Consider the following 114050-nt stretch of genomic DNA (forward strand, 5'->3'; position numbering starts at 1 on the left):
CTACAAATTCAGACAATCATTCATAAAAATTTCTCACTACTGCTATTGCTGCTCTCTCCTCAATACTGTTTTGCGACCAGCGCCCTGTTTCCAGCAAGTCACGGCAGGCATACTGACCCTTCGTTTTTGCCAAGGAGGTTCAGATGTCATCACCCGTGATTGTGATTGCCCAGCTTGAAGCCAAACCCGAATTCGCCGCCCAGTTTCGCGCCGCCCTTGAGCCGCTGATTGCGGCCACCTTGCAAGAGGCGGGCTGCCAGCGCTATCAGCTGCATCAGGACTTGGACAATCCACACAGCTGGATGCTCTACGAGGTGTGGGAGAGCGAAGCTGCCCTCACCGTCCATCAGGGCCAACCCCACTTTACCGAATTTGTCGCCAAGGCCGAGCCCTGGTTTGCCAGCAGCACCATTCGCCGCTATCAGCCACTGGGCGCTTGACTGACCCCTGTGCCACTTTCCACTTAGCCCATCAAGGGCCAACCACCACCCCATTGAGGAACAAGATGATCAATATGCCGCCCATGGGTCTGGGCACCTTCCGCCTGAAGGGCGAGCCGCTGCTTGCCACCCTGACCAACGGTCTGGAGCTGGGCTATCGCCATATCGATACCGCCCAGATCTATGACAATGAAGCCGAAGTCGGCGCCGTGCTGACCCGCAGCACTGTTGCCCGTCACGAGATCTACCTGACTACCAAGGTGTGGACCAGCGAGTTTGGGCCGGGCAAGCTGATCCCGAGCCTTGAGGTGAGCCTGGAAAAACTGGGCACCGACTATCTGGATCTGGCGCTGATCCACTGGCCCTCCCCCAAGGATGAGGTGCCGATGGCAGTCTATCTGGAGCAGTTGGCCGAGGCCAAGGCCCGGGGTCTGACCCGGGAGATCGGGGTCTCCAACTTCACCGTGGCCCAGCTCAAACAGGCTATCGAGATTTTGGGGCCAGGGGCCATCGCTCACCAGCAGATCGAAGTTCATCCCTTGCTGCAAAACCGCAAGGTGGTCGAGTTCTGCAAAGTCCAGGGTATCGCCGTCACCGCTTATATGCCGCTCGCCTATGGCAAGGTGCTCGCCGAGCCGCTGCTGATGGAGATTGGCCAGCGCCACGGGGTATCGGCGGCGCAGGTGTCGCTGGCCTGGCTGCTGGCGCAGGACATGGCAGTGATCCCGAGCTCCACCAAGCGGGAGAATCAGGCCGCCAATCTGGCTGCTCTTGATATCACCTTGAGTAGCGAGGAGATGGCCGCCATCGCCACGCTGGATAGGGGTGAGCGCTGCGCCAATCCCGACTTTGCCCCCGCGTGGGACTGACGCGAAAGGCGTGAGACTAACGCGAAAAAAAGGCTGGCTCTGCCAGCAAGCCAGATAAAACAGGGAGAGCATCATGCTCTCCCTGTCTCTTTTCTTGCCTCACGCTTTGCAGCGCTTGCTGAACGTCCAGCCGCCATATTGATGCCAGATGCAGCCCCGCAATCAGGGCGCGTTCTGGCAAAGGGCGGGATCGAACACTTGATTCCAGTCTGATTTCATATCGACCACCACCCAGCCCCGCGCTTTTGCCTGTGCCAGCCCGTCGATCAGCTTGCCGCTGGCTGGCGGATGACTGTCGTAGGCATATTCGCGCTTGGCATCGGTGTGGTGCACCAGCAGACCAAAAGTGTGGTAATCCGGGTTGGTCGAGGTGTATTGCAGCATAGGCACGTCGCCATCGCTGTTGCCAAAGGCGCCGACCGGACGCTGCCCCATAAAGAGGTGAATGGCGGCCGGTTTCGCCTTGCTGTCATCGAAATAGGCGCCGTTCATGGTCTTGCGGATCTCGCTGCCCTCCCCGGTCAGAGCAAACTCGCCGAGGGTAAAGGAGCCAATCACCTGCTGGGGCGGGATGCCATACATCTGCTCGGACATCACCCGCATAAAATCGACGCCGCCGCCGGAGACAATCCAGGTCTGGAAGCCATTATCCCGCAGATACCCCAGCAGCTGCTTCATCGGCAGATAACCGAGCTGATCGTAGTGGCAGCCAAAACGGGGATCCTTGCTGCTGTTGACCCAGCGAGTGACCCGCTCGGCAAACTCGGTGGTAGTCATGCCGCTGTGGGTCAGTCCCATCAGCTTGGCGAGCCCCTTCTCCCCCGATTTGGCCACGGCCTTGAGGTCGTTGTTCAGCACTGCCGCGACGATGGGGTCGGCCTTCCACTCCGGGTGTTCCGGCGCCAGGCGCTTGATCTCGTCCATCGCAAACTGCAGCTGATAGGTCATGGGCGCTTCCGGCCAGAGGGTGCCGTCATTGTCAAACACCACATGGCGCTTCTCTGGCGGAATAAAAGTGGCCTGCTGCTGATCGGTGGCATTAGTTACCCAGCGGGTGATCGCCTGCTTGGCCGCCGTATCATTCCAGGCAGAGAGGGGATCGCTCTGGCCAGCCTGTACCGCAAAGGCGCCGCACAGCAGCAAAAGAGAGGAGAGTCGGTTCAATGTCATCATGTTACCTGCCAGCTGGATATTGCCTGTCGATGAAAACGCACGGCCATCACAACACCGGCGCACATGGGTTCAACACACACGGGTTTCACAGGGAAAATCCTATGGCTGCCAGCTTGTACTGGAGCTTAAGCAAGCTCAGAAAAGGAGCAGCGTTCATCCCGTTCTGCGAGGCAGATCACTGCGTTGCGCTCACGCCGCGGGCAACACAATCCCCTCCCACTCAGCGTTATTGCTGCTTATTTGGCAAAAGTAATTTGATGTCACCGTCATTTTTGCCAACAAAACCCATCGGCATACTGGCGCCATTCTCCCGTCGGGAGTCCCTAACCAAGGAGTTGTTATGCCACTGGCGTTATTTGCCCTTACCTTAAGTGCCTTTGCGATCGGCACCACCGAATTTGTGATTGTGGGGCTTATCCCCACCATCGCCGAGCAGCTCAATGTCTCGCTCCCCTCCGCGGGCCTGTTGGTCAGCCTCTATGCCCTTGGCGTAGCCATCGGCGCCCCCGTGCTCACGGCGCTCACCGGCAAGGTGCCGCGCAAGTGGCTGCTGGTAGGGCTGATGGCACTCTTTACCGCCGGCAACCTGCTGGCCTGGCAGGCCCCCGGTTACGAGAGCCTGATTGTGGCCCGCATCCTGACCGGATTGGCGCACGGGGTCTTCTTCTCGGTGGGCAGCACCATCGCCACGGGTCTTGTGGCCAAAGAGAAGGCGGCGAGCGCCATCGCCATCATGTTCAGCGGTCTTACCGTGGCGCTGGTGACCGGCGTACCGCTCGGCACCTGGATTGGTCAGGTCTTTGGCTGGCGTGAAACCTTTCTGGTGGTAAGCCTGCTCGGCCTCGTCGCCATGGTGGGTAGCCTGCTGCTGATCCCGAACAACCTGCCCAAGGGGGCGGCCTCGACCATCCGCGAGCAACTCTCGGTACTGACCAAGAAGCCGCTGCTGCTGGTCTACGCCAAAACCGCCCTCGGTTACGGCGGCGCCTTCACGGCCTTTACCTTCCTCGCCCCGATCCTGCAACAGGTGAGCGGCTTTAGCGCCGGTGCGGTGAGCCTGATCCTGCTGGTGTACGGGGTATCGGTTGCCGTCGGCAATATCTGGGGTGGCAAGCTGGCCGACAAGATGGGCCCTCTGCCCGCCCTCAAGCTGCTGTTTGCCGGTCTGGCGCTGGTGCTGCTGGCCCTCACCTTCACCGCGCCGCACCCGGTGCTGGCGGTGCTCACCGTGCTGGTGTGGGGCGCCTTTGCCTTCGGCAACGTGCCGGGTCTGCAAGTACTGGTGGTGAAGCAGGCCGAACTGCACACCCCCAAGGCGGTGGATGTGGCATCGGGCCTCAATATCGCGGCCTTCAACGTCGGCATTGCGCTGGGTTCCGTCGTCGGTGGCCTGGTGGTGGAGCACCTCGGCCTGATGCACACCCCCTGGATCGGCGCCCTTATCGTGCTGCTGGCCTACGGGCTGACCCATGTCAGCGAGCGTCGCGAAGCCCTCCGGCTCGCCGCCTGTCAGGCATAAGTTGCGCCAGCAGGCGTCACGCAAGGGCGTGGCGCCTGCTGCAATCGGCGCGGCAGGCTTCTATGCTGTGACACAGCGCCAACCCGGCAACCATTTCAGCAACTGTTTCAGCAACCAAGCCTGTCACCCTCGCATCATTTGCCACGGAGTCTGTTATGAAGGTGCTTATCGTCTATGCCCATCCCGAACCCAAAAGTTTCAACGGTGCCCTCTTCTGCCACGCCATCAGGGCGCTGGAGCAGGCGGGCCACACAGTGATGACCAGCGATCTCTATGCCATGGGCTTTGATCCCGTCTCGGATCGGCGCAACTTCACTGCCGCCAGCGATCCCGATTTTCTCAAGCTGCAACTCGAAGAGCTGGCTGCCACCGAGCAGGACAGCTTTGCCCCGCAGCTGGAGCAGGAGATGCAAAAGCTGGAGGCGGCCGATCTGCTGATCTTCCAGTTCCCGCTCTGGTGGTTTGGCCTGCCCGCCATTCTCAAGGGATGGGTGGATCGGGTCTTTGCCATGGGGCGGGTCTACGGTCAGGGCCATATCTACGAGAGCGGCAAGTTTCGCGGCAAGCGGGCGCTGCTGAGCCTCACCACCGGCGGCCCCGCCGAGACCTATCTGCCCGACGGCTTCAACGGCGATATCGACGGGGTGCTGCGCCCCATCCAGCGCGGGATCCTGCAATTTGTCGGCTTCGATGTGCTGCGCCCCCATATCTGCTATGCCCCGGTGCGAGTCTCGCAAGAAGAGCGGGAAGCCTGGCTCGCCCAGTGGGCCGAGCGCCTTGGCCAGATTGAGCAGGAGTCCCCCATCGCAGTCGGCCGCTACCAGTAACAGCTGCCCCCCCACACAGCACAAAAACAGCGAGCGGCCCCCGGCCGCTCGCTGTTTTTCACGCTCTGTCGTTATGGTTTTTGTTATCCGTGGGCAAGCCTTATGCCGCCTGTTGCACGCCTGCTTTGCCGGTCACGGCACGTTTGAGCCAGAAGTCGAGGCTGACGTAGCGGCCCCCGCCGTAAACCAGCAGCACCAGCAGCATCACGAAGTAGGTGGCGGCAAACTCCATCCCGTTGTTGAGCATCACGGGATCCCCGAGCTCGGTGATGTAGTTGTAGCGACCAGGGAAGTTGGCGGCCAGCCACTCGATAAAGCCGTTGAGGCGCACAGTGGCCTCCATGCTGCCGGTGGCGATGGCATCCCAGCCGTGCTTCCAGTGCACCATGGCGCTCGCCACGCTCATCAGGAAGATGGTGGGAATGGCCATGATACGGGTAAAGAGGCCAAGGGCGATGCAGATGCAGCCCAGTACCTCGGTGCCGGCCGCCAGAAAGGCGAGCAGGGTCGGGAACGGCAAGTTGAGCCCCCCTTCCGAGACCGGGGCACCAAACCAGGCGACGGTGCCGGCAAAGCCCATCACCTTGGAGTGGGCCCCCACATAGATGACCGGAATGAGATAGAGGCGAATGGCCAGCAGGGCCAGAAAATCGAGCCGCTTGCACTGGGCTACCGCCCGCTCGTACCACTGGATCAGGGTGTTGTTCATGGGAATTCTCCTTGGTGTTTGCTAAATGGGTGCAAGGGGCCGCCGGGCTGGCGCTCGCCAACGGGCAAGGTCAGCAGACCCAGCCGGTAAAAATGGCGTGCCCACTCGATCAAATCAAAGTCGCGGCGAGCCTGTTGCACCTGTTGCTGGAACGCGGCTTGGGTGATCCCAGGCTGCTGTTGCAGCACCTGGATCAGCGCCACGTCCCATTCGCGCAACCGCTGAGTCACCACCTGATGATCCGGGCTGCGAAACAGGCCATAGAAGTGGCTGCCCTGCCGGGTCGGCACCACGCCGCTGCGACGAATGGCAAAGGGGAGCTCAAGCAGTTGCAGGGTGGGATTGAGCGCAAACGAACTCTCCGCCGTCACCTCCTCCCCCGGTAAAGCTTGCGGCACTACCCCTTCATCAATCTCGACACAGAGGCAGGCCCACTCGTACTCCAGCAGCGCCAGCCGCTGCCTGGGCCAGTTGAGAGAGCCCTCGCCGTGGCGATGCTGCACATAGCGGACAAACTCGGTGGCGATATGGTGAAACTCGGGGGCCTCGGCGCCGTGCGCGATGACAAAGCCCTCCACCAGTTGCCACCTGTCCACCGGTGCCCAGTGAGCGTGGGTGAGCGGAAAAGCGCTCTCCAGCACCGACTCCACATTGGCGCGCACGCTGCGGGCATAGTGGCTGGCGATGCCATCCTGCGGCAGCCGCACCCGGCTCACCAGCCAGGCGGTCTGCTGCTGCATCCGCTGCGGTGCCGTTTTAGGCGCAGTGATCAGGGATAACCGTCTATCCATAGCGCACCTCCCGCACCTGACTGTCGATCGCCTCGCAACAGGCGCCGTGCACCCGCGCCAGCTCGGCCTCCAGCTCTGCCAGCGGTGGCAAATGGCGATCCCGCTCCAGCAACAGGGGGCGCAGGCCGTGGGTCTGCACCGTATAACGGGCCAGCACCACCACCTCTTCGCAAACCGGTTTGCCATGGGTATCCAATAAAGTGCCGTCCGCCTCTTCCAGATGACCGGCGATATGGAAATAGCGGATCGCACTGCCCGGCAGCCCGGCGATCATCCGCTTGGGGCAGTAACCGTGGTTGCGGCTGTTCACAAAAACGTTGTTGATATCGAGCAGCAGCTCGCAACCGCTGCGCGCCACCAGCTCGGCGAGAAAATCCTCCTCCGGCATCTCGTGGTCATAGCCGTGGTAGTAGGAGATATTTTCCAGCACCAGCGGGCGGGCCAGCGCCTCCTGCACCTGCGCGATCCGCTCTGCCAGATAGGGGATGTTCTCCCACTGACGCGGCACCGGTAGCAGTTCGTAGAGATAACCCTGTTGGTCGCGGGAAAAGCTCAAATGCTCGCTGTAGATATCGATGCCGAACTCATCCAGAAAGGTGCGGATCTGGCTGAGCAGGGTGCGATTGAGCGGCTGGCAATCGCCGAGAGAGAGGCTGAGGCCGTGGGCCACCAGCGGGTAACGCTCGGCCAGCTGATGCAGCTGCGCCCGCCTGGCGCCGCCGATGGCCATCCAGTTCTCCGGCGCCAGTTCGAGAAAGTCGATGCCGAGGCGGACGGGGCCGGCGCAGAGCGCATCCAGATGCTCCTGACGCAGCCCGATCCCCCGACCGCGGGAGCTTATTGGCCGCATACCCCCTCCGTCATCTTGCTACCCTTGCTGGATTTGTCGCCATCAATCCCCTCGCCCGCCACGCCACACTTGCCATCGCGGGCGCGCACCAGCCGCCCCTGCGGATCACTGTCGAGGGCTTGCTTCTCGAAGCGCTTCTCGGTGCCGCACTTGCCCGCCGCACACTTGCCGCCGTGCTGTTCGCTGGGGGCGGCCTTGACCGGCGCATCGCTCGGGGTGGCCGCCAGCGCAAGTCCCGGGGTCAGGGCAATCAGGCTGGTCATGGCGATGGAGAGGGTCAGTTTGCCGGTGGTTTTGTTGCTGCTTGAGTTACTCATGAGCGGACTCCTTGACTGCTGAAACGGGGTAACTGGAGAGATCGCGGGCGGCCACGATCTGACCGTGGAACTGCTGTTTGACGATGGCCATCGCCTCTTTCTTGTGATTGAGGCCGACCCCCATCCAGTGGTTGAGCACCAGCAGCTTGGGGTTCACCTCGGCGGCAATTTTGGCCACCACCGATGGCTTGGCATGAAGCGAAGCCGAAACCGGGTCGGCCCCCTCGTGGATGGCGAGCGGCATCACCAGAATGTCGGCGCCGCGGGCAAAATCGAGGAAGGCGGGGTTGGAACCGTTCTGATCCGCCGAGATGACGATGCTCCCCTCGGCGCTCTGGATCCGGTAGGCCAGACAGGGCACGTCACCGTGGGGGATGCCGAGCGCGGTGATGGTCAAGCCATCCTGCTGATAGACGGTGTGGGGTTTTGGCCCTCGATAGGGGACATCAATCAGGGTGATGGGGAAGAGACCATCGGTGCCATCCTTGAAGCCGCTCAGGTAGGCATAAGCCCCCTTCTCCTTGTTGAAGAGGGCGTCAAAATAACCGCTCATGCTGGGGAAGGCCGAACCTGCCTCGGGCCCCGCCAGATCCAGCGGATCGCTGCGCTCGAAGAAGTAGGCTCCCTTGAGCAGGGCGGGCAGGTCGGTCACATGGTCGGTGTGAAAGTGGGTGATGCCGATAAAATCGACCTCTTCGAGCTTGGCTCCCGCCTGACCGAAGCGCAGGTAGACGCCGCCACCGGCATCGATCAGGATGCGGGATTTCCCCTTCCACCAGATCACCTCGCTGGAGGAGGCGCGCTGATCGTCGGAAATGGGGCCGCCGCTACCGAGCACCTGCAGGGTGAAGTTCTTGTCCAGTGGCGTCAGTTGTACGCCCTGGCTGGCGGCACCCGCCGGCGCGGCGGCAAGGGCGCAGCCGATGGCCAGCGCCACCGCTTTCAATCTCTGTTTCATCACAATTACCTGTCGGTTGGTTGTCGGTTGAAAGTGTGTCGTTTGTGTCGTTTAAAGAGGGGGAGAGAGGGTCCGACGGCGACGTATGAACGCCAACCACCGGCCGTGGCGGGGCGCGAGCCCCGCCGTCAGTTACCGTCCCGTTCGTCCGCCTGCCAGCGTGCTTCCAGCCAGAGCAGGTTGCACAAGCCCAGCAGCAGGGCGAATCCGAGGCCCAAAATCCAGGTGAAATACCACATAGCAGATCCCTTGAGGTCAGTAGAGTTGATGGCTGTCGCGCTTGATGCGGGCACGGTCGAGCTTGCCGCGCACCACTCGATAGACCCAGCCGGTGTAGCCCAGATTGATCGGCATCAGCACCAGCACGAGGCCGAACATAATGGCCAGGGTCTTGTAGCTGGAGGTGCTGTCCCACAGGGTCAGGCTGCTGACCGCATCGAGGGATGAAGGCAGCACAAAGGGGAACAGGGCGATGGCCACCGAGCAGAGCATGGCGGCGCAGGCGATGGCGCTGGCCAGCAGCGCAACCCGGCCCCGCTCCAGCCAGGAGGCAATCCCGCTCACCAGCGGCGCCAGCGTCCCGATGATCGGCACCAGCCACAACAGCGGATAGTCAAAGTAGTTGCGCAGCCAGCCACCGGCGTGGGGGATCACCCCCTTCATCAGCGGGCTGATGGCGGCATTCGGGTCAAAGGGTTGTGTGCCCACACCGGTCAGCTGAAACCCTTGCAGATCCACCAGATGCCAGCCGGCCAGCAGGTAGCAGAGGCTCACCAGCGGGGCCAGCAGGATGGCGATCCCCCGTGCGCGCAGCGCAGGGGTGCCGGTCACCTTGGCTTGCAGAAAACCGGCGCCGTGCAGCAGCAACAGACTGATGGCAGTGGCCAGCACCGAGAGCAACCAGCCCCAGTGGAAGTCGAAGGCGCCGTAGTGCAGACGCAGCGCCGTGTCGAAGCGAAACGGCAGCCCTTCCATCACCAGACCGATAGCCGCACCGAGGATGAGCGCCGGTATCAGGCCACCGGCCACCAGCGCCCGATCCCACCAGCGGCGCCACAGCGGATCGGCCAGCTTGCTGCGATAGTCAAAACCGACCGGACGCAAAAATAGCCCGAGCAGCAGCACCACCATGGGGATGTAAAGCCCCGAGAAGGCGGCGGCATAAACCAGCGGCCAGGCGGCGAACAGGGCACCGGCACCGGCAATCAGCCACACCTGATTGCCCTCCCACACCGGCCCCACGCTGTTGATCACCAGACGGCGGTCGTCGTCATCTTTCGACACCACCGGCAACAGCATGGCGATGCCGAGATCGAAGCCATCCATCACGATAAAACCGACCATCATGAAGAGCACCAGCGCCCACCAGATGAGTTTCAGAGTTGCGTAATCCATCAGGCGATCCTCGCAAGTTCGGGTTGTTCACCGCTGTAGCGGCCGGTATGGAGAATGGCGGGCCCCTTGCGGATCACATGGCGTAACAGGAACAGCTCCACCACCAGCAACAGGGTGTAGATGGAACAGATAGCGATCAGGCTGAACCAGAGTTGGCCCGGCTGAAGCAAAGAGACCGAGGCCGAGACCGGCAGCACGTCGCTGATGGTCCAGGGTTGACGGCCAAGCTCGGCCACCAGCCAGCCCGCCTCGATGGCAATCCAGGGCAGCGGAATGCTCCAGAGCAGGGTCTTGAGCAGCCGTGGCGAGTCTTGCAGCCGGTTACGGCAGAGCTGAACAAAGCTCACCACCATCAGCCCCAGCATGGTGACACCAAGCCCCACCATCACCCGAAAGCCCCAGAACAGCGGCGCCACTGGCGGGATGGAGTCATCGACCGCTTTGGCAATCTCCGCCTCACCGGCCTTGGCGATATTGCTGGCATAGGGGGTGAGCAGCATGCCGTAGCCAAGATCCTTGCCGTGCTGCTCGAAGCGGGCGCGGTTGGCTGGGCTGTCATCGCCCTGCCGAATCTGGTCGAGGGCCTCTGCCGCCACCATGCCGCTGCGGATGCGTGCCTCGTTCTGCACCTTGATATCCTTGAGGCCGGTCACCGCCTCGTCGATGGAGCGGGTGGCGATGATCCCCATCAGATACGGGATCTTGATGGCGGCATGGGTGGTCTCGGCACTCTGATCCGGGAAGCCGAACAGGGTAAAGGAAGCTGGCGCTGGCTCGGTCTCCCACTCCGCCTCGATGGCGGCGAGCTTGACCTTCTGCACCTCGCCGGTGCGATAGCCCGACTCATCCCCCAGCACAATGACCGAGAGGATGGCCGCCAGCCCGAAGCCAGAGGCGATGGCGAAGGAGCGCAGGGCGAACTGCACTTCCGTCTTGCGCAGCAGATACCAGCTGCTCACCCCCATCACAAACATGGAGGCCGCCACATAGCCCGCCGCAACGGTGTGAACGAACTTCACCTGCGCCACCGGGTTGAACAGCACGGCGGCGATATCCACCAGCTCCATGCGCTGGGTCAGCAGGTTGAACTCGGCCCCCACCGGGTTTTGCATCCAGCCGTTGCCGATCAGGATCCAGAGCGCCGAGAGATTGGAGCCGAGCGCCACCAGCATGGTCACCAGCAGGTGCTTGCCGCGGGAGAGCTTGTCCCAACCGAAGAAGAAGAGCCCCACCAGGGTCGATTCGAGGAAGAAGGCCATCAGCCCCTCGATGGCCAGCGGGGTACCGAAGATGTCCCCCACATAGTGGGAGTAGTAAGCCCAGTTGGTGCCGAACTGAAACTCCATGGTGATCCCCGTGGTGACCCCCATGACGAAGTTGATGCCAAACAGTTTGCCCCAGAAGCGGGTGATGTCCTGATAGATCACCTTGCCGGTCATCACATAAGCCGACTCGGCGATCACCAGGATCCAGGACAGCCCCAGCGTGAGGGGCACAAACAGGAAGTGGAACAGGGCCGTGGCGCCAAATTGCAGGCGAGACAGGCTGACCACGTCATCCGGATTGATCATGCGTCACTCTCTTTTGTTGTATTTGCCTTGCACGTTTCGTGCGTGACAAGTACATCACGGAGCATGACACCTATAACAGATGCAGTTATATTGAATTACACCTATAACAGTTGATCCAGATCATGTCCCTTTACCAGCAGTTGGCCGACCGCCTGCAAAGCCAGATTGACGATGGTATCTGGCAACCGGGGGAGCGCATCCCCTCCATTCGCCAGAGCTGCAAGACCCACGGGCTCAGCCCCATGACGGTGTTGCAGGCCTATCAACTGCTCGAAAGTCAGGGGCGGATCCTCGCCCGCCCCCAGTCCGGCTACTACGTCAAAGCCGCCTCACCACAGCTCGTGCAGCACACGCCGAGCCAGACCCACTACAGCGGCTCGGTGGATATCAACGATCTGGTGTTCGAGGTGTTGCAGGCGAGCAAATCGCGGGATCTGGTGCCCCTTGGCATGTCGGTAGCAGACCCGACCCTGTTCCCCCACCCCCAGCTCGGGCGGGCCTTGGCCAGCTGCATGCGCAAGCTCGATCCCTTCAGCACGGTGGCCGACCTGCCCCCCGGCAACGAAGCGCTGCGCCGCGCCATCGCCCAGCGCTACGCCAGCGACGGGGTGGCGGTCAATCCGCAGGAGATCATCATCACCACCGGCGCCATGGAGGCGCTCTCCCTCAGCCTGCAGGTGCTGACCGAGCCCGGTGACTGGGTGGTGGTGGAGTCCCCCACCTTCTATGGCGCCCTACAGGCCATCGAGCGGCTGAAACTCAAGGCGGTGGAGATCCCGGTCATTCCGGGGGTGGGCATCGATCTGACGCTATTGGAAGACGCCCTCACCCGCATTCCGGTCAAGGCCTGCTGGTTGATGGGCAATGTGCAGCACCCACTCGGCCACACCATGCCGGATAGCCACAAAGCGCGGCTGATGGCGCTGCTCAACAGCCATGGGGTGCCGCTGGTGGAGGATGACGTCTATGCCGAGGTCTACTTTGGCCGCGAACGCCCCAAGCCGATCCGCCACTGGGATCAGCGTGGCGACAGCCTGCTTTGCAGCTCCTTTTCCAAGTGTCTGGCGCCGGGCTTTCGGGTCGGCTGGGTGGTGGCGGGGCCCCATGCCGAGCGGGTACAGCGGCTGCAACTGATGTCCACCCTCTCCACCAATGTGCCGAGCCAGCTGGCGCTGGCCGAGATGCTACGCCAGGGCGGGGTCGATGCCCACTTTCGCCGCCTGCGCCACACCCTGGCACAGCGCCAGCAGCAGATGCGGGCGGCCCTGCAACGGCTGTTGCCGGACGAGGTACGGATCTCCTCCCCCGATGGCGGCTACTTTCTCTGGCTGGCGCTGCCTGCCCATTTCGACAGCCGCGCCCTGCACGCCAAGGCTCTGGGCAGCGGTTTTTCAGTGGCTCCCGGCGCCCTCTTTTCCAGTCAGGGGCAACACAACCACTGCCTGCGCCTCAACAGCTCCCATCCCTGGAGCGAACAGCTGGAGCAGGCCCTCACCCGGCTGGCCGCACTGATTGCCGCACAACTCGGTGAAAAGTAACGTGGCAAAGAGCCGCTGACGAAACGAACAAAGGCCCGTAGCGGGCCTGTGTAGTTGGGGAGTGACGCGCCTTGGCTCGCCATCAGAAACTGGTTATCTGGCCATGATCTGCGACTGCACCTTGAAGCCCAGCGCCTCGTAGAGCGCTTGGGCACGCTCGTTGAAGGCCATCACCTCCAGCCGGATTTGCTGAGCATCACGGGCCTTGGCCCACTCATCGCAATGGGCGATCAACCCCTTGCCAATCCCGCGGGAGCGGTGCTGCTCATCCACCACCACCGAGCCGATCCGGCAGATAGGCAGCTTGCTGAGAAACGGCACGCTCTCATTGATGTCGATCCTCGCCGTCAAAAAGCCCACCACCATGCCATCCTGCTCGGCAACGCAGAACAGACGCCCTTCTGCGGCAATGGCATCGAGCAAAAATGCCCGCTCCTCTGGTGACGGCGGGCAGAACACCTTGGGGTAATGTGCATGGTGGATCTCTCCTATCTGCCGGTTCAGCTCGACAATGGCATCGATATCCAGTTCGCTTGCCTTGCGTATCTCCAACGGTTGCTCCTTGCAAAAATGGTGATGGTCCTGCGCCATCTTAGGGGCTGTGCCCCGCAATCCAAATAGGCTCATCCGTATCTTTTGGCGGGCAGCAGAAACAACAACGCCCCTTGAGCGGGGCGTTATCGGCAATCCATGGCGATGAGGGGTATCAGGCGGGGGCGTTAAGTTGGGCCACCTGCCGCTCGATGCTTCCTTTCAGGTTGTCATCGAGCTTGAGGGCGCGTGCCAGCTCGTCGAGATAACCGCGCTCCATAAAGTGATCTACCTCGATGGCAAGCAGGGAGGCGAGATAGACCTCGGTGGCCAGCTCCATGTCGGTCACTTCCCGTGCCAGCGCGTGGGGATCGAGGGGGCGGGCCAGCTCGGCGTCAATCCAGCGGGCGACATCGCTCTGGCCCTGTTCGGTCAGGTACTCCTGAATTTTCTGACGCTCGGCGCCGTCGATATGGCCATCGGCTCGGGCCGCAGCCACCATGGCGCGCACCAAAAGCGCCGCACGGGCATCCAGCGCATTGCCTTCCAGCCCACTGATGGGATGGGTGGGCTGGGCCGGTGCCGCCTGCTGGGCCTGCCAATCCTGATAGAGCTTGTAGGCCAGCCCGCCGAGGGCCGCCGCGCCGCCCACGGCAGCGGCCTTGCCACCATATTTGCGCACTTTTTTATTGCCCAGCAGCAGACCGAGCGCGCCGCCGGCCAGCGCTCCCTGCATCTGCCCCTTGCGCTTGTCTCCGCCTTCGTTGAGCCAGCCTTTGCCAGCCCCCAGCAACTGTTCCAGCATCTGTTTCATGGTGTCACTCCTGCGGGTCAAAAAAGTGAAATCGGGATGAATAGAGCCAGATAGTGACCCCGCTCCCCTGAATCGGGGATGAACCCTTGACCGGGCAGGCCGATGGGGCAAAGCTCAGGGGAAACCCTTCAGGCAATAAGGATGTAACTGTGCCAAATCGCGAACTGACTCTGCAATTTCTGGCCGAGCCCTCCGACGTCAATTTCGGCGGCAAGGTCCACGGCGGCATGGTGATGAAGTGGATCGATCAGGCGGGCTATGCCTGCGCCGCTGGCTGGTGCGGCGGCTATGCGGTGACCGTCTATGTGGGGGGGATCCGCTTTTTGCGCCCCATCCAGATTGGCCAGCTGGTAGAGGTTCACGCCCAGGTGATCCACACCGGCACCACCAGCATGCATCTGGCGGTGGATGTCTACAGCCGCCATCCCACCGAGACCGAGCGCCACAAAACCACCCACTGCATCATCATCTTCGTGGCGATGGATGAGCACGGCAAGCCGACCCCGGTGCCCCAGTGGCAGCCAGTAAGCGAGAGCGATCTGCAGTTGCAGCAGTACGCCAAAAAGCTGATCGCCCTGCGCGAGGAGATCGACAAGGAGATGCGTCAGCACCTCTGACCTTCATGCCTCACAGCCCGACAGAGCGGGCGCTTTCGGCCAACGGCGGCGCCCCTGTATAATCCCCCCTCTTCCCGCAACCGGAACCCTGCCCATGTCACTGGAAACTGCCCCGCCCGAGGTAAAACTCGCGGTGGATCTGATTGAACTGCTAGAGACCAACGGGCTTGCCCCCGAGCTGGTGCTGGCGGCACTGGCCATCGTCAAAAATGACTACGAGCGCAAGCTGGCGGAGGGGAAGGATCACTGATCTCCCCGTACTTTTTCCGCCTTATCTTGCCGACGTCAGTTTTTCCCCACAGAAGTTTTTCCCCACATAGGCCACTCACTGCGGCCCCATCACCTCGTCACAGAGGGCGATCAGGGCCGAACTCAAGCGGGTGAGCGGCTCACTCCCGCTTACCCCGGCATGGAGCGCCAGCTCCACCGGCGCCACCTTGGGCCACTGGGTCAGGGCCAGCTGATCGACGGGCATCAACCGTTTGGGCAGCAAGCTCACCCCGATCCCCGCGCTCACCGCCCCCTGCAAACTGGCAAGGCTGGCGCTGACATAGGCAATACGCCAACGCCGACCGAGGCCATCGAGCGCCTCGGTCATCTGCCGCCGATAGAGCCCTTCGCTCGGGAATACCACCAGCGGCAGCGGATCCCGTTCCCGTGCGGGCCAGTCGCGACTGTCGACCCAGACCAGCGGCTCGCGCCAGCTGGCAAGGGGCGAACCCTGCCCGCGCGTCTGCTTGACCAACGCCAGATCCAGCTCTCCCGCCTCGAAGCGCTGCCAGATCTCGTGACTCAGGCCACTTTGCACCTCTAGCCGCACCTCGGGGTAGTCACGGGCAAAGGCGGCCAGCACAGGAGTCATTGCACCGGCGGCGAAATCCTCCGGCACCCCGAGGCTGAGCGCCACGCTCCCTTCCGTCACTTGTTCTTCGGCCTGCGCCAGCAGCGCCAGAATGCGGCGGGCCAGCCCCAGCAATTTTTCCCCCTCCGCCGTTGCGACCACCTGACGGCCAGCACGATCGAGCAGCGGGCAGCCGAGCTGCTGCTCAAGGCGGCGGATCTGCTGGCTGATGGTGGATTGGGTCAGATGGACCCGTTCACCGGCGCGGGTAAAGCTGCCGGTGTCGATAATGGCGACAAAACTGCGCAGTAACAGGGGATCCAGCATGGGGCACTCCATTTACAAAACCACTGAAACCCATTCTATCATTTAATTTCCAAATGACTTTCGAGCCCGCTAGGCTGGCACTTTTGCCTCCTTTGACGGTGATCTGCCATGTTCAGCCCCGATGACTCCGTGTCCCGAGTGCCCCCTGTCTCTCCCAGAACCGGAAACAGCACCCGATGAATCAACAAAATGCGGATCAACCAGCAGGCCAGACCGCCCTGCTGGTGCTGGTGATCCTGATTGGCCTGAACCTGCGCCCCTTTCTTACCGCCATCGGCCCGCTGAGCGGCGAGATTGGCCGCGCCCTGTCGCTCGGGATGGATACCCTGGCCTGGCTCACCCTGCTGCCGCTGTGGCTCATCGGGGTCGGCGTGCTGCTCACCCCCAGCCTGCGTAGACGCACCTGTGCGCGCCAACTGCTGGGGGCCGCCCTGCTGCTACTAGGCATTGGCAGCGCTATGCGCTTCGATGCCCAAAGCGGTGCCTTGCTGATCGCCACCGCCGCCCTCTGCGGCCTGGGTTCGGCGCTGGTACAGGGGGTGCTGCCCGCCCTTATCAAGCAGCACTTTGCCAGCAAGGTGCCGCAAGTGATGGGGATCTTCTCTGCCTGCATGATGGGGGGCGGCGCGCTCGGCGCCAGCCTTACCCCGCGGCTGGCAGCGAGCCTCGACTGGTCGCAGGCACTGGCGATCTGGAGCCTGCCGCTGCTGCTGGCCCTCGTCTGGCTGGGGTGGAAAGTGCGTCTGCCAAGCACCGCGGCGGTAGCGATTCCCGACGGCGAACAGCGGCTGATCACCCTGCCCCGCAGCTGGTTGCTGATCGTCTGCTTTGGCATCATCAACAGTGGCTACGGCATCGTAGTGGCCTGGCTGGCCCCCGCCTATATGGCGAATGGGTGGAGCGCCGCGCAGGCGGGTGAGCTGGTCGCCTGGCTGGCGCTGGCCCAGACCGCCAGCGGCCTCGGCCTGCCGCTGCTGGCGGCGCGCAGTCTGGATCGGCGGCCGTGGATGGGCCTTGCCATCGCCATGCAGCTGGCGGGATTTGCCGGCCTCTGGCTGGCGCCAGCCAGTGCCCCCATTCTCTGGTGCATGCTGTGCGGTGCCGGTCTTGGCGGCAGTTTTTCGCTGATCATGGTGATTGCGCTCGATCACCTGCCAGACCCGCGCCTCGCCGGCACCCTGAGCGCCCTGATGCAGGGCTTCGGCTTTATGCTGGCCGCCACCGGCCCCTGGGTGGCGGCGCGGCTCTATCACTCTGTGGGCGACTTTGCGGCCGCCTGGCAGTGGCAACTGGGGGGCTTGCTGCTGATGAGCCTGCTGGTGCTGCGCCTCGACCCGCGTCACTACCCCCGCGTCATGGGGTTACCGACCACCAGCGAGCCAACCATTTCGGCGCCCCTCCCAACCAGCTCTGCTGCCCAAAACAACACACCGGCCTGAGGCCGGTGTGTTGGAGATAACAGTGTTGGGGATGACAAGGTAGGCTGACGCCACTCAGGGGAGCAACTCAGCGCCCCTTCTTCTGCCGTCCGCTGTTAGCAGTGCGCGGCTTGCCTGCGGCCGGTTTGCCACCCTTGGGAGCCCCTTTGCCTGCACCACCTTTATTGGCCGCACCTTTGCCCGCGCCACCCTTGCCCACCGGCAGCTTCTTCTCGAAAGCTTCCGGGCCCGGCACATTGGGGCGCCCGCCAATCTCGTGATCATCATCGCGGCGCGGCTTCTTGCCCTGCCCCGGCTTGGCGGTTTGCGCCGCAGGAGCCTTGGCCGCCTTGGGCTTGTCGCCTTTGGCCGGTTTCACCTCGGAGGAGGAGTCCTCAATCAGCTTGAACAGATCGATCAGCTCGTCGTCGGTGAGATCGCGCCACTCGCCCACCGGCAGCCCCTTGAGGCTGACGTTCATGATGCGAATGCGCTCCAGCTTGGTCACTTCAAAACCGAAGTGCTCGCACATCCGGCGGATCTGGCGATTCAGCCCCTGCACTAGCGTGATACGAAAAACGAACGGCGCCTCTTTCTTCACCTTGCACTTCTTGGTCACAGTACCGAGGATCGGCACCCCGGCCGCCATCCCGCGCACAAACTCGTCGGTCACCGGCTTGTCGACGGTCACCAGATACTCTTTCTCGTGATCGTTGCCCGCCCGCAGGATCTTGTTGACCAGATCGCCGTGGTTGGTGAGAAAAATCAGCCCCTGCGAATCCTTGTCGAGCCGCCCAATGGGGAAGACCCGGGTGCTGTGGTTGACGAAATCGACGATGTTGTCCTTCTCGCCCGCCTCTGTGGTACTGACGATGCCCACCGGCTTGTTGAGAGCGATCAGCACCAGACTGTCCGCCTCGCGCGGCTCGATCACCTGACCGTTCACCTTGACCAGATCGCCGACCTGCACCTGATCACCGATCCCGGCCCGCTTGCCGTTGATAAAGACGTGGCCCTGCTCAATAAAGCGGTCGGCCTCGCGACGCGAGCAGATACCGCTCTCGCTGATGTATTTGTTCAGGCGCATGGATTCGTTAGCCAGCATGGGTCACCTGCCACAGGTTCTGGGCCGCGCCCGGTTGTGCCATCGCCTGTTCCGGCTGTGCCGGGGAGGCTGTTTGCTGCATCAGCCAATTCACTACGTCAAAGTTCTGCATACCATTCCATCTTCAAAAAAGGCCAATGCCAGCTTATCCATCAAAAAACGCCGCTACAGTAGCATAATTGCCCCCTTTCAGGGGCAGATAGTTGCAGGGCCGCAGCGCCCAAGCGGGCATCTGCGGACAAGTTCACGCCGCCAGATGGCCCGCGATGCCGCCTTTGAACAACCAGCCTGATGCCAACAGCGGGATCCGGCGCCCACAGCCAGCGCGGACGAACGCCATCAACTATACATATCACCTTGTTTCCATTAGGCTTTAAGCCGATTGGCAGCGCCCAATGTGCTGCGCCGAACTCGCCCGCCCAAAGGCGGCCCCCCCTATCGCCAAGGATTGCACCATGCTGGCTCACACTCGCCGCCTTGTTCGCCGTGCTCTGCTGACCCTGTTGCTGCTGTTGCTGACCGCATGGGCGGTGATCGCCTACTTCGCCTGGCAGGCAGCGCCGCTGCAGCTGTGGCACACAGTGGTGCCCCCCGAACTCAGTGCCGATGAGCTCGACAACAGCGACTGGCAAGCCTATCTGGCCCGCGAAGCAGAGCTGTTCGAGCTGGTGGGCACCGAGGTGGTTGCCAAGACACCGCCGGAGCAGCAACTAGCCAGCAATCGCTACTATCAGGACGCCCCCATCAATCCCGCCCGCTTTCAGCAGAACTGGAACCGCTCCTACCTGCTGCGCCCCGAGGGGGAAGTCAAAGGGGTGGCAGTGCTGCTGCACGGCCTGACCGACTCCCCCTACAGCCTGCGCCATCTGGCTAGACGCTATCAGCAGCAGGGCTTTATCGCGCTGGGGCTGAGGATCCCCGGCCACGGCACAGTGCCCGCTGGCCTCGTAGATGTGGATTGGGAAACCTGGCTGGCCGCCACCCGACTGGCGGTGCGGGAGGCCAGATTGCTGGCACCGGGCAAGCGACTGCTGCATCTGGTGGGCTTTTCCAACGGCGGCGCGCTGGCGGTGAAATATGCGCTCGATGCGCTGGCCGACCCGAGCGGCACGCTGGCAAAACCGGATCGGCTGGTGCTGATCTCCCCGATGATCGGGGTGACCCGCTTTGCCCGCTTCGCCGGGCTCAAGGCCGTGCCTGCCCTGCTGCCCGCCTTTGCCAACGCCGCCTGGCTCGACACCATGCCGGAGTTCAACCCGTTCAAGTACAACTCGTTTCCGGTCAACGGGGCGCGCCAGTCCTATCGCCTGACTCACGCCATCCAGCAGCAGGTGCGCCAGCTGGCCGCCAGTGGCGAGCTGGCGGCGTTTCCCCCCGCCCTCACCTTCCAGTCGGTGATGGACTACACCGTCAGCACCCGCTCCATCATTGCCGATCTCTACCACTACCTGCCGGCCAACGGCAGCGAACTGGTGCTGTTTGATATCAACCGCAGCACCCTGTTTGGCCCGCTGATGAGCTCGGCCTCCGAGCTGGCGCTGCACCGCTTGCTGCCAAACGCCCCCGGGCACTATCGCCTCACCGTGGTGGGCAATGTCGACCCCGCCTCTCCCGCGACCCAGGCCAAAACACTGGCCAGCGCAGATCAGCCTGAGCAGATCCGCCCGCTGGGTATCAATTATCCCAAAGAGATCTACTCCCTCTCCCATGTGGCGCTCCCCTTCCCGATGGACGACCCCCTCTATGGCATGGCAGCGCGCCCGGAGCAGCGGGAGCAATACGGCATCAATCTCGGCGGTTTGGCCCTGCGTGGTGAGCGCGGCGTGCTGATTGTCAACCCCGGCGCCCTCACCCGCACCTCCTCCAACCCCTTCTACCCCTATCTGCAGCAGCGGGTGATGGAGACCCTCACCGCCCCTCCTGTCGCCCCGTCTGCTGCCGTAACCCCTGCCAGCAGCGGTCAACCTGATGCGGCCTATCAGGCCGAGCTGGAGCAGTTTTTACAGGAGAGCGACGAGAGCAGCGCGCCTTTCTAGGGCGTGTGTGGCGAATCGGCGAAGCTGCGCGGGCACTTGGCGCGATAGCGATACGAGAAAGGGGCCGTCAATTAACGGCCCCTTTCTATTGATGATGGCGATGGAACTGATGGCTTGGTGGGCTCAGGGATAGATGCTGACTTCTATCAGGTTCTGGTCCGGATCGAGGAAATAGAGTGACTCTGATAGGTGTTGCACCGTCAGGCGCCGCGCCAGCCCTGTCAGGGATAGATGCTCACTTCTATCAGATTCTGATCCGGGTCGAGGAAGTAGATGGATTCTATCGGCCCGCAGGCACCGCTTTTGGTCACCGGCCCCTCGACAATCTCCACCCCGTGGCAGGCAAGCTGGGCCATCACCTGCTCCAGCGGCCAGCGGGTGATAAGGCAGATATCCCCCGACCCCACCTGCGCCCGATTGCGCGGCTCCTGCCCCAGCAGTTGCAGATTGATCTTCTGGTTACCAAACCCTACCGCCCGGCGCCCCGCACCGAAGGTAATGGCCTCCATATTGAGCACCGAACTGTAAAACGCCACGGCCCGTTCGATATCACTGACCGTCAATACCAGATGGTCGATATGGCTGATCATGGTTACCTCCTGGTGGTGATCTGGCTGATGTGACCGACATATGCCCGCAAGCATCCGACTGTCGTCGCCACAGCGGGCAACCCCATCTTACCCGGCAAGGGAGAGCCCATGTGTGCCGTGGCGCGCAAAGCGAGCGCAAATGATCTGGTCAGATAAATTCGCGTTACTGCAGCGCTGCGCACGCTTTCTCCCGCTGGGCCAGCAGGGCTTCATCGTCACTGTCCATTGCCGCCAGAATCGCCTGATTGCAGGCCCGCTCTGCCAGCTTGGCCGGACTCTGTTTGGCATCCCCAATCTCTGCAATCATCGGCCGATAACTGATGGCAGCCGAGCAGTACATGGTGCGAAATTTGGGCAGTTGCCAACTGCTGTCATCCTGCCGGGTCAAGTCATCACACAGCTTGTGAAACAGGGCGGACGCCTTGACCGTGCACTGGCTAAAGCGCCGCACATCCTGCTGGTAGGGACGACAGACGCTCGGCTGCTGGATCTGCCATAGCTGAAAGGAGAACGGGACCGACTCCCCCTCATACTGCACCACCAACGTCTTGGCCTCAGTGCCATAGATATCCGCAACCTGCTGCTGTACCAGATTGAGATAAGCCGAAAAAAGATAGGAAACCGGATCCATCACCACCTCCCTGTGGTTGTCACTGTCGGGCTTTATTACCGAAAACCGGGGCGATTTTCAAACGAGTAACAGGCGACAACAGCTTACTGATTTGGTTGGAAAAAATGATACTCTTCTCGCCACCCTCATGTACAACGTTCAAGGCTAAAGTGCGATGCAACAATGCGGTATTTATGAACAGCTCATTACTCAACTGCTGACATCTCGACTCGACCGCGAGCGCTTTTACGTAGGGGAACGCCAACTTGAGCCTGCCGAAGCGGCAGTTTGGTTATCCAGATTTCTGAGCCGGGTTTTGGAATATGCGGTGGGTTCGGTAACTGGAGAGGATCAGCTGCAACGGCAGATCGAGCTGGCTAACCAGTTATTACTTTGGCTAAAGGATCGCACCCAAGATCCAGACTTTATTGGCGAGAACCTCATCGATAGTCAGGGGAAAATTCTGACCGCGCTCTACCAGTTGGATAACCCCATCTCCGCCAATTTAAAGCAATATGCCGAGGATATTTTCCCTCTGACAGGTCTCACTCAGAGCGAACTGTTTTGTGGCAGCAATGCGGGTTTGTCGATGGAGTCGGAGATTAAACGGGAAATTTTATCGGCAGATAGCATCTGCTGGTTGGTCTCATTTATCAAATGGGCAGGTATCCGGATTTTCCGTCATGAGCTGGAAGAGTTCACTCGCAGCGGCCGCCAATTAAAAGTAATTACTACCTCTTATATGGGGGCGACCGACGCCAAGGCAGTTGAATTTTTAGCCAGCCTCCCAAATACCGAAGTCAAACTCAGCTATAACACCCAGCGCGAGCGGTTGCATGACAAGAGCTATCTCTTTTGCCGAAATACCGGCTTTCATACCGGCTATATAGGTTCCTCCAATCTCTCTCACTCTGCCCTCACTAGCGGCTTGGAGTGGAACCTAAAAATCACCTCGCAAGAGATCCCTCATATTATCGAGAAATCTCTAAGTACCTTTGAAACCTATTGGGAATCCGATGATTTTGAGCTGTTTGATGGCAAGCTCGAAAGCCGTACAAAATTGCAGCATGCACTGCAAGAGGCCCGTGGGGATGGGGACAAAAATAGCCCTGCCTATTTCTTTGATATCACGCCGTTTCCCCATCAACTGGAGATCCTTGAACAATTGGCGATGGAGCGCGCTTTACACCAGCGCTTCCGTAACTTGGTGGTTGCGGCCACCGGTACAGGGAAAACCCTGATCTCCGCTTTTGATTTTGCGCGTTTTCTGAAAACCAAACCCGACGCCAAGTTTCTGTTTGTCGCCCACAAAGAGGAGATCTTGCGCCAAGCATTGGCCTCATACCGCGGAGTGCTCAAGCAATCCAATTTTGGCGAACTCTTGGTCGGCGGCGCCGTGCCGACCCACTACCGTCAGCTATTTGCCTCGGTGCAATCCTTGAATAACCAGCTGGCTAATTTACGTCTTAGCCCAGACTATTTCGATTACATCGTCATCGATGAGGTTCACCATATTGCGGCGGCCAGTTATCGTGGTTTGCTCGCCGCCTTTGAACCTCACATTCTGTTGGGATTAACCGCAACGCCAGAGCGCCATGATGGCGGTGATATTCTTGCCGACTTTTGTGGTGTCATCGCAGCAGAGATCCGCTTGCCCGAGGCCATCAATCGTCGCCATCTCTGTCCGTTCCAATATTTTGGTATCGATGATGATACTGACTTGCGCCAAGTGGCTTGGAAAAATGGCCGTTATGACATCACTGAACTCACCAATATCTATACCCACAATCAGCAGCGGGTACAGAAAATAGTCCAGAGCCTCAATGAGATCGTCACCGATATCACCAAGATCAAAGCGCTGGCATTTTGTGTGAGCCGTGAACATGCCGACTTTATGTGCAAGGCATTTTTATTGAAGGGCATCAAGGCTGACATCCTCACCAGCGATAATCGAGACGAGCGGCATAGTAAACAACAAGATTTGCGCACTGGGGTTATCAATATTCTCTGCGTGGTGGACATCTTCAACGAAGGGGTTGATATCCCGGAAGTCGATACCTTGCTGTTTTTACGACCAACGGAAAGCCTCACTATCTTCTTGCAGCAATTAGGGCGCGGCCTGCGGCTGGCGAGCGATAAAGAGTGCTGCACCGTGTTGGACTTTGTTGGCAATGCCCGTGCTGAGTATGACTTTGCCCAGAAATTCCGGGCACTGGTGGGTAAAACTAATAAGGCGATCAGCCACGAGATCAAACAGGGCTTCCCTCACGCCCCCTTGGGCTGCCGCATCGAACTCTCAAAACAAACCCAAGAGTTAATTCTGAGCAATATCAAAAAGGCGACCCTCAATACCTCACGCCTCATGGGCCTGATCCGCCGTTTCTCACTGGATTGTGATTTACCGCTGACGCTGGCGAACTTTTTGAAGTTCTACCCTCACATCAGCCTTGAGGAGATCTACAAGCGCGGCAATTGGAGCAACTTGGTCAAACAGGCCCGCAACCATACCATTTCTGAAATGAGCGATGAGAAGCTGTCGACCCTCTACACCCGGGCCATCAAAACCCGGCTATTGGGCTGCGATGCACTCCATTACTTGAACTTCTTACAAACCTTGGTGGAAAGCGCCTTTACCTTAACGGCCGAGCACGATGCACGCATGGCCTTGATGTGCCATTACGACTTCTGGCAACAGAGCGGCCCCAACGCAGGCTTTAGCTCCTTGGCGCACAGCCTGAAACAGCTCAATCAACCAGAGTTAAGGGCCGAACTGGCAGATCTGTTACCCATGCTGATCAACCGGGTGCAGCACGAACAAAGCACCATGCCAAACCTTCCCGGTAATCCGCTGCAACTGCATGCTCGCTATGCCAGAGAGCAGGTGCTGGTTGGCTTTGGCGCGACCACCTTCGCGCAGCAACCCACGGCTCGCGAAGGAGTCTATGTCATCGCAGAGCAAAATATCGAGTTGCTGTTCGTGACCTTGAACAAAACGGAACAGCACTTCTCCCCCACTACCCGTTATCACGACTACGCCATCAACGAGTCGCTGTTTCATTGGCAGAGCCAAAACAGCGCTCGCCCAGAACGGGGTAAGGGGCTGAGTTACATAAACCACAGAGCAGAAGGTAAGCGCTTGTTTCTGTTCGTCCGCGAGCAGAGCAAAGATGAATTTGGCCGTACCCTTGGCTTTGTGAACTTTGGTGAGGTGGAGTACGTATCCCACACTGGCAGCCAACCGATGAACATTAAATGGCATCTCACTACTCCGATGCCGCCATTTATGTGGAAAGAAGCCGCCAAACTGGCTGTTGGTTAGTAAGGCTTCTCACCCGGTGGGGATATGGCGCAAAACCCACCGGATTCTTGCCCAAAACCCCGGCTAAATTATCCAGTTGCATAATAACCATGCGGCCTTGCGGTTGTTTAACTGGCCCTAACGTCAGATAATACCGCCCGCCTTCAAACCCCGATAACCCGACTTTCAGTGACGGTAATTGATGACTGAGTACCTGCTTTTATTGATCGGCACCGTGCTGGTTAACAACTTCGTGCTGGTGAAATTCCTCGGCCTCTGCCCCTTTATGGGGGTCTCCGGCAAGCTGGAAACCGCCATCGGCATGGGGCTGGCGACCACCTTCGTGATGACCCTCGCCAGTGCCAGCTCCTATCTGGTGGAGCACTATATCCTGCTGCCGCTGGATATCGCCTATCTGCGCACCCTCGCCTTTATTCTGGTGATCGCCGTGGTGGTGCAGTTTACCGAGATGGTGGTGCGCAAGAGCAGCCCGACCCTCTACCGCCTGCTGGGGATCTTCCTGCCCCTCATCACCACCAACTGCGCGGTGCTCGGGGTGGCGCTGCTCAGCATCAATGAGCGACACGACTTTATCCAGAGCGTGATCTACGGCTTTGGCGCCGCCACCGGCTTCTCGCTGGTGTTGATCCTGTTTGCCGCCATGCGCGAGCGTCTGGTCGCCGCCGATGTGCCCGCGCCGTTTCGCGGGGTGTCGATTGCCATGATCACCGCCGGTCTGATGTCGCTGGCCTTTATGGGCTTTACCGGCCTTATCAAGATATAACCATGATCCATATTCTCTTTGCCATTCTGGTGCTCACCCTGCTGGCGCTGGCGTTCGGGATTATCCTGGGCTTTGCTGCCGTCAAGTTTCATGTGGAAGCAGACCCCATCGTCGATCAGCTCGATGCCCTGCTGCCCCAGACCCAGTGTGGCCAGTGCGGCTATCCCGGCTGCAAACCCTACGCCGAGGCGCTCGCCAACGGCGATCAGATCAACAAGTGCGTGCCCGGTGGCGAGGCCACCATGCGCAAGATTGCCGATCTGATGGGGGTCGAACCCCAGCCGCTGGGAGGCAGTGACGAGGCCGCCGTGCCGGTCAAGAAGGTCGCCTTTATCCACGAAGATCAGTGCATCGGCTGCACCAAGTGCATTCAGGCCTGCCCGGTGGACGCCATCGTCGGCGCCACCAAGGCGATGCATACCGTGATTGCCAACGAGTGCACCGGTTGCGATCTCTGTGTCGATCCCTGCCCGACCGACTGCATCGAGATGATCCCGGTGCCCACCACGGTCGATAACTGGAAGTGGGATCTTAATAACGTGCATGTTCCGGGCAAGATTCCGGTCAAGATAGTGGAATAAACAGCGGAGCAACCATGCATTCCTTACTCGAACGTATCAAAGCCGGCACGCTCTGGGACTTTCACGGTGGCATTCACCCCGCCGACAACAAGCTGCAATCAAGCCAGAGCCCGGTGGTAGACTCCGGTCTGCCACCGCGCCTCATCATTCCGCTGCGCCAGCACGCAGGCCCCGCCGGCGATCTGCTGGTACAGGTGGGCGACAAGGTCAAAAAAGGGCAGCCGCTGACCCGTTATGCCAAGGGGCGGGTCGTGCCTGTCCATGCCTCTACCTCCGGCACCATCACCGAGATTGGCAACCACACGGTTGCCCACCCCTCCGGGCTCGGCGATCTCTGCGTCATTCTCACCCCGGATGGGGAGGATGAGTGGGGCGAGCGCAATGGCAAAGCCGATTACTGGAATCTGGAGCGGGGCGAGCTGCTCGAGCGCATTCAGCAGGCGGGGGTAGCGGGCCTTGGCGGCGCCGTGTTCCCCACCCACAGCAAGCTCGACGGCCGCGGCCAGCTCACCGAGATCCTGATCGTCAACGGGCTGGAGTGCGAGCCCTATATCACCACCGACGATCGGCTGATGCAGCAGTACGCCGACGAGATCATGGATGGCATCCGGGTGCTCAAGCACCTGCTAAAACCCAAGCTGACCCTGATCGGGGTGGAAGACAACAAGCCCGAGGCGATCGAGCAACTGACTCGCCACGCTACCGACGAGGATGTGCTGGTCAAGACGGTGCCGACCAAGTACCCCTCGGGCGGTGCCAAGCAGACCATCGAGCTGCTGACCGGCCGTCAGGTGCCCAAGGGGGGCCGCGCGGTCGATATCGGCATCATGGTGCTCAACGTCGCCACCGTGTTTGCCATCAAGCGCGCCATCATCGACGGCGAGCCGCTGATCGAGCGGATCGTCACTCTCACCGGCGACAGCTTCAAGAAGCCCGGCAACGCCTGGGTGCGCCTGGGTACGCCGGTACGCTGGCTGTTGCAGCGTTTTGAACTGCAACCGGAAGCGGAGCAACGGGTGATCATGGGTGGCCCCATGATGGGCTTTACCCTGCCCCACGCCATGGTGCCTGTGGTCAAGGCCACCAACTGCCTGCTGGCGCCGACGCAGGCCGAACTGCCCGCCCCCGGCCCGGAGCAGCCCTGCATCCGTTGCAGCGCCTGCGCCGATGCCTGCCCGGCCACCCTGCTGCCGCAAGAGCTCTACTGGTACAGCCGGGCCAAGGAGTATGACAAGGCCGAGAAGCTCAACCTGATGGACTGCATCGAGTGCGGCGCCTGCGCCTGGGTCTGCCCGAGCGAGATCCCGCTGGTGCAGTACTACAAGATCGCCAAAGACGACATTCGCGAAGCCCGTGCCGAGGCCGAAAAAGCCGAACGCGCCAAGCAGCGTTTCGAGGCCAAGCAGGCCCGTTTCGAGCGGGAGAAAGCAGCCCGCGAAGCGCGCCACGCCGAAGCCGCCGCCCAGCGCCGTCAGACCATGACGGTCGCAGGCGGGGAAGATCCGGTGGCAGCGGCACTGGCCCGCATCAAGGCCAAGCAGGATGCGCCCATCACAGCCATTGCCACCACCGCCGAGGGCTTGCCTGACAACAGCGCGGTGATTGCCGCCCGCGAAGCCCGCAAACGGGAAGCGGAGGCGCGCCGCGCCGCCAAGCTGGCAGAGAACGCAAACAGCGACACTGCCGCTGCGGCGCAACCCGCCGAGGCGGTTGACCTCGCCAGCGATCCCAAGAAAGCGGCCATCGCCGCCGCACTGGCCCGCGCCAAGGCCAAGAAAGCCGCTCAGGCTGGCGAGAGCGCCGAGCCTGTGACTGCCGAAACCGCTGCAGCCCCTGCGGTAGATGCCGATCAGCAAAAGGCAGAGGTTGATCCGAAAAAGGCAGCAATTGCCGCCGCCATTGCCCGGGCCAAAGCCAAAAAGGCCGAGGCGAATGGTGAACCGGTAAGCGCAGATAACAGCGCGGTAGCCGACGCAGGCACGCAAGGCGATGCGCCATCTACTGCCAGCGAAGCAGTTGATCCCAAGAAAGCGGCTATCGCTGCCGCCATCGCCCGGGCAAAGGCCAAAAAGGCGGCCCAGCAGGGTGACAGCGCTGAGGGCGACCTGACCGCAAATACTGGCACCAGCGAATCCGCTGCAACCCAAAGCGATGCGCCATCTGCGGCCAGCGAAGCGGTCGATCCCAAGAAAGCCGCTATCGCCGCTGCCATCGCCCGCGCCAAGGCCAAAAAGCTGGCCCAGCAGGGCGAGAGTGCCGGTGCTGAGGATGCGAAGAGTGAGCCTACTGCCAGCGCGGAGACCCGTGACGTGGCGCTAGCCAAGAGCGAAGTAACCACCAGCCAAAGCGATACGGCTGCAAGTGAAGCGGTCGATCCCAAGAAGGCCGCTATCGCCGCAGCCATCGCCCGCGCCAAGGCCAAAAAGCTGGCCCAGCAGAGCGAGCGTATCAGTGCTGAGGTAGAGAGTGCCGGAGCTGAGGGTGAGCGCGATGCAGCCAGCAGTGAGCAACCACTTGCCGTCGCAGAGGCTCCTGAAGCGAACGCCCCTGCTGCTGATGCCCCGGTTGATCCGAAAAAAGCGGCCATTGCAGCCGCCGTGGCCCGCGCCAAGGCGAAGAAGCTGGCGGCCGAGGCAGCCAGAGCCGCAGAGACCGCCGCTGAAGATGCCCCGTCAGCCGACCGAACAACCACAAGGTAATCGACAGACTCATGTTCAATATTGCGACTGCGCCGTTTGCCCATAACCGCAAACAGACCCGAACCCTGATGCTGCTGGTGATCCTGGCCTGCGTGCCGGGCTTGCTGGCCCAGACCTGGTTCTTCGGCTGGGGCTCCTTTATCCAGATCCTGCTGGCGCTGGTCACTGCGCTGCTGTGCGAGGCGCTGGTGCTCAAGCTCCGTGGCCGCGCCATCAAGCCTGCCCTGATGGATGGCAGTGCGGCGCTCACCGCCGTGCTGATCGGTCTCTCCCTGCCGCCGCTGCTGCCATGGTGGATGCTGGTGGTGGGCACTGCCTTTGCCATCATTGTCGCCAAGCACCTTTACGGCGGACTGGGCCAGAACCTGTTCAACCCGGCCATGGTCGCCTATGTGCTGCTGCTGGTCTCCTTCCCGGTGCAGATGACCAGCTGGCTGCCGCCGGAGAGCGTGCGCGCCTACAGCCTCGGTTTTGGTGATGCGGCATCGGTGATCTTCACCGGCTTTAGCCTCGACGGCTACAGCATGGCCCAGCTCAAGCAGGGGGTGGATGGTCTCACCATGGCGACTCCCCTCGATACCCTGAAAACCGGCCTGACTCAGGGGCTCACCACCGGCGAGATCCTGAGCGGCCCGCTGTTTGAGGGTTGGGGCGGCATCGGCTGGAGCTGGGTCAACCTCGGCTATCTGCTGGGCGGCCTCTTCCTGCTGCAGCAGAAGGTGATCAACTGGCGCATTCCCACCGCGATTCTCGGTGCCCTGCTGGCGGCCTCCACCATCGGCTATCTGGTGAGCCCGGATGCGACTGCCACGCCCATGTTCCATCTCTTTAGCGGCGCCACCATGCTGGGAGCCTTCTTTATCGCCACCGATCCGGTCAGCGCCTGCACCACGCCGCGCGGTCGACTGGTCTATGGCGTGCTGATCGGAATGCTGGTCTACATCATTCGCCGCTTTGGCGGCTATCCGGATGCCTTCGCCTTCGCCGTGCTGCTGGCCAACCTTTGTGTGCCGTTTATTGACAGCCTGACTCGCCCGAAAGTGTATGGAGCTCGTCGCCAATGATGTTTCTGTCCTTTTCCCCCTTCACAGCTGACGGAGCCCGGACATGTTAAAGAGCATGCGCAAGAACGGCCTAATTCTGGCGATGTTCGCGCTGGGCTGTACCGCGCTGGTGGTACTGACCAACGAACTGACCAAGGATAAAATCGCTCACCAGCAACAGCTGGAGAAGCAGCAGACCCTCTCGGTATTGCTGCCGGAGGGGAGCTATGACAACGATCTGGTGGCCAGCTGCAAGCAGGTGACCAGCAGAAAGTATCTCGGCAGTGATCAGCCGCAGGCTCTCTATACCGCCAGCAAGAATGGCGTGGTGACCGGCTATGCGCTGGAGGCGATCGCACCGGATGGTTACAGCGGGGCGATCCGCATCGTGGCGGGCTTTGATGCCAAGGGCACCATCACCGCCGTGCGTGTGCTCGCTCACAACGAGACCCCTGGCCTCGGTGACAAGATCGAGCTGAAAAAATCGGACTGGATCAACAGCTTTGCCGGAAAATTCCTGACCCATGACAACGAGCCCCAGTGGGCGGTGAAGAAGGATGGCGGCGAGTTCGATGCTTTTACCGGCGCCACCATCACCCCGCGAGCCGTGGTCAAGGCGGTGAAAAACCTGCTTAAACTGCAGCAGGAGCAACCCGAACTGCTCAGCAACGCCCCGGCTTGCCCGGCGGCGAACTAACGGAGTCGAGCCATCATGAACCAGATGGAACAGATTGAAACGGGCGCAACCCCGATTGCAGAGCTGGAAAGCCGCAAGGGCGAGCTCAAGGAGCTGATGAGTCAGGGGCTGTGGAAGAACAACCCCTCGCTGGTGCAGGTGCTGGGCCTCTGCCCGACCCTCGCCGTCTCCTCCACCTTTACCAATGCGTTGGGGCTGGGCCTTGCCACCATGGCGGTGCTGGTCTGCTCCAACCTCGCCGTCTCGCTGGTGCGCAACTGGATGCCGAAGGATATTCGCATCCCGGTCTATGTGATGATCATCGCCTCGCTGGTGACCAGCGTACAGCTGCTGATGAACGCCTACACCTATGGCCTCTATCAGGCACTCGGCATCTTTATCGCCCTCATCGTTACCAACTGCGTCATCATCGGCCGCGCCGAGGCCTATGCCTCCAAGAATCCGCCGCTGCTGGCGGCCCTCGACGGCCTGATGATGGGCCTTGGTTTTACCCTGGTGCTGCTGGTACTGGGCGGCATGCGCGAGATCATCGGCATGGGCACCCTGTTTGATGGCGCCGAGCTGCTGCTGGGCGAGTGGGCCAAATCCCTGCGCGTCGAGCTGTTCCACGCCGATGCCAGCCTGCTGCTGGCGATTTTGCCGCCGGGCGGCTTTATCGGGCTGGGGCTGCTGATCGCCGCCAAGAACGCCATCAACGACTGGCGGGACCGCAAACAAGCCGCTACCGTGGCCCACTGCAACGTTGCCCCGGCCCGCGTCCGGGCGACCGAGCTATGATCGGAAGCAAGGCATGAACAACCAGAAACGCAGAGAGATCCTCGAGCGACTGAGGGAAAACAATCCCCACCCCACCACAGAGCTCAACTTCAACTCGCCGTTCGAGCTGTTGATCGCCGTGCTGCTCTCGGCGCAGGCGACCGATGTCAGCGTCAACAAGGCGACCGACAAGCTCTATCCGGTGGCCAACACCCCGCAGGCAATGCTGGAGCTCGGGGTGGATGGGCTCAAGGAGTACATCAAGACCATTGGCCTGTTCAACACCAAGGCCGAGAACGTCATCAAGACCTGCGCCATCTTGCTGGAGCGCCACGGCGGCGAGGTGCCGGAGAATCGCGAAGCGCTGGAAGCCCTGCCGGGTGTCGGCCGCAAGACCGCTAACGTGGTACTCAACACCGCCTTTGGCTGGCCCACCATCGCCGTCGATACCCATATCTTCCGGGTATCGAACCGCACCGGCTTTGCGGTAGGCAAGAACGTGGATCAGGTGGAGGAGAAGCTGCTCAAGGTAGTGCCCGCCGAGTTCAAGCTGGATGTCCACCACTGGCTCATCCTGCACGGGCGTTACACCTGTCTGGCTCGCAAGCCCCGTTGTGGTTCCTGTATCATCGAGGACCTCTGCGAGTACAAAGAGAAGGTCTATCCCGACAGCTGATAGCCTCGCAACCGAGATTGAAAGCAGTACACATCACCAACCCGGAGAACTGAGCAATGAGAATTCTGCATACCATGCTGCGTGTCGGCGATCTGCAACGCTCCATCGACTTCTACACCCGCGTCCTTGGCATGAAGCTGCTGCGCAAGAGCGAGAACAGCGAGTACAAGTACACCCTGGCCTTCGTCGGCTACGGTGACGAGAAGGATGAAGCGGTGATCGAGCTGACCTACAACTGGGGGGTGAGCGAGTACGAACTGGGCTCCGCCTACGGCCATATCGCGCTGGAAGCGGACGACATCTACGCCACCTGCGACGCACTGCGCGCCGCCGGTGCCAAGATCACCCGCGAACCGGGCCCGGTCAAGGGCGGTACCACCGTGATCGCCTTCGTCGAAGATCCGGACGGTTACAAGATTGAACTGATTGCCAAGAAAGATGCCGGTACTGGCCTCGGTGACAGCTTCTAAGCAGCCCTAATCCCGCTGCCGAATGGCAGGATCAAAAAAGAGCGCAGATGCGCTCTTTTTTATATCCGGCTGCCGGGGACGGCGCTAGATCTCGCCATTGCGCCCCATGCTGATCACCACCCGCCGGTTCTTGGCACGACCCTGCTCCGTTTCGTTGGAGGCAACGTGCTGCTTCTCGCCATGCCCCTCCACCGAGATCTTGCCGGGATCGATCCCCAGATCGACAAACACTTTCTTGATGGCATCGGCCCGCTTCTCGGAGAGTTTCAGGTTCGGCCAGCGGCCGCCGTAGCTGTCGCTGTAGGCGTCGATCACCACCACGTCGATGCTCTTGTCCGCCTTGATAAACTCGCTGATCATCGCCAGCCGCCGCTTGGAGGGGATGGAGAGCTGATCGCTGTTCTTGTCATAGGTGAGCACGCTAAAGGCGATGTCGTTGAAGCTGTAGGGCAAGAGCCCGCTCAGGCAGTCGATAAAGGCCTGATATTTGACCCGAAAGTTGACAGACGAAAGCGATACTCGCACCGCACGGTTTTGGCGATACCAGTCCCGATACTGGAAAGTGGGCATTCGTCCCCCCTCCAGCTCATCGAGCATGGTCCAGGCGGTTTGCCCCTCCACCAGCCCATCGAACTGCTGATAGAAGCGCAGTTGACTCACTTCTCGCCCGGCTATCCCCGGGCGCCATACCGGCGGCATGATGCCAAGGCTCACCGTCTGGGTCTGGGCCTGCGGCCGCTTGCCCTTGAGCTCGAAGTCGAGGTTGATCTTGCGACCGGCACGACTGACAAAAGCCCCCGTTCCCCAGTTGGGAATAGGATGCTCGAGGCGACACTCAATCTGGGTATCGGAGGTCAAACGCCAGACGGATTGATCCAGACCGGCACCAAATTCGGTGACCCCAGCCTGTAACTGCATACTCACGGATATGCTAACCAACCCCAACACCCAAGCGTTCAATTGCTTGTCCTCCACACGATCTCACAAGAGATATCGGCGGCAAGAGGCCAAGCTTTAGCGACAAACTGCAAAGGCGTGCCGTTGGTGTGGCAAAGGCTTGCCCCCAGCGGCAACCGACCGCAAGCGGCGCTTATTCCCCCCTCTTAGCTCCGTGCCAACCGGCAGGAAGCTCGCTACAGTAAAACCAGGGCAACCAGACGCCGCTTATCGGGAACCACACTCATGCACAGCTCTTGCTCCTCTTTATTGCAGATGTTGTTGCCAATGCTGCTGGCGCTATCCGGCGGCGCCGTCAAAGCCGCAACACAGGATCAGGAGTGGGCACAGGAGCGCGCCAATGCGGTGCTCTCGCTGATGACTTTCACCGTGGTGCCCGACATCACCGCCAGCAACCTCGATATCGGCAGCGGCACCAATCAATCTGCCGCCCTCAACATGACCCAGATCGGTGGCGGCGCCACCATGAGCGAAGCCGTGCCCATCTATCTGGAAGGGGCGATCGGCTTTAGCCGCTACGATCCCCAGTTTGTGGTGAGCAACGGCACCGAGAGCCGCACCCTCCCGACCAAATGGAACAGCCTGACAGCTTCAGGCGGGATCGGCTGGGATATCGCCCTCCATGAAGACCCGCGCGGTGGCCACTGGGTACTTCGCCCCATCGCCAACGTCTCGCTCGGTACCATGGCCAGCGATCTGCGGATCGGCAACTGGCTGCTGGAGCGCACCAAGGGCTACTCGCTGGATTTTCTCGATGGTGGGCAGCTCAATATGTACGGACTGGGAGGCTCGCTGATGCTCGACTACGAGCTCTTTTCAAAGGTGCAGGATATCGATATCGAAGTGCGCTACTCCTACCAACACCTGCAAAGCTTTGGCGGTACCTCGACCAGCGTCCGTGGTCACGCCGAGGCGGAGAACCTCGGTCTCTATCTGCGCCGCCGGGCCCCGCTGTTCCACTGGACCCTGCTCGACAGACCGGTGCGCTATGTACTGGAGGGGGCCCATACCGCATATCTGGGGGAACAGCGGGGGTTGCTTGGCTTTGACTCCCTCAACTCCATCGGCGCCGGTCTGGAGCTGGACAGCAGCAAATACGACATCATAGTCACCCGTACCCGGCTGGTTGCCCGCTATATGTTCAGCCACAACACCAGCGGTTATTCCATCGGGTTGGCCATGAGTTTCTAAGTCGTTATATTTTCCTGCCAAGAGTGGGCAATCCTCAGGGAAAGCACAGTAACACTCCAGATAATTATGCCCGTATTGATGGAGGATTTATTGATCTGCCCCCTTTCATATTTCTCACGATCCAGTCATATCAGGTAAAAATACATTCCTACTGGCAGGCCCATTTTGCCACCCTCACACACCGAATATTGGAGTTTTTTGTCTGTGTATTTACGGCGCGCAATGGCTGATTGGCCCTGTGATGTCGCCAGCCTGTGCCATCAGGCAACAGAGGAAATACTCTACTCCCGGCATTGCAGCCCTATGGCCAACTTTATCGATGCCCATAAGGAACCAGCCAGGAGGTCCCCCATCTTTTACCTGGTGACTTGAACAGCACCTAACCAATTGTTTTAAATGATTTATAGTTTTTCATATTTTATGAATCCAATTAATCCTGTTTTATTTTACTTACATCACCCTACTGCTAAATTTGGCGTCATCCCGGCAGGACGAGGCGCACTGAAACGACTGACTGCGGGCTACCGATAACAGGTGTGCAATGAGCACAGAAATAACGTTCAGGCATAGCAACCGTTATTTTGACGACATCACACTTGCGGATCCTTGTTGATTTGAGGTTATCTGATGAAAAAAACGCTGCTTGCTCTCTCTGTATTGGTCATGACCGGAACCGCATATGCAGGGGTGCCTGATTTATCCGCCAGTTGTCCTGGACATATTAATCTTCGCATCGAAGATGGCACGGCTTATATCAATAACCAGCAAGTTCCGCTTAAAAAAGTGAATTCAAATTTCTACGAGGCGAGCAAGGGGCGTACCACCCTCTCCATGGTGAAAAATGGCGACTGGGGCATCACCTATTTTGTCAAAAATGGCGACAGCGGCGCCTGCCAGCTCAATGACGATGAGAACAATGACGACGGCGATGATGAGAGCGCCAGCAGCATTGCCTACAACGGTAGCACTGCGCAAACCAAGGTTGCCGAGAACGCCTGCATGAACGTCGTCGCCAGAAAAGCAGGCGTCAGCCGCAGCAAACTGACCCTCGACTATGTGGCCGACTCCCAGGCGGGGATGATGATTGATATCAAAGGGCCCCATGACCGGCTCTGGCACTGCCTCACCGACGCCCGCGGCCACATTTCTGGCATCAATCGGGACTGACTTCGAGCCACGGCTCAACGGGGCCCACACCGCCCGTGGGGGCTCCACCCCTTATCCATTGCAATTATTTGATACAGGTAAATGAAGATGAAATCCAAACAGACTCTGCTCAATGTCGCCCTCGGTTGCCTGCTGGCGGTCGGTATCTCCGGCTGTGCCGTGGCCAAAACCCATCACGGCCACAAGACCCATGCCCAAGCGCACGCTCAGGAAGGGGCCGTGCAGTATGGCGACGAGAGCCCGTGGGCTGGCAACTATAAAGCCGTCACTGACGATGGCCGCACTGTGGCCGAAATTCACGTCGATACCACAGGGGAGACCTATATCGATGGCAATCAGGTCAAACCAAATCACAGCGGCAGCGACTACCTGAAATTCAAGCAGGAGACCATCACTTACACCCTACGCAAAAGCGGCGCCAGCTGGAAAGACAGTGATGCTGGCACCAGCGGCCGCATCCTGTTCGATTGATAATCCGACACAGGCCTTGCCAGACACCAAGCCCCGCCAAGGGGCTTTTTTGCACCTGCGATTTAGCATCAACCACAGCCCGCCCCGAAACATCCAGCCTTGCCACAGAGTTAGTGCAATCTATCACATATTCCTGTTGATGAAATTGTTAGGATGGTTCAGTTCGGCGCCCAATTATCCGCATGAAACCATGATGTCGATTCCAGCCGCACTGGCTGGGTGATCACGCCGCCCGGCATGGAGATGGCCTGCCAAGCGCCGCCAAGTATTTGCGCCACCAGTTACACCACAGGGATAGAGATTTTTGCCATGGCCAAGTTTTTGAATACCAGCGCAACCAACTATTTTCTTGAAGAACTTATCAAAGATGCCAAAGAACGTCTGATCCTGATCAGCCCCTTCCTCAAGCTCAACGACAGGATCAAGGAGCTGCTCACCGACAAAAATCGCCTCAAGATCGATGTGCGGATCGTCTATGGCAAAAGCGAGCTTCAACCGGAAGAGATCAGCTGGCTCAAAGAGCTCACCTATATCCGCACCAGCTTTTGCAAAAACCTCCATGCCAAGTGCTATCTCAATGAAGAGATGTGCATTGTCACCAGCCTCAATCTCTACGAGTTCAGTCAGGTCAATAACAACGAGATGGGGGTATTGATCCAGCGCTCGGAAGATCATGACCTTTACCGTGATGCCTATGATGAGGCCCAACGGATTATCCGGGTTAGCGAAGAGGTTCGCATCACGTTGGAGCGCGTCGCAAGCGACAGTGACGAGCATGATACCTCGACCGCCAATACAGCTCCGGCACCAGCTTGTCCCAAATGCGGTACCCCTATGGTATTGCGTATCAGCAAGCGGGGGGACACCAAGGGCAATAGCTTCTGGGGCTGTCCCGGCTATCCACAATGCCGCAGCTTGCTCCCTATTGAGAACTAAGCATCGAATTAAAAATCACTTGATTCTGAACAGATCACTAAATTCATAAATTTAAAATAAGGATGTTGTATGCCAGAGTTAGCTATCTCAGATTTCACTAATATCGCTGTTGCAACGGGCTCACCTAAAAACACAAAACTTAGACAGATCGCTCTTAGAGGTGACTACGCACACTATAAAGATTATTACTTGCAACTTAGAACAGCTATAAAGTCACTTTTTAGCCAAAAGAGACACGTTTCATACCTGATTGACATATCACGAAGGCAAAAGGACTTTAGTAAAAAAATAAAATTTGAACGCCTCGCTCAAAATTTTATTCAATGGCAGTCAGGTAAGAAAATTGATGTTTATGCATCATTGCGCGAGTCCTTCGTTTTTAATAGTACAACTATTCATTGTAACCCCGAGCTAAGCGCATTAATAAATGGGGTTAGAACTCATGTAAAGCTCCATTTCACCGAGACACAGAGAATGACAAAGGAGCGAGCGGACTACATCTGCTATTTAATGCATGAAGCAATTCAAGAGGTTGGTGCGGAATATATCGTTCTTGATTTACATTCAGGCCAAGAGTTCAGACTTACCTCTAACAGAGACAGAATGGAGGAAAAAGTGTGTCAGGAAATATTATGGATTGAGCAGAACTGGCCGATTTAACTCTTCGAGGATTATTCATGAAATGTGCACTGATCTATGATTTTGATGGAACCTTGGCTGAAGGTGATTGCGCCCAGCATGGGGTTATGCCCGAATTAGAGATAACAGATATTCCTGAATTTTGGGCCAGTGTTAAGCGTAGAGCAAAGGACGATGACGGCGATGAAATTTTAACCTATCTTGGCATGCTGGCAGAAAGGGCTCGCATGCTTAAATCTGATGTCCTTAGTACAGAAAAACTAATGATGCATGGACAATCTATCCCCCTATTCAGTGGCGTCGAGTCATGGTTTGACAGAATTGACAGGTTTGCAGAAAGTATTGACCTAGAATTAGAGCATTACATTATATCAAGCGGTCTTGATGCAATGATCAGAGGTACTTGCATTGGAAATAAATTTCGTGACATTTACGCTTGCAAGTATCACTACTCAGATGATAAGTATTACGCAACATGGCCAGCTCAAGCAATAAACTATACAACAAAGACCCAGTTTCTATTTAGAATAAACAAAGGGATACATAATTCTTGGGATAATGGAGAGGTAAACAAATTTATTGAACTTCAAGATAGAGATATCCCCTTCCAGAGGATGATATATCTTGGTGATGGTGATACAGACATTCCATCCATGAAGATGGTCAGCTATCAAGGTGGTAGATCTATAGCAGTCTTTGATAACAAAAAATGGCCTTTGAAATCAACTCAAGACAAAGTTGAAAAACTCATTTCTGAAGAGAGAGCTGATTATGTTGTTCCTGCTCTGTATGATGAAGGTAGTCACCTAGATATTACTGTGAAAGGCTTGTTGAGGCTATTTAAAAGAAAGGGATAACTCTTAAATTATGTATTGATATAAATATGGGCGGCCAATTGGCCGCCCTTGATGCTTCTTACCGAATCGTCGCCATCTGCCGCACACATCGCTGCTCTCTGTCATCCACCCGCTTGGCAAACCAGGCGGTGGTGAGGTTGCGGGTGATTTTTGGGCTCTTTAGCTGTATGCCGGGCAGGATGGCGCGGGGCAGTCGCTTGCCCGCTTTCTTGTCGGCCAGGGTAAAGATGCGATGGTAGAGGTCGGTCTCGGCAAATTCGGCGGTATCCCCTTTGCGCAGGCTCTGGTGGATCGCCTGTTTGCTCATATTGACCCGGTTGGCGAGGGTGTAGACGGCAAGCTCGGTATTGCCCGGCAAATCCGAGTCATAGCGGATCAGATCCCCGTCCAGCGCCAGAGTTTTGCCACTCAGGCGGCTGACGGCGGCCTGAAAAGCGGCATTGCGGCTGGCGTACCAGCCGGCGTTGAAGTCGGCAAAGCGGTAGAGGGTATCCGGGTAGTCGACGGGATAACCGAAGATATGCTTGGTGCCAAACCAGATGCCGCCGCGACGGGTAAAGACTTCGTGGCGGATGGAATCCTTGATTGGATAGGGGTAGCCACGGGCGTTGGCCTCCGCAAAGGCGATGCTCACCTGCATCGGGCCACCGGTATGCACCGGGTTGAGGTTGCCAAACAGCGTCTTGCCCATCGGCAGCATGCTGATCATGTCTTCGAAGATTTCACTCATCTCCCGCTCGGTACGCAACTTGTCGATCCGCTCGGCGTAGCTCTTGCCGGTGGGCGAGTTGATGGAGAGCGCGGCCCGCACCATAAATTCGGGGATCAGCAGCTTGGCTGCCCGTGAGTTGATCTCTTTCCAGGCGATCTTGCCAAGGCCCGGCACCACGGGGTCGGCCTGATAAGTGGCTTCCTGCTCCGCCACCGCCAGCACGCTACAGACATTGTGATCATTGACCGTCACCCCCTGGGTGGTGAGCGCCGTCACCACGTCGTTGGCCCACCCCTGTTTGTCCGGCACCTGACGGGGCAAGAAGCGCACGATGCGGCTCTTCATATCCGCCGGTTTGCGCGGCTGCATGGCAGGCGGCGTTTTGGGGTTGCTCACGCTCGCCTCTTTGGCAGGCGCGGAGGCGGGATCACTGGCACAACCGGCCAGCAACAAGGCAGAGCAGAAGGCAAGAAGACGACAGGAAGGCAAAGCGGTCATAAGCATGTCCATTTTTTGTTGGCCCTACAGGCAGCGCCGCTGGCACTGCACTGACAAGCAAAGTGGGGCCATTGTAGAGGATTGCCTGCTGCAGTTGAAACTTGTGCTCGCAGCATCCCCTTCCCTTGCCAGCATTTACCACCCCACGCGCCATCCGTTGTCTGCGATGCGGAAGTCATGACCTTCCTCAATGGCTCACCCGAGCCGAACGGTGAGCGTCAGATAAAAAGAAACCCCCGCCATCGCTGGCGGGGGTTGGTCGTCTGGCAAGTCGGGCTGATGCCCGCTGCAAACGCTTAGCGGTTTTTCACCTTCTGGTGCAGCTCCTGCACCGAGTTGACGTTGGCAGTGGCATCCACGCTGATGGCCATGCAGGTGGCAAACGCCTCGTTCATGGTGGTGGTATACGCCACCTTGTTCTGCAAAGCGGCGCGACGCAGCTGCTTGGAGTCCTGGATCGCCACCCGCCCTTCGGCGGTGTTGACGATGTAGGTGTACTCGCCATTCTTGATGCGGTCGAGAATGTGCGGGCGACCTTCATGCACCTTGTTGACCAGGCGCGGGTTGATGCTCGCTTCACCCAGTGCGACTGCGGTGCCGTGAGTTGCATCCAGCTCGTAGCCCAGCTCCAGCAGCTTGGCAGCCAAGTCGACCACCTGCGCCTTGTCGCTGTGACGCACTGACAAGAGGGCTCGACCCTCTTTCGGTACGGCGTGGTTGGCACCCAGCTGCGCCTTGGCATAGGCCTCGGCAAAGCTGCTGCCCACCCCCATAACCTCACCGGTAGAGCGCATCTCTGGCCCCAGCAGCGGGTCAACTCCCGGGAACTTGGCGAACGGCAGTACCACCTCTTTCACCGAGTAGTAGGGTGGGATGATCTCTTTGGTGAAGCCCTGTTCTTGCAGCGACTGACCGGCCATCACACGGGCGGCAATCTTGGCCAGCGGGGCGCCGGTCGCCTTGGAGACAAACGGCACGGTACGGGCGGCACGCGGGTTCACTTCGATGAGATAGATATCATCGCCCTTGACCGCGAACTGCACGTTCATCAGGCCGATAACACCGAGCTCCAGCGCCAGCTTGCGCACCTGCTCGCGGATCTCGTCCTGAATTTTCTTGGACAAGGTGTAGGGCGGCAGGGAGCAACCGGAGTCACCGGAGTGGATACCGGCCTGCTCGATGTGCTCCATGATGCCGCCGATGACCACGTCGGTGCCGTCGCAGATGGCATCCACGTCCAGCTCGGTCGCATCGTCCAGGAAGCGGTCCAGCAGTACCGGCGATTCGTTGGAGACGCTTACCGCCTCGGCAAAGTAGCGACGCAGATCCTGCTCGTCATAGACGATTTCCATGGCCCGGCCACCCAATACGTAGGAGGGGCGAACCACCAGCGGGTAGGTGATACGCTCGGCCAGCAGCACGGCCTGCTCCAGCGCGGTGACGGTGCCGTTTTCCGGCTGCTTGAGGCCGAGGCGCTCGACGGCAGACTGGAAGCGCTCGCGGTCTTCGGCGCGGTCGATGGCATCCGGGCTGGTACCGATGATCGGTACGCCGTTGGCTTCCAGTGCACGGGCCAGTTTCAGCGGGGTCTGGCCACCGTACTGAACAATCACGCCCTTGGGTTTTTCGATGCGCACGATTTCCAGCACATCTTCCAGGGTCACCGGCTCGAAGTAGAGACGATCCGAGGTGTCGTAATCGGTAGAGACGGTCTCCGGGTTGCAGTTGACCATGATGGTCTCGTAACCATCTTCGCGCAGGGCCAGCGCCGCATGCACGCAGCAGTAGTCGAACTCGATACCCTGACCGATACGGTTCGGGCCGCCGCCGATGATCATGATCTTGTCGCGGTTGCTCGGGGCCGCTTCGCACTCCTCGTCATAGCTGGAGTACATGTAGGCGGTGTTGGTGGCGAACTCGGCGGCGCAGGTATCAACCCGCTTGTAAACCGGGAAGATGTTGTGGCGGGCGCGCAGTTTGCGCACTTCCCCTTCGGCCACACCGAGGATCTTGGCCAGACGGGCATCGGCAAAGCCTTTGCGCTTGAGGGCGCGCAGGAAGTCGGCATCGAGACCGGCCATGCCGCGCTCTTTCACCTCTTCTTCCAGTTTCACCAGGTCTTCAATCTGTACCAGGAACCAGGGGTCAATCTTGGTCAGCTTGAAGATGCCATCCATGGAGAGACCGGCGCGGAATGCATCGGCGATATAGAAGATACGGTCACTACCTGCATCCTGCAGCTCGTGACGGATGCGGGTCAGGGAGTCCGGGGCATTGAGGTCAACCATGGGGTCGAAGCCGGTTTTGCCAGTTTCGAGACTGCGCAGCGCCTTGTGCAGGGACTCCTGGAAGTTGCGGCCGATGGCCATCACTTCACCGACCGACTTCATCTGGGTCGTCAGACGGTCGTTGGCACCGGCGAATTTTTCGAAGTTGAAGCGCGGCACCTTGGTGACCACGTAGTCGATGGCCGGCTCGAAGGAGGCCGGAGTGCGACCGCCGGTGATGTCGTTCATCAGCTCGTCGAGGGTGTAACCGATGGCGAGCTTGGCAGCGATCTTGGCAATGGGGAAACCGGTCGCCTTGGAGGCCAGCGCGGAGGAGCGCGACACCCGCGGGTTCATCTCGATGATGACCATGCGGCCATCTTTCGGGTTGATACCGAACTGGACGTTGGAGCCGCCGGTCTCGACGCCGATCTCGCGCAGTACCGCCATGGAGGCGTTGCGCATCAGCTGGTACTCCTTGTCGGTCAGCGTCTGGGCTGGCGCGACCGTGATGGAGTCACCGGTGTGGATACCCATGGGGTCGAAGTTTTCGATGGCGCAGACGATGATGCAGTTGTCGTTGCGATCCCGCACCACCTCCATCTCGTACTCTTTCCAGCCAATCAGCGACTCGTCGATGAGCAGCTCTTTGGTCGGCGACAAGTCCAGACCACGTTCGCAGATCTCGACGAACTCTTCGGTGTTGTAGGCGATGCCGCCACCGGAGCCACCCATGGTAAAGGAGGGACGGATGATGCAGGGGAAACCGACCATCTGCTGCACGCCCCACGCCTCTTCCATGTTGTGGGCGATACCAGCGCGCGGGCACTCGAGGCCAATGCTGCGCATTGCCTTGTCAAAGCGGGAGCGATCTTCGGCCTTGTCGATGGCGTCAGCAGTGGCGCCGATCATCTCGACACCGAACTCGGCCAGCACGCCATGCTTCTCCAGCGCCAGTGCGCAGTTGAGTGCAGTCTGGCCGCCCATGGTGGGCAGGATGGCGTCCGGGCGCTCTTTCTTGATGATTTCGCGCACCACTTCCCAGGTGATGGGCTCGATGTAGGTGGCGTCTGCCATCTCCGGGTCGGTCATGATGGTGGCCGGGTTGGAGTTGACCAGAATGACGCGGTAGCCCTCCTCGCGCAGGGCTTTGCACGCCTGGGCACCGGAGTAGTCAAATTCGCAGGCTTGGCCGATGACGATGGGGCCGGCGCCGAGGATCAGGATGCTCTGAAGGTCATTACGTTTTGGCATGAAACTCTTTCCTCTATTTCTTAGGCGCGATACTGCTTAATCAATTCAATAAAGTGGTCAAAAAGACCGGCACAGTCGTGCGGGCCCGGGCTCGCTTCGGGGTGCCCCTGGAAGCTGAAGGCCGGACGGTCGGTGCGATGGATACCTTGCAGGGAACCATCGAACAGGGAGACGTGGGTGGCGCGCAGGCAATCCGGCAGGCTGTTCTCATCTACCGCAAAGCCGTGGTTTTGAGCGGTGATCATCACTGTGTTGTCATCGAGGCTCTTCACCGGGTGGTTGGCACCGTGGTGGCCAAACTTCATCTTGACGGTCTTGGCGCCGGAGGCCAGACCCAGCAGCTGGTGACCCAGACAGATGCCGAATACCGGCGTGTTGGTATTAAGGAAAGCCTTGATGGCCTCGATGGCGTAGTCGCACGGCTCGGGGTCGCCGGGGCCGTTGGAGAGGAAGATGCCATCCGGATTCATCGCCAGTACCTCGGCAGCCGGGGTCTTGGCCGGTACCACGGTCAGGCGGCAGCCACGGTCAACCAGCATCCGCAGGATGTTGCGCTTGACGCCAAAGTCATAGGCCACTACGTGGTATTTCAGCTGGTCGGCATCCGGGGTGACATGCCCCTTGCCAAGCTGCCAGCTCCCTTCGGTCCAGTTGTACGCTTCACCAACCGTCACCTCTTTGGCCAGATCCATCCCCTTCAGACCGGGGAAGGCGCGGGCCTGCTCGAGAGCATAAGCTTCATCGACCTGTTTCCCAGCCAGAATGCAGCCAGCCTGAGCGCCTTTCTCGCGCAGGATGCGGGTCAGTTTACGGGTGTCGATGTCGGCGATGCCAACGATGTTGTGAGACTTGAGGTATTCGGAGAGGGATTGCTGATTGCGGAAATTGGAGGCAAGTATCGGAAGGTCCCGGATGATCAATCCCTGAGCATGGATCTGACTGGACTCTTCATCTTCGCTGTTGGTGCCGGTGTTGCCTATATGGGGGTAAGTGAGGGTGACTATCTGACGGGAATAAGAGGGATCGGTGAGGATTTCCTGATAGCCCGTCATCGACGTATTGAAAACCACTTCACCAACGGAACATCCCTCGGCGCCTATCGACACGCCTTTGAACACAGTTCCATCTTCCAGCACTAGCAATGCAGTGTGATTCAAGACAACCTCCAGTTATTTAGCTTTAAATTCAGCAATTTACCTGGGTGTTGCGGGCTCGGTTCCGGTCTTGAACAGGACTCGAACCCGGCAGATTTCTGGCAAATTGGGCGCATTCTACTTAAAAAAAGTGGCATTTCAACGTCTTTTCTCAGATGAAATGCATCTAAATTCAATAAAAAAGCAACATTACCCATTATCTATGCACTCAATCGCTTTGCAACCCCCTCCCACGAAAGAAAAGGAAAAACCACCATCAAAAGATGACACCAAGCCAGCAATAGCGACAAAAACAAACAAAAAAACCAATTAAAACAATGGCATTTATTTTTACACAAAAAACATTAATGACAAATTTAACGCTTTTATGATGACAAGAGTGAACATGAAAAATGGAAAACGTTTTTCTGTGTTTGAATTTTTAGTCTTTTCTTGCCGGTGTAAAAAAATGGCTTCATCAGCCATAAAGATGCTCAAATCTGTTACCTGGTGATGACATTCAGGAAGGGAAAATCTGGCGGATCACGCAATAGTGTGATTTATAAGGCATTCAGTTAAAAATTGCAGGCAGCGTGTCTTTTTACACAAACTCTGGCTAACGGACAGCAAAAACCCCGGCAAGCCGGGGTTTTTCACTGGGTAGCAGTAGTACGAAAGTGCCGCACAGAGGCATCACTTGAGATTGAGCACATCCTGCATGTCATAAAGACCGGCACCCTGCTGACCAAGCCACTTGCCCGCTCGCACAGCACCGTTGGCGAAGGTCAGGCGACTGGAGGCCTTGTGGCTGATCTCCACCCGCTCGCCGATATCGGCAAACATGACGGTGTGCTCCCCCACCAGATCGCCGGCGCGAATGGTGGCAAAGCCGATAGTGTTGCGATCCCGCTCGCCAGTGATCCCCTCGCGACCATAGACGGCGCACTCCTTGAGATCCCGGCCCAGCGTTTTGGCGACCACTTCCCCCATGGAGAGCGCAGTACCGGATGGCGCATCCACCTTGTGGCGATGGTGGCCCTCGATGATCTCGATGTCGGTGTAATCCCCCATCACCTTGGCGGCCTGCTCCAGCAGCTTGAACACCAGGTTGACCCCGACCGAGTAGTTGGAGGCGAACACGATACCGATCTGCTTGCCAGCCTCTTTCAGAGCAGCCTTGCCTGCATCGTCAAAACCGGTGGTGCCAATCACCATCTGCTTGTGGTGGGCCAGCGCAAAGGCCAGATTGGCCAGGGTCACCTCGGGGCGGGTGAAGTCGATGATGAGATCAAACTCGTCACGCACCTTGTCCAGACTGTCACTGATGGCCACACCCAGATGGCCCAGCCCATTGAGCTCACCGGCATCGAGACCTATCACCGCCGAACCCGGCCGCTCCAGTGCAGCCCCGACCACTACGCCATCGGTGTTGGTGATGGCCTCCAACAGCACCTTGCCCATACGACCATTACAGCCCATCACGGCCACACGGATCGGATTGTCCATCTCCACCCTCTCATCTCTTTTAATTATGGAAAGAGACCGTTTTACCAGCCCGCGCCGGGTTTGAAAAGCCATGATGCCACCCCTCCTTGCTGCACTCGCCAACGGCAGCGCCCGCTGGCTGGCCAAGAACTTCCTTTTGGTCACAGGCCGTTTTTCATCGTCTCACTCCATCATTTGGCAGACCGGGTGCCATCTGATAGGTTCGAACGAGTGAAATGCCAGCATAAGCAGAATCAGGGCCACGCCCGTGTCGATATCAAATGAGGTGCAAGGATGAGCGCAGGATTGCTGTTTGCTGTGGGGTTGATATCACTGACCCTGGTCATGCTGGCCGCGGCTCTGCTGTTTGGCGGGCCGAGTCCGGCACCGGCGATGGCCAGCATCAACGACCCTTTCAAGGGGTGTGGCTGGAGCAACATGCCACCTCTCTCAAGATACCCGGCGCGTGACGGCACGCAGCTGGCCTATCGGCACTATGGCGCAGAGGGCAATACGAAGAACAACAAGGTCAAGGGCAGCGTGGTACTGGTTCATGGCTCTTCTGCCAGCAGCCAGAGCATGCACAAGATGGCGAGCGCCTTTTCGCAAGCGGGATACGACGCCTACGCCCTCGATATTCGCGGCCATGGCGCATCGGGCAACAAAGGCACCATTTCCTACATCAGTCAGCTTGAAGACGATCTGGAAGATTTCATCAAGTCGGTGGCCCCCGGCAAGCCTGCAACACTCGTCGGCTTCTCGTCAGGGGGTGGCTTTGTCCTGCGTGTTGCTGGTAGTGCGCGACAAACCCTGTTCGAGAGCTATCTGCTGCTCTCCCCCTATCTCGGCCCCACCGCCGCCAACTACCGGCCCAACAGCGGTGGCTGGGTGCGTGTCGGCTTGCCTCGCCTCATCGCCCTGAGCATCCTCAACGGTTTCCATATTTCCGCACTCAACCATCTGACCGTGCTGAACTTTGCCCTTAATGATGAGGCGAAATCCCTGCTGACCCCCTCCTACTCCTTCAACCTTGCCTCGAACTTTCAGCCAGAGCGCGACTATCAGCAGAATTTGCGCAATGTGCAACACCCCTGCGCCGTGATCGCGGGTGCAAATGACGAAGCCTTTCAAACAGATCAACTTGAACCTGAGTTAAGACGTCTCGGCATCTCCTGGCCTGTCACCCTGCTGCCCGGAATTGGCCACATTCCGCTGACGCTGGAACAGGATGCTCTCGCGACAGCCGTTCAGGCGGTGGAGAAACTGACACAGTAACCACACAGCCCAGGTCTTGTGTCCACGCGTTCTGGAAATATCCGCACCATGCTCACGTAGAGATAGAGAGAGGTGCGGCTGACGTTTGGCTGCGGGAGAAATCCCCAAGATGGCATGCAGAGATCTTATCGTTTACCTCTTTCCTTATTAAAGGCACGCGATACCCGCGGACTGCGTCAGAACAGTAATGAACAATAAACAGCGCCAACTTCTTTTTCCGAATATTCTTTGGATATCTCAACAACACCAGAATCATCAAACAAAAACACCTATCCATCTGGACGTCTATCTTGACCAGGCGAGGTTGACTCACTACTGTGGGCACCCCAATGCGGCAGGATGCCCGCCCTGTTTTCCCCCTATCCCTATCCGATACAGGTACAAAGCAGTTTATGACAGGAGGTCATTGTTCAATTTCAGAGGAACACATGATCCAGACTCAACCCAGTGCCAGGGCCTTGTTGCCACTTCTGGTTTTTCTCGCACTCTTTATCGGTACCGGTACCTGGCTGACCCTGCAGGGGGTCGAATTCGCCTTCTATCAGCTGCCCGCTCCGGTTGCTGCCCTGCCTGCGGTGATGCTGGCCCTGTTGCTTGGCAAAGAGAGCTTCAACAGCAATCTGGAGACCTTCTTCAAGGGGGTCGGCCACAGCAATATCATGGCGATGTGCCTTATCTATCTGCTGGCGGGCGCCTTTGCCAGCGTGGCCAAGGCCACAGGCGGGGTTGATGCCACCGTGGCGCTGGGCCTATCGCTCATCCCTGGCTGGGCGCTGTTGCCCGGGCTGTTCCTCATCTCTGCCTTTATTGCTACCGCTATGGGCACCTCCATGGGCACCATAGGTGCCGTGGCGCCGGTCGCGCTGGGCGTGGCGCAGGCGGCCGGTATCGATCCGGTACTGATGGCAGGCACCATTCTCTCCGGCGCCATGTTTGGCGATAACCTCTCCATCATCTCCGACACCACCATAGCAGCAACCCGCAGTCAGGGGTGCGAGATGAAGGACAAGTTCCGCGAGAACTTCAAGATTGCGGCCCCTGCCGCCATCGCGGTGATCCTGCTCTATCTGACCCTGGGCTCAGTGGGGGAATCCCCGGCCAGCGGCAGCGCCATCGAGCTGTTCAAGGTGATGCCTTATCTGCTGATCCTGGGGCTGGCGCTCGCCGGAGTGAATGTGTTTGTGGTGCTGGGGATCGGTATTCTGGCCGCCGGAGTGGTGGGCATGATCAACGGCTACGCCATCGGTCAGTTCAGCAAGGATATCTATCAGGGCTTTACCGGCATGCAGGAGATCTTCCTGCTCTCCATGCTGATCGGCGGCCTCGGCGCCCTGATGGAGCGTCAAGGTGGACTGGCATGGATCAGCGAGCGCATCAGCGCCCTGATTGCCCGTTTCACTCGCGAGCACAATGGTGAACAGAACGAGAAAGCCGCCGAGCTCGGCATCGCCGGGGTGGTGAGCCTCACCAACCTATGCACCGCCAACAACACGGTGGCTATTATCGTCGCCAGCAAGGTAGCCCGGGATCTCGCCGAACACCACGGTGTCACCCCGCGCCGCGCCGCCTCCATGCTGGATATCTTCTCCTGCGTGGTACAGGGTCTGATCCCCTGGGGCGCACAGGCGCTGCTGCTGGGATCCATCTTCGCCCTGTCGCCGTTGGCGGTAGTAAGCATGAGTTTCTACCCGATGGCGCTTGCGGTAGCGGCACTCATTGCAGTGTTTGTGAAGCACCAGATGCGTGGCAAGGCTGACAAGTAACAAACCAGAGGCTGGCGCGCCGACATGCTGTCAACAGGGGCTACACCCTGGCCCTTGTTGACTCACTAACGGATCCGCCAGCATTTATCCCACCGTTCCGGGCATCAGCCGTCCGGGGCGGGAGTTCCCCTGCCCCTTAACGTCAAGAGTGAATGTGCTAAGGTAGAGCGCGTTCAAGCCATCGATGCGCAGCTATACCAGAGGTTCCCCATGCATGAGTCCCAACCCGAACGTCAATCCCTGCGCCAACTGGTTCGTCAACGCCGCAAAAATCTGAGTCCGGCCGAGCAGCAATTGGCGGCCCAACAGCTGCTGGCCCAGTTCAAGCAACACCCCGAGATCCTCGCCGCCAAACGCATTGCCCTCTATCTGGCCAATGATGGGGAGATCAATCCCTTGCCCACCATCCATTGGCTGTGGGCCCAGCACAAAGAGGTCTACCTGCCGGTGCTCCACCCCTTTACCCCGGGTCACCTGCTCTTTTTGCGCTATACCGCCACCAGCCCCATGGTACGCAACCGCTACGGCATCGAAGAGCCGGAGCTGGATATCCTGCAGGTGGTGCCCCACAGCACGCTCGATCTTATCTGCACCCCGCTGGTCGCCTTCGATGCCCAGGGTAATCGCCTTGGCATGGGGGGCGGCTACTACGATCGCACTCTCGCCATCTGGCATGAGCACAAGCTGGGGCCCAAGCCGCTCGGCATTGCCCACGACTGCCAGCAGGTGGATGCGGTCCCGCAAGAGGAGTGGGATGTGCCGCTGCCCCAGATCATCACCCCAAGCCACTGCTGGCGCTTCGAATAGGCTGTTTTTGGCAGGCAGCCCCTGCTTTGTGCGCGCAAACGCAGAATAAACAGGCAAACGATTTACAAAGTCCCTCTTTTTGCCCCGGAACGTGAGCAACAAGGTCGCGACGGGGTACCGGGTTGGATATAATGCGCCCGCTTTTTTCTTAAGGAACGATCATGACTCAAGATGAAATGAAGAAGGCGGCCGGTTGGGCTGCGCTCAAGTATGTGGTTCCCGGCACCATCGTCGGGGTGGGCACCGGCTCTACCGTCAACCACTTTATCGACGCGCTGGCGACCATGAAGGACGAGATCAAGGGGGCGGTATCCAGCTCCGTGGCCTCTACCGAGCGCCTCAAGGGCTTCGGCATCACCGTATATGATCTCAACGAGATCGACGCCCTCTCCGTCTATGTGGATGGCGCCGACGAGATCAACGCAACCCGCGACATGATCAAGGGCGGTGGCGCAGCCCTGACCCGCGAGAAGATCGTTGCCGCCGTCGCTGACAAGTTCATCTGCATCATCGACAACACCAAGACCGTCGACGTGCTGGGCCAGTTCCCGCTGCCGGTGGAAGTGATCCCGATGGCCCGCGAATACGTGGCCCGCGAAATTCGCAAACTGGGTGGCAACCCGGTGTGGCGTGAAGGCGTGGTCACCGACAACGGCAACCACATTCTGGATGTGAAAGGCATGGCCATTACCGACGCCAAGGCGCTGGAAGTACGACTGAACGCCATTGTTGGTGTGGTCACCAACGGCCTGTTCGCCGCGCGCGGCGCCGATGTTGTCCTGATCGGTACGCCGGACGGCGTGATTACCCAGTAATCCCGACACCGGTAGCACAGTGCAGCGGCATCCTCCCTCGTCCGCCAGCGCCACTCTGCCAGCCCTGACGCAACAGCGGCGTTGATTGAGCCCCGGGATGGAATATGACCCAAACATTGCACTGTGAATAAATGACGGCGCCTGATGGCGCCGTTTTTATTTATCCCTCAACAAGTTGCATACGGATGTTTACAACATTCGTTGATAACTTCAAAGAATTTGACTTTCGTCACAAATATTCCCTCTCCCAAACGTTTTTGCTACTTTACGGTTTTCTTCGCACACCAAATCTGCACTTACGTTTGCACATACAGAGGGATCGTCATGACTGCCAAGTTTTCGTTGGACAAGGATAAAATCAAGGTTCTGCTGCTGGAGGGGGTTCACCCCAACACCGTAGAGACCTTTCGTGCCGCAGGTTACACCAGTGTGGAGTATCTCAAGACCTCGCTCTCCGAAGAGGAGCTGATTGAGCAGATCCGCGACGTCCATTTCATCGGGCTGCGCTCCCGCACCCAGATCACCGAGAAAGTCCTCGACGCCGCCAACAAGCTGGTCGCCATCGGCTGCTTCTGCATCGGTACCAACCAGGTCGAGCTGGAAGCGGCCCAGATCCGCGGTATTCCGGTCTTCAACGCCCCCTTCTCCAACACCCGTTCGGTCGCCGAGCTGGTACTGGGCGAGATCCTGCTGCTGCTGCGCGGCATCCCCGAGAAGAATGCCAAGTGCCATCGCGGCGTGTGGGAAAAACTGGCCAACCGCTCGGTGGAAGCGCGCGGCAAGAAGCTTGGCATCATCGGCTACGGCCACATCGGTACCCAGCTTGGCATCATCGCCGAGAGCATCGGCATGAAAGTTTATTACTACGATATAGAGAACAAGCTCTCGCTGGGTAACGCCATTCAAGTGCCGAGCATGGTCGAGCTGCTCAATATGTCTGACGTCATCAGCCTGCACGTGCCGGAGACCGCCTCCACCAAGAACATGATCGGTGCCGAGCAACTGCGGATGATGAAGCCGGGCGCCATCTTCATCAACGCCGCCCGCGGTACTGTGGTGGATATCGATGCGCTGGCTGACGTCATCAAAAGCGGCCATATCGCCGGCGCCGCCATCGACGTCTTCCCGGTCGAGCCCAAGTCCAACGACGAAGAGTTCCAAAGCCCGCTGCGGGGGCTGGAGAACGTCATCCTGACCCCGCACATCGGTGGCACCACCCATGAAGCGCAGGAGAACATCGGGCTGGAAGTGGCCAACAAGCTGGTCAAATACTCCGACAACGGCTCCACTCTCTCCGCCGTCAACTTCCCGGAAGTGTCGCTGCCGGGCCACAAGGGCTCCAGCCGCCTGCTGCACATTCACCGCAACCAGCCGGGCGTGATGAACCAGATCAACCAGATCTTCGCCGAAGAGGGGATCAACATCGCCGGTCAATACCTGCAGACCAGCAGCCATATCGGTTACGTGGTGATCGACGTGGAGACAGAGCACAGCGAGAAGGCGCTCGCCAAGCTCAAGGAGATCAACGGCACCATCCGCGCCCGCATCCTCCACTGATAGATCCGTGTATCCAAGCTGCAAAAAGCCCGTCATGATGACGGGCTTTTTTACGTTGTGGAGCCTGATAGCTGCGTGATGGCTTACCACCACCCCAACAGGTTGCGGCCCACCAGCGCGCCCCACACCAGGGCATTGAGGGCCAGCGCGATAAAGACGGCGGCAGAGCCGAGATCCTTGGCGCGACCGGAGAGCTCATGATGCTCGGAGCCAACCCTGTCTACCACAGCTTCAATGGCGGAGTTGAGGATCTCGACGATCACCACCAGCCAACTGATGACGATAAGCAGCAGGATCTGGTTGAGAGAATCCCCCAGCCAGAAGGCAAGTGGCATCAGCAACAGGATCAGCATCAGCTCCTGCCGAAAAGCCGCCTCGTTAATCCAGGCTGACTTGAGCCCCTTCATGCTGTAACCGGTTGCGTTGATGATGCGGGTGACCCCGGTTGCCCCTGGCTTTGCCACGCTATCTACCTCATTTGGAATCGATTTTGGCCTCACATCCTATCAGAGCCCCCCAAGGTTTCAATCAGGGGACTTTTGCTTTATTTTATCTCTTTGCTTTTTCGCCCCTTGCGGCTGACACCACCCACTCGAGACTTGAGTTGTATGTCCATTCACACAGATGAATTGCGCACCCGTCGCCTGGAGTCACTGATCACTCCGAGCGAGCTTGCACACGCGTTTCCGATCACCGATACCATTGCCCAGAATCTGCTGGATGCCCGTCGCGAAGTGGAAGCCATTCTGGCCGGAGACGATCAGCGCCTGCTGGTCATTGTCGGCCCCTGCTCTATCCATGATCCCGCTGCTGCTCGCGAGTATGCCCTGCGCCTCAACGCCCTGCGCGAGCAGTATAAAGAGAGTCTCTGCATCGTGATGCGCACCTACTTCGAGAAGCCGCGCACCATCGTCGGCTGGAAAGGGCTGATCAATGACCCGCGCCTTGATGGCAGTTTCGATGTCAACGAAGGGCTGAAACTGGCGCGCAAACTGCTGGTCGACATCAACGAGATCGGCATGCCCACCGCCACCGAATTCCTCGATATGGTGACCGGCCAGTATATTGCCGACCTCATCACCTGGGGCGCTATCGGCGCTCGCACCACCGAATCCCAGGTACACCGCGAGATGGCTTCGGCCCTCTCCTGCCCGGTCGGCTTCAAGAACGGCACCGACGGCAATACCCGCATCGCCATCGATGCGGTGCGCGCCGCCCGTCACAGCCACATCTTCTATTCGCCGGACAAAGACGGCAAGATGACCATCTACCGCACCGCCGGTAACCCCTTTGGTCATGTTATCCTGCGTGGCGGCCACCGCCCCAACTACGACACCGCCAGTGTCGATGAAGCATGTGAAGCGCTGGCCGATGTGGGCCTGCCGGAGCGTCTGGTGGTCGATTTCAGCCACGGCAACAGCATGAAGGATCACCGCCGTCAGCTGCTGGTGGCGCAAGATATCTGCGATCAGTTGCGCCGCGGCCGTACCGGCATCGCCGGCATCATGGCAGAAAGCTTCCTGGTGGAAGGGCGCCAGGATGTGGAGAACGGCTGCGCCGCCACCTTTGGCCAGAGCATCACCGATGCCTGCCTGTCATGGAGCGACACCGAAACCCTGCTGGCGATGCTGGCAGAGGCGGCGCAGGTGCGCCTGAGCAAACAGGCTTGAACTGCGAATAAAACCAAAGGGGCCAGTATTTTTGATACCGGCCCCTTCTTCTTGCTGTCGGCCGATTACGCTTCGCTAATCGACCCTACATGCGCCCTCTTTCCTGTACACCCTACTTACAAACTGGGCATAAACCACACGCGCCCCGCAGCTTCGATGCGGTCGGTGCGGATCTGGAATACCTGTGCCAGCAGCGCCTCATCCACCAGCTCGACCCCCCCTTCGCGCACCACCGAGCCCTGTTGCAGGCAGAGAATGCGGTCCGCCCAGTCGATGGCCAGATTGATATCGTGGATGGCGAGCACCACCAGCAATCCCTGCCCGGCCAGGGTTTTCAGCAAACGCAATAGCGCCAGCTGGTGATGCAGGTCGAGCCCCGCCAGCGGCTCGTCCAGCAGCAGCACCTTGCCGGTCGGATTGAGGCTCGGCCACACCTGCAGCAGGGTGCGGGCAATCAGCACCCGCTGCTGCTCGCCCCCCGACAACCGGCTGAAGTCACGAGCCAGCAAAGCTTCCAGCTCCAATGCCTCGCACAATGCATTTATCGCCTCGTTCTGTCTGGCAGGTGCAACCATCTCATCGAGCCCCAGGCTCAACACCTGAAACACCGGAATATGAAACAGCTGGGGCTGACGCTGGGGCAACATGGCGCGCCGTTTGGCAAGCTCGGGCCAACTCATGTCAGTAAGCACTCCCCCCCCCAGCAGCACTGTGCCATCGGCGGGTAAAATCCCCGCCAGCGCCCCGAGCAGGGTCGACTTGCCACTGCCATTGGGGCCAAGCAGCGCCACCAGCTGGCCGCCATGCCAGCGGATATCTAGGGGAGAGAGCCGTCCGGCAATGGCGAGTGCGCGCGCCTCCAGCAGCGGCACAGCAGCACGAGAAGAAACCGGCATGGGATCAGCGGGTGACATCGGCATCTTGCCTCTACAACGGGTAAATAAGGAGACTGCGCGCCCCGACCAAATCATGCAGATATTCATGCAGCACCATCGGCAGTTTGCCTCAATAGCAGGTAGATAAAGAGCGGCGCCCCCACCGAGGCGGTGATGACGCCGATAGGTAACTCCCCCGCGCTCAGGGTGGATCGAGCAACCAGATCGGCCGCCAGCAGCAGGGCCCCGCCGCCAAGCGCCGAGGCAGGCAGCAGAAAGCGCTGATCGCTGCCACCGCAGAGCCGCAGCAGATGGGGCACCACCAACCCGACAAAACCGATGACACCACACAACGACACCGCCACACCGGTCAGCAGACAGACCGCCAGCACCAGCCGCACCCGCATCTTGTCGACATCCATCCCCATCAGGCGGGCCTGGGTCTCCCCCAACAACAACTGTTGCAGTGCCTTGCCCTGCCAGCAGAGCCAGCCCAGGGTGAGCGGCAGCACCAGCCACCACCAGGCAAACTGCTGGCTGCCGTAAGAGAGGCTGCCCATCATCCAGAACATGAATTCACGCAAGGAGCCATCATCGGCAAAGTACATCAACCAGGTCATGGCGGCATTGGTGAGAATGCCGATGGCCACCCCAAACAATAGCAAGCGGGCATGGCCGAGACGCGCCCGGCGAGCCAGCCGAATGAGCAGCATGGTCACCAGCAAGGCGCCACCAAAGGCCGCCAGCGACAGCCCCCAGCCGGGCAGATAGAGGCCGAGGGACTTGGCCACCGCCATCGCCACCATGGCAGCCAGTCCTGCTCCGCTCGAGACACCAAGCAGCCCGGGTTCGGCCACCGGGTTGTGCAGCATCACCTGCAATACGGCGCCGCCACAGGCAAGGGCTGCGCCAGCCAAGAGGGCCAGCAAGGCGCGCGGCAGGCGCAGCTCCAGCAGGATGCGCTGTTCGAGCTCGCCAAGAGGCCGCCAGGGCAGCAGCACAAACTCGCCCCAGACGAGGGAGAAGAGAAACAGCAGCAGGGTCAGCAGCGTCAGGCCACAGAGCCAGCGCCGCTGCCAGCGCTGTTGGCGGGCGATAAGGGAGAGGTACAAGGATGATCCCCGAATAACAAGGCTTCCCCCCGGCCCAGTCGCAGCGTCGGGGGGAAGCAGGAAAAGGGCATGATAACAGTGGCTTGCCACCCAAGGTCAAGGCTGGTAACGCTTGGCCATCACGCTTATCTCGCCGCTGGCCACCAGATTTTGCAGCGCCACCAGTAAGGGCTGGCGCAGCGACTGATGAGGTGAGTGCTTGCTCATCCCCAGATAGAGGGTCACCGGCGTGGCGGGGCGGTAGTCCGCCTTGCCTATCCGGCTTGCATTTCCCTGACTCAGGGCATAGTCCACCTGACAGTCGGTGCCAATCATCAGCGGCAGGTGACCGCGCTGCACCATGCGCAGCAGCTGATCTTCGGTGGGTACTCCGTGCTTGTCGAGGCGGCTGTCACTGTTGAAGGGCTCAAAGTAGGCCGAGTTGAGCACATAGCCCACCTTCACCCCCTGCAGATCGCGGTATTGGTGGATCCGGGCCACATTGACCGGCTGACCATAAAACGCGGGCCAGCACTGGTAGTAGGCAGGCTGCAGATAGTCGATAAACTGCGCCCGCTCGGCGGTATAGGCGAGGCCAATCATCAGATCGACCTGACCGGTCTGCATCTGCTTGAGCGCCCTGCCCCACGGCATCCGCCGTACCTGCAACTCAATGCCGCTCGCCTGTTGCAACCGGCGCAGGATGTCCATGTCGAGCCCCTGCAACCGGCCATCCGCTTGCAGGATGCGAAATGGCGGCCACAGATCGGTGGCCACCGTCAGCGTCGGGGTCGCTCGCACCGGCATGGCAAATAACAGTAACAACACAATCCCGCATAACTTGCCCATCCCGTCGCATACCTCGCACGGCTTATCCTGTTGGTTAAAAATACCCTCCCGCACCACGTATGAAAACCCGTGGTTCAGGGATAAAATGCGCCGGATTTTCAAGGAGAACCCTATGAACCCGATTTTCACCAGTATCGGTCTGCTGCTCTGCAGCAACGTCTTTATGACCTTCGCCTGGTACGCTCACCTCAAGAGCATGAACCATAAACCCTGGATCATTGCCGCCCTGGTGAGCTGGGGTATCGCTCTGTTCGAATACCTGCTGCAAGTGCCCGCCAACCGCATTGGCCACACCGTGATGAGCGTGGGCCAACTTAAAATCCTGCAAGAAGTGATCACACTCACCGTATTCGTCCCCTTCTCTATCTTCTATCTCAAGGAAGATCTGAAATGGGACTATCTCTGGGCAGGGCTCTGCATTCTCGGTGCGGTCTTTTTTGTCTTTCGCGAGAAACTGACCGGCGCCTGAGGCTGTACACTCAATATCATCCAGCTCATGGCATCTCATTGATCGACGAGGCAAAAAAATGGAATTGCGAGACATGTTACAGATCCTGGCCAAGCAGGATGGCTCAGACCTCTATCTGTCGACCGGCGCGCCCCCCTGCGCCAAATTTAACGGCGGCCTGCGCCCCCTCAACGAAACGCCGCTGGAGCCGGGGGAAGTGGCGCGGATCGCCGCCGAGATCATGGATGGCGAGCAGAAGCAGCAGTTCGAGAAGGATCTGGAGATGAACCTCGCCATCTCCCTGCCCCAGATCGGCCGCTTTCGGGTCAACATCTTCAAGCAGCGCAACGAAGTCTCTCTGGTGGCCCGCAACATCAAGACCGAAATCCCCCGCTTCGAAGATCTGAAACTGCCCCCCGTGCTGCTCGACACCATCATGGAGAAGCGCGGCCTGGTGCTGTTTGTCGGCGGTACCGGCTCGGGTAAATCCACTTCGCTGGCGGCGCTTATCGACCACCGCAACCGCAACAGCGGCGGCCACATCATTACCATCGAGGATCCGGTGGAGTTCGTTCATCGTCACCGCAAGAGCATCATCAACCAGCGGGAGGTGGGGGTAGATACCCGCAGCTTCCATGCTGCCCTGAAAAACACCCTGCGTCAGGCGCCGGACGTCATTCTTATCGGCGAAATTCGCGATCGCGAGACCATGGAGCATGCGCTGGCCTTCTCCGAAACCGGCCACCTTGCCATCTCCACCCTGCACGCCAACAACGCCAACCAGGCGCTGGATCGCATCATCAACTTCTTCCCCGAGGAGCGCCGTCCGCAACTGCTCAACGATCTGGGCAACAACCTCAAGGCCTTTGTCTCCCAGCGGCTGGTGAAAACCACCGATGGCGGCCGCCGGGCCGCAGTGGAGATCATGCTCGGCACCCACACCATCCGCGACATGATCAAGCGCGGCGAATTTGGCGGCCTCAAAGAGGTGATGGAGAAATCCAAGGCCCTCGGCATGGTCACCTTCGACAGCGCCCTGTTTGATCTGGTGGTGGAAGGGGTGATTGAGGAAGAAGAGGCGGTGAAAAACGCCGACTCGGCCAACAACCTGCGCCTCAAGATCAAGTTGTGGAAGGAGAAGGGGCAGATTGCCAGCAGCAGCGATGCCACCGGCTGGAGCCTCGAACCCACCAAGGACGAGAAGGGCGATTTTTTCTAACCTGTCCCTCGAGAACCCCGGGCCCGCCCGGGGTTCTCTTTATCCCGCACGGCTGACCCGACTTAGCCCTCAGCTCACGCAGGTCACTGCCAGTCAGCACCAACGGCGAACGCGCTGGCAATACGCCACATACTCGTCGCCGAAACGAGCATGCAACAGTCGCTCCTCCGGCATGATCTGGAAGCGGGTCAGCCAGGCCACCAGCACGATTGGCCCAACCCAGACCCAACTTCCACCGAGATAACAGCCCCAGGCGGCCAGCCAGCAGAGCAGCCCCAGATACATGGGATTTCGACTGACACGATAGACGCCACAGGTCACCAGACGGCTGGTGTGCTGGGGTTTGGTGGGGCTGACCGTGGTCTGGTGGTGACGAAACCGTTGCAGGGCCCCAAAGCCCATGATGGCCCCCGCCACGACCAGCACAGTCATCAGCGTCATTGCCCAGATACCGGGCTGGCTCTCCCCTCTTAGCCACCACATGGCCCCGGCACAGAGCAGGAAGATCAGCGGTGGTGGCAAACGTAACTCAAGATTGACCATTTTATTCCCCTGACGAGTGTCGGCCGAACCCGTGTTGCGGTAGACTCCCAACCAGTCAGCGCCTGTTGAGAGTGACAAAGATCATAATAATAACAACAAGTTGTGGTTAAACCACCACCAATGTGGCCGACCCCGTCCAAACTATCCAACGCGAATAACAAAAAGGAATCACCATGCACAAGAAAACTCTGCTGGCTACCCTGATCTTCGGCCTGCTCGCGGGCCAAGCCGTTGCGGCTCCCTATCTGCCCCTTGCGACGGATCATCGCAACGGCCAGGAGCAAACCGCCAGCAACGCCTGGTTGGAAGTGGATCTGGGCGCCTTTGAACACAATATCCAGACCCTCAAGGATCGCCTCGGCGACAAGGGCCCGCAGATCTGCGCCATCATGAAGGCCGACGCTTATGGTCATGGCATCGACCTGCTGGTCCCCTCCGTGGTCAAGGCCAATATCCCCTGCATCGGCATCGCCAGCAACGAAGAGGCGCGCGTCGCCCGCGAGAAGGGCTTTACCGGCCGTCTGATGCGGGTACGTGCCGCCACTCCGGATGAAGTAGAGCAGGCCCTGCCCTACAAGATGGAGGAGCTGATCGGCAGTCTGGTGAGTGCCCAGGGCATCGCCGATATCGCCCAGCGCCACCACACCACCATTCCGGTGCATATTGCACTCAACTCCGCCGGCATGAGCCGCAACGGCATCGACCTGCGTCTGGCCGATGCCAAGCAGGATGCGCTGGCCATGCTCAAGCTAAAGGGGATCACCCCGGTCGGCATCATGACCCACTTCCCGGTTGAGGAGAAAGAGGACGTCAAGATGGGGCTGGCCCAGTTCAAACTGGACTCCCAGTGGCTGCTGGAAGCGGGCAAGCTGGATCGCAGCAAGATCACCATCCACGCCGCCAACTCCTTCGCCACTCTGGCCGTGCCGGACGCCTACTTCGACATGGTGCGCCCGGGCGGCCTGCTCTACGGTGACTCCATCCCCTCCCACACCGAATACAAGCGGGTGATGGCATTCAAGACCCAGGTCGCCTCGGTCAACCACTATGCAGCGGGTAACACCGTCGGTTATGACCGCACCTTTACTCTCAAGCGTGACTCCTGGCTCGCCAACCTGCCGCTGGGCTACTCCGATGGTTATCGCCGCTCCCTGAGCAACAAGGCCTATGTGCTGATCCAGGGTCAGAAGGTGCCGGTGGTCGGCAAGACCTCCATGAACACCATCATGGTGGATGTGACGGATCTGAAAGGGGTGAAACCCGGCGACGAGGTGGTGCTGTTTGGCCGTCAGGGTGAAGCCGAAGTGAAACAGGCGGATCTGGAGGAGTACAACGGCGCCCTGCTGGCGGACATGTACACCATCTGGGGCTACACCAACCCCAAGAAGATCAAACGCTGATCACGCGATATGAAAAAGGGCTCCTGCGGGAGCCCTTGTTGTTATTGCTTAATTGTCTGCCGCGCTCAAGCGGCCTTTTTACGGGTCACAAACAGACTCAGCCCCATGGATGCCAGCAGGATCAACGCGACTACGCCCAGTGCTATGCCGGTCGGGATCTTGAAGATATCCAGCAGCAGCATCTTGACCCCGATAAACATCAGGATCAGCGCCAGACCGTATTTGAGCAGGGCGAAGCGATCAGCCACACCGGCCAGCAGGAAGTACATGGCACGCAGACCCATGATGGCGAAGATGTTGGAGGTCAGCACGATGAAGGGATCCGTGGTCACCGCGAAGATGGCCGGGATACTGTCCACCGCGAAGATGAGGTCGCTCACCTCCACCAGCACCAGAATGAGCAGCAGCGGAGTGGCATAGCGCACACCGTCACGCCAGACGAAGAACTTCTCCCCTTCCAAGGTCTCGGTCACCTTGAAGCGACGGCGCATCCAGCCCAGCAGCGGATTGTTGGCGAGATCAGGCTCCTTGTCGGCCGCCCACAGCATCTTGGCGCCGGTCAGCAGCAAGAAAGCGCCAAACAGATAGAGGATCCAGTGGAACTGCTCGATAAGCCAGCTGCCCGCGAACACCATACCGGCCCGCATCACGATGGCACCCAGTACCCCGTACAGCAGCACCCGGCGCTGCAACTCGGCCGGAATGGCAAAGTAGCCGAACAGCATCAGCCAGACGAAGACGTTGTCCACTGCCAGCGCTTTCTCGATAAGGTAGCCGGTAAGGAACTCCAGCCCCTTCTGATTGGCGATTTCACGGCCCGCGCTGTGATCCAGCCAGAGCCAGATAGCCAGGTTGAAGAGCAGCGCCACGCTGACCCAGATGAGGGACCAGACACCCGCCTCTTTGAGAGATACCTTATGTGACTTGCCGCCACCGACAAAGCGTATGTCTATCCATAACAGGACCAGCACTATGCTGAAGAAACCGGTCCACATCCACCATTCACCCATGTTCACTTCTCCCAAAAACGACAAAACCCACGACCGAGAGGCGTGGGTTTGCGTTTGGAGCAGATACACCTTGCCTCTCGGCAAGGTCTCACTTACAGCTGATTTGCATCAACTGCCCGGCTGCCGGGTGCACTGCAGGATATGGGTGCACCGTAATGACGACAAACCGGCGAGAAGTTACTCCCCTTGTTGCGCGGATAGTAGCAGCGGTAAAAGATAACGCCAAGAGGCATCTTCACTACCGCCAGAAATAAATCGGGGCCCCATCAAGGAGCCCCGCAAACATGTTCAACACATCCCCATCAGAGCGGATCGACCTTGAGGCAGGAGACCGCGTGATCGAAGTTCCCCTCCAGCACTGGGCGGGTCTTGGCACACTCGGGGCCAGCCACCGGGCAGCGGGTGCGGAACACGCAGCCTGACGGAGGATTCATCGGCGATGGCAAGTCCCCTTCCAGGATCTGGATCACCTTGTTGCGCTCCAGCTCCGGATCCGGGATCGGCACCGCAGACATCAACGCCTTGGTGTAGGGATGCAGCGGATTGGCGAAGATCTCCTTGCCGGTCCCCAGCTCAACGGCGTTGCCCAGATACATCACCAGCACCCGGTCGGAGATATGCTTGACCACAGACAGATCGTGGGCGATGAAGATGAGCGACAGCCCCATCTCCTTTTGCAGGGATTTGAGCAGGTTGACCACCTGCGCCTGAATGGAGACGTCAAGCGCCGAGACCGGCTCGTCGCAGATGATCATCTTGGGCTCGAGGATCAGCGCCCGGGCAATCCCGATCCGCTGGCACTGGCCGCCGGAGAACTCGTGCGGATAGCGGTTGACCAGGTTGGGCAACAGCCCCACTTTGCTCATCATGGCGCGCACCTTCTCCTTCACCTCTTCCCGTGGCAGGTTGGGATAGAAGGTGATGAGCGGCTCGGCGATGATGTCGCCAATAGTCATGCGCGGGTTCAGAGAAGCCAGCGGATCCTGGAAAATCATCTGGATCTCTTTGCGCTTCTCGCGCAGGGCATTCTGATCGAGCTTGGTAAGATCGTCACCCAGCCACACCACCTTGCCATCGGTGGCCGGTACCAGACCGATGATGGCGCGGGCAAAGGTCGATTTGCCGCAGCCGGACTCCCCCACCACACCAAGGGTTTCACCCTCATAGAGACGCAAGGTCACCCCATCGACCGCCTTGAGATCGGACGGTTTGGCCCAGGGCCACGCCTTGCCACTCTTGATACTGAAGTGGACCTTGAGGTCAGACACTTCCAACAGCAATTTTTTGTCGGCACCCATTTAGTTGGCCCCCTTGTTCATGGCATCCGAAACCCAGTGGCAAGCACGCTCCCGACCATCGTTGAACGGGGTCAGGATCGGTGACTGCTGGCCGCAAATCTCGCTGACCCGGTGGCAACGCTCCTGGAAGGGGCAACCGGTGGGCAGACGCAGCAAGTTGGGCGGATTGCCCGGGATGGTGGGCAGCACTTCCCCTTCGGTATCGAGGCGGGGAATGGCGCGCAGCAAACCTTCGGTGTAGGGGTGGCTCGGGCGATAGAAGATATCGTCTACCTTGCCGTACTCCATGGTACGACCGGCATACATCACCAGCACCTTGTTGCAGATACCGGCGACCACGCCAAGGTCGTGGGTGATCATGATGATGGCGGTGTTGAACTCACGCTTGAGCTCGTTCATCAGAGTCATGATCTGGGCCTGTACGGTCACGTCAAGGGCGGTGGTCGGCTCGTCGGCGATCAGCAGTTGCGGCCGGCAGAGCAGCGCCATGGCGATCATCACCCGCTGGCGCATGCCACCCGAGAACTCGTGGGGATACATCCCCATCCGCTTGCGCGCTTCGGGAATTTTCACCGCATCGAGCATCCGCACCGACTCTTCGAACGCTTCCGCCTTGCTAACGCCCTTATGCAACATCAGCACTTCCATCAGCTGATCCTGCACCTTCATGTAGGGGTTGAGCGAGGTCATGGGGTCCTGGAAGATCATGGCGATCTTCTCGGAGCGGATCTTGTTGAGCTTGGACTCCGGCAGGTTGAGGATCTCCTCCCCCTGAAACTTGGCGGAACCGGTAATAATGCCGTTCTTGGCCAGCAGCCCCATGATGGCAAAGGCCGTCTGGGATTTGCCGGAGCCGGACTCGCCGACGATCCCCAGAGTTTCACCCGCAGAGAGAGAAAAGTTGAGGTCGTTGACCGCCACCACATTGCCGTCCGGGGTCTTGAACTCGACCCGCAGATCTTTCACATCCAGTAACTTCATATAAAAACTCCTTATCGATCTTTCGTGATGCTTTCCTGTCGATCCGATGCTCGATTAACGATCTTTCGGATCGAGGGCGTCACGCAGACCATCCCCGAGGAAGTTGAAGCAAAACAGGGTCACCACCATAAAGCAGGCGGGGAACAGCAGTTGCCAGATGGCCACTTCCATCGACTTGGAGCCTTCATCCAGCAGGGCACCCCAGCTGGTCATCGGTTCCTGAACCCCAAGGCCCAGGAAACTCAGGAAGGATTCAAACATGATCATGCCCGGCACCAGCAAGGTGGCGTAAACGGCCACGATACCGAGTACATTCGGTACGATGTGACGGGTGATGATCTTCCACTTGGAGACGCCACAGACGTGGGCTGCCTCGATAAACTCCTTGCTCTTGAGGCTGAGAGTCTGGCCGCGCACGATCCGCGCCATGTCGAGCCAGCTCACCGCCCCGATGGCGATAAAGATGAGTGCCAGATTGCGGCCAAAGAAGGTGACCAGCATGATGACAAAGAACATGAAGGGGAAAGCGTTGAGGATCTCCAGTACCCGCATCATCAGGCTGTCGACCCGACCACCGATAAAGCCGGAGGCCGCGCCATACAAAGTACCGATGATGACCGCCACCATGGCACCCATGATGCCGACCATCAGGGAGATGCGACCGCCCAGCAGGGTGCGCACGAACAGATCTCGCCCCAGACTGTCGGTTCCGAAGTAGTGACCCGCTTCCATATCGGGCGGCGACTGCATGGCACCCCAGTCCGGATCGTCAAAGGTGTATTGGGACAGATGGGGACCAAAGATGACCGCCAGACCGATGATGGTCAGAATGATCAGGCTGGTCAGGGCCGCCTTGTTGCGCAGGAAACGGCGACGGGCATCCTTCCACAGGGAGCGTCCTTCCACCACTTCCACTTTTTGCGCGAACGCCTCGATGGCGTCGCGTTTTTCAGTTGAAACAACCATGATGAACTCCCGAATTAGTAACGGATCTTGGGATCGATAAAGGCGTAGAGAATATCGACCACAGCGTTAAAGGTGATGGTGAGGGCGCCGACCAGAATGGTCAGACCGAGCACCATGGAGTAATCACGGTTAAGGGCACCGTTGACGAACAGCTGACCGATCCCCGGCAGGCCGAAGATGGTCTCGATCACCACGGAACCTGTGATGATGCCGACAAAGGCCGGGCCCAGATAGGAGACCACCGGCAACATAGCCGGACGCAGCGCGTGTTTCAGGATGATGTGTCGCAGCGGCAAGCCCTTGGCACGGGCGGTACGGATGAAGTTGGAGTTCATGGTCTCGATCATGCTGCCCCGCATGATCCGCGAGATGGCAGAGATGTAGTACATCATCATGCCAAACACCGGCAGCACCATAAACTGGATGCCACCACCCTGCCAGCCACCGGCAGGGAACCAACCCAGATGAATACTGAAAAACAGCACCAGCAAGGGCGCCAGCACAAAGCCCGGGATCACCACCCCGGCCATGGCCGACGACATCAGCAGATAGTCGATGATGGTGTTCTGTTTCAGTGCCGCTATGGTGCCGAAGGTGACCCCCAGCAGCACGGCGAAGAAGAAGGCCGTGGTCCCGATCTTGGCGGAAACAGGCAGCGCCTGGCTCACCAGATCATTGACGGTGAAATCCTTGTATTTGAAAGAGGGGCCCAAATCACCCTGCACCAGGTTGCCCAGGTAGGTGAGATATTGCATGCCAATGGGTTTGTCGAGCCCGTATTTGGCCTCGATGTTGGCGATGACTTCGGGGGGCAGTGAACGCTCGCTGGTAAAGGGGTTACCGGGGGCGAAACGCATCATGAAGAAAGAGACGGTGATCAAGACCAGCAGAGTCGGGATCGCTTCCAATAGCCGTTTAAAAATGAATTTCAACATAGACATTTCCTGTCCTGTACTGCTTCCAAATGGTCGCGGTTGTAATAAAGGCCCGCCGTCTGGCGGGCCCTGCTTGTTATGCGACTTGTTGCTTTAAATCAGTGAGCAATGATGTACATATCTTTGCTGTAGAGGTTATCCAGCGGGTTGGCCGGGTAGCCGCCTACATAGGGTTTGACCATACGGGCAGTCACGTACTGGTAGATGGGGGCGATCGGCATGTCTTTGGCCAGGATCTCTTCAGCCTGGACGTAGAGCTTGTTACGGGCAGCCACATCGACCTGATCACGGGATGAATCCATCAGCTTGTCGAACTCCGGATTGGAGTACTTGCCGTCGTTGTTACCGTGGGTGGTCTGCATCAGATCCAGCATGGAGGAGGCTTCGTTGTAGTCGGCGATCCAGCCGGCACGACCTACGTCAAACTGACCCTGTTTCTTGGTTTCCAGGTAAGTTTTCCACTCCTGGTTGACCAGGCTCACCTGCACCCCCAGCTTCTTCCACATGGAGGCCACGGCCACAGCCACTTTCTTGTGATTGTCGTCGGTGTTGTAGAGCAGCTCGAACTTCAGCGGCTTGCTGGCATCGAAACCGGCCTCTTGCAGCAGCGCCTTGGCCTTGGCATCACGCTCGGCCTGGGTCATCTTCGACCACTCGGGCGCTACCGGCTTGAAGCCATCGACGAAGTCCGGCACCAGGGTGTAACCGGGCGTCTGACCCTGACCCATCACCTTGTCGGCGATCACGTTGCGATCGATGGCATAGGAGAGCGCAGTACGGACACGTACATCGTCAAACGGCTTCTTCTTGACGTTGTACTGGTAGTAGTAAGTACCAACATAACCGGTCACTTTCAGCTCGTCCGGCTTCTCTTTCTTCATCTGCTTGAAGCGCTCGATGGGCATCTGATAGGTGATGTCCACTTCGCCCGCCAGATAGCGGCTCAGGTCGGCGTTGGTAGACTGGATGGGCAGATAGACCACCTTGTTGATAACGGTCTTGCCATCGTTCCAGTAGTGCTTGTTGCGCTCCACTTCGACGCGCTCGTTCACCACCCAGTTCTTCAGGGTATAGGCACCGTTGGATACCATATTTTCCGGCTGGGTCCACTTGTCACCGAACTTCTCGATCACCTTCTTCGGTACCGGATAGGTGGTAGTGTGGGAGAGCATGCTGACGAAGTAAGGGATCGCTTTCTCGAGCTGCACTTCGAAGGTGTAGTCGTCGGTCGCCTTCACGCCCAGCGTATCAGCCGGCTTTTTACCTGCGATGATCTCGGAGGCATTGGCAATGGTCGGGATCTCCAGATACCAGGAGTAAGGAGAGGCGGTTTTCGGATCAACGGCACGCTGGAAAGCAAAAACGAAATCGTGGGCAGTGACCGGGTCACCGTTGGACCACTTGGCATCTTTGCGCAGGTGGAAGACGTAGTGCTTGTTATCCTTGGTTTCCCAGGATTCAGCCACAGCCGGGAGAATTTCCCCTTTCGGGCCGGAAGCAACGAGACCCTCGAACAGGTCGCGCAGGATATTGGATTCGACCGTTCCTTCGGTCTTGTGCGGGTCAAGGGTCGCAGGCTCGGAGCCGTTGCCTTTTACCAGTTGCTGGACTTCAGCCAGCTTGGTTCCCGCCGGGACATCGGCAGCCTGAGCCACATTGACGCCACCAAACAGTGCAGCCATCAGCAATGTGTTAATCATTGTTTTTTTATGAGTCATTTCCCTACTCCAACAAGAACATTCCATGCGTTTTTTAAAGTGACGGGGTTAAAACCCGCTCCCAGCATAATTCCCTGCCAATTCCGATAATGCAACAGATATTGTCAGGGTAATCGTCATTTTCTGGTTAAAAAATCAGCTAACACGCACTTTTTCAGTATTAAAACACCAACAAAACGCTCATTTTTCACACAAACGACCGATTCTAGAAAAGACCGGGCAAAAAGCAACCAATAAAAAGCCGGTCACGAGGACCGGCTTTCATAAAGCGGAGCTGGCTCACATCAGGCTGGGGAAAACCCCCTTGATACCGGCCACCATGATCTCGATACCCAGCGACATCATGATAAGACCCATGATACGGGTCACCACGTTGATGCCAGTGTTGCCCATGATCTTGAACAGCAGCGGCGCGGCGCGGAAGATGAGCCAGGAGCAGAAAGAGAAGACCACGACAACAACTGACATGCCGAGCAGCTGCTGCCAGTGGCTCTGGCTGGCATAGACAATCACCGAGGAGATAGCACCGGGGCCCGCCATCAGCGGCAGCGCCAACGGCACCACGGCGATAGACTCGCGCACCGCCAGTTCGCCCTTTTCCTGTTTGTTGTGCTTTACCTCGCCCAGCTTGCCCTGCAGCATCGACCAGGCAATCAGGGTAATCAGCGACCCACCGGCGATCCGGAACGATGCCAGCGAGATGCCAAACCCATCGAGGATCAGTTGCCCCATATACATGGAGACCAGCAGGATCACCATCACCGCGATATTGGCGGTGGTATTGGTTTTCATCCGCTCGGCCTGGGTATGGTGGCTGGTCAGGCTGACAAACACCGGCAACAAACCAAGCGGGTTGATAATTGCGAACAAACCGACAAAAAACTTCAGATACAACGAGACGTCAATTGCTGCCATAGGCGCCTTCCAATAGAGTTTCGGGCCCAGCGGGCCAGTCCATTAATTTCGTGCGTAAATTTACATCATAGCCAGAGCGGGCACCAATCAAATAATCTCACCATTTTGAGGGTTTTTTAGTTAGTTCATCTAATGCATCCGCGCTAACTGGCATAAACCGATGCCAAAAGCCCTTTCTACCGCCCGACACGCGTTAGAAAAGTGAGCGCAAGCCTGCTTAATCATGACCAGAGAGTCCGACGGTGACTGACCGAATGACCAAGCGACTCGAGAGGATCCAGGCTTTGCCTTCCCACTATTTCAGGCCAGACATTACTTCATTGACTCGGCAAGAGAGCCACAATGCAAAAACCGGGAAAGGGGGCAGAAATAGCCCCCTTGGGGAATAAAGCGGATTAGTCATGGATTAAAACAACAATCATTTTTGCAACAAACGCTGGAATAAAGTGCGTTTGTCGGTGATTTTGAAACCAATTCACTCATATTTGCTAACCTATACCGCCAAAATAGCTCTGTAATACTATGGCCTAGTGCAATTAACCACTTGATAAACGTGGTTTATTGCTCTGCATTAACAAGTCTCTCACCTTTCCCTTTGATGCACATTCCGATAACATCAGTCAAACAAGGATTGTGAAATAAAATTTCTTTTGTTCTTTTGTTACACATGATCCAGATCAAGTTTTTCTGAGTCAGCCCCGCTCTATAATCGACTCAGAAAGCGATTTAGTAAGGCATGTGAAAAAGCTGTTGCAACGATACCGTCTTGACAGGGCGACTATAATTGCCGGGCATTGCCAACGTCTTACTAAACAGTTTTCAAATAATCAGGAGATAAACATGGCAGTAACCAATTTGGCTGAACTGGATGCACTGGTCGCCCGCGTTAAGGAAGCCCAGCGTGAATTCGCCAGCTTCTCTCAAGAGCAGGTAGACAAGATCTTCCGTGCCGCCGCCCTGGCCGCCAACAACGCCCGTATCCCCCTGGCCCAGATGGCCGTGGAAGAATCCGGTATGGGTATCATCGAAGACAAGGTTATCAAGAACCACTTCGCCTCCGAATACATCTACAACAAGTACAAAGACGAGAAGACCTGCGGCATTCTGAGCGAAGATGATCAGATGGGTACCATCACCATCGCCGAGCCGGTAGGTATCATCTGTGGTATCGTTCCGACCACCAACCCGACCTCCACTGCGATCTTCAAATCCATGATCGCGCTCAAGACCCGCAACGCCATCATCTTCTCCCCGCACCCCCGTGCCAAGAACTCCACCAATACCGCTGCCAAGCTGGTACTGGATGCAGCTGTTGCCGCCGGTGCACCGAAAGACATCATCGGCTGGATCGACCAACCGTCTGTTGAGCTCTCCAACGCCCTGATGAAGCACGAAGACATCAACCTGATCCTGGCCACCGGTGGCCCGGGCATGGTGAAAGCAGCCTACTCCTCCGGTAAGCCTGCTATCGGTGTAGGTGCCGGTAACGTACCTATCGTTATCGACGAAACCGCCGACGTGAAGCGTGCCGTTGCCTCCATCCTGATGTCCAAGACTTTCGATAACGGCGTGGTCTGTGCTTCCGAGCAGGCAGTCATCGTTGTTGATGCCATCTACGACCAGGTTAAAGAGCGCTTTGCATCCCACAAGGGCCACGTGCTCTCCAAAGAAGATGCTGACAAGGTACGTAAAGTCATTCTGATCAACGGTGCCCTGAACGCCAACATCGTTGGCCAGCCAGCCACCAAGATTGCCGAGATGGCAGGCGTGACTGTGCCGGCTGATACCAAGATCCTGATCGGTGAAGGCGTCAAGCTGTGTGCGGAAGATGAGTTTGCTCACGAGAAATTGTCCCCGCTGCTCGGTATGTTCCGTGCAAGCAGCTTCGAAAACGCCGTTGATATGGCCTGTGACATGGTCAACATCGGTGGTATCGGCCACACCTCAGGTCTGTACACCGACCAGGACCGCAACGCTGACCGCATCAAGTACTTCGGCGACAAGATGAAGACCGCGCGTATCCTGATCAACACTCCGTCTACCCAAGGCGGTATCGGTGACCTGTACAACTTCGCAATGGCACCGTCCCTGACCCTGGGTTGCGGCTCCTGGAGCGGTAACTCCATCTCCGAAAACGTGGGTCCGAAGCACCTGATCAACAAGAAGACAGTCGCAAAACGGGCAGAAAACATGCTGTGGCACAAACTTCCGAAATCCATCTACTTCCGTCGTGGTTCCCTGCCGATCGCTCTGAGCGACCTGGAAGGTAAAAAGCGTGCCATGGTCGTGACCGACCGCTTCCTGTTCAACAACGGCTACGCCGATGAACTGGTCAGCCTGCTGAAAGCACAGAATATGGAAGTGGAAGTGTTCTACGAAGTAGAAGCTGACCCGACCCTGGCTGTGGTTCGCAAGGGTGCCGAGATGGCCAACTCCTTCAAACCGGACGTTATCCTGGCGCTGGGCGGTGGTTCACCGATGGATGCAGCCAAGATCATGTGGGTGATGTACGAGCACCCGAACACTGCGTTCGAAGATCTGGCCATGCGCTTCATGGACATCCGCAAGCGTATCTACAAGTTCCCGAAAATGGGCGTGAAGGCCGAACTGGTCTGTATCACCACCACTTCCGGTACCGGCTCTGAAGTCACTCCGTTTGCAGTAGTAACCGATGAAGTGTCTGGTCAGAAGTATCCGCTGGCTGACTACGAGCTGACCCCGAACATGGCCATCGTTGATGCCAACTTGGTCATGGGCATGCCGAAGTCCCTGTGTGCCTTCGGTGGTATCGATGCCGTGACTCACGCCATGGAAGCCTATGTTTCCGTACTGGCTAACGAGTACTCCGACGGCCAGGCGCTGCAAGCCCTGAAAATGCTGAAAGAGTACCTGCCGTCCAGCTACCAGAACGGTGCCAACGACCCGATCGCTCGTGAGAAGGTGCACAATGCTGCCACCATCGCCGGTATCGCGTTCGCCAACGCCTTCCTGGGTGTGTGCCACTCCATGGCTCACAAACTGGGTGCCGAGTTCCACATTCCGCACGGTCTGGCTAACGCCCTGCTGATCAGCAACGTCATCCGCTACAACGCGAACGACAACCCGACCAAGCAGACTGCGTTCTCCCAGTACGACCGTCCGCAGGCTCGTCGTCGTTACGCCGAAGTCGCTGACCACCTGGGTCTGACTGCTGCCGGTGACCGCACCGCAGCCAAGATCGAGAAGCTGCTGACCTGGCTGGACGAGCTGAAGGCTACCCTGGGTATCCCGGCCTCTATCCGCGAAGCTGGCGTGACTGAAGCTGACTTCCTGGCCAAGGTTGACCAGCTGGCTATCGAAGCTTTCGATGACCAGTGCACCGGCGCCAACCCGCGCTACCCGCTGATCAGCGAGCTGAAGCAGGTTCTGCTGGACTCCTACTACGGTCGTCCGTTCACCGAAGCCGCTCCGGTAACTGCTGCCCCGGTTGAAGCCAAGGTTGAAGGCAAGAAGAAATCCAAGGCCTGATAACCAGTCCTGAGATAACAAGCCCGCGCACTGCGCGGGCTTTTTTTTATCTGCCACTTATCACAGAGCTCCTCTCTCCACCCGATTGCGGTAGCGCAGCCCCTAACGTCCCAACCAACCAACCAACCAACCAACCAACCAACCAACCAACCAACCAACCAACTCGCCCCAGCCAATCCGTTATCGACATCCCAACCTGTGACTCTGTATTGATGGGCACCTCTGATAACAAGAGCACGCCCCATCACCTCCTCTCCCCTACCCGCAACGCAATTACCCTGACGGGCAGATGTGAGCTGTCAACGCCATCTCAAGAGCTAAAGGTGTGATAAACAGGATAAGCGGAGCCTCGCTAACGCAACGCAGCAGAACTGCCGACTGGCGTACATACAGGGCCAACCGACTGGCATGAATAGAGCAATGATAATGCGCAGAGAAAGCGGGAAAGACTGTCAGTGAAGAGAGTTGCAGCACCAGTTGCGCAACCGACACATCAGCAGTTGCCACGATGCAAAGATAAAAAAATGGCAGCCATCAGGCTGCCATCAGGAGAGCACAATTCAGCGATCAGAGGGTCGCAGCGACTTCATCGGAGATGGAGCCGTTGTGATACACCTCTTGCACATCGTCCAGATCTTCCAGCATGTCGATCAGACGCATCAGCTTGGGTGCAGTTTCTGCATCCAGCTCCGCTTCGGTGGAGGGGATCATGGTCACTTCGGCGCTCTGGGCCTTGAAGCCGGCAGCTTCCAGACCGTCCAGCACGGTACCGAAGTCGTTCGGGGTGGTGTACACCTCGATGGTGCCATCCTCTTCGGTGACCACGTCATCGGCGCCCGCTTCCAGCGCGGCATCCATCAGGGCATCTTCGTCTACGCCCACGAAAGTCAGCAGACCTTTCTTGCTGAACAGATAGGCAACGGAGCCGTCTGTACCCAGGTTGCCACCGCACTTGCTGAAGGCGTGACGCACTTCGGCTACGGTACGGTTACGGTTGTCGGTCAGGCACTCTACCATCACCGCAGAGCCAGCCGGGCCGTAACCTTCGTATACGATGGTCTCGAGCTGTTCGCCATCGCCACCACCGGCGCCACGCTGAATGGCACGGTTGATTGTGTCGCGGGTCATGTTGTTGGTCAGGGCGGCAGTCACCGCAGCACGCAGACGCGGGTTGTTGGCGGGATCGGCATCACCCAGACGCGCGGAGGTAGTGATTTCGCGGATCAGTTTGGTGAAGATCTTGCCACGCTTGGCGTCCTGAGCGGCCTTGCGGTGTTTGATGTTGGCCCATTTACTGTGACCTGCCATAGAGACTCTCCGTTATTTTTTAAATGTCAGTAACACTGATCATGACTAACCCAAGGGAAACACAGAGGCCGCACGGCGGCGGCCTCCGGTGCCGGTATCGGCTTACTCGTCGCCCTTGACGGTGGTTGCAATCGCCAGCTCACCCAGTTGGGCGGCGTTGGCAAGGCTGGGGGCGTCTGTCATCAGACAGGCGGCCGCGGTCGTTTTCGGGAAGGCGATGACGTCCCGAATGTTTTCGGTACCGGTCAGCAGCATGCTGAGACGGTCCAGACCGAAGGCCAGACCGGCGTGCGGCGGGGTGCCGTACTTCAGGGCATCCAGCAGGAAGCCAAACTTCAGACGCTGCTCGGCCGGGGTGATACCCAGGATATCGAACACGGTGGATTGCATCTCGCTGTTGTGGATACGGACAGAGCCGCCACCCACTTCGTAGCCGTTGATCACCATGTCGTAGGCGTTGGCGTAAGCACCCACAGGGTTGGCTTTCAGCTCGGCCGGGCTCATGTTGCTCGGCGCGGTGAACGGGTGGTGCATGGCGGCCAGACCACCTTCACCATCTTCCTCGAACATCGGGAAGTCGATGACCCACAGCGGTTTCCAGCAGTTCTCCAGCAGGCCCAGATCGCGACCCACTTTCAGACGCAGGGCGCCCATGGCATCGCAGACCACTTTCTTGCTGTCAGCGCCAAAGAAGATGATGTCGCCGTCGGCTGCGCCGGTACGGGCCAGGATCTCGCGCACGATGGCGTCAGAGAGGAACTTGGCAACCGGAGACTGCACGCCTTCGATACCATTGGCCGCTTCGTTGACCTTCATCCAGGCCAGGCCCTTGGCACCGTAGATGCCGACAAACTTGGTGTATTCGTCGATCTGCTTGCGAGAGAGCTCGGCACCGCCCGGAACTTTCAGGGCAGCCACACGGCCTTTCGGATCGTTGGCGGGGCCCGCGAACACGGCGAACTCGACAGCAGTCAGCAGATCAGCCACATCAACCAGCTCCATTGGCAGACGCAGGTCCGGCTTGTCGGAGCCGTAGCGACGCATGGCTTCGTCGAAGGTCATGATCGGGAAGTCGCCCAGATCCACGTTCAGGATGTGCAGCCACAGTTTGCGGATCATCTCTTCCATCACTTCACGCACCTGCGGCGCGGTCATGAAGGAGGTCTCCACGTCGATCTGGGTGAATTCCGGCTGGCGGTCGGCACGCAGGTCTTCGTCACGGAAGCACTTGACGATCTGGTAGTAGCGATCGAAGCCGGACATCATCAGCAACTGCTTGAACAGCTGGGGTGATTGCGGCAGAGCGTAGAACTTGCCCTTGTGCACGCGGCTCGGCACCAGATAGTCACGGGCACCTTCCGGGGTGGCCTTGGTCAGCATCGGGGTCTCGATATCGAGGAAGCCGTGCTCGTCCATGAAGCGGCGTACGAAGGCGCTGGCCTTGGCACGGGTCTTCAGGTACTTGGCCATCTCGGGACGACGCAGATCCAGGTAGCGATACTTGAGGCTGATCTCTTCGCTGTTGACCTGATTGAAGTCCAGCGGCAGCGGCTCGGCACGGTTGATGATGTTGAGTTCGTGGGCGAACACTTCGATGGCGCCAGTGGCCATGTCGCTGTTGCGCTGGGACTCGGGACGGGTGCGCACCACGCCGGTCACCTGGATGCAGAACTCGCCGCGCAGCTCGGAGGCCAGGGCGAACGCCTCCGGCTTGTCCGGATCGAAGAACACCTGAACGATCCCTTCCCGGTCGCGCATATCGATAAAGATCAGACCGCCGAGATCACGACGACGATGAACCCAACCGCACAATGTAATGGTCTGCCCTGCATGGGCCTCATTGACCTGTCCGCAATAGATAGAGCGCATGGACTTCTTCCTTCGAAATTGTAGAGAGACGGTTAACCTTGGGCCGCCGGGCACGACTGGCAAGCACCGTCTGTCTCACAGCTGGCCAGATTCTTTTTCTTACCCGGTTTGAAATCAGTCTCGTACCATCCGGTTCCCTTGAGCCGGAAGCCTGCCGCCGATATCAGCTTGACCAGATTCGGCTTGCTACAGGCCGGACAGTCGGTCAGGGGGGCATCGGAAAGCTTTTGCAGTTTTGCCAATTCATGGCCACAGACGTCGCAACGATATTCGTAGATAGGCATGGGTCACAAGAAATTGAAAAACAAAAGGGCTGGCATTATAGAGGAAAACCCCCTTTTGGGTAAAATGGCCAGCAGCCTCCTTTCGCCAGTTTTTTGCACTCGATGGCAAAAAGCGGGCAAAAAATCGGCACGAATGCACCAAGAGCGAAGAGAATAGCCATCATGAGCCTCTATTTGGGCCTGCCACAGTGGTCCCACCCCAGCTGGCCCGGCCAGTTGCTGGGCCTTGGCGCCAAGCCTGCCGAACACCTCGCCCACTACGCCACCGTGTTCAATTCGGTGGAGGGTAACACCACCTTCTACGCCCTGCCGACACCGGACACTGTGCAGCGCTGGGCCGATGCGGTGCCCGATCACTTTCGTTTCAACTTCAAATTTCCGCAAACCATCAGCCACCAGAGCGATCTGGTGAGCGCAGACAAACAAGTCGCCGACTTTATTCGCCTGCTCGCCCCGCTGCACGACAAGCTGGGGCTGCTCACCCTGCAGTTGCCCGCCCGTTTTGGGCCAGAGGGGCTGGCCAGACTGGCGGCCTTTATCGAGCGGCTGCCACGGGCGTTTCGCTACGCCCTCGAAGTGCGTCACCCTGAGTTCTTCGCCAAGGGGGAGGCCGAGCGGGCATTGAACCGGCTGCTGATGGAACAGGGTGTGAACCGGGTGATGCTCGACAGCCGGCCACTCTTCTCGGTGCCAGCAACCACGCCAGCCCTTGTCGATGCCCAGGGCAAGAAACCGCGCCTACCGGTGCATCTGCTGGCCACCGCCAACGCCCCCATGGTGCGCTTTATCGGCCTGCCGGATCCGGCGGCCAATCACCCCTTCCTGCCCAGCTGGCTCCCCCACTGGCGCCAGTGGCTTTCCGAGGGCAAGGCTCTCTACCTCTATATACATACTGCCGACAACGCTCAGGCACCTGAGCTGGCCCGCCAGATCACCCGCTTGCTGGAGCAGGAGATGGCCCCCTGGCCGGGGGAAAACGATCGCGCACGGCAGGGAGTGCTGCGCTTTTAGCCAACCCATTCTGCGGCCATCGTTTCGCTGCAAAAAAAGTGCTTTTTTGTGGCGTGGCAAGCCCTGGCGTCAAGACAAACGGCCATCAATCCTCTACACTACCGCCCCAAGTAAGGGTCCGGAACATGGCCCGTACGAACAGGACAGGTCCAAAGGATTTCACGACCAGCCACCCCGTTCGTAAACAGGTGATAAATCTACTCTGATGGGTGTCACCCAACGACTCAATTGAACAATACAGCCGGGTGATGTCCCGACTGTCAGGTTGCGCCAGCATGCATACCAAAGATCAAATTTTTGCCGCCCCGATCGCCCGATTGGGAGACTTCTGTTTTGACGAACAGGTCGTCGACGTGTTTCCCGATATGATCCAGCGCTCGGTGCCGGGTTACAGCAACATCATCTCTGCCATCGGCATGATGGCCGCCCGCTACGCCCAACCCGAGAGCCGACTCTATGATCTCGGCTGCTCACTGGGCGCCGCGACCCAGGCGATGCGTCGCCATGTCAGCCAGCCCGGCTGCCGCATCAGCGCGGTGGATCTCTCCCATCCGATGATCGAGCGCGCCCGCGCCCACCTCTCCGGTTTCAAATCCGAGGTGCCGGTGGAGCTGGTGGAAGCAGATATCTGCGACATCGAGATCGAGAACGCCTCCGTGGTGGTGCTCAATTTCACCCTGCAATTTGTCGAGCCAGAGAAACGGGCCGCCCTGATCCAGCGCATTCACGATGGTCTGCGCCCGGGCGGGATCCTGATCCTGAGCGAAAAGTTTCGCTTCGAAGATGAACCGGTCAACGAGCTGCTGATCGATCTGCATCTCGACTTCAAGCGGGCCAATGGCTACAGCGAGCTGGAGATCAGCCAGAAACGCACTGCCCTTGAGAACGTGATGCGCACCGACAGCCTGCCGGTGCATCAGGCCCGTCTGCGGGATGCCGGTTTCGTCCATCAGGATCTCTGGTTCCAGTGCTTCAACTTCGGCTCCATGATTGCCATCAAATCCAGCGACGCCCAGCCATGATCGACTTTGCCAATTTCTATCAACTGATTGCCAAAAACCGGCTGAGCCACTGGCTGCATACCCTGCCCGCCCAGCTGCACGCCTGGCAACATGACAACCAGCATGGCGACCTGCCGCGCTGGAATCGCGCCCTCAACAAGCTGCCGCAGGTGGCTCCCGGCAACGTCGAGCTGAAAAGCCGGGTCGAGATTGGCTCGGCCGAGAGCCTTGGCGAAGGTGAACGCAAGAAGGTCGAGAGCCTGCTGCGTCACTTCATGCCTTGGCGCAAGGGGCCGTTCACCGTACACGGCATCCACATCGATACCGAGTGGCGCTCTGACTGGAAGTGGGATCGGGTGCTGCCCCATATCAGCCCGCTCGAAGGCCGTTACGTGCTGGATGTGGGCTGCGGCAGCGGTTACCACCTCTGGCGCATGGTGGGTGAAGGGGCTCGGCTTGCAGTCGGCATCGACCCGAGCCCGCTGTTCCTCTGCCAGTTCGAGGCCATTCGCCACTTCGCGGGCAATGATCAGCGCGCCCACCTGTTGCCGCTCGGTATTCAGGAGCTGCCGGAGCTGCGTGCCTTTGACACCGTCTTCTCCATGGGGGTGCTCTATCACCGCAAATCCCCCATCGAGCACATCGAGCAGCTGCGCAATCAATTGAAAGATGATGGCGAGCTGGTGCTGGAGACGCTGGTGATTGACGGAGGGGTCAACGACGTGCTGATGCCCACCGATCGTTACGGCAAGATGCGCAACGTCTGGTTTATTCCCTCTAGCCGCGCCCTCAAGCTGTGGGTCGAGCGCTGCGGCTTCACCGACGTGCGGATAGTAGACGAGAATATGACCAGCACCGACGAACAGCGTCGTACCGACTGGATGATTAATGAATCCCTGAGTGACTATCTGGATCCAGACAATCCGGCACTCACGGTAGAAGGACACCCGGCGCCGAAACGTGCCGTACTGATTGCCCGCAAGGCCAAAGACTAGCCGATGGCGATTCAGGAAGTTACACTGACCCAATTCCAGGAAGCACAGTTAAATGAATGACATGAAAAGCAAATTAAAAGGAATGACCCTGCTCTCCCTGCTTAGTCTCGGCGGGTGTGTCAATATGGAAAAAGCGCCTCAGGTCCCTGCTCTGACGCTGGCCGAGCTTCGTAGCGAGCTGAGCCAGAGCGAGCAACGCCTGCAAACATCCATGGAACAGCAACAGAAGCAGTATGTGCAGCAACAGCACCTGCTGGTTCAGCTCAACACAGATGTCACCAATATGAAAGAGTCCGTCAAGCAAGTAGACCACAAGCTCGCCACCCTCCCCTCCGAGCCGCCCAAGCCGATGGCCATCCCCACCGAGAAGTGCCCGGCCCCCAATCAGGGTCACACCATCGATGGCAAGCTGATGGTCGGTGAAGCCGAGTGGATCTGGGTTGATGCAGCCAACGACGCCTTCCAGGCCCGGGTCGATACCGGTGCGACCACCTCCTCCATCAGTGCGCAGGAGATCACCATTTTCGAGCGCAACGGCAAAAACTGGGTGCGCTTCTTCCTGAGCCATCAGGAAGTGGACGACAAGATCCAGATCGAAGCGCCGCTGGTACGCCATGTACGGGTGCGTCAGGCCTCTGCCGACGATCTCGACCGCCGTCCGGTGGTGCGTCTGGCCGTGCGCATTGGCGACATGACCGAGAAAGCCGAATTTACCCTGAAAGACCGTAGCGACATGACCTTCCCTGTGCTGCTGGGTCGCGAATTTTTGAAAGACATCGCCGTGGTTGATGTGGCCCGCGAATATATCCAACCCAAACCCAAGCTCAAGGATGTGAAATAATCCATGGTTTCCCGTAAGCCGTTCTATTTGCTGGTAGCCCTGCTGTACATTGTCGGCCTGGGGATGACGATCTATCACCATATCGCGTTGGATGTACCCCTGACGCCCGGTGAAAAGCGCCAGATCTGGTCCATCGAAGCCAAGCTGGAGTTTGAGGCGACCGGTGAGCCGGTGATCGCCTCTCTGGCCATTCCGGGCACCCAGCCCGGTTTCACTCTGATGAACGAGAACGCCGCCAGCCCCGGCTACGGCCTCTCCTTTGTCGAGAAAGATGGCGATGCCCGCGCCGAGTGGTCCATCCGCACCGCCTCTGGCCGTCAGGAGCTCTATTACCGAGTCGACATGATGGCGGATGCCCACGCCAAACCGGCCGCCAATCCGCAGCCGCCTGCCATCGAGAAGCAGATCGAGAGTGAGCCTTACGCCACCGCGATGAAGCAGATCCTCGAGCGGGCCCAGGAGCGCTCTGCCGACGGCTACACCCTGACTCGCGAGATCATCAAGGAGATCGAGAAGCAGGAGCAGAACGCCGAGCTGCTGAAAAAGCACAAGAGCCGCGCCAACCTGATCGCCGAGCTGCTCAACAATGCTGACGTCCCCACCCGCGTGGTGCATGCTCTGAATCTGGAAGATGGCCGCCGTCGTCAGGAGCTGGTGGATTACCTGCAGGTATTCAACAGCCCGACCGACTACAAGCTGTTCAACCCGCAAACCGGTGAACAGGGTCGTCCGGCCAACCTGCTGCTGTGGGAATACAACTCCGGCGCCCTGCTGGACGTGACCGGTGGTCACAACTCCCGTGTCAGCTTCTCGATGATCGAGCAAGAGCAGCCGGTGAGCGTGGCTCTCGCGCAGAAGTTCGAAAAATCAGAGATGATGAACTTCTCCATCCACAGCCTGCCGCTGGAAGAGCAGACCCTGTTCAAGGGCTTGCTGCTGATCCCGATTGGCGTGCTGATGGTGGTGTTCCTGCGGGTGCTGGTGGGGATCAAGACCTCCGGTACCTTTATGCCGGTGCTGATCGCGGTCGCCTTTATCCAGACCTCGCTGGTCACCGGCCTCATCGGCTTCCTGCTGATCGTCGGCACCGGTCTCATCATCCGCTCCTATCTGTCGCGGCTTAACCTGCTGCTGGTTGCCCGAATATCGGCCATCATCATCATGGTTATCTCGATGATCGGTATCTTCTCCGCATTCGCCTTCAAGCTGGGGCTGACCGACGGCATGAAGATCACCTTCTTCCCGATGATCATCCTCTCCTGGACCATCGAACGGATGTCCATCCTGTGGGAAGAAGAGGGCCCGAAAGAGGTGTTCCGCCAGGGCGGCGGCTCTCTGCTGGTTGCAGTCATCGCCTATCTGGCCATGGATAACGAGCTTATTCGTCACCTCACCTTCAACTTCCTCGGCCTGCAGCTGGTGCTTATGGCGACCGTGCTGTTGATGGGTAACTACACCGGATACAAGCTGAGCGAACTGAAGCGCTTCAAGCCGCTGGTGGACGAGATGAAATCTGGCGTCACCCCGGGTAAGGACAAGTAACCGATGTGGTTCTGGGAAAAATACACAACCCCGTGGAGCCTGTCCCAATCAGGCATCCTCGGCATGAACAAGCGCAACCACTCCTACATCAGCCGCTACAATCCGCGCAGCCTCTATCCGCTGGTGGATGACAAGCTGCAGACCAAGCAAATTGCGCTGGATGCAGGGGTCACCGTGCCTGAGCTGATCGGTACCATCCGTGCCCAGCACGATGTGGGTCGCATCACCGAGCTGGTAAAAGATTGGCCGGGCTTCTGCATCAAGCCGGCCCGTGGCTCGGGCGGCAAGGGGATCCTGGTGATCCTGCGTCAGGAAGATGGCCTCTTCTACAAGCCCAACGGCAGCGCCTCCAACGGTCAGGATCTGGAGCGCCATGTCTCCAACATTCTGGCGGGGCTCTATTCGCTTGGCGGCAAGCCAGACGTGGCACTGGTCGAAGGCCTTATCAACTTTGATGATGTGTTCGACGGCTACTCTTTTGAAGGGGTACCCGATGCCCGGGTGATCATCTTCAAGGGGTTCCCGGTGATGGCGATGATGCGCCTCTCCACCGCAGCCTCGGATGGCAAGGCGAACCTGCACCAGGGCGCCGTGGGGGTGGGTCTGTGCCTGCGTACCGGTCGTGCCCTGCGGGCGGTGCAGTTTGGCAATCCGCTGCGCCACCATCCGGACACCGGCCTCGATCTCTATGAGCTCAAGGTGCCCCACTGGGATACCCTGCTCACCCTGGCCGCCTCCTGCTACGAGATGTCGGGTCTGGGTTATATCGGTACCGATATGGTGCTGGACAAGTTCCGCGGCCCCATGCTGCTGGAGCTCAACGCCCGTCCGGGTCTTGCCATCCAGATCGCCAACGGTCGCGGCCTGGTGCCCAACCTCAAGACCATCGAAAAACTGGGACAGGTGAAGATGAACGTGGAACAGCGGGTCAATTTCGCCAAGGATCACTTCGGGATCTTTGAGGAATAACTTCTTCGCTTGTGAACTAAGCGCGCCTATGGCGCGCTTTTTTTATGGCGATTGTCTGTCGGCATATCCCCCCACCCAGCCATTCGGATCAGCATCTCATTTCGAAACAACGAGTACGCCAGCGAACGGCAGCTTGGAATAGCGATGGAGCGAGAAGAGTGTGACCGCAATGTCAGGGGATGGATAAATCTCAGGTATAAAAAAACCGGCGCCAAGACGCCGGTTCTTCAAGGAGAGTGCAGCCCGATTACAGGGAGTCAGCATTCTCGGACAGGTACTTGGCAACCCCGTCCGGAGAGGCTTGCATACCTTTTTTGCCTTTTTCCCACTGAGCCGGGCACACTTCGCCGTGCTCTTCGTGGAATTGCAGGGCATCGACCATGCGCAGCATCTCGTCGATGTTGCGGCCCAGCGGCAGATCGTTGACAACTTGGTGACGAACGACACCGTTCTTGTCGATCAGGAAGGAGCCACGGAACGCCACACCGGCTTCCGGATGCTCAACGTCATAGGCTTTGCAGATTTCGTGTTTCACGTCGGCGATCAGCGGGTACTTGACCTGACCGATACCGCCATCTTCCACTTTGGTGTTGCGCCATGCGTTGTGGGAGAACTGGGAATCGATGGAAACACCGATCACTTCCACGCCACGCTTCTGGAACTCTTCATAACGGTGATCGAAGGCAATCAGCTCGGACGGGCAGACGAAGGTGAAATCGAGCGGGTAGAAGAAGACAACGGCAGCTTTGCCTTTGATGTGGGATGACAGGTTGAATGAATCAACGATCTCGCCATTACCCAGAACAGCTGCGGCGGTAAAATCGGGTGCGGGACGGCCTACCAATACCATATTCAATTCCTCTTTATGTGAAGTGAACAATCCGGTGAGGATTGGGCTACCTAGAGCCAAGTCCATCTAATTCAAGCGACAAACTATAGACCCGGTGGTAGATTAGTTAAATCAAATTAAATAGATAGCATTAATCGGGTTTTTCTATGCAACGTTGGCCCAGCCTCAAACAGCTGCAATATCTGGTCGCTCTCGATGAGCACAAGAACTTCAACCGCGCCGCCAAGGCCTGTCATGTCAGCCAGTCGACCCTGAGTACCGGGATCCAGACGCTGGAGGACATGATGAACCTGCAACTGGTGGAGCGGGACCACAAGAGCTTCATTATGACCCCGGTCGGCATGGAAATCGTCGAGCGCGCTCGCAATTTGCTCTCCGATGCGCGGGATCTGATGGAGCTCGGGCAACATCAGGGCGGCGTGATGCAGGGGACGGTACGTCTTGGCTGCATTCCCACCATCGCCCCCTTCTTGCTGAGCAAGCTGCTGAAAGAGTGCAGCAAAACCTATCCTGACCTCGAATTGTTGCTGCGTGAAGACACCACCAGCAATCTGCTCAAGCAGCTGGAACAGGGTCAGCTCGACTTGCTGATCCTCGCCCTGCCCATCGAGATCGGTGGATTTCACTGCAAGACCGTCGGCCAGGATCCGTTCCACATGGTGATGCCCGCCAGCATGGCGGCCGGTCTGCATACCCCGTTCGACTACAAGGAGCTGCCCAACCAGAGCATCTTCCTGCTGGAGCGGGAGCACTGCCTCACCGAGCACGCGGTGAGCGCCTGTCGCCTGCGGGACAAGAGCAAGATCAACCCGTTCGCCGCCACCAGCCTGCACACCCTGGTACAGATGGTGGAAGCGGGTCTTGGCACCACCTTCCTGCCGCAGATGGCCATCGATGCCGGCATTCTTGCCAACTCCGATCTGGTGGCCATCCCGCTGCCGGGAGAGACCTCCTATCGCGAGATTGGGCTGGTCTGGCGCCCCAGCACCACCCGGGTACAGACCTTCTACAAACTGGCCGAGCTGCTTAAACCGCTGATCAGCCACAACGAGTGACAACAAACGCCAGCCCTCGGGCTGGCGTTTTTCAGTTCCCCACCACATTTTTCCTCTCGGAGACTAGGTCTGGAGCCAGATCCCTGTTTATGATGGAAAAGTTGTCGCGTGCCCTCCTGCCGCCAGAACGATTTGGCAGGATATGGCGTTCGATAAATGTCTCGTTTGGTAGACCCGTCCGTGGAGAGAGCCCGATGTATCACAAGCTGCTGCTATCCCTGCTGACTCTGCTGCTGGCCGCCTGTTCCAGCACGCCGGAGCCGCCTCCGGCCCCCCGGCAGAGCAGTGCCTTTGATGGCTTCTACCAACAATGGCGCGGTGTTCCCTACCGCATGGGCGGCGCCAGCCGCGCCGGGCTAGACTGCTCCGCCTTCACCCAGCTCGCCTACAGTCAGGTGCTGGGCTTCAACCTGCCAAGAACCACCGAATCTCAGGCCAGCATTGGCAAACCGGTGGATCGCTACCGGCTGCAACACGGGGATCTGGTCTTCTTCAAAACCGGCTGGCAACAGTACCATGTCGGGGTCTACACAGGTGCCGGCGAGTTTATTCACGCCTCCACCAGCAAGGGAGTGATCCGCTCCCGCCTCGACAACGTCTACTGGAACAGTCGCTACTGGCAGGCGCGTCGGGTGACCCAGTAACCGGCCACACGCCTGCTCGTGACACAAGTTGCGTGCCGATACTCTCCGTCAATCCCTGTCGCGATGTCGGGACACACAACCCGCGCTTATAACTCAATTGGACCCAAATCCTGCATATCACACCATTTTGTGATAAGGTGGTGGCCAATTTTTAACACTTTTGCCTTTTTCTCATACGCTCTCTGTCCTGATTGACAACACGCGCGGCGATAACAAGCAGCGCGCGGCGAAAGTGGAGTGTGGCGCAACACTGCCGGACGGGTGTCCCACAGCTGCAGTATCAAGGGTTAAATAGATAAGGAGATCGTGCAATGAAACAGTATCAAAGCTGGCTGGGGCAATACCTGATGAGTCGCCGTGACGGTGACCACGCCATGGCATGCGAGATGGCGAGTTCCATCTGCGAGTTCTGGCAGCAGCAGGGTGATGAAAACGAACTGGACAAGTGGCAGCAGATTTACCAGAACCATCTGGAAAAGACCACCTGATCCCGACCGTTTCCTTGCTGCCAGCCACCCGGTGTTGGCAGCAAGGCCACTCGCGACCAACCACTATCAGCCAACCCCTCTCCCCCTATTTTCCCGCTACGTTAAACCGCTACCTTCGTTCACTCGCGCTTTACCATCTTCATTTTGCTCTTGCGCACCGGCCTCTGTTCATTCCATCTCGGCAGCCATTTCCTGCGCCCAGTCGATAAAGGCCTGGATCTTGGGACACGCCCGATTGGGCAGGGTCGCCATGTAATAACGCTGCTCGCACTTGATCTCCAGCCCGGCAAAAGGGGCCACCAGCTCGTTGCGTGCCAGTCGCTTGCTCACCAGATTCTTGCGCCCCATGGCGATCCCGGCGTGATTCATGGCGGCGATGATGGCGAGATCCGAGCGATCAAAACCCATGCTCAGCTGGCATGCCTCGAGGCTGACCCCGGCGTGGCGAGCCCAGCTGCTCCATTCGTCGGTATCCGAGTCAAATCCCCATGCCTGACGATCATGGAGCAAACGACACAAGGACAAGTTGGCGGGATTGCCGACAAGCCCGTGCTGCTCGGCATATTCCGGGCTGCAGACCGGCAGCATGAACTCATCCATCAGCGGGTGGATGGCAAGCCGCTCCGGGCTCTTCTCATCGAAATAGAGGGTCAAATCGATGCCATAACCATGCAGGTTGATGTTCTCGTTGCCGGTGATGATATTGAGCTCGATCTGCGGATGCTGGCGGGAGAAATCAACCAACCTGGGCACCAGCCAGCACTGGGCGATGGAGGGACGCGAATAGATGGTCAGGGTACCGGAGAGTTCCTGATTCTTGATCTCCAGGATCTCCTGATTGATGAACTCCAGCGAGGATTTGAGCGCCCAGAACACCCGCTGCCCATCCGCCGTCAGTACTACCTTGCGGTGAAAACGCTCAAAGAGCTTGAACCCCAGCTCCTCTTCCAACGCGCTGATCCGGTGACTCACGGCACTGGGACTCAGCGACAATTCATCAGCCGCCATGGCAAAGGATCCGTGGCGGGCGGCCGCCTCGAAGGTGTGCAACTTGGCCAGCTGGTAGCCACTCAGCAGCTTGTTGCGCGATATGTAATTATCCCCGTTATACATTCATCCCCCTCTTCGCAATGGCCACCGATGATACACCCGCAGGCCACCTTCAGGATGAAGTCAAAAGACCCAAAGAATGTGATTTAGATAAATTGTGACCAATGTAGTGCCTTTGCATCACCTCAGATCACCCAAGTGGTCGATTTCATCATTTGTCAGCCCCGCCTCATTTTCATTCAATAAGCGCATAAACAATCACACACAACAGATGTCGAGGCGCAGTATGAGTTCAGAGGTATGGGTCATCGCTACCTTGCTAAGTAGCATCGTTCTTATCGTGGTTACCATAGTGAAGGGCAAGGTTCATCCTTTCCTTGCCCTGCTGCTGGCTAGCTTCTATGTCGGCACCCTGATGGGGATGAACCCGGTCAACATGGTCAATGCCATGGAAGCGGGCATTGGCGGCACGCTAGGCTTTCTCGCCGCAGTCATCGGTCTTGGCACCATACTTGGCAAGATGATGGAGGTGTCGGGGGCGGCGGAGCGCATCGGTCTCGCCCTGCAGAGATGCCGCTGGCTCTCGCCTCAGGTCATCATGGTACTGGTTGGTCTGGTATGTGGCATCACCCTGTTTGTCGAAGTGGGGGTAGTGCTGCTGATCCCGCTCGCCTTCTCCATCGCCCGCAAGACCAGAACCTCGCTGCTGACCCTGGCCATTCCGCTCTGCACCGCCCTGATGGCCGTGCACTGCATAGTGCCGCCCCACCCGGCAGCCCTCTACGTCACCAATCAGCTGGGGGCTGACGTCGGCTCGGTCATCGTCTATGGCCTCGCGGTCGGGCTGTTTGCCTCGCTGGTGGGCGGCCCGCTGTTCCTCAAGCTGCTGGGTAACCGGCTCCCGTTCAAGGAGGTGCCCGCAGCCTTTGCCGACATCAAGGCCCGCGATGAAGCAACTCTCCCAACGTTGGGAGCCTCGCTCTTCACCGTGCTGCTGCCCATCCTGCTGATGCTGGCCAAGACGGTCGCCGAGCTCAATATGGAGCACGCCAGCCACCTCTACACCGTGCTGGAGTTTATCGGCAACCCCATCACCGCCATGTTTATCGCCGCCTTCACCGCCTACTACGTGCTGGGGCTCCGCCAGCAGATGAAGATGGAAGGGCTGCTCAACAAGACCGAGGAGTGCTTCTCCTCCATCGCCAATATCCTGCTCATTATCGGGGCAGGCGGCGCCTTCAACGGCGTGCTCAAGGCAAGCGGCCTGGGCGATAGTCTGGCCACTATCCTCTCCCAGCTGGATATGCACCCGATTCTGCTGGCCTGGCTGGTGGCCATCGTGCTGCACGCCGCCGTGGGCTCCGCCACCGTCGCCATGATGGGCGCCACCGCCATCGTCTCCCCCATCATGGTGCACTACCCGAACATAAGCCCGGAGATCATGACCCTGGCCATCGGCTCCGGTGCTATTGGCTGCACCATGGTGACCGACTCTCTGTTCTGGCTGGTCAAGCAGTATTGCGGCGCCACCCTGAACGAAACGCTCAAGTACTACACCACCGCCACCTTTGTTGCCTCCCTGATGGCGCTGGCCGGTACTTTCCTGCTCTCCTTTATCGTGTAACAAGACCGAGAACACTATGAAAAACATCGACGTCCAACAGCTCACAGCGCAATTTCCACTGGTGCAATCCCTGATCGCGCTTGAGCCAGTCACCTGGTTCAACCCCAACACCACCACTCTGGCTGCCGGTCTGCCCTATGTGGGGCTCGATAACAACAATGTGGCGGACGCTTCCGCTCGGCTGGCCCGCTTCGCCCCATACATGTGCGAAGCCTTCCCCGAGACCCGCGCCAGCAACGGTATTCTGGAGTCCGAGATCGCCGCTATTCCGGCGATGCAGGCTACGCTCAACCGGCGCTACGGGGTTGAGGTCACCGGTCGACTGCTGCTGAAAAAAGACAGTCACCTGCCCATCTCCGGTTCCATCAAGGCGCGAGGCGGTATCTACGAGGTGCTGACTCACGCCGAACAGTTGGCGATCAAGGCGGGACTGCTCTGCGAAGAGGATGACTACCGAAAACTGTTCAGCGACGAGTTTCGCCAGTTCTTCAGCAAGTACAGCATCGCAGTGGGCTCCACCGGCAATCTCGGCATGTCCATCGGCATCATGAGCGCCAAGCTCGGCTTTACCGTCACCGTCCACATGTCAGCCGATGCGCGGAAGTGGAAGAAGCGCAAGCTGCGTGAACACGGCGTCATCGTGGTCGAATATGCCGAAGATTACGGGGTGGCGGTGGAACAGGGGCGCAAAGAGGCCGAGCGCGATCCCAACTGCTTCTTTATCGACGACGAGAACTCCCGCACCCTGTTCCTCGGCTACTCGGTGGCGGGCGAGCGGGTGAAAAAGCAGTTCGACCAGATGGGCATCAAGGTGGATGCCGACCACCCGCTGTTTGTCTACCTGCCCTGCGGCGTAGGCGGCGGCCCGGGCGGGGTGGCCTTTGGTCTCAAGCTCGCCTTTGGTGACCATGTCCACTGTCTGTTTGCCGAACCGACCCACTCCCCCTGCATGCTGCTGGGGGTCCACACCGGGCTGCACGATGCCATTGCGGTGCAGGATCTGGGCATCGACAACCTCACCGCCGCTGATGGTCTGGCCGTAGGTCGCGCCTCCGGCTTCGTCGGCCGCGCCATGGAACGACTGCTCGATGGCTTCTACACCCTGAGCGATCAGGAGATGTATGACCTGCTCGGACTGCTGGCGCGCGATGAGCAGATCACACTCGAGCCCTCCGCTCTGGCTGGTATGGCTGGCCCGTGGCGGGTGGCTGCCAATCCAGAGTGGCTCACCGGGCGCGGTTTCGATGCCGCAACCATGGCACAGGCCACCCATCTGGTGTGGGCCACCGGCGGTGGCATGGTGCCCGCCGAAGAGATGGCAAAGTACCTGGCCAGCGCCAAGATCTAGGCTGTTTTGCCACATTTATCTGCAAATCAACCCGCCATCACGGCGGGTTTTCTGTTTTGGGAACAAGGGGATGGGGCTGTTCTGTCACAATCCATGGCGACAATTTCCCCAAGTTGGTCAGTTTGTGCTAAAATGGCGCTCATTTTTTGACATCTCGCGTCACGTTCGCCGCCAGATGGCCCATCGGGCTCTCTGCCCGGGTCGTGACTTTGCACCATCATGCCTGATGATGTTCCCCCCAAGATGAGCCGACAGGCTTCCGTCAAGGTGGGCACCCTCAAGGGCACATGAGATAAGGAGATCGGGTAATGAAACAATATCAAAGCTGGCTGGGAGATTATCTGATGAGTCGACGTGACGGAGATCACGCGATGGCTTCTGAACTTGCCAACACCATCTGCGCCTTCTGGAAGGCTCAGGGTGATGAAGCAGAAACCAGCAAATGGCAGCAACGCTATCAGCAACACGTAGAGCAGGCGCAATAAGCCCCTTCACTCTTTCGCGATAAAAAAACCGGCGCACATGGCGCCGGTTTTGCGTTTCTGGCAAGCAGCAGATTACATCTGGTCGATCATGTCCTGAGCAAACTGGGAGCAGGAGCGCAGGGTGGCCCCTTCCATCAGACGCTCGAAGTCATAGGTGACGGTCTTGTTGCGGATCGCCGCTTCCATCCCCTTGATGATGAGATCGGCCGCTTCGACCCAGCCCATGTGACGCAGCATCATCTCGGCGGAGAGGATCAGCGAGCCCGGGTTAACCTTGTCCTGACCGGCATATTTCGGCGCAGTACCGTGGGTCGCTTCGAACAGGGCCACGCCGTCACCAATGTTGGCACCCGGTGCGATACCGATACCGCCCACCTGAGCAGCCAGCGCATCGGAGATGTAATCACCGTTGAGGTTCATACAGGCGATAACGTCATACTCGGCCGGACGCAGCAGGATCTGCTGCAAGAAGGCATCGGCGATGACATCCTTGATGACGATGGTCTTGCCGGTTTTCGGGTTCTTGAAGGAGCACCAGGGGCCGCCGTCAATCAGCTGGGCACCGTACTCGTTCTGAGCCAGAGCATAACCCCAATCCTTGAAGGCACCTTCGGTGAACTTCATGATGTTGCCCTTGTGCACCAGGGTCACGGAGTCACGATCATTGTCGATGGCATACTCGATGGCGGCACGAACCAGACGCTCGGTACCGGCCTTGGACATCGGCTTGATGCCGATCCCGCAGGATTCGGGGAAACGAATTTTCTTCACGCCCATCTCGTTTTGCAGGAAGGCGATCACCTTCTTGGCTTCATCGCTGTCCGCCTTCCACTCGATACCGGCGTAGATGTCTTCGGCGTTTTCGCGGAAGATCACCATGTCGGTCAGATCAGGACGTTTCACCGGGCTCGGGGTGCCGTCGTAGTAACGCACCGGGCGCAGGCAGATGTAGAGATCCAGCTCCTGACGCAGGGCTACGTTGAGGGAGCGAATACCGCCACCGACCGGAGTAGTCAGCGGGCCCTTGATGGCCACGCAATATTCACGAATGAAATCCAGGGTTTCGGCCGGCAGCCAGGCACCTTCGCCATAGACATGAGTCGATTTCTCGCCGGTATAGATCTCCATCCAGGCGATCTTGCGCTCGCCCTTGTAGGCTTTCTCGACCGCAGCATTCACCACATTCAACATGGCCGGGGTTACGTCAACACCGATGCCATCCCCTTCAATAAACGGAATGATCGGATGGTTGGGAACCTGCAGCTTGCCGTTAGCATCGACTGTGATTTTCTGACCTTGGGTCGGGATTACTACTTTGCTTTCCATCGGCATCTCCTAACTTCCGTTTGTTATCAACTTGTTTGTTGCGCGCGGCCATCTTAGCCCATTCATTTTCATAATAAAACGACAAGAAAGCATGTCAGACCAAAGAGGTAGCCACCCGCTAGTGCGCCGTCACCACGCCTCTCCGACCCCTCCCAGCTATCCCTCCAGCTCGCTGGCCACCGCCTGCGGCTGACTCAGGGAACGGTACTGGGAAGGGGTCAAGCCGGTCTTCTGTTTGAACACCCGGCAGAAGTAGTTCACGTCACTGTAACCGCAGCGACTGGCCACCTCTTCAAGACGAAAGCGGTACTTTTTCAGCATGAATTTGGCCCGATCGATCCGCACCCAGCTGATGTAATCGGCAAGGCGCATATGACCCTGCTCGCGGAACAGGTGGGAGAGATGGCTGGCTGAAATGTTGAAGCGGTGGGCAATGGAATCCCGGGTGATGGGACGGTGAAAGTTCTCCTGGATATAGATGCAGATCCCGTGAAAGAGCTCTGCCCCCCGTGGCCGATCCGTGGCGGACTCCAGCAACAGCTGACGGGCACTCGCCAGCAGAGCCTGCAGCAAGTGATCATCGGTGGGAGAGCGACCGGGATCCTCGGTCAGCACATTGAGAGCAGCCAGAATGTGTTCGATCACATGGCCCGCCCGCGCCATGATGCTGTGCTTTTGCACATCGAAAAAGTCCGGATCTTCACGGCGCTTGCTCACCAAACTGAACCCCAGCTGGCGTTTGCCAAACAGCAGGCTCAGCACCGAGCAGTCGGTGGTCCAGAGCGGCTTGTTCCAGCCGTTGGGAGGGATATAGAGCGCCTGTCCCGGCAATACACTGATCTCTCTGGCCCCCTCCTCCCTGTCCCAGATCTGGTTGAGATACTCGCCGCTAAAGACCAGCTCGAGGCGGGGAAAGTTGACCTGATAGCTGAAACTGGGTGGCACCCCCTGTTCACTGGCAAACCAGATTTGGTCAAATGGAACCTGTTCGCTCAGGGCTCCGTCGAGCAGTTGGCTGAAGATGAGAGACATGGTGATCCTGATCAAGAGAGAGGCAAGCGGTTGCGGCGCGCACGACCGCCCATGTTATAGTCCGGTCCACAGCAGTAATGCCACCCTTTTCTGCACCCGATTTTCTTCAAACTAGACGAGGCGTCCCTTATGAGCAGTAGCGATCTGCCCTCCTTTCTGTTGATGCAAAACCCGATTCAAGGCTATGACTGGGGCAGTCATGACTCCCTCACCACCCTGTTTGGCATTCCCAACCCGCAAGGCAAACCCCAGGCCGAGCTGTGGATGGGGGCTCACCCCAACGGCTGCTCCGAGGTGACGCTGGCGGCCAGTGTGCAAAAGCTCTCTAAGGTGATCGACAGTGCTCCGGCCGCCGCGCTGGGTGAGGCCACCTTCGCCCGTTTTGGCAGCCTGCCGTTCCTGTTCAAGGTGTTGTGTGCCGAGAAGGCTCTCTCCATTCAGGTGCACCCGAGCAAGGCTCAGGCTGAAGCGGGCTTTGCCAAAGAGGAGGCCGCAGGCATCGATATCAAGGCGAGCAATCGCAACTACAAGGACCCGAACCATAAGCCGGAGCTGGTTTTTGCCCTCACCCCCTATCAGGCGATGAACGGTTTTCGCGCTATCCCCGCCATTCTGGCACTGTTCGAGCGGGTCAATCTGGCGGCCATCGCCGATCTGACCGCAGCCCTTGCCGCCAGCCAGAATGAAGCAGGCCTGCAGCACTTCTTCCACCAGCTGCTGGTACTGGAAGGGGCGTGCAAGGAGGAGGCGCTGGAAGGGCTGCTAACCTATGCCGCCGCCCATCAGGATGAGGAGACGTTTGCCCTCATCACCATTCTGGCGGCCCAGTACCCGGGAGATGTGGGCCTATTCTCGCCGCTGCTGCTCAACGTGGTGACGCTTGAGCCCGGTCAGGCGATGTTCCTCGATGCCTGTACCCCGCACGCCTATGTGCGCGGCACGGGTCTCGAGATCATGGCCAACTCCGACAACGTACTGCGCGCCGGCCTCACCCCCAAATACATCGACGTGGCAGAGCTCTTGGACTGCACGCGCTGCTTGCCCAAGCCGGACGACCAGATCCTGCTGGCCCCCCGCTGTGATGGTGCGGTACAGCACTTCGACGTGCCGGTACCTGACTTCACTTTCAGCGTCTACCCGGCTGGCGAGCATCAGCTCACCACTGCCAGCGCCGAGATCCTCTTTGCCATCGATGACACAGTGACCCTCAAGCAGGGCGAACAGTCACTGCGTTTGGAAAAGGGGCAATCAGCCTTTATTCCTGCAGCGACTGGCAATTATCAACTGCTGGCCGAAGGACGGGTCGCCCGCGCCGGCAACCGCTGCTAATCAACATAAGAGCCGACTCTCGTTGGAGGGGGAATATGCCTCCCCCTCCCAACAGAGCAATATGGCCTACCAGTCAAGTCCGTCTGTATCTCTACTGCTCTCTTATGCCTACCTTCCTTCAGGCATCTCGCTCTGAAGTCCATCCCTGACTGCATCCTGCCCACAACCAGCTCCACAGGTTTGTCGCCCAAGCTTGGCGCTACCCTGATGCAGATGACTGGGTTTGCTGATACGAAGAAAATTCCAGCCTGCACAAGCAACGGCGACACTCTGAGTATCCGAAAAAATGGAGGCAATAAAAATAACAACTCTACTCTCTACTATTTTCACCCCCTGATGAAAGCTAAAACAGCACATAGATGCATCGCCATTAAACCTTTCCCAGGCCATCATCATTCGGTCTGTAAACATTTAGCAGCCGTAGTCATACAGAACCATTAATAATGCAAACGAAAGGGATCTCTTTTGAATTTTCGAGATGCGGCCCTATTTTTTAGTCGTTCTATAATTTAATTCCAAGCAAACCATTCGAACTTTGTCGAAAAAAACAACTTAAGAAAAACCATAAGATTATGATATATAGCGCTTTTCTTTTACATCACACCTTAAAGCTGACGTAATCCGTAAAAAAGCCAGGCCGCATTAACTGACAATCCAATCAATTTAAAGGCAGGATAATGAGAGATTTGATATTTATTTTTTGATATGCCAGCCAAACCTCATCGCAGTAAAGAAATAGACCTTAAATACCCTCTGTGATTAAGTTCTCTTTTATTTGATTTATTTTTAAGGTATCACATCTATTCGCCGATATAAATTTCACACAAAGATCCGCAGACAAAAATAGATAAAAGAGGATATATGCTGACAAAAATGACAATTGGGCAAAAGCTGACCATGGCGTTTACCACTCTCGCTTTGTTGATGCTGGGTTTTGCCTGGTTTGCCACTTTACAACTCTCCAATATTTACCGTGACGCCAGTGAGGTCAGCGACAATATCGTTCCCTCCATCCGGGCATCCAGCCAGATGCATGTGTCCTTGCTGGACGCTCGCCGTGCCGAACTGAACATGGTGATAGATGCACTGGGCAAGGATCCCGACTCCCTCAACAGCAGCACACAGTCTTTCGAAGCGGCAAAGAGTCAGTACATGGCCGCCGAGCAACGGTATGGCTCTATGCCTTTTGTGTCGGAGCGAGATCGCAACATGTTTGCAGAGCTGAAAACTGCAGCAGCCAAATATTTTTCAGCCCATGGTGACTTGGAAACAGCCATACGGCAGGGAGATATTGCCAAGGTGCAGTCGCTGATCAAAAACGAATCTCGCGCAGCCCTTGAGCAGGCCGGACAGGATGGTCTGGAGCTTCGCAAGGAGAACGATCGGGTTGCCAACCTGCTGACCAAGCAGAGTGAAGCTTCCTATGAACGGGCAAAACTGCTGAGCACTACAGTTGGTGCGCTAACCTTGCTGTTCGTCGTTATTGTGGCCTGGCTGCTGATCCGGCAGATCCGCAATCCTGTGATGACCCTGCTGGAGCAGACCCGCCAGGTGGCGGCAGGCAACCTCACCAGCCAACTCGACATGAAGCAATTCTCCCATGACGAACTGGGTAAGCTGGCTCAAGGGTTCAACGAGATGCAATCCAATCTGCGCATGCTGGTAAACGAGGTCTCCGGCTCGGTGGTGCAGTTGGGTGCGGCCGCCGAAGAGATCAGCGCGGTGGCACAGCAATCGGCCAACAACATGGGCGCCCAGCAACATGAGCTCAATCAGCTGGCCACAGCCATGAACGAGATGCAAGCCACGGTACAGGAGGTGGCCCGCAACACCAACGACGCCGCCAGCGCAGCAACGTCGGCCAGCGACACAGCCGCACAAGGCAGCGAGACCGTCAATGACTCAATCGGCAGGATTGAAAAGGTGGCTACCGCCATCGAAGAGACTGCTCTGGTGATCCGCCAGCTGGGTGATGACAGCCGAAATATCGGCATGGTGCTTGAAGTCATTCAGGGAATTGCCGAGCAAACCAACCTGCTGGCACTGAATGCGGCAATCGAGGCAGCCCGAGCCGGTGAACAAGGTCGTGGTTTCGCCGTGGTAGCAGATGAAGTCCGCACTCTGGCCAAACGAACCCAAGACTCCACTTCCCAGATCAACCACATCATCTCCGAACTGCAGCTGCGTGCTAACGAAGCGGGCGTCACCATGCAACAGAGTCAGGATATGATGTCCGAGACGGTCCACACAGCTCGTGAAGCGGGAGCCTCTATTGCCGAAATAAGCAGCTCGGTTAACAGTATCTCCCACATGAATATTCAGATTGCCACCGCAACCGAAGAGCAAGGCGCGGTAAGCGAGGAGCTCAATCGCAATGTAGTCAACATCAGCAATGCCTCGGAAGAAGTGGCGACCGGAGCCAAACAAATGGCTCAGGCTTGCAACGACCTCAACCTGTTGGCAACACAACTGCAGGAGGTTGTACGCAAGTTTCGGACATAACGCCCGATTCTCCTCCCCTCATTAATCAGCTCAATAAGGCTGAAGCACTAAACAGCCCGCCATCCATAAAAGTGGCGGGCTTTGTTAAATAAGGGCTCATGCAAAACCCAAGGACACCGATGATGAACATAACAAGTGATCAGTAGATGGATTAACTCACATCAAGAGCTGCTCTCCCTCTTTCTGATTGTTCTCTCAACGCGTTTTGCCAGCACCTTCACATTTTCCGCCCTCAAAGCAGCACACAAATCTCCATACCTCCGAAGGCGAAACCTTTTCGTTGCACTCATGCAAGTAGCAAGACGCACTCGCAGCTCATTGTTTTTATTTAAAAAAATAAAAATATCGGTATGAATTGGCTTTCATGATGATATGCGAGCTGGGTCACATGACGACTTGCGCAGCACAAAAATCCAGTAAACGGCACATTTGTCCGATTTCGGCACCGCGCTAACGGGAGAACAATATCCAGGTCAATTGTTCCCCCCATCATGCGGCTCGGCAACGGAGCCAGGAGAGTAATATGTTACCCACCATGACCAACGGCAGACTCATCTGCCTGGAGTTGAAGGCCACCAGCAAGGAGGCTCTATTCGACGAGATGGCACAGATGCTGGCGCGCGATGGCGCCGTGTCTGATCAACAGCAATTCGTCAAGGATATCTGGGCCCGCGAACAGCTGGACTGCACCGGCTTCGAGCAGGGTGTCGCCCTGCCCCACGCCAAGAGCAAGGCGGTCAGTCGTCCGGCCATTGCCATCGGTGTCAGCCGCCAAGGTATCGAGTACGGCGCCGAAGATGGCAAACCGACCCAGCTGATCTTCATGATCGCCTCCCCGGATGGCGGTGCCAACCACCACATCGAAGTGCTGGCGGAGCTCTCTACCCGTCTGCTGGAGCCGGGCTTTATCGAGCAGATGAAGGCGGCCACTACCGTCGAGCAAGCCCTGACCCTGCTCAAGCAAGGCCCGAAAGCGGAAAAACCGGCGCCAGCCGCCAAACCGGCTGCCACTACCCCGGCAGCCCCCGAAGAGCGCACCTTCAAGGATCGCCTCAACACCATGAAGCAGCATCTGCTGTTTGGTACTTCCCACATGATCCCCTTCATCGTGGCGGGCGGTGTATTGCTGTCGCTGTCGGTGATGCTGAGCGGCAAGGGCGCCGTGCCGGAAGCGGGCTTCCTCAAAGACATGGCCACCATGGGTATCGCCGGTCTGACTCTGTTTACTGCCGTACTGGGTGGCTACATCGCCTACTCGCTGGCTGACAAGCCGGGCCTGGCTCCGGGCATGATCGGCTCCTGGATTGCCGTTCAACACTATCAAACCGGTTTCCTTGGCGCCATTCTAGTGGGCTTTATCGCCGGTTTCGTGGTCAATCAGCTCAAACGGATCAAGCTGCCTGACTCCATGACCTCCCTAGGTTCCATCTTCATCTATCCGCTGATCGGTACCTTCCTGGTGTGTGGCATCGTGATGTGGGGGATCGGTGCCCCGATCGCAGCCATGATGGAAGGGATGAACCACTGGCTATCCAGCATGGCGGGCTCAGGTAAAGTAATGCTGGGTGCCATTCTGGGTGGTATGACCGCCTTCGATATGGGCGGCCCGGTCAACAAGGTTGCTACCCTGTTTGCCCAGACTCAGGTCAACACCCAGCCCTGGCTGATGGGTGGTGTCGGTATCGCCATCTGTGTACCGCCACTGGGTATGGCACTGGCGACCTTCATGTCTCCGAAGCGTTACAAGAAAGAGGAGCGTGAATCCGGCAAAGCGGCCGCCATCATGGGCATGATCGGTATCAGTGAAGGTGCTATCCCGTTCGCTGCCGCTGACCCCATGCGTGTTATCCCGGCCATCGTCGCAGGCGGCATCGTCGGCAACATCACTGGCTTCATGATGCACAGTATCAACCACGCCCCCTGGGGTGGCTGGATTGTCCTGCCGGTTGTTGAAGGCAAGATGGGCTACATCCTGGGTACCATCCTCGGCGCTCTGACCACAGCCATCATCGTCAACCTGCTGAAGAAGCCAGTGAGCGAAGAAGATGACGTGACCACCACCCAAACCAGCTTCGAAGTCATTGAAGCGGAAGGAGAAGCGGACGTACTGGCCATCACTGCCTGCCCGTCTGGCGTGGCCCACACCTTCCTCGCCGCCAAGAGCCTGCAGAAGGCTGCCGCCAAGCAGGGGATCAAGATCAAGGTCGAGACCCAGGGCGCCAACGGCATCATCAACCGCATTACCGCCAAGGATGTCGCCAACGCCCGCTGCGTCATCTTCGCCCACGACGTGGCTATCAAGAACCGCGAGCGCTTCACCAATATCGAGGTCATCGATGTGAAGACCAAGGAGGCGATTCACAATCCGGAAGCACTGTTGGCCCGCACGCTGGGCAACAAGGCAAACGCCGCCTGATAGCAATCAGACCAACCAGTACAAGGGGCCCATCGCAGGCCCCTTTTCGTTGCCTGCCGAGCAACCGCATATCATCCCACCGACCAAGCCACTGATTTAAAACATATTAACCAGTCACATCACGGATCTTGGCGAGCCGTCACAGAACTGTGACGTGTAAAAAAACAGCAATTGAAGCGCTGGTCAGATCTCATGTCAAATGGCTCCGCCTACTAAACTGGAGCATCACAAAAATGATAAAAATCAATAAATTGGTTCTGGCTGTTACCCTCACCCTCACTGCCCCCCCCTTGCTGGCGGCTCACTGGACGTGTGGCGACCACGTACGCTTTGGCCTGCCCTCCGAATCGGATCAGAAGCTCTGCCGTGAAGGGTATGCGGTCGGCTACAACTACGACTACAAGGTGGCGGACTGGGTCTCCTACCGGATGACCGCCCAAAGCGCACAGGGCACAGTGCCGCGCAAGGATGCCTTCGCCGAGGACAGGGAGATCCCGGTCGCCTATCGCGCCCCCCTCTCCGACTACAAGGGCTCGGGCTACGACCGTGGCCATCAGGCCCCGGCGGGGGACATGAAATCGAACAAGAACACCATGAAAGAGAGCTTCCTGCTGAGCAACATGACACCGCAGATCGGGGTGCTCAACCAGAAGGCGTGGCGCGTGCTGGAGGACAAGGTGAACAAGTGGGCGGTCTCCCGCAAGGATGTGCAGGTGATCACCGGCCCCATCTTTACCGGCTCTGAAAAGTCCATCGGTCAGGGTGTGGCGATCCCGAGCGCCTACTACAAGATCGTGATGGACCCGGCCAGACTGCAGGCCATCGCCTTTATCATGCCGCAGGAAGAGGTGCCCATCAGCCAGATCGCCGACTACCGGGTCTCGGTGCGCGAGGTGGAGGAGCAGACCCAACTCAACTTCTTCAGCGATATGCCCGAAGAGCAGCAAGAGACACTGGAAGCTCGCGTCTCCCAGATGTGGAACTGACTGCGAACAACTCATCCGCAGATAGATTGACACCCCATCTGTCTTACATCGCAACAGAGGGAGGGGGAGTCTCGCTCCCCCTGCCCTTTTCAGATGGCAGCTGACTCGTTGCGGCCACTTTTGCGGCCACAGGTGTGGCATAACCCGACGACCCGCCTCGACTCACAGTTTGCCGTACCGTTCACTGGTATATTGCCTCTCTTTGGCACTAACAGACTGAATTGACGCACATTTGCCTTATCCCATCGGCCCACAAGCCGGAGCACCACGGCGCGATTCAGCCCGACAGAGGACCTTTTGATGAAACAGACCCTTCTTGCCCTCACCCTCGGCGGCCTGCTGGCGCTCTCGCCCCTCGCCCTGCAAGCGGCCGAGAGCTCGATGCAAATGGAGCACGACCTCAATACCCTGGTCAGCAAACGCCAGGCGGTGGACATGCTGCTCGGCGAAGCGCTGCAGATCTACAAGTCGCCAGCCAAAATCTCCCACGCCGGTTTTACCGCCAAGATGCCGAGCAATATGGAGCTGGTGACCGAGCGTCTGCTGGCCGCCTACCAGCTGGAACCCTACCGCACCGACCTGCTCATCTCGGCTGCCAACGCCCAGATCTACAACGGCAACCTGAGCCGCGCCATCACCTTGCTGGAGCAGGCGCAGGCCGTCGCCCCCGATGATCTCGACATCAACAGCTATCTCGCCATCTGGCTGTTGGTGAAGGGTAACAAGGAGGCCTCCCGCAGCTATCTGGCGAAAGTGGCGGATCGCAACAGTGGCCGCGCCGCCGATCTCGAGGAGATCATCGCCCGGGTGCAGCGGATCACCGCCGCCCCGCTGCAGACCGAACTGACCGAGGATCAGCTCAAGGCCACTAGGGAGGGCAAACGCGCCATCGTCACTCTGGGCTACGCCCTCAATCCCGACGGCAGCATGGACAAGATCCTGCTGGGCCGCCTGCAAACCACCCTTGAGCTGGCCAAGGCCGACCCGGAAGCGCTGATCATCCTGACCGGTGGCGTGCCCCAGAACCGCCAGACCGAGGGCAAGCTGATGGCCGACTGGCTGGCCAACCACGGCATCGACCGCAGCCGCCTGATTGAAGAGAACTACGCCACCAGTACGGTGGACAACGCCCTCTACAGCGCCTATGCCCTCGCCCGCCACCAGATTGACTATGCGGTGCTGGTAAGCTCCGCCAGCCACGTGCGACGCGGCCAGACGGTGCTGGAAATCGCCTGCGACCAGATTGGCCCAGCCAACATCAAGGTGGCGAGCGTCAGCTACCCCGACAAACCCCTCGAGGAGCTGGCCACCCCGAGCGAGAGCGAGCTGCTCGGCATCTACCGCGACGCCCTGCGCACCTACGGCATGTGGAGCTACCGCTCCGCCCCGCTGATCGAGCGTTGATCGGCCATCAAAACGAAAAAAATAGGGAGGCGTGATGCCTCCCTCTCTTTTTATTGACCGATGATTGGCCAAGCCGCGCCCGTTAGCTGACGATAAAGCCCTGTGAGGGGGCCGCTTTGGGATCGTCACCGAAGCGGTTTGGCCCCTGCTGACCGTTGCAGACCATAAAGTAGATAAGCACCAGGGTGCCGATAATGGGGATAAGCCCGAGCAGCAGCCACCAAGCGCTGCGGTCGGTGTCGTGCAGGCGACGGGCCGCCACCGCCAGCGATGGCAGCAGCACCGCCAGCGAATAGATGGAGCTTATCAGCTCATTGTCGCCGCCAATCAGCTTGTCCACCATGCCGAGCAGCAGCATGACGATGACGTTGCACAGCACGAACATCCAGTATTCGGTGCGACGGGCCCGCCCGCTGAATACCGCATATTGCTTGAGGACCGAGATGTACCAGTTCATTGCGCCTCCTGAGTGGCCTTTATGCCTATGAATAAAAAGAGAGTCGATAAAACAAGTAGTTAAGAGCTTAGCGCGATCATCCCCCCGAGTCGACAATGATGCCCGAACGTCTCCCGAACTAATCAGCTGCGGCAATCATTGACCGACCGAGCCGGAAAATAATTAGCCCTGTAACAGGGCAAATCACCCCCATCAGCGCATCACTCTCGTCACAAGCAGGAAAATGGTGCTTAATAATCCATTAGCAATCGTATGGACTCAGCGTGAGGATAGCGGTAGATTCGGCGCCCAATCCTGAACAGGATCTGTGTCTCCCTCCCATAATGAATCCACTTATTCATTACTTCTCCTAACACAGGGATAGCCATGAGTATTACACGCAGAGATTTTCTCAACGGCGTTGCCATCACCATTGCGGCAGGCGTCGCCCCCATCAATCTGCTCAAGGCTGCCGAAGGCGGCAGCACGCTGGCGGATAAAACCCTAGCCTACCCGCCCGCCCTCACCGGCCTGCGCGGTAACCACCCGGGCTCCTTCGAACCGGCCCACAGTATCGCCCGTGACGGTAAGCAGTATGACTTTGCCAATATTCCCCTTGAGGGAGAATACGATCTGGTGATCGTCGGCGCCGGGATCAGCGGTCTGGCCGCCGCCTGCTTCTATCAGCAACTGCTCGGCGCGGATAAAAAGATCCTGCTACTCGACAACCACGACGACTTCGGCGGCCACGCCAAGCGCAACGAGTTCACCACCCACGATGGCCTGCGTCTGGGTTACGGCGGCAGTGAATCCCTGCAATCGCCACGTTCGGTCTACAGCCCGGTGGCGCTCGGGCTGCTCAAGGCGCTGGAGGTCAACATCGACGAGCTGGCCGCCGGTTTCCAGCAGACCTTCTATCCGGATCTGGGGCTCAGCCGCGGCGTCTATTTCGACGAGAAGCACTTTGGCGTCAACAAGATAGTAAACGGCGATCCGGGCCATAACGTGGCGGATGACATCCCGCGCGATCGCCTGAATGGCCGTCCGCTGGCGGAGTTTATCGGTGACTTCCCGCTCGATGATGCCGACAAGGCTGCCCTGCTGGCCCTGCACGAGGAGAAGACCGACTACCTGAGCGGCATGACCCGCGAGCAGCAGGATGAGTGGGTGACCCGCAACAGCTACACCACCTTCCTGCGCGATAAAGTGGGTCTGAGCGAGCGGGCGATCACTTACTTCCAGCAGCGCACCAACGACTTCCAGGCGGTCGGCATCGACGCCACCGCCTGCGCCGATGCGCGCCTCTGCGCCTTGCCGGGGTTCGACGGCCTCAATCTGACGCCGCTGGATGCCGAGGAGCAGGCGGAGCTGGACGATCCCTACATCTTCCACTTCCCCGATGGCAACGCCGGTCTCACCCGCCTGATGGTGCGCAAGCTCATTCCGCAGGTGGCGCCGGGTCACACCATGAAGGATGTGGTGCTGGCCAAGTTTGACTACAGCAAACTCGACCTGCCGGAGCACAAGGTGCAACTGCGCCTTGGCAGCACGGCGTTGCAGGCCAAAAACGTGCGCCTCGCCGACGGCAAGCTGGCGGTGGATGTCACCTACATCAAGGAGGGGAAACTGTACCGGGTGCGGGCCAAGCAGTCGATCATGGCTGGCTACAACATGATGATCCCCTACATGGTGCCCGAGATGCCGGAGCCCCAGAAGGAGGCGCTGCGCCAGAATGCCAAGGCGCCGCTGGTCTACACCAAGGTGGTGATCAAGAACTGGCAAGCCTTCGTCAAGCTGGGGGTGCACGAGGTCTACTCCCCCGCCGCACCCTACAGCCGGGTCAAGCTCGACTATCCGGTCAGCATGGGTGGCTACGAGCATCCCAAGAGCCCGGATCAGCCGATGTGCCTGCACATGGTCTATGTGCCGACCCTGCCGGGCAGCGGCCTGTCGGCCCGCGAACAGTCCCGCAAGGGGCGCGCCATGATCCTCGGCATGCCGTTCGAGCAGCATGAGCAGATGATCCGCGAGCAGTTGCAGGGGATGCTGGGCAGCGCCGGTTTCAACCATGAGCAGGATATCCTCGCCATCACGGTCAACCGCTGGTCCCACGGCTACTCCTATGTCACCAATACCCTGTTTGATGACGAAGCGCAGTGCGAAAAATGGATTGAACTGGGTCGCCAGCCGATCGGCAACATCACCATCGCCAACTCGGATGCAGGCTGGAGCCCCTACGCCCACGCCGCCATCGACGAAGCGTGGCGCGCCGTCAACGAGCTGGTTGCCATGAGCAAGGGAGGTGCCCAATGAGCCGCGCCCTGTCACTGACCGCCAGCGCCCTGCTGCTGGCCCTACCCGCCCTTGCCGCCAACGCAGCCCCCGCCATGTCTGCGGGGGAATACGTGGCCAAGCTGGGCGATTGCGCCGCCTGTCACACCAGCGAGACCAGCAAGCCGCTGGCGGGCGGCAAAGGGTTCCCGACCCCCATCGGCACCGTATTTGCCACCAACATCACCCCCGACAAGACCCACGGTATCGGCAACTACAGCCTGCCGGAGTTCATCAAGGTGATGCGCGAAGGGGTGGCCCGCGATGGCCATCGCCTCTATCCGGCCATGCCCTACACCGCCTACGCCAAGATGAGCGATAAGGATCTCGAAGATCTCTATCACTATCTGATGAAGGAGGTACAGCCGCTGGCCATCGCCAACAAGGAGAGCGACATCCCCTGGCCCCTCAACATGCGCTGGCCGCTGATGGGCTGGAACTGGGTCTACCACGATGACAGCCGCTTCACCCCGGTGGCGGGCAAGAGCGAAGAGTGGAACCGTGGCGCCTATCTGGTGCAGGGTGCCGGTCACTGCGGCAGCTGCCACACCCCACGCGGATTAGGGATGCAGGAGAAAGCGCTGACCGAGGCGGATCCCGTCTACCTGAGCGGGGCGGCGCTGGATGGCTGGTATGCCCCCGACATTCGCGGCAGCCGTTACAGCAAGCAGGCGCTGATCGATCTGCTGAAAACCGGCCGCAGCCAGCATGAAGCGGTCGCGGGCCCGATGGCGGAAGTGATCACTCACAGCAGCCAGTATTTCAGCGACGCCGATCTGGCCAGCATCGCCACCTATCTGACCGATCTGAAAGATGAACCGGTGGCGGAGAAAGGGGCCCGCGCCTACGCCAGTGCCAGCGGCAAGGCGGACTACGCCATGTACTGCTCCACCTGTCACGGGGTCAACGGCCAGGGCAATGACCACGTCATCCCTTCGCTGGTCAACAACCGCACCGTGCTGGCGAGCGATCCGTCGAGCCTGATCAACGTGCTGCTGCACGGCGCCGAGACCCCGGTCACCCACGGCCATCTGGGTTACCACATGCCGGGCTATGGCTGGACCATGGATGACGAGCGGCTCGCCGAACTGGTTAACACCCTGCGCGCCTCCTGGGGCAATGAAGGCACCGCCGTCAAGGCGGCGGCGGTCAAGGCCCAGCGCGAGCTGCATGGCAAGGAGTAAGGGCTGTCAGCTCTCTCTTGGCCAAGTGCCATAAAAAACGGGCCTCCACTGGAGGCCCGTTTGCTATTGATGAACCACGTTCCGGTGCTTATCCCTTGCGGGATTTTGGCCCCGGCAGTGGCGCCGTTGGCTGGCGGTAATCGCCATAGGGGAAGATATTGCGAAACCGCTGGGCCACCGGCTCGGGGATGGAGCGGGAGAAGATCAGCTTGACGCCATCGCCATCACGTTGCCCCACTATGCGACCGCGCACCGTGTCGTGGCGCAGGATCTGCTTGGCATGCTCAATAAAGGCGGGGGACACCTTGCCCTGCTTGACCACTACCTTGCCGGGGGCAAGGCGGATCTCGAACAGGGCGCCACGCCCCAGCTTCATCAACCACCAGATCAGCGCAATCGCCACTATCAAGGAAATCCAGGCCATCTTCATCCCTCCCAAGCTCTTGATATAAGGCAGTATAAGCGGCCGTGCGCTCCGATTGTTTGGCGCCGATCACAGCCCCCGCGTCAGCGCAATAGCACCTCTTTGCTCAGCAATCCTTACCCCAGCCCACCAGCGTCTCGCGATAGAGCGCCAGCAAGGCTTCATCGCGCACCGCCACCCCGACCTGCTGCGGACGATAGGCTGCCCAGTCATCGTGGGAGTGGCGCTTGCCATCGAACTTTTGCAGGGTATGACCGATGGCCGGGCCACTGTTGATCACCCGCACCGGCCCCTCGCGCAGGGTAAAGAGGGTCGGATCGATCACATAGGCGATGGCGGACGGATCGTGAACGTGGCAACCGGAGAGCCCCAGCTTCTCGGAGTAGAAGCGCAGGTAGAAGCGGCTGACATCCCACAGGAAGCGGCCCGGCTCCCCCGCCTTGTCCCTGAGTTCATCCAGATAGGCGCTGCTGAAGAAGCTCTGCTGGGTCACATCCAGCCCGATGATCACCACCGGCCAGTCGGCGGTAAAGACCCGGTCGGCGGCATCGGGATCGTCGTGGATATTGGCTTCGGCATAGGGGGTGACGTTGCCGCGATGGCCGTTGACGCCAAAGGCGCCCCCCATCACTACCACCTGTTTCACCAGCGAGACAATCTCGGGCGCCTGTTGTAGCGCCAGCGCCAGATTGGTCAGCGGGCCGATAGTGACGAGGGTGATCTCCCCCGGCGCGGCTTTCACCGCCTCGACAATATATTGCCAAGCGGGGCGGGGATCCGGAGCGATAGTCACCTCCCCCGCCTCCATGTCGCCAAAGCCGCTCGGACCGTGGACTATGGTGGTGGGGCCGACCGGCTCGCGCAGCAGCGGGGCGGCAGCGCCTTTGGCCACATCCGCCTTCATGCCGTACTTCTGCTTGAGCCAGAGGGCGTTGCGGGTGCCATTATCGATGGTGGCGTTACCAAAAACAGTGGTGATGGCGAGCAGCTCGATGGCGGGGTGGGCCTCGGCAAACAGGATGGCCATGGCATCGTCGATACCCGGATCGGTATCCAGAATGATTTTATGGGTCATGAGAAATTCCTACGGTGACAAACCCTGCGACAAAAGGGAGAGTCTACCCGGCTGACGCCCCCATATCCCGGCATGGGATCACAGAGCGGGCCTTTGCTCCCGGCAGCGGGGGCGCTGCTGGCGACAATCTGCACAAAAAACGGCGCGGCCCTGTTGCCAGCGCCGCGCCCTTTATCGTTGTTCGTTATCTGCTATCTGGCAGTGATCTGCCTGACTACGCCCCTCAGTGCTTTCGATGCCAACGCGGTGAGGTCGCCTTCTCCCCCCAGGGAGTGACGCAGGGGAGCAGTGCCCCTTCAATCACCATCTCGCTGCCTGCCAGCGCCTCGGCGATCTTCTGGTGCAGCACCCGCAGAACCTTGCCCTCGTGCTCGGCCAGAGAGTGGCCCGCGGCAAAGAATTCCGGCTGATATTGCAGTGCCAGCTTCTGGGCGAATTCGTAGGTGTTGAAGCAATCCGGCATCCGCTCAACCACATCTTCAAGCCGGGCCAACAAGCTGTTCAGTTCCCTGGTCATAGTGCTCTCTCCGTGTAGGTTAATAGCCGAAAACTACCCCTTATTGGATAAGTCACCAACGAGCAAACCACAAAAGTGTGGGGAGACACACAGTTCTCTCTTGCGTCCGGCTCGTGGTGAACGGCAGACAGCTTGCCAGCTTTACATTCCGGTAACAAACAGCTAGATTTAGACCGACTAATCAGTCGGTCATTTTTCATGCGGAGAACAACATGGGTGCGGCGCAGCTTCAACACACTCCTGAGGATATCCTCGCCATCAAATTGTCCCTGCCGGATCAGCTGGCACGGCTCAAGCGGGCGAGTCTGGCTCATCCCATGCCTACCCTGGCCGAGCGCCGGGCGCAGCTGACCAAACTCAAGCAGGCGTTGCTCGCCCACAAGGGGCAGCTGTGCAAGGCGCTGGCGGCAGATTATGGTCAGCGCAGCCACTACGACAGCCTGATCGCCGATGTGCTGCCCTGCATCATGCAGATCAACTACACCCAGAAGCGGCTCAAGCGCTGGATGCAACCCCACCGCCGCCACACCGGCCTGCTGCTGGCCCCCGCCAAAGTAGAGGTGCACTTCCAGCCACTCGGGGTGGTCGGCATTATCGTGCCGTGGAACTTTCCGGTGATGCTGAGCCTTGGCCCCCTCATCACCGCCATCGCGGCGGGCAACCGGGCGATGCTGAAACTCTCCGAGTTCACCCCTCATACCAACGCCGTGCTGCGCACCATGCTCACCAGCGTGTTTGACGAAAACGAGATCGCCATCATCGAGGGAGATGCCCAGATGGCGGCGGCGTTCAGCTCACTGCCGTTCGATCACCTGCTCTTTACCGGCTCCACCATGGTGGGCAAGCTGGTGATGGCCGCCGCCGCGCCCCAGCTTACCCCCCTCACCCTTGAGCTGGGTGGCAAGAGCCCCTGTCTCATCGCCCCCGACATGCCGGTCGCCACCGCGGTCGAGCGGATGATCTTCGGCAAGAGCCTCAACGCCGGGCAGATCTGCGTCGCCCCCGACTATGTGCTGCTGCCCCGTAGCGAGGTGGATAACTTTATCGCCGCCTATCGCCGCCACTTCAGCAAGCTCTACCCGCAGGGGCTCAATAGTGCTGACTACGGCGCCATCATCAACGACCGCCAGTATCAACGTCTCGTCAGTTGGCTCGATGAAGCCGAGCAGGCGGGTGCCCAGCTCCACCCCTGTGGCAGCCCGGCCCGCGACGATCAGCGCCGCCTGCTGGCGCCCCACCTGCTGACCGGAGTGCCGGGCCAGTGTCAGGTGATGCAGCAGGAGATCTTTGGGCCGCTGCTGCCGCTCATCCCCTACGACACCCTGGAGGAGGCGCTCGCCTATGTGGCTGAGCGGCCCCGCCCGCTGGCCCTCTATCTGATGAGCTTCGATCCCGAGTTGCAGGCACGGGTGACCCGGGAGACCCACTCCGGCGGCATGGCGATCAACGAGAGCCTGTTTCAGGTGGCAGCCGACGATGTGCCGTTTGGCGGCATCGGCGCCTCCGGCATGGGCCACTACCACGGCCACGAGGGGTTTCTTACCTTCTCCAAGGCGAAAACCGTGCTGACCCGCGGCAAGTTCACCACCGGCTCCCTGATCCATCCCCCCTACCACAGCTGGATCCAGAAGCTGATGATGGCCTTCTTCCTGCGCTGATGGAGATGACCATGAACCAGGCTATCCCGCAGCCACAAAACATGACCGACAAGCGCCGCCAGATCCTGGATGCCGCCCTCGCCCTCTGCGCCGAAGATGGCCTGCAGGGGGCCGCCACCGCCCGTATCGCCAAGGCGGCCGGGGTGGCCAACGGCACTCTGTTCCACCACTTTCCGAGCAAGGAGGCGCTGATCCTCGCCCTCTATCAGGATGTAAAGACCCGGATGGGGAGCGCCATCCATGAAGCAGATCCCACACAGCCGCTGTACGACCAGACCCGCCACTACTGGCAGCTGGCGATGAAGTGGATGCAGGCTAACCCCAATGAGCTCAAATTTGTGCTGGGTTTCTTTCACTCTCCGCTGCTGGCCAGACCGGCCCGCAGCCAGATCCTGAACGATGCCCTGCGCTTTTTGCCTGCTCTGCTGGCAAAGGGGCAGGCCAGCGGCGAGCTGATGCAGGCCCCCGCGCCACTGTTGCTGGAGGTGTGTCAGGGCCAGTTCCTCGCCTGCGCATCACTGTTTGTCGATCAACCGGAGCTGGGAGAGGACGACTACTGGCAAGCCAGTGCGTTCGCCCTCTTCTGGTCAGCCATCTCAGGAGCCAATCCTCATGCAAACACGGATGTTTGAACCTGCGGCAGCCCTTGGCCGCCGCCTCTGGATCACCACTCTGCTCTGGGTGGTGGGTCGCACCCTCTGTCGCGCCGCCCGCACCGACGAGGCAGTGCGCCGTGAATTGGCGCCGTTGCCGGACGGGCTGGTTATTCGCCTCGAGGTGGGCGGCATCGGCTACGCCATGAACATGCACAAGCAGGGTGGCCGCTGGTATCCCGGCGCGCCAGTCGCCCCTCATGCCACCATCCATCCGCTACGGGTGCGCTTCAAGCATCCCAATATCGCCTTTCGCGCCCTGAGTTTTCGGCTCGGGGTCAATCAGGCATTTGGCGAAAACCGGCTGCTGGTGGAGGGAGATCTGACCGTTGCCATGCATCTGGTACGGGGGCTTGAGCAGTTGCAGTCCCTAATCCTGCCCGCCTTTATCGCGCGGCCGCTGCTGCGCCACTATCCCGCCCCGACCAACAAGATCGGCCGGGCCTGCAACATCTATCTGGGTCTGGTGACCGGCTAACGCGCAAGGAGCCTTGAAATGAGCCGCTATTACGATTTCTTCTGCCCGGTCAAACTGCTGGCCGGTGAACAGGCGCTGGAGCAACTGGCCAGCGAGCTGGCCAGCCTGGGTGCCCGTCGCCCGCTACTGCTGACCGACAAGGGGGTCAATGCTACCGGCCTTGCCACCCTGCTGGCCAATGTGCTGGCCGAAGGGGAGCTGCCGGTCGCCGCCATCTGGGACGAGATCCCGGCCGACTCCTCCACCGCCGTGGTGGAGCGGATCGCCAAACGCTATCGCGAGCTCGACTGCGACAGTCTGGTGGCGCTGGGGGGCGGCTCGGTCATCGACACCGCCAAGGCAGTCAACATTCTCACTTCCATGGGGGGGGATCATCTGCTCGACTACTCGGGCGCCGGTTGCCTTACCCGTCCCCTCAAGCCGCTGGCGGTGGTGCCCACCACGGCGGGCACAGGATCAGAAGTGACATTGGTTGCAGTGATCAAGGATGAGGCGAGCGGGCGCAAGGTGCCCTTCACCTCCCCCTTCCTGCTGCCCCAGCTGGCGGTGCTCGACCCGCGCCTGACCCAGGGGCTGCCCCTCAATATCACCGCCGCTACAGCCATGGACGCCATGACCCACGCCATCGAGGCCTTTATCGGTACCGCCAAGAACCCGGTGAGCGATGCACTGGCCCTGATGGCAGTGGAGAAGATCGCCAGCGCCCTGCCGCAAATCATCCACGACCCGCAAAACAAACAGCTGCGACTACAACTGGCGGAAGGCTCAACGCTGGCTGGCATGGCTTTTTCCAACTCCATGGTGGGGCTGGTGCACGCCCTCGGCCACAGTCTGGGAGCCCGCTGCCATCTGCCACACGGGCTGTGCATGAACCTCTTTTTGCCGACCGTGCTCGACTACAACCGCCCCGAGGTGGATAGCGAGCTGGCCCGGCTGCTGTTGCCGCTGGTGGGGGCAGAGCGCTTTGCTGCCACCCCGGCCCATCAGCGGGCGGAGGCGACCATCACAGCTATTCGCACCCTGCGCGATAGCTTGTGGCAAGCGGTCAAGCTGCCGCGCACCATGAGCGAGGCAGGGGTAAGCGATCGCTCGCTACTGACCGAGATCCGCGATCTGGCGGTCAACGACGGTGCCCTGCTGTTCAATCGCAAGGACGCCGACCGTGAGCAGTTACTTACCCTGCTGGAGCGGGCCTGGGCCTAGTGGCTAATCGGCCGCAACCTCACAAATAAACTGGAATGGCGCATCAGGATGGTGCGCCAACAATGAAAAGAGTTGATCAAAATCCTCTTGGTTCTTTTTGCTCGCGTGGTTGTGGCTATACCAAATAGCCCCCGTATCCCCCATCCACAATGAGATTCTCTTGGCCAACAACAGCCGAATTTTTCTATTTTTACCTGCCGTTTCAAACTGAACCTTGAGTTCAGGGTTGGATGCATCAGAAATCGCAATCTGCCGCTGATCTGGGCAGTTCTGACTTTGAGCCAACACCTTCCGGGTAACTTTCAACATTACCGTGTCCATTTTTACCTCTTCCGAACTTGCTGATTATTGCCACATCGATTCGTGCCAAGATAAAAGCCAGAGAGCAAGAGCTGGCTCAATAATCCTGATAACAATCGATACATCATCCACTATCTGTTCTATACCTTGGCTAACAGTTATGTTGTGCCGAGAGACCCAACTTTATGCCAGAGGTGCCCACCATGAGCGACATCATCCATCAGGCCAACCAGCAGCAGTTCATCTGTATGGTGGAGGGGAAAGAGTCGAGACTGCGCTACCGGCGGCTCGATGCCAAGACCATCGACGCCTACAGCACCTTCGTACCGCCCGAGCTGCGGGTGCAGGGGATTGCCGATCAGCTGGCGCGCGCCTTCTTCAACTGGACTCAGGCGGAGGGGCTCACTATAGTGCCGAGCTGCCGCTACATTGATGTCTGGTTACGCCGCAATGCCAACAACTGAACCTCTGAACTCCGCCCTCGAACAGCAATTCCAAGCCAAAACAGAAGCCCTGCTGCGGGCCGATCCGCAGCGGATGGCCTGCCTGCAAGCCGCGGCCGAGCTCAATCTGCCCGACTGGGCGCTGGGGGCCGGTTTTATCCGCAACCTCATCTGGGATCACCTTCACCACAAGGCGGTGCCCACCCCGCTCAACGATATCGACCTTATCTATCTCGATAAAAGCGACCCGCAAGGGCTGGCCGAAGCGGAGCACGAAGCTTGGCTCGCCAAACGCCTGCCCGGCCAGCAGTGGGAAGTGCGCAATCAGGCTCGCATGCACACTCGCCAGCTGGTAGCGCCGTTTGCCAGCAGCCTTGAGGCGCTCAGTCACTGGGTCGAGGTGCCCACCTGTATCGGCGTGCGCCTGACCAAAGATGGCGAGTTCGAGTGGCTCGCCCCCTACGGCTTTGCCATCAACTGGTCGCTGCAAGTGAGTGCCAACCCCAGATGTCGCCAGGACAAACAGATTTTTACCCAGCGCATCAAGGAGAAACGCTGGCAGGCTATCTGGCCTGACCTTCAGGTAAACTGGCCATAACCTGATTGCAATCTTTCGATAACCTTGGGCACACTAGGGGAAAAGCTGGTTGTAACTCAATGGGTTAAATAATGCGCGACTTCTTCTCTCTCGAACGCTGGCTACCGGGCCTCGCCGCCCTGCTGCATTACCAGCGAGCCTGGTTGATGCCAGATCTTCGCGCCGGACTCTCGGTGGCAGCCGTGGCGCTGCCCGTCGCCATCGCCTATGCCGAGCTTGCCGGGGTGGGTGCCATCGTCGGCCTCTACTCCTGCATCCTGCCGATGCTGGTCTATGCCCTGTTTGGCACCTCCCGCCAGCTGATTGTCGGCCCTGATGCCGCCACCTGTGCGGTCATCGCCGCCGTGGTGACACCGCTGGCCGCTGGCGACCCGACCCGTCACTGGCAACTGGTGATGACCATGACCGCCATGACCGGCTTCTGGTGCCTGATTGCCAGCCGCTTCAAGCTGGGGGTGCTGGCGGACTTCCTCTCCCGCCCCATCCTGATGGGACTGCTCAATGGTGTGGCCATCACCATCATGGTGGGCCAGCTCTCCAAGATCTTCGGCTTCACTTTCAGCGAACGTTACCTCATCGAGCGGATCGCCAGCGGGACTACCTATATTACCCAGACCCATCTGCCGACCCTGGCCATGAGTCTGGTAGCACTGCTCACCCTGCTGCTGGCCAAGCGCTACAAACCGGCATGGCCCTCCTCCATGGTGGCCATGGTGGTGACCGCTGCGCTGGTGTGGGGCTTTAATCTCGGCCAGTTTGATATCGCCACCCTGGGGACGGTGGGCTCCGGCCTGCCCGCGTTCCAGATGCCGGAATTTCCCCCCGGTCTGATGCGGGAGCTGGTGCTGCCCGCCCTTAACCTGGCCATGGTGAGCTTCGTCTCCATGATGCTGACCGCTCGCAGCTTTGCAGCCAAAAACGGTTACGAAATCGACGCAGACAAAGAGTTTCGGGCCCTCGGTATGGCTAACCTCGCCTCCGCGGTCTCCCAGGGTTTCGCCATCAGCGGGGCGGATTCGCGCACTGCGGTCAACGATGCCAACGGTGGCAAGAGCCAGCTGGTCTCCATCATCGCTGCGGCGGTGATCGCCCTTATCACCTTCTATCTGACGGCGCCGCTCAAATACATTCCCACCGCCGCCCTCGGGGTGGTGCTGGTGATGGCCTCTCTGTCGCTCACCGATTTTCGCGGTCTCTGGGCCCTGCGCCACTCCGATCGATCCGCCTTCTGGCTGGCGCTGGTCACCTTTATCAGCGTGCTCACCATGGGAGTGATCCCCGGGATCACCCTCGCCGTGTTGCTGGGGCTGTTCCAGTTCCTGCGCAATGTGATGCGCCCCACCGACCAGCTGCTCGGCATGGATGACGAGGGGGTGGTGCGCACCCTGGGAGACAACGAACAGGCCAAGGCGATCCCGGGTATTCTGGTCTATCGCTTCAACTCGCCGCTCACCTACTTCAATGCCCCCTATTTCAAGCGCCGGGTGCTGGCCCTGCTGGTGCAGGATCCCCGAGCCCCCAAGTGTCTGGTGATCGATGCGGTCGCCTGCTTCACCCATCAGGACATCAGCGTGATGAGCATGGTGGGAGAGCTGCACAAGGAGCTGAAACGGCGCGGCATCCATATGGTGATGGCGGGTCGCCACGGCCAGATGACCCACTGGCTAAAGCAGGCGGGTGTGCGGGTGGGCGATGAGGGGATCATCCTCTGCCCCGATATGTATCAGGCGCTGCGCCTGACCCGCTGCTACCGCGAGCCGGTGTTCAAGGATGATGCGGTGGTGGAGAGCACCACTGATGCCATCCGCTCCAACTGGCCGCAGGATGATGCCCTGCCCGACTCGGCGCGCCTCACCCTGCCAAGCGAACAGGAGGCGGGCGCCACGCCTGCCTGATCCCCTGGCCGATGCAATCCTGCACAAGGATTGCACCGGCCTTGGCCTTGGTGTTAAATGCGCCCCCAGAGGGCACTCCCCCGTGCCCTCCCAGCTGTTGGACATGCCATGCAATCTCAATCCCACGCAGGCCCGGGTACCCTCTTTGCGCTGACCTGGCCGCTCTTTATCGATCTCGCCCTGCACTTTCTGACCGGCGCCCTCAACACCTTCATGGTGGGTCACGTCTCCTATCAGGGAGTGGCCGCGCTGGCGGTCGGCAATCAGGTGTTCGATCTCGCCATCACATTGTTCAGCTTCGTCAGCATCGGTACCAGCGTGGTGATCACCCAGTATCTGGGGGCGGGCGATCGGGAGAAAAGTCGGGAGGTGATCCACACCGCCATCGGCTTCAACCTGCTGATCGGTCTGGTGGCCGCCATCGGCGTGATGGCGGG

The 114050-nt window shown here is 59.0% G+C and carries 107 protein-coding genes and 2 pseudogenes (2 of these 109 cut by a window edge); 64 read left to right on the forward strand and 45 right to left on the reverse strand.

All coding sequences use genetic code 11. The features are described 5' to 3' along the window. The 3 genes from I6L34_RS02530 to dkgB all read left to right on the forward strand — a co-directional run. On the forward strand, positions 1-26 hold the 3' end of the coding sequence (locus I6L34_RS02530) for a hypothetical protein (RefSeq protein ID WP_216955537.1). It extends 961 nt beyond the left edge of the window; only the last 26 of its 987 coding nucleotides appear in the window; its start codon lies off the left edge, out of view; it ends in the stop codon at positions 24-26. Between the two features lie 117 nt (positions 27-143). After that, positions 144-440, forward strand: coding sequence for a putative quinol monooxygenase (locus tag I6L34_RS02535; RefSeq protein WP_043825703.1), 297 nt, complete (start codon positions 144-146; stop codon positions 438-440). Between the two features lie 65 nt (positions 441-505). Then, on the forward strand, positions 506-1309 hold the full coding sequence (gene dkgB / locus I6L34_RS02540; protein WP_216955539.1) for a 2,5-didehydrogluconate reductase DkgB: 804 nt from the start codon (positions 506-508) through the stop codon (positions 1307-1309). Positions 1310-1471: 162 nt separating this feature from the next. Here dkgB and I6L34_RS02545 read toward each other — a convergent pair whose 3' ends face one another. Continuing rightward, the gene (locus I6L34_RS02545; protein WP_254202922.1) at positions 1472-2482 is read right to left on the reverse strand and encodes an HAD family phosphatase; all 1011 of its coding nucleotides are present in this window, start codon (positions 2480-2482) and stop codon (positions 1472-1474) included. 340 nt (positions 2483-2822) lie between these two features. Between I6L34_RS02545 and I6L34_RS02550 the strand changes: the two genes are divergently transcribed. After that, the gene (locus I6L34_RS02550; protein ID WP_104014451.1) at positions 2823-4001 is read left to right on the forward strand and encodes an MFS transporter; all 1179 of its coding nucleotides are present in this window, start codon (positions 2823-2825) and stop codon (positions 3999-4001) included. 155 nt (positions 4002-4156) lie between these two features. After that, complete coding sequence (locus I6L34_RS02555; protein WP_021230665.1) at positions 4157-4828, forward strand: NAD(P)H-dependent oxidoreductase; 672 nt, start codon at positions 4157-4159, stop codon at positions 4826-4828. A 100-nt stretch (positions 4829-4928) separates the two neighbouring features. On the opposite strand, the gene I6L34_RS02560 is transcribed toward I6L34_RS02555, so the two are convergent. The 8 genes from I6L34_RS02560 to I6L34_RS02595 form a co-directional block, all read right to left on the reverse strand. After that, positions 4929-5537 carry a DoxX family protein gene (locus I6L34_RS02560; RefSeq protein WP_216955541.1) on the reverse strand — a complete coding sequence of 203 codons (609 nt, stop codon included), beginning with the start codon at positions 5535-5537 and terminating at the stop codon, positions 4929-4931. Next, on the reverse strand, positions 5534-6328 hold the full coding sequence (locus I6L34_RS02565) for a putative DNA-binding domain-containing protein (protein ID WP_216955544.1): 795 nt from the start codon (positions 6326-6328) through the stop codon (positions 5534-5536). The genes I6L34_RS02560 and I6L34_RS02565 overlap by 4 nt, the downstream gene beginning before the upstream one ends. Next, positions 6321-7178, reverse strand: a complete 858-nt coding sequence (locus tag I6L34_RS02570; RefSeq protein WP_216955546.1) for a DUF692 domain-containing protein — start codon at positions 7176-7178, stop codon at positions 6321-6323. Before I6L34_RS02570 ends, I6L34_RS02565 begins: the two co-directional genes overlap by 8 nt. After that, a complete protein-coding gene (locus I6L34_RS02575; protein WP_213389076.1) occupies positions 7166-7495 on the reverse strand; it encodes a hypothetical protein in 330 nt (109 codons plus the stop codon). The genes I6L34_RS02570 and I6L34_RS02575 overlap by 13 nt, the downstream gene beginning before the upstream one ends. Continuing rightward, positions 7488-8453, reverse strand: a complete 966-nt coding sequence (locus I6L34_RS02580; protein WP_216955548.1) for an MBL fold metallo-hydrolase — start codon at positions 8451-8453, stop codon at positions 7488-7490. Before I6L34_RS02580 ends, I6L34_RS02575 begins: the two co-directional genes overlap by 8 nt. 128 nt (positions 8454-8581) lie before the next feature. Further along, positions 8582-8692: a cytochrome bd-I oxidase subunit CydX gene (gene cydX, locus I6L34_RS02585; RefSeq protein ID WP_005337572.1), complete on the reverse strand. Its 111-nt coding sequence runs from the start codon at positions 8690-8692 to the stop codon at positions 8582-8584. Between the two features lie 16 nt (positions 8693-8708). Then, the gene (cydB, locus tag I6L34_RS02590; protein ID WP_043825685.1) at positions 8709-9848 is read right to left on the reverse strand and encodes a cytochrome d ubiquinol oxidase subunit II; all 1140 of its coding nucleotides are present in this window, start codon (positions 9846-9848) and stop codon (positions 8709-8711) included. After that, complete coding sequence (locus I6L34_RS02595) at positions 9848-11419, reverse strand: cytochrome ubiquinol oxidase subunit I (protein ID WP_216955550.1); 1572 nt, start codon at positions 11417-11419, stop codon at positions 9848-9850. The genes cydB and I6L34_RS02595 overlap by 1 nt, the downstream gene beginning before the upstream one ends. A 122-nt stretch (positions 11420-11541) precedes the next feature. Between I6L34_RS02595 and I6L34_RS02600 the strand changes: the two genes are divergently transcribed. Beyond that, a complete protein-coding gene (locus tag I6L34_RS02600; RefSeq protein WP_216955552.1) occupies positions 11542-12957 on the forward strand; it encodes a PLP-dependent aminotransferase family protein in 1416 nt (471 codons plus the stop codon). Between the two features lie 93 nt (positions 12958-13050). Here the strand turns inward: I6L34_RS02600 and I6L34_RS02605 are convergent, their stop codons facing one another. Both I6L34_RS02605 and I6L34_RS02610 read right to left on the reverse strand, forming a co-directional pair. Next, complete coding sequence (locus tag I6L34_RS02605) at positions 13051-13509, reverse strand: GNAT family N-acetyltransferase (protein WP_216955554.1); 459 nt, start codon at positions 13507-13509, stop codon at positions 13051-13053. A gap of 154 nt (positions 13510-13663) precedes the next feature. After that, the gene (locus I6L34_RS02610; protein ID WP_042656069.1) at positions 13664-14302 is read right to left on the reverse strand and encodes a tellurite resistance TerB family protein; all 639 of its coding nucleotides are present in this window, start codon (positions 14300-14302) and stop codon (positions 13664-13666) included. Between the two features lie 149 nt (positions 14303-14451). Between I6L34_RS02610 and I6L34_RS02615 the strand changes: the two genes are divergently transcribed. Continuing rightward, positions 14452-14919 (forward strand): acyl-CoA thioesterase, encoded by a 468-nt coding sequence (locus I6L34_RS02615; protein WP_108612015.1) that lies wholly within the window; start codon positions 14452-14454, stop codon positions 14917-14919. A gap of 94 nt (positions 14920-15013) precedes the next feature. Further along, positions 15014-15169, forward strand: a complete 156-nt coding sequence (rsmS, locus tag I6L34_RS02620) for a pleiotropic regulatory protein RsmS (RefSeq protein WP_108612014.1) — start codon at positions 15014-15016, stop codon at positions 15167-15169. A gap of 75 nt (positions 15170-15244) precedes the next feature. Here the strand turns inward: rsmS and I6L34_RS02625 are convergent, their stop codons facing one another. Then, a complete protein-coding gene (locus tag I6L34_RS02625; protein ID WP_216955556.1) occupies positions 15245-16087 on the reverse strand; it encodes a LysR family transcriptional regulator in 843 nt (280 codons plus the stop codon). A 176-nt stretch (positions 16088-16263) separates the two neighbouring features. Between I6L34_RS02625 and I6L34_RS02630 the strand changes: the two genes are divergently transcribed. Then, positions 16264-17526 (forward strand): MFS transporter, encoded by a 1263-nt coding sequence (locus tag I6L34_RS02630; RefSeq protein ID WP_216955558.1) that lies wholly within the window; start codon positions 16264-16266, stop codon positions 17524-17526. 67 nt (positions 17527-17593) lie between these two features. On the opposite strand, the gene rluF is transcribed toward I6L34_RS02630, so the two are convergent. After that, positions 17594-18610, reverse strand: a complete 1017-nt coding sequence (gene rluF / locus I6L34_RS02635; protein WP_139477742.1) for a 23S rRNA pseudouridine(2604) synthase RluF — start codon at positions 18608-18610, stop codon at positions 17594-17596. Beyond that, entirely contained in the window at positions 18600-18722 is a 123-nt protein-coding gene (locus I6L34_RS21945) for a hypothetical protein (RefSeq protein WP_005337590.1), read from the reverse strand. The genes rluF and I6L34_RS21945 overlap by 11 nt, the downstream gene beginning before the upstream one ends. Before the next feature lie 343 nt (positions 18723-19065). On the opposite strand from I6L34_RS21945, the gene I6L34_RS02640 reads away from it, so the two are divergent. Continuing rightward, positions 19066-20646, forward strand: coding sequence for a carboxylesterase (locus I6L34_RS02640; RefSeq protein WP_216955560.1), 1581 nt, complete (start codon positions 19066-19068; stop codon positions 20644-20646). Positions 20647-20867: 221 nt separating this feature from the next. Here I6L34_RS02640 and I6L34_RS02645 read toward each other — a convergent pair whose 3' ends face one another. Together I6L34_RS02645 and I6L34_RS02650 are read right to left on the reverse strand one after the other, a co-directional pair. Then, positions 20868-21236 (reverse strand): VOC family protein, encoded by a 369-nt coding sequence (locus I6L34_RS02645; protein ID WP_108540667.1) that lies wholly within the window; start codon positions 21234-21236, stop codon positions 20868-20870. 163 nt (positions 21237-21399) lie between these two features. After that, positions 21400-21867, reverse strand: a complete 468-nt coding sequence (locus I6L34_RS02650; protein WP_216955562.1) for a hypothetical protein — start codon at positions 21865-21867, stop codon at positions 21400-21402. 154 nt (positions 21868-22021) lie between these two features. Here I6L34_RS02650 and I6L34_RS02655 point away from each other — a divergent pair, with 154 nt between their 5' ends. The 9 genes from I6L34_RS02655 to gloA all read left to right on the forward strand — a co-directional run bounded on the left by I6L34_RS02655 (position 22022) and on the right by gloA (position 32850). Next, a complete protein-coding gene (locus I6L34_RS02655; RefSeq protein WP_216955564.1) occupies positions 22022-25165 on the forward strand; it encodes a DUF3427 domain-containing protein in 3144 nt (1047 codons plus the stop codon). 181 nt (positions 25166-25346) lie between these two features. Beyond that, on the forward strand, positions 25347-25928 hold the full coding sequence (gene rsxA / locus I6L34_RS02660; RefSeq protein WP_005337600.1) for an electron transport complex subunit RsxA: 582 nt from the start codon (positions 25347-25349) through the stop codon (positions 25926-25928). 2 nt (positions 25929-25930) lie between these two features. Further along, a complete protein-coding gene (gene rsxB / locus I6L34_RS02665; RefSeq protein ID WP_005350799.1) occupies positions 25931-26509 on the forward strand; it encodes an electron transport complex subunit RsxB in 579 nt (192 codons plus the stop codon). Positions 26510-26523: 14 nt separating this feature from the next. Further along, positions 26524-29208 carry an electron transport complex subunit RsxC gene (gene rsxC / locus I6L34_RS02670; protein ID WP_216955566.1) on the forward strand — a complete coding sequence of 895 codons (2685 nt, stop codon included), beginning with the start codon at positions 26524-26526 and terminating at the stop codon, positions 29206-29208. 11 nt (positions 29209-29219) lie between these two features. Further along, positions 29220-30272, forward strand: coding sequence for an electron transport complex subunit RsxD (gene rsxD, locus I6L34_RS02675; RefSeq protein ID WP_042056553.1), 1053 nt, complete (start codon positions 29220-29222; stop codon positions 30270-30272). A 43-nt stretch (positions 30273-30315) separates the two neighbouring features. Further along, a complete protein-coding gene (gene rsxG, locus I6L34_RS02680) occupies positions 30316-30948 on the forward strand; it encodes an electron transport complex subunit RsxG (protein ID WP_005359614.1) in 633 nt (210 codons plus the stop codon). Positions 30949-30972: 24 nt separating this feature from the next. Further along, on the forward strand, positions 30973-31725 hold the full coding sequence (locus tag I6L34_RS02685; protein ID WP_216956856.1) for an electron transport complex subunit E: 753 nt from the start codon (positions 30973-30975) through the stop codon (positions 31723-31725). Positions 31726-31738: 13 nt separating this feature from the next. Beyond that, complete coding sequence (nth, locus tag I6L34_RS02690; RefSeq protein WP_064341535.1) at positions 31739-32380, forward strand: endonuclease III; 642 nt, start codon at positions 31739-31741, stop codon at positions 32378-32380. A 56-nt stretch (positions 32381-32436) separates the two neighbouring features. After that, positions 32437-32850, forward strand: coding sequence for a lactoylglutathione lyase (gene gloA / locus I6L34_RS02695; RefSeq protein ID WP_005347113.1), 414 nt, complete (start codon positions 32437-32439; stop codon positions 32848-32850). Between the two features lie 84 nt (positions 32851-32934). Here gloA and I6L34_RS02700 read toward each other — a convergent pair whose 3' ends face one another. After that, the gene (locus I6L34_RS02700; RefSeq protein ID WP_005337611.1) at positions 32935-33810 is read right to left on the reverse strand and encodes an OmpA family protein; all 876 of its coding nucleotides are present in this window, start codon (positions 33808-33810) and stop codon (positions 32935-32937) included. Between the two features lie 222 nt (positions 33811-34032). On the opposite strand from I6L34_RS02700, the gene I6L34_RS02705 reads away from it, so the two are divergent. From I6L34_RS02705 to I6L34_RS02730, 6 genes are all read left to right on the forward strand, one after another. Then, on the forward strand, positions 34033-34998 hold the full coding sequence (locus tag I6L34_RS02705; RefSeq protein ID WP_216955568.1) for an autotransporter domain-containing protein: 966 nt from the start codon (positions 34033-34035) through the stop codon (positions 34996-34998). Between the two features lie 627 nt (positions 34999-35625). Further along, on the forward strand, positions 35626-36165 hold the full coding sequence (locus tag I6L34_RS02710; RefSeq protein ID WP_058055917.1) for a hypothetical protein: 540 nt from the start codon (positions 35626-35628) through the stop codon (positions 36163-36165). 87 nt (positions 36166-36252) lie between these two features. After that, entirely contained in the window at positions 36253-36636 is a 384-nt protein-coding gene (locus I6L34_RS02715) for a hypothetical protein (RefSeq protein WP_058055916.1), read from the forward strand. Positions 36637-36945: 309 nt separating this feature from the next. After that, positions 36946-37572 (forward strand): phospholipase D family protein, encoded by a 627-nt coding sequence (locus tag I6L34_RS02720; RefSeq protein ID WP_058055915.1) that lies wholly within the window; start codon positions 36946-36948, stop codon positions 37570-37572. A 69-nt stretch (positions 37573-37641) separates the two neighbouring features. Next, positions 37642-38232: a hypothetical protein gene (locus tag I6L34_RS02725; RefSeq protein ID WP_058055914.1), complete on the forward strand. Its 591-nt coding sequence runs from the start codon at positions 37642-37644 to the stop codon at positions 38230-38232. Between the two features lie 17 nt (positions 38233-38249). Further along, positions 38250-39068 carry an HAD family hydrolase gene (locus I6L34_RS02730; protein WP_058055913.1) on the forward strand — a complete coding sequence of 273 codons (819 nt, stop codon included), beginning with the start codon at positions 38250-38252 and terminating at the stop codon, positions 39066-39068. Positions 39069-39126: 58 nt separating this feature from the next. Here the strand turns inward: I6L34_RS02730 and I6L34_RS02735 are convergent, their stop codons facing one another. From I6L34_RS02735 to dapB, 4 genes are all read right to left on the reverse strand, one after another. Next, positions 39127-40278, reverse strand: coding sequence for a DUF1615 domain-containing protein (locus I6L34_RS02735; RefSeq protein ID WP_075115208.1), 1152 nt, complete (start codon positions 40276-40278; stop codon positions 39127-39129). 296 nt (positions 40279-40574) lie between these two features. After that, entirely contained in the window at positions 40575-43799 is a 3225-nt protein-coding gene (gene carB, locus I6L34_RS02740; protein ID WP_005337626.1) for a carbamoyl-phosphate synthase large subunit, read from the reverse strand. 20 nt (positions 43800-43819) lie between these two features. Then, positions 43820-44956, reverse strand: a complete 1137-nt coding sequence (gene carA, locus I6L34_RS02745; RefSeq protein WP_005337628.1) for a glutamine-hydrolyzing carbamoyl-phosphate synthase small subunit — start codon at positions 44954-44956, stop codon at positions 43820-43822. 669 nt (positions 44957-45625) lie between these two features. Continuing rightward, positions 45626-46438 carry a 4-hydroxy-tetrahydrodipicolinate reductase gene (gene dapB / locus I6L34_RS02750; protein ID WP_005347132.1) on the reverse strand — a complete coding sequence of 271 codons (813 nt, stop codon included), beginning with the start codon at positions 46436-46438 and terminating at the stop codon, positions 45626-45628. 273 nt (positions 46439-46711) lie between these two features. On the opposite strand from dapB, the gene I6L34_RS02755 reads away from it, so the two are divergent. From I6L34_RS02755 to serA, 5 genes are all read left to right on the forward strand, one after another. Next, positions 46712-47692, forward strand: coding sequence for an alpha/beta hydrolase (locus I6L34_RS02755; protein WP_216955570.1), 981 nt, complete (start codon positions 46712-46714; stop codon positions 47690-47692). Positions 47693-48120: 428 nt separating this feature from the next. Next, on the forward strand, positions 48121-49455 hold the full coding sequence (locus tag I6L34_RS02760) for a Na+/H+ antiporter NhaC family protein (RefSeq protein ID WP_106844006.1): 1335 nt from the start codon (positions 48121-48123) through the stop codon (positions 49453-49455). Between the two features lie 210 nt (positions 49456-49665). Further along, a complete protein-coding gene (locus I6L34_RS02765; RefSeq protein ID WP_058059524.1) occupies positions 49666-50262 on the forward strand; it encodes a 5-formyltetrahydrofolate cyclo-ligase in 597 nt (198 codons plus the stop codon). A gap of 161 nt (positions 50263-50423) precedes the next feature. After that, complete coding sequence (rpiA, locus tag I6L34_RS02770) at positions 50424-51077, forward strand: ribose-5-phosphate isomerase RpiA (protein ID WP_005353106.1); 654 nt, start codon at positions 50424-50426, stop codon at positions 51075-51077. 324 nt (positions 51078-51401) lie between these two features. Further along, complete coding sequence (gene serA / locus I6L34_RS02775) at positions 51402-52634, forward strand: phosphoglycerate dehydrogenase (protein WP_005337639.1); 1233 nt, start codon at positions 51402-51404, stop codon at positions 52632-52634. 83 nt (positions 52635-52717) lie between these two features. On the opposite strand, the gene I6L34_RS02780 is transcribed toward serA, so the two are convergent. Then, positions 52718-53098, reverse strand: a complete 381-nt coding sequence (locus I6L34_RS02780) for a diacylglycerol kinase (protein WP_005337641.1) — start codon at positions 53096-53098, stop codon at positions 52718-52720. A gap of 144 nt (positions 53099-53242) precedes the next feature. Here I6L34_RS02780 and I6L34_RS02785 point away from each other — a divergent pair, with 144 nt between their 5' ends. Beyond that, on the forward strand, positions 53243-54304 hold the full coding sequence (locus I6L34_RS02785) for a 3-deoxy-7-phosphoheptulonate synthase (protein WP_103252338.1): 1062 nt from the start codon (positions 53243-53245) through the stop codon (positions 54302-54304). A 116-nt stretch (positions 54305-54420) separates the two neighbouring features. Here the strand turns inward: I6L34_RS02785 and I6L34_RS02790 are convergent, their stop codons facing one another. The 3 genes from I6L34_RS02790 to I6L34_RS02800 form a co-directional block, all read right to left on the reverse strand. Next, the gene (locus tag I6L34_RS02790; RefSeq protein WP_216956858.1) at positions 54421-55218 is read right to left on the reverse strand and encodes an ATP-binding cassette domain-containing protein; all 798 of its coding nucleotides are present in this window, start codon (positions 55216-55218) and stop codon (positions 54421-54423) included. 65 nt (positions 55219-55283) lie between these two features. Next, positions 55284-56291, reverse strand: coding sequence for a vitamin B12 ABC transporter permease BtuC (btuC, locus tag I6L34_RS02795; protein ID WP_216955572.1), 1008 nt, complete (start codon positions 56289-56291; stop codon positions 55284-55286). A 96-nt stretch (positions 56292-56387) separates the two neighbouring features. Further along, the gene (locus tag I6L34_RS02800) at positions 56388-57119 is read right to left on the reverse strand and encodes an ABC transporter substrate-binding protein (RefSeq protein WP_013723600.1); all 732 of its coding nucleotides are present in this window, start codon (positions 57117-57119) and stop codon (positions 56388-56390) included. A gap of 112 nt (positions 57120-57231) precedes the next feature. On the opposite strand from I6L34_RS02800, the gene I6L34_RS02805 reads away from it, so the two are divergent. Further along, complete coding sequence (locus I6L34_RS02805; protein ID WP_005337656.1) at positions 57232-57588, forward strand: DMT family protein; 357 nt, start codon at positions 57232-57234, stop codon at positions 57586-57588. Between the two features lie 58 nt (positions 57589-57646). Further along, positions 57647-58786, forward strand: a complete 1140-nt coding sequence (gene tapW, locus I6L34_RS02810; RefSeq protein ID WP_005353124.1) for a type IVa pilus ATPase TapW — start codon at positions 57647-57649, stop codon at positions 58784-58786. A 93-nt stretch (positions 58787-58879) separates the two neighbouring features. Here tapW and I6L34_RS02815 read toward each other — a convergent pair whose 3' ends face one another. Further along, on the reverse strand, positions 58880-59329 hold the full coding sequence (locus I6L34_RS02815) for an isoprenylcysteine carboxylmethyltransferase family protein (protein WP_058055904.1): 450 nt from the start codon (positions 59327-59329) through the stop codon (positions 58880-58882). Positions 59330-59502: 173 nt separating this feature from the next. Here I6L34_RS02815 and alr point away from each other — a divergent pair, with 173 nt between their 5' ends. Beyond that, a complete protein-coding gene (gene alr / locus I6L34_RS02820; RefSeq protein ID WP_021230622.1) occupies positions 59503-60729 on the forward strand; it encodes an alanine racemase in 1227 nt (408 codons plus the stop codon). Positions 60730-60794: 65 nt separating this feature from the next. On the opposite strand, the gene I6L34_RS02825 is transcribed toward alr, so the two are convergent. The 7 genes from I6L34_RS02825 to I6L34_RS02855 all read right to left on the reverse strand — a co-directional run bounded on the left by I6L34_RS02825 (position 60795) and on the right by I6L34_RS02855 (position 68552). Next, on the reverse strand, positions 60795-61739 hold the full coding sequence (locus I6L34_RS02825; protein ID WP_005337664.1) for a TerC family protein: 945 nt from the start codon (positions 61737-61739) through the stop codon (positions 60795-60797). A 302-nt stretch (positions 61740-62041) separates the two neighbouring features. After that, positions 62042-63037 carry a murein tripeptide/oligopeptide ABC transporter ATP binding protein OppF gene (oppF, locus tag I6L34_RS02830; RefSeq protein WP_058055903.1) on the reverse strand — a complete coding sequence of 332 codons (996 nt, stop codon included), beginning with the start codon at positions 63035-63037 and terminating at the stop codon, positions 62042-62044. Continuing rightward, a complete protein-coding gene (locus I6L34_RS02835; protein ID WP_005337668.1) occupies positions 63038-64018 on the reverse strand; it encodes an ABC transporter ATP-binding protein in 981 nt (326 codons plus the stop codon). It abuts the gene before it with no gap. 54 nt (positions 64019-64072) lie between these two features. Continuing rightward, positions 64073-64984, reverse strand: a complete 912-nt coding sequence (gene oppC, locus I6L34_RS02840) for an oligopeptide ABC transporter permease OppC (protein WP_019446650.1) — start codon at positions 64982-64984, stop codon at positions 64073-64075. 14 nt (positions 64985-64998) lie between these two features. After that, positions 64999-65919: an oligopeptide ABC transporter permease OppB gene (gene oppB, locus I6L34_RS02845; protein WP_005337672.1), complete on the reverse strand. Its 921-nt coding sequence runs from the start codon at positions 65917-65919 to the stop codon at positions 64999-65001. A 98-nt stretch (positions 65920-66017) separates the two neighbouring features. Further along, the gene (locus tag I6L34_RS02850; RefSeq protein WP_026035101.1) at positions 66018-67637 is read right to left on the reverse strand and encodes an ABC transporter substrate-binding protein; all 1620 of its coding nucleotides are present in this window, start codon (positions 67635-67637) and stop codon (positions 66018-66020) included. A 279-nt stretch (positions 67638-67916) separates the two neighbouring features. Further along, positions 67917-68552, reverse strand: coding sequence for a YchE family NAAT transporter (locus I6L34_RS02855; protein ID WP_005337678.1), 636 nt, complete (start codon positions 68550-68552; stop codon positions 67917-67919). An 840-nt stretch (positions 68553-69392) separates the two neighbouring features. On the opposite strand from I6L34_RS02855, the gene adhE reads away from it, so the two are divergent. The 3 genes and pseudogenes from adhE to I6L34_RS21975 form a co-directional block, all read left to right on the forward strand. Continuing rightward, positions 69393-72059: a bifunctional acetaldehyde-CoA/alcohol dehydrogenase gene (gene adhE / locus I6L34_RS02860; RefSeq protein ID WP_019446648.1), complete on the forward strand. Its 2667-nt coding sequence runs from the start codon at positions 69393-69395 to the stop codon at positions 72057-72059. Positions 72060-72118: 59 nt separating this feature from the next. Continuing rightward, a pseudogene (locus tag I6L34_RS21970) lies at positions 72119-72193 on the forward strand (hypothetical protein); the annotation flags it as partial. 2 nt (positions 72194-72195) lie between these two features. After that, positions 72196-72261 (forward strand): annotated as a pseudogene (locus I6L34_RS21975) (hypothetical protein); the annotation flags it as partial. A 365-nt stretch (positions 72262-72626) separates the two neighbouring features. Here I6L34_RS21975 and I6L34_RS02870 read toward each other — a convergent pair. The 3 genes from I6L34_RS02870 to I6L34_RS02880 all read right to left on the reverse strand — a co-directional run bounded on the left by I6L34_RS02870 (position 72627) and on the right by I6L34_RS02880 (position 75520). Then, positions 72627-73367 carry a YebC/PmpR family DNA-binding transcriptional regulator gene (locus tag I6L34_RS02870; RefSeq protein WP_005337681.1) on the reverse strand — a complete coding sequence of 247 codons (741 nt, stop codon included), beginning with the start codon at positions 73365-73367 and terminating at the stop codon, positions 72627-72629. A 102-nt stretch (positions 73368-73469) separates the two neighbouring features. Then, the gene (gene aspS / locus I6L34_RS02875) at positions 73470-75236 is read right to left on the reverse strand and encodes an aspartate--tRNA ligase (protein WP_058059528.1); all 1767 of its coding nucleotides are present in this window, start codon (positions 75234-75236) and stop codon (positions 73470-73472) included. 32 nt (positions 75237-75268) lie between these two features. Next, on the reverse strand, positions 75269-75520 hold the full coding sequence (locus I6L34_RS02880) for an FmdB family zinc ribbon protein (protein ID WP_005337686.1): 252 nt from the start codon (positions 75518-75520) through the stop codon (positions 75269-75271). A 162-nt stretch (positions 75521-75682) separates the two neighbouring features. On the opposite strand from I6L34_RS02880, the gene I6L34_RS02885 reads away from it, so the two are divergent. The 6 genes from I6L34_RS02885 (at position 75683) to I6L34_RS02910 (ending at position 81879) form a co-directional block, all read left to right on the forward strand. Then, positions 75683-76531: a DUF72 domain-containing protein gene (locus tag I6L34_RS02885; protein ID WP_216955574.1), complete on the forward strand. Its 849-nt coding sequence runs from the start codon at positions 75683-75685 to the stop codon at positions 76529-76531. A 275-nt stretch (positions 76532-76806) separates the two neighbouring features. Then, a complete protein-coding gene (cmoA, locus tag I6L34_RS02890) occupies positions 76807-77553 on the forward strand; it encodes a carboxy-S-adenosyl-L-methionine synthase CmoA (RefSeq protein WP_216955576.1) in 747 nt (248 codons plus the stop codon). Next, the gene (gene cmoB, locus I6L34_RS02895; protein WP_216955578.1) at positions 77550-78527 is read left to right on the forward strand and encodes a tRNA 5-methoxyuridine(34)/uridine 5-oxyacetic acid(34) synthase CmoB; all 978 of its coding nucleotides are present in this window, start codon (positions 77550-77552) and stop codon (positions 78525-78527) included. The genes cmoA and cmoB overlap by 4 nt, the downstream gene beginning before the upstream one ends. 52 nt (positions 78528-78579) lie before the next feature. Beyond that, positions 78580-79368 (forward strand): ATP-dependent zinc protease, encoded by a 789-nt coding sequence (locus I6L34_RS02900; RefSeq protein ID WP_005337698.1) that lies wholly within the window; start codon positions 78580-78582, stop codon positions 79366-79368. Between the two features lie 3 nt (positions 79369-79371). Then, on the forward strand, positions 79372-80910 hold the full coding sequence (locus I6L34_RS02905; protein WP_005337699.1) for an inactive transglutaminase family protein: 1539 nt from the start codon (positions 79372-79374) through the stop codon (positions 80908-80910). A gap of 3 nt (positions 80911-80913) precedes the next feature. Continuing rightward, a complete protein-coding gene (locus tag I6L34_RS02910) occupies positions 80914-81879 on the forward strand; it encodes an alpha-L-glutamate ligase-like protein (protein ID WP_005337700.1) in 966 nt (321 codons plus the stop codon). Between the two features lie 247 nt (positions 81880-82126). On the opposite strand, the gene I6L34_RS02915 is transcribed toward I6L34_RS02910, so the two are convergent. After that, positions 82127-82729 (reverse strand): peroxiredoxin C, encoded by a 603-nt coding sequence (locus tag I6L34_RS02915; RefSeq protein WP_005337701.1) that lies wholly within the window; start codon positions 82727-82729, stop codon positions 82127-82129. Between the two features lie 146 nt (positions 82730-82875). Here I6L34_RS02915 and I6L34_RS02920 point away from each other — a divergent pair, with 146 nt between their 5' ends. The 3 genes from I6L34_RS02920 to I6L34_RS02930 all read left to right on the forward strand — a co-directional run bounded on the left by I6L34_RS02920 (position 82876) and on the right by I6L34_RS02930 (position 84916). After that, entirely contained in the window at positions 82876-83784 is a 909-nt protein-coding gene (locus I6L34_RS02920) for a hydrogen peroxide-inducible genes activator (protein ID WP_005337702.1), read from the forward strand. Between the two features lie 194 nt (positions 83785-83978). Then, entirely contained in the window at positions 83979-84428 is a 450-nt protein-coding gene (locus I6L34_RS02925; protein ID WP_216955580.1) for a C40 family peptidase, read from the forward strand. 311 nt (positions 84429-84739) lie between these two features. Next, on the forward strand, positions 84740-84916 hold the full coding sequence (locus I6L34_RS02930) for a hypothetical protein (protein WP_005337704.1): 177 nt from the start codon (positions 84740-84742) through the stop codon (positions 84914-84916). Positions 84917-85084: 168 nt separating this feature from the next. On the opposite strand, the gene dsdC is transcribed toward I6L34_RS02930, so the two are convergent. After that, a complete protein-coding gene (gene dsdC, locus I6L34_RS02935; protein WP_216955583.1) occupies positions 85085-86029 on the reverse strand; it encodes a DNA-binding transcriptional regulator DsdC in 945 nt (314 codons plus the stop codon). Between the two features lie 223 nt (positions 86030-86252). Between dsdC and dsdX the strand changes: the two genes are divergently transcribed. From dsdX to I6L34_RS02950, 3 genes are all read left to right on the forward strand, one after another. Beyond that, entirely contained in the window at positions 86253-87590 is a 1338-nt protein-coding gene (gene dsdX, locus I6L34_RS02940; protein WP_075115219.1) for a D-serine transporter DsdX, read from the forward strand. Positions 87591-87606: 16 nt separating this feature from the next. After that, positions 87607-88938: a D-serine ammonia-lyase gene (locus I6L34_RS02945; RefSeq protein ID WP_216955584.1), complete on the forward strand. Its 1332-nt coding sequence runs from the start codon at positions 87607-87609 to the stop codon at positions 88936-88938. 308 nt (positions 88939-89246) lie between these two features. Beyond that, positions 89247-89423, forward strand: a complete 177-nt coding sequence (locus tag I6L34_RS02950) for a hypothetical protein (RefSeq protein WP_005337712.1) — start codon at positions 89247-89249, stop codon at positions 89421-89423. Positions 89424-89495: 72 nt separating this feature from the next. On the opposite strand, the gene icd is transcribed toward I6L34_RS02950, so the two are convergent. Together icd and I6L34_RS02960 are read right to left on the reverse strand one after the other, a co-directional pair. Then, positions 89496-90749 carry an NADP-dependent isocitrate dehydrogenase gene (gene icd, locus I6L34_RS02955; protein ID WP_216955585.1) on the reverse strand — a complete coding sequence of 418 codons (1254 nt, stop codon included), beginning with the start codon at positions 90747-90749 and terminating at the stop codon, positions 89496-89498. Between the two features lie 156 nt (positions 90750-90905). Further along, positions 90906-91781, reverse strand: a complete 876-nt coding sequence (locus tag I6L34_RS02960; protein WP_216955586.1) for an AraC family transcriptional regulator — start codon at positions 91779-91781, stop codon at positions 90906-90908. 129 nt (positions 91782-91910) lie between these two features. Between I6L34_RS02960 and manA the strand changes: the two genes are divergently transcribed. The 5 genes from manA to I6L34_RS02985 all read left to right on the forward strand — a co-directional run bounded on the left by manA (position 91911) and on the right by I6L34_RS02985 (position 100418). Beyond that, positions 91911-93110, forward strand: a complete 1200-nt coding sequence (manA, locus tag I6L34_RS02965) for a mannose-6-phosphate isomerase, class I (RefSeq protein ID WP_216955588.1) — start codon at positions 91911-91913, stop codon at positions 93108-93110. A gap of 861 nt (positions 93111-93971) precedes the next feature. Then, positions 93972-95612 (forward strand): methyl-accepting chemotaxis protein, encoded by a 1641-nt coding sequence (locus tag I6L34_RS02970; RefSeq protein ID WP_216955590.1) that lies wholly within the window; start codon positions 93972-93974, stop codon positions 95610-95612. Positions 95613-96135: 523 nt separating this feature from the next. After that, positions 96136-98028 (forward strand): PTS fructose transporter subunit EIIC, encoded by a 1893-nt coding sequence (locus I6L34_RS02975; RefSeq protein ID WP_216955592.1) that lies wholly within the window; start codon positions 96136-96138, stop codon positions 98026-98028. A 233-nt stretch (positions 98029-98261) separates the two neighbouring features. Further along, complete coding sequence (locus I6L34_RS02980) at positions 98262-99014, forward strand: DNA/RNA non-specific endonuclease (RefSeq protein ID WP_216955594.1); 753 nt, start codon at positions 98262-98264, stop codon at positions 99012-99014. Between the two features lie 300 nt (positions 99015-99314). Continuing rightward, entirely contained in the window at positions 99315-100418 is a 1104-nt protein-coding gene (locus I6L34_RS02985; RefSeq protein WP_216955596.1) for a YdcF family protein, read from the forward strand. Positions 100419-100500: 82 nt separating this feature from the next. On the opposite strand, the gene I6L34_RS02990 is transcribed toward I6L34_RS02985, so the two are convergent. Further along, positions 100501-100875, reverse strand: coding sequence for a DUF805 domain-containing protein (locus I6L34_RS02990; RefSeq protein ID WP_005337730.1), 375 nt, complete (start codon positions 100873-100875; stop codon positions 100501-100503). 366 nt (positions 100876-101241) lie between these two features. Here I6L34_RS02990 and I6L34_RS02995 point away from each other — a divergent pair, with 366 nt between their 5' ends. Both I6L34_RS02995 and I6L34_RS03000 read left to right on the forward strand, forming a co-directional pair. Further along, a complete protein-coding gene (locus I6L34_RS02995) occupies positions 101242-103167 on the forward strand; it encodes an FAD/NAD(P)-binding protein (RefSeq protein WP_216955599.1) in 1926 nt (641 codons plus the stop codon). After that, positions 103164-104369, forward strand: coding sequence for a cytochrome c (locus I6L34_RS03000; protein WP_216955603.1), 1206 nt, complete (start codon positions 103164-103166; stop codon positions 104367-104369). The genes I6L34_RS02995 and I6L34_RS03000 overlap by 4 nt, the downstream gene beginning before the upstream one ends. An 88-nt stretch (positions 104370-104457) precedes the next feature. On the opposite strand, the gene I6L34_RS03005 is transcribed toward I6L34_RS03000, so the two are convergent. From I6L34_RS03005 to I6L34_RS03015, 3 genes are all read right to left on the reverse strand, one after another. Further along, a complete protein-coding gene (locus I6L34_RS03005) occupies positions 104458-104793 on the reverse strand; it encodes a DUF3634 family protein (protein WP_005353195.1) in 336 nt (111 codons plus the stop codon). A gap of 106 nt (positions 104794-104899) precedes the next feature. Beyond that, a complete protein-coding gene (locus I6L34_RS03010) occupies positions 104900-105868 on the reverse strand; it encodes a nucleoside hydrolase (protein ID WP_139433526.1) in 969 nt (322 codons plus the stop codon). A 223-nt stretch (positions 105869-106091) separates the two neighbouring features. Beyond that, positions 106092-106385: a hypothetical protein gene (locus tag I6L34_RS03015; RefSeq protein WP_005353197.1), complete on the reverse strand. Its 294-nt coding sequence runs from the start codon at positions 106383-106385 to the stop codon at positions 106092-106094. A gap of 212 nt (positions 106386-106597) precedes the next feature. Between I6L34_RS03015 and I6L34_RS03020 the strand changes: the two genes are divergently transcribed. From I6L34_RS03020 to I6L34_RS03035, 4 genes are read left to right on the forward strand one after another with little or no spacing between them, the layout of a single operon-like run. Further along, entirely contained in the window at positions 106598-108043 is a 1446-nt protein-coding gene (locus I6L34_RS03020; protein WP_058055887.1) for a coniferyl aldehyde dehydrogenase, read from the forward strand. Positions 108044-108054: 11 nt separating this feature from the next. Further along, the gene (locus tag I6L34_RS03025; protein WP_216955606.1) at positions 108055-108675 is read left to right on the forward strand and encodes a TetR/AcrR family transcriptional regulator; all 621 of its coding nucleotides are present in this window, start codon (positions 108055-108057) and stop codon (positions 108673-108675) included. Further along, on the forward strand, positions 108656-109174 hold the full coding sequence (locus I6L34_RS03030) for a hypothetical protein (protein WP_058055886.1): 519 nt from the start codon (positions 108656-108658) through the stop codon (positions 109172-109174). The genes I6L34_RS03025 and I6L34_RS03030 overlap by 20 nt, the downstream gene beginning before the upstream one ends. A gap of 18 nt (positions 109175-109192) precedes the next feature. Then, positions 109193-110377, forward strand: a complete 1185-nt coding sequence (locus tag I6L34_RS03035; RefSeq protein WP_160881846.1) for an iron-containing alcohol dehydrogenase — start codon at positions 109193-109195, stop codon at positions 110375-110377. Positions 110378-110380: 3 nt separating this feature from the next. Here I6L34_RS03035 and I6L34_RS03040 read toward each other — a convergent pair whose 3' ends face one another. Then, positions 110381-110686, reverse strand: coding sequence for a hypothetical protein (locus tag I6L34_RS03040; protein WP_182963575.1), 306 nt, complete (start codon positions 110684-110686; stop codon positions 110381-110383). Between the two features lie 194 nt (positions 110687-110880). On the opposite strand from I6L34_RS03040, the gene I6L34_RS03045 reads away from it, so the two are divergent. The 4 genes from I6L34_RS03045 to I6L34_RS03060 form a co-directional block, all read left to right on the forward strand. After that, positions 110881-111141 (forward strand): GNAT family N-acetyltransferase, encoded by a 261-nt coding sequence (locus I6L34_RS03045; RefSeq protein WP_005337747.1) that lies wholly within the window; start codon positions 110881-110883, stop codon positions 111139-111141. Then, positions 111128-111718 carry a nucleotidyltransferase family protein gene (locus I6L34_RS03050; RefSeq protein ID WP_182963574.1) on the forward strand — a complete coding sequence of 197 codons (591 nt, stop codon included), beginning with the start codon at positions 111128-111130 and terminating at the stop codon, positions 111716-111718. Before I6L34_RS03045 ends, I6L34_RS03050 begins: the two co-directional genes overlap by 14 nt. A 71-nt stretch (positions 111719-111789) precedes the next feature. Further along, entirely contained in the window at positions 111790-113613 is a 1824-nt protein-coding gene (locus I6L34_RS03055) for a SulP family inorganic anion transporter (RefSeq protein WP_182963573.1), read from the forward strand. A gap of 108 nt (positions 113614-113721) precedes the next feature. After that, positions 113722-114050: the 5' portion of an MATE family efflux transporter gene (locus I6L34_RS03060; RefSeq protein WP_216955609.1), read on the forward strand. The gene runs 1033 nt beyond the window's last position; 329 of the gene's 1362 nt are visible here — the first part of the coding sequence; the start codon lies at positions 113722-113724; its stop codon lies beyond the right edge, outside the window.

It is taken from the genome of Aeromonas sp. FDAARGOS 1404 (genome assembly GCF_019047085.1).
In the GTDB taxonomy this organism is placed as follows: domain Bacteria; phylum Pseudomonadota; class Gammaproteobacteria; order Enterobacterales; family Aeromonadaceae; genus Aeromonas; species Aeromonas veronii.

What these genes read in the sequence shown, in the direction of transcription:
- I6L34_RS02535 (WP_043825703.1), top strand. Translation starts at nt 144, where the DNA reads ATGTCATCACCCGTGATTGTGATTGCCCAGCTTGAAGCCAAACCCGAA.
- dkgB (WP_216955539.1), top strand. Translation starts at nt 506, where the DNA reads ATGATCAATATGCCGCCCATGGGTCTGGGCACCTTCCGCCTGAAGGGC.
- I6L34_RS02545 (WP_254202922.1), bottom strand. Translation starts at nt 2,482, where the DNA reads ATGATGACATTGAACCGACTCTCCTCTCTTTTGCTGCTGTGCGGCGCC.
- I6L34_RS02550 (WP_104014451.1), top strand. Translation starts at nt 2,823, where the DNA reads ATGCCACTGGCGTTATTTGCCCTTACCTTAAGTGCCTTTGCGATCGGC.
- I6L34_RS02555 (WP_021230665.1), top strand. Translation starts at nt 4,157, where the DNA reads ATGAAGGTGCTTATCGTCTATGCCCATCCCGAACCCAAAAGTTTCAAC.
- I6L34_RS02560 (WP_216955541.1), bottom strand. Translation starts at nt 5,537, where the DNA reads ATGAACAACACCCTGATCCAGTGGTACGAGCGGGCGGTAGCCCAGTGC.
- I6L34_RS02565 (WP_216955544.1), bottom strand. Translation starts at nt 6,328, where the DNA reads ATGGATAGACGGTTATCCCTGATCACTGCGCCTAAAACGGCACCGCAG.
- I6L34_RS02570 (WP_216955546.1), bottom strand. Translation starts at nt 7,178, where the DNA reads ATGCGGCCAATAAGCTCCCGCGGTCGGGGGATCGGGCTGCGTCAGGAG.
- I6L34_RS02575 (WP_213389076.1), bottom strand. Translation starts at nt 7,495, where the DNA reads ATGAGTAACTCAAGCAGCAACAAAACCACCGGCAAACTGACCCTCTCC.
- I6L34_RS02580 (WP_216955548.1), bottom strand. Translation starts at nt 8,453, where the DNA reads ATGAAACAGAGATTGAAAGCGGTGGCGCTGGCCATCGGCTGCGCCCTT.
- cydX (WP_005337572.1), bottom strand. Translation starts at nt 8,692, where the DNA reads ATGTGGTATTTCACCTGGATTTTGGGCCTCGGATTCGCCCTGCTGCTG.
- cydB (WP_043825685.1), bottom strand. Translation starts at nt 9,848, where the DNA reads ATGGATTACGCAACTCTGAAACTCATCTGGTGGGCGCTGGTGCTCTTC.
- I6L34_RS02595 (WP_216955550.1), bottom strand. Translation starts at nt 11,419, where the DNA reads ATGATCAATCCGGATGACGTGGTCAGCCTGTCTCGCCTGCAATTTGGC.
- I6L34_RS02600 (WP_216955552.1), top strand. Translation starts at nt 11,542, where the DNA reads ATGTCCCTTTACCAGCAGTTGGCCGACCGCCTGCAAAGCCAGATTGAC.
- I6L34_RS02610 (WP_042656069.1), bottom strand. Translation starts at nt 14,302, where the DNA reads ATGAAACAGATGCTGGAACAGTTGCTGGGGGCTGGCAAAGGCTGGCTC.
- rsmS (WP_108612014.1), top strand. Translation starts at nt 15,014, where the DNA reads ATGTCACTGGAAACTGCCCCGCCCGAGGTAAAACTCGCGGTGGATCTG.
- I6L34_RS02625 (WP_216955556.1), bottom strand. Translation starts at nt 16,087, where the DNA reads ATGCTGGATCCCCTGTTACTGCGCAGTTTTGTCGCCATTATCGACACC.
- I6L34_RS02630 (WP_216955558.1), top strand. Translation starts at nt 16,264, where the DNA reads ATGAATCAACAAAATGCGGATCAACCAGCAGGCCAGACCGCCCTGCTG.
- rluF (WP_139477742.1), bottom strand. Translation starts at nt 18,610, where the DNA reads ATGCTGGCTAACGAATCCATGCGCCTGAACAAATACATCAGCGAGAGC.
- I6L34_RS21945 (WP_005337590.1), bottom strand. Translation starts at nt 18,722, where the DNA reads ATGCAGAACTTTGACGTAGTGAATTGGCTGATGCAGCAAACAGCCTCC.
- I6L34_RS02640 (WP_216955560.1), top strand. Translation starts at nt 19,066, where the DNA reads ATGCTGGCTCACACTCGCCGCCTTGTTCGCCGTGCTCTGCTGACCCTG.
- I6L34_RS02645 (WP_108540667.1), bottom strand. Translation starts at nt 21,236, where the DNA reads ATGATCAGCCATATCGACCATCTGGTATTGACGGTCAGTGATATCGAA.
- I6L34_RS02650 (WP_216955562.1), bottom strand. Translation starts at nt 21,867, where the DNA reads ATGGATCCGGTTTCCTATCTTTTTTCGGCTTATCTCAATCTGGTACAG.
- I6L34_RS02655 (WP_216955564.1), top strand. Translation starts at nt 22,022, where the DNA reads ATGCAACAATGCGGTATTTATGAACAGCTCATTACTCAACTGCTGACA.
- rsxA (WP_005337600.1), top strand. Translation starts at nt 25,347, where the DNA reads ATGACTGAGTACCTGCTTTTATTGATCGGCACCGTGCTGGTTAACAAC.
- rsxB (WP_005350799.1), top strand. Translation starts at nt 25,931, where the DNA reads ATGATCCATATTCTCTTTGCCATTCTGGTGCTCACCCTGCTGGCGCTG.
- rsxC (WP_216955566.1), top strand. Translation starts at nt 26,524, where the DNA reads ATGCATTCCTTACTCGAACGTATCAAAGCCGGCACGCTCTGGGACTTT.
- rsxD (WP_042056553.1), top strand. Translation starts at nt 29,220, where the DNA reads ATGTTCAATATTGCGACTGCGCCGTTTGCCCATAACCGCAAACAGACC.
- rsxG (WP_005359614.1), top strand. Translation starts at nt 30,316, where the DNA reads ATGTTAAAGAGCATGCGCAAGAACGGCCTAATTCTGGCGATGTTCGCG.
- I6L34_RS02685 (WP_216956856.1), top strand. Translation starts at nt 30,973, where the DNA reads ATGGAACAGATTGAAACGGGCGCAACCCCGATTGCAGAGCTGGAAAGC.
- nth (WP_064341535.1), top strand. Translation starts at nt 31,739, where the DNA reads ATGAACAACCAGAAACGCAGAGAGATCCTCGAGCGACTGAGGGAAAAC.
- gloA (WP_005347113.1), top strand. Translation starts at nt 32,437, where the DNA reads ATGAGAATTCTGCATACCATGCTGCGTGTCGGCGATCTGCAACGCTCC.
- I6L34_RS02705 (WP_216955568.1), top strand. Translation starts at nt 34,033, where the DNA reads ATGCACAGCTCTTGCTCCTCTTTATTGCAGATGTTGTTGCCAATGCTG.
- I6L34_RS02710 (WP_058055917.1), top strand. Translation starts at nt 35,626, where the DNA reads ATGAAAAAAACGCTGCTTGCTCTCTCTGTATTGGTCATGACCGGAACC.
- I6L34_RS02715 (WP_058055916.1), top strand. Translation starts at nt 36,253, where the DNA reads ATGAAATCCAAACAGACTCTGCTCAATGTCGCCCTCGGTTGCCTGCTG.
- I6L34_RS02720 (WP_058055915.1), top strand. Translation starts at nt 36,946, where the DNA reads ATGGCCAAGTTTTTGAATACCAGCGCAACCAACTATTTTCTTGAAGAA.
- I6L34_RS02725 (WP_058055914.1), top strand. Translation starts at nt 37,642, where the DNA reads ATGCCAGAGTTAGCTATCTCAGATTTCACTAATATCGCTGTTGCAACG.
- I6L34_RS02730 (WP_058055913.1), top strand. Translation starts at nt 38,250, where the DNA reads ATGAAATGTGCACTGATCTATGATTTTGATGGAACCTTGGCTGAAGGT.
- I6L34_RS02735 (WP_075115208.1), bottom strand. Translation starts at nt 40,278, where the DNA reads ATGACCGCTTTGCCTTCCTGTCGTCTTCTTGCCTTCTGCTCTGCCTTG.
- carB (WP_005337626.1), bottom strand. Translation starts at nt 43,799, where the DNA reads ATGCCAAAACGTAATGACCTTCAGAGCATCCTGATCCTCGGCGCCGGC.
- dapB (WP_005347132.1), bottom strand. Translation starts at nt 46,438, where the DNA reads ATGGACAATCCGATCCGTGTGGCCGTGATGGGCTGTAATGGTCGTATG.
- I6L34_RS02755 (WP_216955570.1), top strand. Translation starts at nt 46,712, where the DNA reads ATGAGCGCAGGATTGCTGTTTGCTGTGGGGTTGATATCACTGACCCTG.
- I6L34_RS02760 (WP_106844006.1), top strand. Translation starts at nt 48,121, where the DNA reads ATGATCCAGACTCAACCCAGTGCCAGGGCCTTGTTGCCACTTCTGGTT.
- I6L34_RS02765 (WP_058059524.1), top strand. Translation starts at nt 49,666, where the DNA reads ATGCATGAGTCCCAACCCGAACGTCAATCCCTGCGCCAACTGGTTCGT.
- rpiA (WP_005353106.1), top strand. Translation starts at nt 50,424, where the DNA reads ATGACTCAAGATGAAATGAAGAAGGCGGCCGGTTGGGCTGCGCTCAAG.
- serA (WP_005337639.1), top strand. Translation starts at nt 51,402, where the DNA reads ATGACTGCCAAGTTTTCGTTGGACAAGGATAAAATCAAGGTTCTGCTG.
- I6L34_RS02785 (WP_103252338.1), top strand. Translation starts at nt 53,243, where the DNA reads ATGTCCATTCACACAGATGAATTGCGCACCCGTCGCCTGGAGTCACTG.
- I6L34_RS02790 (WP_216956858.1), bottom strand. Translation starts at nt 55,218, where the DNA reads ATGTCACCCGCTGATCCCATGCCGGTTTCTTCTCGTGCTGCTGTGCCG.
- I6L34_RS02800 (WP_013723600.1), bottom strand. Translation starts at nt 57,119, where the DNA reads ATGGGCAAGTTATGCGGGATTGTGTTGTTACTGTTATTTGCCATGCCG.
- I6L34_RS02805 (WP_005337656.1), top strand. Translation starts at nt 57,232, where the DNA reads ATGAACCCGATTTTCACCAGTATCGGTCTGCTGCTCTGCAGCAACGTC.
- tapW (WP_005353124.1), top strand. Translation starts at nt 57,647, where the DNA reads ATGGAATTGCGAGACATGTTACAGATCCTGGCCAAGCAGGATGGCTCA.
- I6L34_RS02815 (WP_058055904.1), bottom strand. Translation starts at nt 59,329, where the DNA reads ATGGTCAATCTTGAGTTACGTTTGCCACCACCGCTGATCTTCCTGCTC.
- alr (WP_021230622.1), top strand. Translation starts at nt 59,503, where the DNA reads ATGCACAAGAAAACTCTGCTGGCTACCCTGATCTTCGGCCTGCTCGCG.
- I6L34_RS02825 (WP_005337664.1), bottom strand. Translation starts at nt 61,739, where the DNA reads ATGGGTGAATGGTGGATGTGGACCGGTTTCTTCAGCATAGTGCTGGTC.
- oppF (WP_058055903.1), bottom strand. Translation starts at nt 63,037, where the DNA reads ATGGGTGCCGACAAAAAATTGCTGTTGGAAGTGTCTGACCTCAAGGTC.
- I6L34_RS02835 (WP_005337668.1), bottom strand. Translation starts at nt 64,018, where the DNA reads ATGAAGTTACTGGATGTGAAAGATCTGCGGGTCGAGTTCAAGACCCCG.
- oppC (WP_019446650.1), bottom strand. Translation starts at nt 64,984, where the DNA reads ATGGTTGTTTCAACTGAAAAACGCGACGCCATCGAGGCGTTCGCGCAA.
- oppB (WP_005337672.1), bottom strand. Translation starts at nt 65,919, where the DNA reads ATGTTGAAATTCATTTTTAAACGGCTATTGGAAGCGATCCCGACTCTG.
- I6L34_RS02850 (WP_026035101.1), bottom strand. Translation starts at nt 67,637, where the DNA reads ATGACTCATAAAAAAACAATGATTAACACATTGCTGATGGCTGCACTG.
- I6L34_RS02855 (WP_005337678.1), bottom strand. Translation starts at nt 68,552, where the DNA reads ATGGCAGCAATTGACGTCTCGTTGTATCTGAAGTTTTTTGTCGGTTTG.
- adhE (WP_019446648.1), top strand. Translation starts at nt 69,393, where the DNA reads ATGGCAGTAACCAATTTGGCTGAACTGGATGCACTGGTCGCCCGCGTT.
- I6L34_RS02870 (WP_005337681.1), bottom strand. Translation starts at nt 73,367, where the DNA reads ATGGCAGGTCACAGTAAATGGGCCAACATCAAACACCGCAAGGCCGCT.
- aspS (WP_058059528.1), bottom strand. Translation starts at nt 75,236, where the DNA reads ATGCGCTCTATCTATTGCGGACAGGTCAATGAGGCCCATGCAGGGCAG.
- I6L34_RS02880 (WP_005337686.1), bottom strand. Translation starts at nt 75,520, where the DNA reads ATGCCTATCTACGAATATCGTTGCGACGTCTGTGGCCATGAATTGGCA.
- I6L34_RS02885 (WP_216955574.1), top strand. Translation starts at nt 75,683, where the DNA reads ATGAGCCTCTATTTGGGCCTGCCACAGTGGTCCCACCCCAGCTGGCCC.
- cmoA (WP_216955576.1), top strand. Translation starts at nt 76,807, where the DNA reads ATGCATACCAAAGATCAAATTTTTGCCGCCCCGATCGCCCGATTGGGA.
- cmoB (WP_216955578.1), top strand. Translation starts at nt 77,550, where the DNA reads ATGATCGACTTTGCCAATTTCTATCAACTGATTGCCAAAAACCGGCTG.
- I6L34_RS02900 (WP_005337698.1), top strand. Translation starts at nt 78,580, where the DNA reads ATGAATGACATGAAAAGCAAATTAAAAGGAATGACCCTGCTCTCCCTG.
- I6L34_RS02905 (WP_005337699.1), top strand. Translation starts at nt 79,372, where the DNA reads ATGGTTTCCCGTAAGCCGTTCTATTTGCTGGTAGCCCTGCTGTACATT.
- I6L34_RS02910 (WP_005337700.1), top strand. Translation starts at nt 80,914, where the DNA reads ATGTGGTTCTGGGAAAAATACACAACCCCGTGGAGCCTGTCCCAATCA.
- I6L34_RS02915 (WP_005337701.1), bottom strand. Translation starts at nt 82,729, where the DNA reads ATGGTATTGGTAGGCCGTCCCGCACCCGATTTTACCGCCGCAGCTGTT.
- I6L34_RS02920 (WP_005337702.1), top strand. Translation starts at nt 82,876, where the DNA reads ATGCAACGTTGGCCCAGCCTCAAACAGCTGCAATATCTGGTCGCTCTC.
- I6L34_RS02925 (WP_216955580.1), top strand. Translation starts at nt 83,979, where the DNA reads ATGTATCACAAGCTGCTGCTATCCCTGCTGACTCTGCTGCTGGCCGCC.
- I6L34_RS02930 (WP_005337704.1), top strand. Translation starts at nt 84,740, where the DNA reads ATGAAACAGTATCAAAGCTGGCTGGGGCAATACCTGATGAGTCGCCGT.
- dsdC (WP_216955583.1), bottom strand. Translation starts at nt 86,029, where the DNA reads ATGTATAACGGGGATAATTACATATCGCGCAACAAGCTGCTGAGTGGC.
- dsdX (WP_075115219.1), top strand. Translation starts at nt 86,253, where the DNA reads ATGAGTTCAGAGGTATGGGTCATCGCTACCTTGCTAAGTAGCATCGTT.
- I6L34_RS02945 (WP_216955584.1), top strand. Translation starts at nt 87,607, where the DNA reads ATGAAAAACATCGACGTCCAACAGCTCACAGCGCAATTTCCACTGGTG.
- I6L34_RS02950 (WP_005337712.1), top strand. Translation starts at nt 89,247, where the DNA reads ATGAAACAATATCAAAGCTGGCTGGGAGATTATCTGATGAGTCGACGT.
- icd (WP_216955585.1), bottom strand. Translation starts at nt 90,749, where the DNA reads ATGGAAAGCAAAGTAGTAATCCCGACCCAAGGTCAGAAAATCACAGTC.
- I6L34_RS02960 (WP_216955586.1), bottom strand. Translation starts at nt 91,781, where the DNA reads ATGTCTCTCATCTTCAGCCAACTGCTCGACGGAGCCCTGAGCGAACAG.
- manA (WP_216955588.1), top strand. Translation starts at nt 91,911, where the DNA reads ATGAGCAGTAGCGATCTGCCCTCCTTTCTGTTGATGCAAAACCCGATT.
- I6L34_RS02970 (WP_216955590.1), top strand. Translation starts at nt 93,972, where the DNA reads ATGCTGACAAAAATGACAATTGGGCAAAAGCTGACCATGGCGTTTACC.
- I6L34_RS02975 (WP_216955592.1), top strand. Translation starts at nt 96,136, where the DNA reads ATGTTACCCACCATGACCAACGGCAGACTCATCTGCCTGGAGTTGAAG.
- I6L34_RS02980 (WP_216955594.1), top strand. Translation starts at nt 98,262, where the DNA reads ATGATAAAAATCAATAAATTGGTTCTGGCTGTTACCCTCACCCTCACT.
- I6L34_RS02985 (WP_216955596.1), top strand. Translation starts at nt 99,315, where the DNA reads ATGAAACAGACCCTTCTTGCCCTCACCCTCGGCGGCCTGCTGGCGCTC.
- I6L34_RS02990 (WP_005337730.1), bottom strand. Translation starts at nt 100,875, where the DNA reads ATGAACTGGTACATCTCGGTCCTCAAGCAATATGCGGTATTCAGCGGG.
- I6L34_RS02995 (WP_216955599.1), top strand. Translation starts at nt 101,242, where the DNA reads ATGAGTATTACACGCAGAGATTTTCTCAACGGCGTTGCCATCACCATT.
- I6L34_RS03000 (WP_216955603.1), top strand. Translation starts at nt 103,164, where the DNA reads ATGAGCCGCGCCCTGTCACTGACCGCCAGCGCCCTGCTGCTGGCCCTA.
- I6L34_RS03005 (WP_005353195.1), bottom strand. Translation starts at nt 104,793, where the DNA reads ATGGCCTGGATTTCCTTGATAGTGGCGATTGCGCTGATCTGGTGGTTG.
- I6L34_RS03010 (WP_139433526.1), bottom strand. Translation starts at nt 105,868, where the DNA reads ATGACCCATAAAATCATTCTGGATACCGATCCGGGTATCGACGATGCC.
- I6L34_RS03015 (WP_005353197.1), bottom strand. Translation starts at nt 106,385, where the DNA reads ATGACCAGGGAACTGAACAGCTTGTTGGCCCGGCTTGAAGATGTGGTT.
- I6L34_RS03020 (WP_058055887.1), top strand. Translation starts at nt 106,598, where the DNA reads ATGGGTGCGGCGCAGCTTCAACACACTCCTGAGGATATCCTCGCCATC.
- I6L34_RS03025 (WP_216955606.1), top strand. Translation starts at nt 108,055, where the DNA reads ATGAACCAGGCTATCCCGCAGCCACAAAACATGACCGACAAGCGCCGC.
- I6L34_RS03030 (WP_058055886.1), top strand. Translation starts at nt 108,656, where the DNA reads ATGCAAACACGGATGTTTGAACCTGCGGCAGCCCTTGGCCGCCGCCTC.
- I6L34_RS03035 (WP_160881846.1), top strand. Translation starts at nt 109,193, where the DNA reads ATGAGCCGCTATTACGATTTCTTCTGCCCGGTCAAACTGCTGGCCGGT.
- I6L34_RS03040 (WP_182963575.1), bottom strand. Translation starts at nt 110,686, where the DNA reads ATGTTGAAAGTTACCCGGAAGGTGTTGGCTCAAAGTCAGAACTGCCCA.
- I6L34_RS03045 (WP_005337747.1), top strand. Translation starts at nt 110,881, where the DNA reads ATGAGCGACATCATCCATCAGGCCAACCAGCAGCAGTTCATCTGTATG.
- I6L34_RS03050 (WP_182963574.1), top strand. Translation starts at nt 111,128, where the DNA reads ATGCCAACAACTGAACCTCTGAACTCCGCCCTCGAACAGCAATTCCAA.
- I6L34_RS03055 (WP_182963573.1), top strand. Translation starts at nt 111,790, where the DNA reads ATGCGCGACTTCTTCTCTCTCGAACGCTGGCTACCGGGCCTCGCCGCC.